Origin of the sequence: Paractinoplanes abujensis (genome assembly GCF_014204895.1) — a bacterium.
Taxonomy (GTDB): domain Bacteria; phylum Actinomycetota; class Actinomycetes; order Mycobacteriales; family Micromonosporaceae; genus Actinoplanes; species Actinoplanes abujensis.
This window is the reverse complement of sequence record NZ_JACHMF010000001.1, coordinates 4431155-4544330: the sequence shown is the minus strand read 5'-3', so window position 1 is coordinate 4544330 and position 113176 is coordinate 4431155. Positions and strand designations below refer to the sequence as shown.

The window sequence follows — 113176 nt, the reverse complement described above, 5'->3', positions numbered from 1 at the left end:
TACGACCACTGGACCGGCACCCTGCACGCCGCGCGCGACCAGTTCGGCATCAAGCCGCTCTACATCCTGGAGACCGTGGACGGGTTGTTCCTGGCCAGTGAGCGCAAGGCCCTGCTGCCGTTCAGCGGCGACGCGGCCGCGCAGCTCGACACCGACGCGCTGGCCCACTACTTCACGTTCCAGTTCGTGCCCGACCCGCAGACCCTGCACCGGCAGATCCGCCGGCTGCCCCCGGGCCACCGCCTGACCTGGTCCGCCGCCGGCGGTTTGCGGTTGGACCGCTACTTCCGGCCATCGTTGCGGCCGCTGTCCTTGAAGCCGGATGCCGCTTATGCCGGAATCCAGAATGCGTTGCGCGACAGCGTGCGCGCTCACCTGCACGCCGAGGTTCCGGTCGGGGCGTTCCTGTCCAGCGGCGTCGACTCGTCGGCCATCGTCGCGCTGGCCCGTGAGTACAAGCCGGACCTGCACGTCTTCACGGCCGGGTTCGCCCACGACGGCTACTCCGAGATCGAGATCGCCCAGGACACCGCGCAGCAGCTCGGCGTACGGATAACCCCGACCGTGGTCACCGAGGACGACGTCATCCGCGAGCTGCCCCGGATCGTGCACCTGCTCGACGACCCGGTCGCCGACCCGTCGCTGATCCCGCTGTACTTCCTGGCCCAGACCGCGTCGCGCTACGTCACCGTGGTCCTCTCCGGTGAGGGCTCCGACGAGCTGTTCGGCGGGTACACGATCTACCGCGAGCCCGCGTCGCTGGCCGGCCTCGAACGCCTCCCCGCCGGAATGAAGCGCGGACTGCGCGGCCTGGCCCACGCCATCCCCGAGGGCGTGCGCGGCCGCAGCTTCCTGGAACGCGGCACCACGCCCATCGAGGAGCGCTACTACGGCAACGCCCGCATCTTCGCCCCCGAGGAGAAGGCCGAACTGCTCCGCTTCACCGCCGAACCGCACACGGCGATCACGTCCCGCCTGTACGCCGAAACCGCCGACGTCGACGACGCCACGTCCATGCAGTACGTCGACCTGCACACCTGGCTGCCCGGCGACATCCTGGCCAAGGCCGACCGCATGTCGATGGCCCACTCCCTGGAACTGCGCGTCCCGTTCCTCGACCAGGCCGTGTACGCGGCCGCGGCGGGCCTGCCGACCGAGCTCAAGCTGCCCTCGAACAACAAACACACGACCAAGCACGCCCTGCGCGAGGCCATGCGCGGCATCGTCCCCGAATCCGTGCGCGAACGCCGCAAGCTGGGCTTCCCCACCCCGACCCGGCTGTGGCTCAAGGGCGGCATCGGCGACTGGGTGGGCGGCCTGATCGCCGGCTCCGGCCCCCGCCACCTGATCGACGTCGACTACGCCCTGCGCCTGCTCACCGAACACCGCGCCGGCACCGCCGACCACTCCCGCAAGGTCTGGGCGGTCGCCATGTTCTGCCTGTGGTGGGCCATCAACGTGGACGGCACGATCCGCCCCGAGCCCGCCCACGTCCCCGTGCCCGCCCCGGCCCCGAACGACCGATGGGCGACAGTTCTGACTGGCCAGTAATCTCCGTGGCTACCATCCAGCCATGCCTTCACCGCTCGTCGATGCGCAGCAGATCCAGGGCAACATCCTCCGCCCGTTCGGCGGCGCGCACCAGGCCTTCGTGGCGCTGTCGTTCCGCAACGACCGGGTCCGGGCCCGCCGCTGGCTGGCCGGGGTGGCCTCCCGGGTGACCGGTCACGACGCCGTGCCGCCCCGGGGCTCCGACCGCATAGCCCAGGGCCGGTCGCTGCTGAACGTCGGTCTCACCGCGAGCGGTGTCGTGCTCCTGCACCCCGAGGCCGCCGGTCACCTGGCCGTCCACACCGCCTATTGGCAGGGCCCGCTGGGCACCCGCGTCGACGACGCCGACCGGCTCACCACCGCGCCCGTCCTGCTGGGCGACGTCGGTGCCGGCGACCCGTCCGCCTGGGTGGTCGGCGGGCCGAGGAACGACGAGCGCCGGCGCCGCGGCACGCCGGTCGATGCGCTGCTCACGATCGCAGCCGCCGACGAGGCTTCCATCAAAGCCGCGGTGCTGCACGAGGAAACCGCGGCCGACGGTCTCGAGATCCTGCACGTGCAGTTCTGCGAGGTGCTGCGCGAGGAGGGCGAGACCGGCCGTCGCATCGAGCACTTCGGCTTCGCCGACGGCATCTCCCAGCCGGCGGTCAAAGGTTTCCCCGACGCCGTGACCCGCCCGGGGGCACCGGTCATCGCGGCCGGCGAGTTCATCCTCGGACAGGTGGGCGAGCGCCGGCCTCAGTCGTGGGCGCCCCGGCCGGTTCCCGCCCGCTGGATGCGCGGCGGCTCCTTCCAGGTCTACCGCCGCCTCGTGCAACATCCGGATCGCTTCTGGGCGCGGATGGCTGAACTGGGCCGCCTCTCCGGCACCGACGCCGACACGGCGGCATCCCACGCCTTCGGCCGCCATCGTGACGGTAAGCCGCTGGCCGAGCCGGGCGCGTCCGGAGAGAAGGAGAACGTGTTCACCTACGACGATGACCGCGACGGCGAACAGACACCGCTGTTCGCGCACATCCGCAAGGTGAACCCGCGCGACGACATGGTCTTCCGCGACCGGGGCCACAAAATGTTGCGCCGCGGCATCACGTTCGGCCCGCGCTACCACCGCGACCGCCCGGACGAGAACGCGGGCGTGGAACGGGGAGTCGTCTTCAACGCCTACGTGGCCAGCATCGAGGACCAGTTCGAGTTCGTGCAGCGCCGCTGGGCCAACGACCCCGGCTTCCCCTCGTCCGCGCTGGCCAAGTACGGCCGGGTCGAGGCCGAGCCGCCTCGGGTCGACGGCCTGGACCCGGTGATCGGCGACGACCGGCAGACCGCGGAGAAGCGCCTTCCGGCCGCCGTGGTGGACAAGATCAAGCCTTCCGCGTTCGGGGGCTTCGTCACCACGACGGGTGCGGTTTACGCCTTCGCCCCGACGCTGTCCGCGCTGCGCCAGCTGGCCGGCGACGAGGTCCTGGACGCGTAGCGACCGAGGGGTTCAGGCCGCTCGGTTGTGCCGCGGGGCGCGTTCGATGCGTTCCAGAAGGACGTCCAGGCCGGGGCCGTTCTCCGTCACGATCCACCGGGGGAGGGCCGGCAGGGGCGGGCCCGGGGGCAGGCGGACGCCGGTGAGCCGGCGGTAGGCATGGCGATATTCCAGGCGGGGAGCTCGCAGGTAGAGCTTCTCGTAGATGCCGGCGGCCGTCCGGCGGGCGTCGTCGTCGCTGGAGTTCGCTTGCCATGCGGCGTCCATCAGCGCGGCGACTTCATGCGGCTCGGACCAGCGTCCGGCCGCCTCGCGCAGTGACCGTGCCGCGTCCGCGGGGCCGACCTCGCCCCGGGCGACTTGCAGACGCACCGCCAACGTGTAGGCGTTCACCTGGGTGTCCCGCTCGTCGTGTTCTTCGGCGACCGCCAGAGCCTCGGAGTTCAACGTCTCCGCCAGGGCCGGGCGGCCGGCGCTCAGATGCAGACGCGCGAGCCGGTGCAAGGCCTCACAAAGGAAGTAGGGGGAGTCGAGCTCGCGAGCGGGAGGGATCGCCCGTTCCAGCAGCTGCTCGGCCTCGTCGAGGCGCCCCTCGGCCGCGGCGATTCCCCCGAGACCGGTCAACTGGTCGACGATGGTGGTCCAGTCCCTCAGCTCGACCGCAAGCCGCAAGGAGTGCATCGCGCAGGCCCGGGCGCGGCCGAAGTCGCCCTCCTCGCGATAGATCTCACCCATGTTGCCCACAGTGATGCCGGCGGTGTGCCGGGCGCCGATGTCCTGGGCGACGTCGAGGGCGCGCTGGTACGTCGCGATCGCCTGAACGTGGTCGGCGTTGCGTTGGAACGCCCAGCCGAGATTGTTCGCGCCGAACAACATCCAGTGCCGGTCGCGCGCCTGCTCGGCTGTCTCGAACGCACGGGTCAGGTGGTCGAGCGCCTCCTCCGACCGGCCGGTGTTCAGGTGGCAGAGCCCGATGTGGTTGAGCGCGCCGCTCATCGCCGAGAGGTCGCCGGCCTCGGTGGCCATCGCGAGATGCTGGTGTGCCATCGCCAGCGCTTCAGCGTATTCACCCTGCCGGAACAGGACGTACGTCATCCGCTCCATCGTGCGGGACAGACCGGCGGCGTCGCCGAGGCCCTGGAAACCCACGAGAGCACGTTTCAGCCAGCTCACCGCATCGGCGTGGGACCTGTACATGAGCAGGTCGCCGAGCTGCCGCTGGCCTGCGGCGACGATGTCGAGCCGGCCGGTCGCCTCGGCCGCGCGCATGGCCAGACGGTAATGCCGATCGGCCTCGGCCCACTGCCCCGTGTGGTGGTGCACAGTGCCGATCTCGATGTGCAGCGCGGCCTGATCGGCCTCGGGCAGCAGGGGCAACAGCCGTCCGTAATAGTGATTCGCGGCCTCATTGGCGAAAATCGACTTGGCGCGATCACCTGCGGCGCGGAACCAGACCCGTTGCTTGTCGTGACGTTCTGTGCGGGCGTAGTGGTGAGCGAGCACGTCGACGTACTGGGTGAGCCGGTCGGCGAACTCGTCCTCGATGAAAAGGGCGGCCCGCTCGTGCAGGGAGGAGCGCGTGTCGTAGGTGATGCTCTGGTACGCGGTCTCCTGGGTGATGGGGTGCTTGAACTCGTACTCCGGCTCCGGTTCGTCCGCGACCCGCGGCGTGAGGTCGAGGGCGTCGAGGTGAGCCAGGTGGACCGCGACCTGCTGAGCGGAGCCGGCCTTCGGATAGACGGACGCGATCCACGGTGGCTGGAAGCGGCGGCCGATGACGCTCGCGACCTTGATGGCCGCCTTCTCGTCGTCGGTGAGCTGGTCGATGCGCGCCATGACGAGCCGCTGGAGGCTGTCCGGAAGGTGCAGGGCGGCCAGACCGGCCGAGTCGGCCGGGTCGAATCTGTTGCCGTGCAGGTAGGCGATCAGTTCCTCGATGTAGAACGCGTTCCCGCCGGTCTGTCCGATGATCTGTTCGACCAGCTTCCCGGCGACTTCGGTGCCCTGGCCGTACCTTTCCCGCAGTCGCAGCGTGGCCAGCCGCCGGGCGTCCCGCTCGGTCATCTGCGTCAGCGGAACCTCGATCACGTGGTCCGCGCCGGACAGCGTGCCCGGCGTGAGCTCGCGTGAGGTCGCCAGCAGCAGCACGGGAAGGTCGTCGAGATGCCCGGCCAGGAGGTCGAGCAGACCGAGCGACGCCGGGTCGATCCAATGGCAGTCCTCGAGCAGCAGCACGAGCGGACCGGTGGCCGCCCGCTCCCGCAGACAGGCCAGCAGGGTGGATCGCAGCAGCTCGTCGCGGCCGCTCTGGTCGAGCTGGGCGGTGAGGTCGGTGTCCGGCATCGGCAGGTCGATCAGCGCCGCCAGCAGAGGTGCGCGTTGCCCCGATCCGTCGTATCGGGTGACGCGCTCGGTCAACATGGATCGCTGCTCGTCCAGGGGGAGCGACGAGTCGATCTCCAGGAGTTCGCGCCAGATCGAGCGCCACACCAGATAGCTCGCGCTTGTCCCGTGCGAGCGGCAGCTGCCGCCGTATCCCGTGAACCCCAGGGTCCCGGTGATCCGGCAGGTCTCGGCGGCCAGGCGTGACTTCCCGATGCCCGCCTCCCCGTGCAGCCAGACGACGCGTCCCCGTCCCGAGCGCACCTCACGGACGACCTGCTCGAGCCGGGCCATCTCGGTGGCCCGCCCGACCAGCGCGCCCGGTGCGGGTGAAGGCAGTTCACTCGGCAGGTCGGCCTCCTGCACGGAGCGGACGACCCACGAAGGAACCGGCCGGGACTTGCCTTTGGCGGTGACCAGGACCGGGCCGTCGGCGACGACGACCTCCCGGACGTGCTCGAAGGTGGACTGGTCGATGAGGAGATGACCGGGTGGAGCGGCCTGCATGAGCCGTGCGGCCAGGTTGACGGCGTCGCCCACGACGGCGTACTCCCGGCGGATGTCCGAGCCCACTTCGCCGCAGAACACGGGGCCTGTCGTCAGGCCTCCCCGATCGGCCCCGCCGGGCAGCGCGAGAAGCTCGAGGCAGCAGCGCAAGGCGCGCTCCTCGTCGTCCTCATGGCTTACCGGCGTGCCGAACACGGCAACCAGCACCGTTCCCTTGTCGTCGGCCATGAGGTGGCGCAGGTGACCGCCGAATCGATCGATGATCCGGACGCCTGCGTCCAGGTAGCGCTGCAGGGCCTGGACCGTTTCCGGCTTGTCCATCGAGACATCCGGCAGGCGGACGAAAGCCGTCGTGACCTTGCGATGCTCGTTGACCAGCTCGTGCCGGCCGGAACTGAGCCTGGTGCGAATCGCGGGATGGAGGAACGGTTTCACCAACCGCTCCAACTCCCCGGCCGGTGGTGCCGGCGGCGCGTAGGGCGGGTCGATCGACTCCCCCGGCTCGGCGGCCTTCTGCAGGGCGGAATCGATGACGATCTCGCCTCGCTCGGCGCGGTGCAACGCGTCGATCGCGGCGTCGAGCGCCGGTCCGGCGATGACGTGCTGCAGCCGGGTAGCCGGATCGCCCAGAAGCATGGCCAGCACCGAGCCGGCAGCCATGCCTACCCTGATCGTCAGCGACCGTGAGCCGTCCCGCGTGGAGATCGGGACGACGGAGGCGGTGGCCTCCCGAATGAGCTCGGCGCAGTGGATGGCGCGCCGGGCGACTGCGGCGGCGGTCGCGGGCGTGTACTCGAACATGCCGACGAGGGCGTCACCGGCGAAGTCGACCACGCTGCCCCCGGACGCGGCAATGGCGTCGGCGGTCACCTCGAACCAGCGGTTGATGATGCGTGTCAGTTGCTCCGTGCCATAACTGCCCGAGCCGCTGAAGCTTTCGGCCATCGCGGTGAAACCGACGACATCCGCGTACAGGATTACTGCTTCGGCACGCTGCGTAACTGGCGGAATGCTGACATTGTCGGTTGTCAGCAGGATGCGCAATACGTGTTCGGGCAGATAGGAACGCCAGGTCGCGGCCAGTTCAGGCACGATCTGTGAGGGAGAGGTAACCGGGCGCTGATTTGTCACGCCTTGTGTGGCCACCCTTCAAATCCTAGTGTCGGGGATCAATCATCACTCTCGGCACGTCTGTCGCCAATGGGGATTCGCTATGGGTCAGTCCGTCAGTGACGCCGCCTTTGAACTCAAGGGTGCATGTGTCCACTCGCTCCGGTTCGCGTTGGGTGCTCCGCTCGAGTATCCGTACGCTCCGTCACTGGCGGACGGTGCGGGTGAGCCACCTGCTCTGTTCCGGCGGATTCAGGCCGCGTCCCCGCCGCCGCTGCGGGACGGTGAGCCGTGGTATGCCGGGATGACCCTGGCGAACGAGCAGTTTCAGCCGGACGTGGTCTTCGGGGCCGACCGGTTGGCCGCCGTGCAGCACCAGGCCGGCAATCCGTCGCTCGATGTCGCCGCGCCCGAGACGATCGTGCTGGACGAGTGGCTGACGGTGGCGCGTTGCGACGAGCCGGTGCCGATGGCGTTCCCCGGCCCGGACCGTGGTCTCTACCTGCTGTCGATCGGCTACTGGAATCCGATTCCCGAGGGTGAGAAGAGCACCGAGAGGGCCGTCCGCTACTACGGTGAATACCGGTTGAACTGGACCCGGGTGCCGGAAGGACGCTGGGTCGCGGTCAGCTTCGACGCGTTTTGGCCGCCCGAGCGGGACAGCGGCGACCTGATCATCCCGATCGGCGGCTGCGACGAGGAATGCCCTGTCTGAGGCGCGGACCCGCCACCGGCACCAGCGGCCGCACCGGCAAACCCGCCTCGGCCACCTCACCGGCCGTCTCCTGCGATTGCCTCTTCTCTTTCTTCGCCTGCTTATCTACAGTCGTCAATATATGGGAGCGCTCCCAAGGCGGTAGGAGGCAGCCGTGCGGCGTGGGATCTATCCGGTGGCGGGGGCTGCGGCGCTGGTCGCGGCCGGTTTGGCGGTGGCCGTGGCGCCGCCCGCATCGGCTGCGGCCGCGTGCACCGTGGCCTGGACGGCCAACCAGTGGTCGAACGGCTTCACCGCCGAGGTGCAGGTGACCAACGGGGGAGCGGCCGTCACGTCGTGGACTCTGGGGTGGACGTTCGCGGGGGATCAGCGGGTCACCAACGCCTGGAACGCCACCGTGACGCAGACCGGGAACGCCGTGACGGCGGCCAGCGTGGGATGGAACGGATCGCTGGCCACCGGGGCCTCGGCGCGGTTCGGGTTCCAGGGGACGTATTCGGGGACCAACGCGAAGCCGGGCGAGTTCACCTTCAACGGGGTCTCGTGCAGCGGATCGACGCCTACTCCCACGCCGACGACATCTGCACCGACGACACCCACACCTACGCCGACGACACCGACTCCGACGCCCACGACGCCCAACCCGGGGCAGGGATGTGTGCCGACGGCGATCTGCGACGGCTTCGAGAACCAGGCCGGGACCACCCCGGGCGGCAACTGGGCGGTCTCCACGCCGGACTGTTCGGGGGCGGGTAAGGCGGTCATCGACCGTACGGTCGCGCACACCGGGTCCACCTCGCTGCGCATCGACGGGGCCGCCGGATACTGCAACCACGTCTTCGCGGGCAACACGCAGATCCTCGGCACGGCCGGGCCGGTCTGGTACGTCCGATACTGGGTGCGGCACACGACGGCGCTGCCCGCGTCGCACATCACCACGGTGGCCCTGCGCGACTCGGCCGACGGTAACCGTGACCTGCGGTTCGGTGGGCAGAACGGAGCGCTGCAGTTCAACCGGGCCTCCGACGACGCCACGCTGCCCGAGCAGAGCCCGGCCGGGGTGGCCCAGTCCCGGCCGCTGCCCACGGGCACGTGGAACTGTGTCGAGTTCAAGGTCGACGGCAGCAACGGCACGATCGAGACCTGGCTCGACAACACGTCGGTGCCGGGGCTGCTCAACGACGGCGTCCCCACCCACGACATCGACGGGCAGTGGCTCAACCGCACGTGGCGGCCCGCCCTGACCGATCTGCGGCTGGGCTGGGAGAGTTACGGTGAGGGCGCCGACACCCTCTGGTACGACGACGTGGCCGTGAGCTCGCAGCGCAACGGCTGCTAGAACAGGGCCAACGCCTCGGCCAGCCGGGCCCGCACCCAGGACAGGTGGCGCGGGCCCGTCACGCCGCGGTACGCGGTCTCGATGAGCATGACCAGCGTCAGGTGCAGGTTGTAGAGGCGGCGGCGGTCGTGCTCGCCGGGGGTCAGCGCGGGTTTGCCGTAGCCGCGCAGGAACGCGGCCGGGTTGCCGAACGACGGGAGCCGGGTGGCGACGAAACCGGCCTCGATCAGCGGGTCGCCCCAGAAGGCGCGTTCGTGGTCGATGATGCACACGATCTCGCCGTCGCGGGTCAGCACGTTGCTGTCCCACAGGTCCCACTCGACGAAGCGGGGCTCGGTCACCTCGTCCAGGCAGTCCGCGTGCGCGGCGAACAGGGCCCGCAGACGGGCGTAGTCGAGGTCGACACCACGGCGTGAACCGTCGGCCAGGACAGCCTCGACCATGGACAGGAAGCAGGCCCGCCAGCCGGCGACGCCCGGGCCGGCCAGCGGGCCGAACGCCTCCCCGGTGATCGTGTTGAGCTCGCGGGTGGCCCGGCCCAGCGCGCCGTCCAGCCGGTCCTGCTCGCAGGCGGACAGGGCGGAACGGATGACGCCGTAGTTCTCGGCGTCCACGTAAGGCATGAAGAACCAGCCGGCCCCGCCCAGCTCACCCGAGGCGTCCACGAAGTCGACGTCCGGCACGGGCACGGTTGTGCGCGCGCGGATCAGCTCGATCGCGGCCAGCTCGGTCGCCATCGCCCCGCGCTCGTACGTCATCACGTCGACGTCGCGCGCAGGGGCGATCTTGAGCACGACGTGGCGGCCGTCGCGCAGGCGGATCCGGTACGCCACGTTGAACCAGCCGTGACGCAGTTCGTGCACCCATCTACCCGTACGGGAAGGAACGTGATCGTCGCCGTAGGCGCGCGCCACCATGGCCCGGAGCGTGTCGAGCGACTGCCGGTTCTTGGTGATGCTCTCCATGGTGGCTCAGGATCCTACGTAATCCGCCAAGTGCTCGCCGGTCAGGGTGGAGCGCGCGGCCACCAGCTCGGCCGGCGTGCCCTCGAACACGATCGTGCCGCCGTCGTGGCCGGCCCCCGGGCCCAGGTCGATGATCCAGTCGGCGTGCGCCATCACGGCCTGGTGGTGCTCGATGACGATCACCGACTTGCCCGCCTCGACGAGCCGGTCGAGCAGGCCCAGCAGGTTTTCCACGTCGGCCAGGTGCAGACCCGTGGTCGGCTCGTCCAGGATGTAGACGCCGCCCTTCTCGCCCATCCGCGTGGCCAGCTTGAGCCGCTGCCGCTCGCCGCCCGACAGCGTGGTCAGCGGCTGGCCCAGCTTGAGATAGCCCAGCCCGACGTCGGCCAGCCGGACGAGGATCGTGTGCGCGGCCGGCACCTTGCCCTCGCCCTCGCGGAAGAACTCCTCGGCCTCGACGACAGGCATCGCGAGCACCTCGCTGATGTCCTTGCCGCCCAGCTTGTACTCCAGCACCGACGCGTCGAACCGCCGGCCCTCGCACACCTCGCACGTGGTGGCCATGCTCGCCATCACCCCGAGGTCGGTGTAGATCACGCCGGCGCCGTTGCAGTTGGGGCAGGCGCCCTCGGAGTTCGCGCTGAACAGGGCCGGCTTGACCCCGTTGACCTTGGCGAACGCCTTACGGATGGGTTCGAGCAGGCTCGTGTATGTGGCGGGGCTGCTGCGCCGCGAGCCGCGGATCGCCGCCTGGTCGACCGCCACCACCCCGTCGCGTGGCGCCACCGATCCGTGGATCAGCGAGCTCTTGCCCGAACCGGCCACGCCCGTGACCACCACGAGCACCCCGAGCGGGATGTCGACGTCCACATTGCGCAGGTTGTGCGACGTGGCGCCGCGCACCTCGAGCGTGCCCGACGGCTGGCGCACCTTGTCCTTCAGGACGGCCCGATACTCCAGGTGACGCCCGGTCAGCGTGTCGCTGGCCCGCAACCCCGCCAGGCTGCCCTCGAACACCACCTGACCGCCCCCGCTGCCCGCGGCCGGCCCGAGGTCGATGATGTGGTCGGCGATCGCGATGGCCTCGGGCTTGTGCTCGACCACGAGCACCGTGTTGCCCTTGTCGCGCAGCTGCAGCAGCAGGTCGTTCATGCGCTGGATGTCGTGCGGGTGCAGGCCGATCGTGGGCTCGTCGAAGACGTACGTGACGTCGGTCAGCGCCGAACCCAGGTGCCGGATCATCTTCGTGCGCTGCGCCTCGCCGCCGGACAGTGTGCCCGAGGGCCGGTCGAGCGACAGATAGCCCAGGCCGATCCGGACGAACGAGTCGAGCGTCTCGCCCAGCGCGGTCAGCAGCGGCGCCACCGACGGCTCCTTGAGCTTGCGCACCCACTCGGCCAGGTCGCTGATCTGCATCGCGCAGGCGTCGGCGATGCTGATTCCCTTGATCTTGGACGACCGTGCGGCCTCGCTGAGCCGGCTGCCGCCGCAGTCGGGGCAGGTCTTGAAGATGGCCACCCGTTCGATGAAGGCCCGGACGTGCGGCTGCACCGCGTCGATGTCCTTGGACAGGAACGACTTCTGGATCGAGGGGACCAGACCCGCGTACGTGAGGTTGATGCCCTCGATCTTGACCTTGGTGGCCTCGCGGTAGAGCAGGTCGTCCAGTTCCTTCTTGGTGAACTTCTTGATCGGCTTGTCGGGGTCGAAGAACCCGACGCCGCGCAGGATCCGCCCGGACCAGCCGTCCATGCTGTAGCCGGGGATCGTGACCGCGCCCTCGTTGAGCGACTTCTCCTCGTCGTAGAGCTGGGACAGGTCGATGTCGTTGACCGAGCCGCGCCCCTCGCAGCGCGGGCACATGCCACCCAGCAGGCTGAAGGTGCGCTTCTCCTTGACCTCGCGTCCGCCTTTCTGCAGCGTGACGGCGCCGGCCCCGCTGACCGAGGCGATGTTGAAGGAGAAAGCTTGCGGAGACCCGACATACGGCTGGCCGAGCCGGCTGAACAGGATGCGCAGCATGGCGTTGGCGTCGGTCGCCGTGCCCACCGTGGACCGGACGTCGCCGCCCATCCGCTCCTGGTCGACGAGGATCGCCGTGGTCAGGCCGTCCAGCACGTCGACGTCGGGCCGGGCCATCGACGGCATGAAGTTCTGCAGGAACGCCGAATACGTCTCGTTGATCAGCCGCTGCGACTCGGCGGCGATCGTGCCGAACACCAGCGAGCTCTTGCCCGAACCGGACACCCCGGTGAACACCGTGAGCCGACGCTTCGGGATCTCGACGCTGACGTCCTTGAGATTGTTCACCCGTGCGCCGGTCACGCGGATCATGTCGTGGCTGTCGGCGTCGTGCATTCCCGGCTCCCCTGGTAGTCGGCGTGGTTCCCGGGAACCCTAGACGGGACGGCCCGCCTCCGGCTTCTCGATTCCTGATCCGGGAAGCTGCAATTCTGCCAGGTCAGAACGATCTCCGGGGGCCCGCCAGGCCTGCAGCGCCGCGAGTTGCCGGGCCACCGCGGCGGGTGGGGTCAGGCGCAGCACCAGGTCGCGCAGGGGGCCGCGGCTCTGCAGCAGACGACCCATGGCGCGGGCCCGGCGGGCGACGGCCTGGGTGCGGCGGCGGCGGACCACATCGTACGCGCGAAGGGCCTCGTCGACGGGCGAAGAGCCGAGCAGGTGGGTCAGGGTTGCGGCGTCCTCGATGGCCATGGCGGCGCCCTGACCGAGGTCGGGGGTCATGGCGTGGGCGGCGTCCCCGAGCAGCACGGTGGTGCCCCGGGCGAACGTGGCGAGCGGGCGGGCCAGGTCGAAGATGTCGGTGCGCACGAGAGCGGCCGGATCGATGGCGTCGAGCACCTCGGCGACGGGGGAGTGCCACCCGTCGAAGCGGCGGCGAACCTCGGCGTACTCGTCGTCGAAGCGGGTGCCGGCGGGCATCGACGCCACCCCGAACCAGTAGACCCGGCCGTCGGGCAGTGGGGCCAGGCCGACCCGTTCGCCTCGGCCGAGCGACTCGCCGGCCTCGTCGCGCAGATCCACCGGGCGTGTCGTGACGGCGCGCCAGCTCGTGTAGCCGCTGTAGCGCAGGCCGGGATCGCCGGGCCAGCTCGCCCGCGTCCGCGATCGGAGCCCGTCCGCCGCCACCACCAGGTCGAAGCCCTCCGGGGTGCGGTCGATCCCTTTCCCGTACGTGACGGTGCCCGGCCGCAGCTCCGCCGTGAACGCGCGGTGCAGGTCGGCTCGGTGCACTACTCGCAGTTCGCGCAGCGCGTGGGGCGGCGTGACGGCGAGCCACCGGCCGTCCCGGCGTCGCTGACCGGCCCGCGTGTGCTGCTCGCGGCCGGCGATTTCCCGTACGGCATCGCCCACCCCCAGGGAGTCGAGCGCTCGCCAGGCGTTGCCGAACAGTGACAACCCCGCGCCGGCCTGCGTGTTCGCGCCTGAGCGTTCGAAGACCGTGACGTCCCAGCCGGCGTGCTGAAGGCCGATGGCAGTGGTGAGGCCGCCGATGCCGGCCCCGACTATCGCAACTCTACGCATGTAGAGGACTCTACTGATGTAGAGTGATCCTGTGAAGGTGGTTCCGAACACAGATCGACGGGCGGCCATCGGCGACGCCGCCGTCGCGCTGGTGGCCGAGCAGGGGCTGCGAGCTCTGACCCACCGGGCGATCGACCGCGCTCTGGAGCTGCCCGCCGGCTCGACGTCGTACTACGCGCGCACCCGGCGGCAGCTGATCGAGCTCATGGTGCAGCGGCTGGCCGGCCGCACCCTGACCGACATGGGGCCGGTGAGCGGGCCGGGCGAGCTGCTCGACCGGCTGGCCGAGCGGGCGGCCGACCACCGGGTCCGCTTCGCGCTGATGGTCGACCTGGCCGGCGACCCCGCGCTGCATCCGCTGCTCACGACCGCGTCCCCGGCGCGCGCGGCGTTCCTGGCCGCCGCCGAGTCGACCCTGGCCGCCGCGGGCGCGGCCGACCCCGCCCGGCACGCCCCCGGCCTGATCGCGCTGGTCGACGGCCTGCTGTTCGACCGGGTGGCCGGGTCGGCGGTCGACCACCCGGGCGAGGTCATCTCGGCGTATCTGCGGGGAGTCGCCGCCGCCCCGTAGGCCTGTCGGCGGGGAGTCGCGGCCGTCCCGCAGGCATGTCGGCGGGGAGTCGCCGCCGCCCCGCAGGCATGTTCGCGCCGGGACGCGGGTACGGCTTCGGCATGGCTATCAAGACTGAGACCCGAAACGCCATGCCGGACAGCACGTTCGCGTTCCCCCGCGTACGGAAGGAACCGCTGAACGACGCCAAGCACGTGCGTAACGCCATCGCCCGGTTCGACCAGGTGCGCGACGTGAGCGACAAAGAACGCGACGAGGCGTTCCGGCGGATCAAAAAGGCGGCGAGCCGGTACGGCGTCGAGCTGACCGAGAAAAGCTGGCACGAGCTGGGCAAACCCGACGCCGCCCGCCGATCCTCGGACAAGCCGCGCCCCCAGGCCTCGCGCCAGGAGCTCTATGCCGAGGCCCGTAAGCAGAACATCCGGGGCCGTTCGACCATGACGAAGGACGAGCTGATCAGGGCTCTGCGGTCATAGCCCGGGCGTAGTTGTGGCGAGTTCCTCGTCGGCCATCGGTTCGACACCCTCCAGCCGTACGGCATCGGAAGGTTTGGCCACCACGCGGACGCCGTGCTCGCGGGCCAGCCCGAGCACCGTCGCCACCGAGTCGCTGACGTCGTTGCGCGGATGCACGACGAGGCCGAGCACATGGTTCTTCATACCCATGCACTCGACCTTGCCACGTTTGTGATCCAACGCCGCAGCGGATGGCACCTCTCGAAGCCGCAGCCGGACTCGAACCGGCGTACGCCGCTTTGCAGGCGGCTCCCTGGCCACTCGGGCATGCGACCGTGCTCGTATCGTGGTTACTTACTGACGTGCGCGTCCCTGGTGCCGACCCAGGTCTGCCTAAGGCGACGGTTTTACGGACCGCTGGACGTGCCGCCGTCCACGACGCGCTTGCTTTTCGCGGGTGACTGACCGAATTTTCCCGGGTGACTGACCGGATTCGAACCGGCGACCTCCGGGGCCACGACCCGGCGCTCGGCCAACTGAGCTTCAGCCACAGTGCCCGTACCAGGAATTGAACCTGGGACCTTCCCCGTGTGAAGGGGACGCTCTTCCGCTGAGCCATACGGACCACGTATCCCGGGCTGGGGTCGAACCAACGGCCTCCGCCCTGTCACGGCGGCGCTCTGCCACTGAGCTACCGGGATGGGAGCAGGGGCGGGATTCGAACCCGCGGCTTCCGGCTTATGAGACCGGCGAGGACGACCTGGCTCCTCCACCCTGCGAGTGCGCCGCCGGGGACTCGAACCCCGAACGTACGGATTAAGAGTCCGTTGCTCTGCCAGTTGAGCTAGCGGCGCTTGACTTTGTTGACGCGGAGACGGGGCGAGTCGAACGCCCACGGGGTTTCACCCCCCAACCGCTTTCGAGGCGGCGGCCGGCGCCCATCGGCTGGCGTCTCCCTTCGGTGCCGTGTCGCCGGGTGGGGTCGAACCACCGGCCTCCGCCTTTTCAGGGCGGCGCTCGTACCGGCTGAGCTACGACGACATGTGGTGCGTGGACCCGGCCGGGGTCGAACCGGCCACCTCCGCTGTGCGAGAGCGGCGCTCTACCTGATGAGCTACGAGCCCTTGCCGTACTGCTGTGTCATGTGCTGCTTCTGCTGCGTGCTGCTCGTCGTGCGTGCGGCTTCTGCTGCGTGCTGCTTTGCTGCGTACTCGGAGCGCGATTCGAACGCGCACTGGCGCCGTTCTGAGCGGCGTGCCTCTGCCATTGGGCTACCCGAGCGTGAGCCGGCGGCGGGACTCGAACCCGCTACCTGCCGATTACGAAACGGCTGCACGACCAGTCGTGCTGCACCGGCCCTGATGGTGCTGGTGGTGCGTGCCCTCGGCGCGAGTCGAACGCGCACTGGCGACGTCCTCAACGTCGTGCCTCTGCCTTTGGGCTACGAGGGCGATGAGCGGCAGACCGGATTCGAACCGGTGGCCTCCACCGTGGCGGGGTGGCGCTCTGGCCTGACTGAGCTACAACCGCATGTGGACCTGGGCGGACTCGAACCGCCGACCCCCGGTCTGCCGAACCGGTGCGCTACCCGCTGCGCCACAAGCCCATCTGTGAAATCCGTCCGGAGCCCCCGAGTCGAACGGGGTGTCTCACACTCCCAAGGTGCGCGGGTTGCCGTCTCCCTCGCTCCGGAAAAAATGTGCCATCCGCTGTGGAGTTGTCAATTAACAAAATTGAATAGGGGCAGCGCGAATTGCCTCACGGCGCCGAATGAGAAAACAAAAAAACCGCCGGTCCCGGGTGGGGTCGGCGGCGTCGAGCCAGCGTGCGCTAGCTATGCCACCGGGCCCCATAGGGCTTGCCAAGAGACGTAAAAGAACAGGTCAGGGCGACGGCGGAGCCGTACGGTGCTAGCTGGTGAGCGTGCTGCGACATCGCCATCTCCTCTCCTGCGGGTCTTGCTTCCCGGTGGTGAAAACAAAGGTAGCCGCATCCGCAGTGCCTTGGCAACGCTATTTACGGGCCACCTCGAAAATAGTTCTCTGTCAACCGGCCCTGTGGATAACACGGCATTGTGGATAACTCGTCGGCAGTGTCACGCGCCGCGTAGGGTCGGCCTCGCGTCTTCCTTTGCCCCTGGGTGGTCGGGGGTGGCGGTGGGGAACATGCGATCAACAAGCGACACGATCAAGGGGAGCGGCACATGGGCGGCAGACCGGCGGTGCACTTGGCGATCCCGGTGGACGACCTGGAGGCGGCCCGCTCGTTCTACGGCGGCGTGCTCGGGCTCGCCGAGGGCCGGTCCAGCGACCACTGGATCGACTGGAATCTGCACGGGCACCAGCTCGTGACGCACGTCGTGGCCCGGCCGGTGACACCCGTGGGTGACAACGAAGTGGACGGCCACGACGTCCCGATCCCGCATTACGGGCTGCTGCTCACCACCGACGAGTTCCACGCGCTGGCCGAGCGGTTGCGCGCGGCCGGCACGACGTTCCTGATCGAGCCCTACCTGCGGTTCCCCGGCCGGCCGGGCGAGCAGTGGACGATGTTCTTCCGCGATCCGGCCGGCAACGCGCTGGAGTTCAAGGCGTTCCGCGATGAGAGTCAGGTGTTTGCGAAGTGAGAAATGTGCTGGTGACGGGGGCTTCGCGCGGGATCGGGCGGGCCATCGCGGTCGCGTTCGCCAAGAACGGTGACCGGGTGGCGGTGCACTACGGGCGCGACCGTGCGGAGGCGGAGAGCACCCTGCGTACGCTGGAAGGGGACGGGCACACCCTGGTCGGCGGTGACCTGGCCGATCCCGAGGTGGCGCGCACGGTCGTCGACACCGCCGCGGCTGAGCTGGGCGCCGTCGATGTGCTCGTCAACAATGCGGCCATCGCGCCGAGCGCCGCCAACCGCCATGAGATCAGTTCCATCCCGTACGAGGATTGGCAGCGCACCTGGCGCACGATGCTCGACGTCGACCTGCTCGGCGCGGCCAACGTGACGTACCTGGTGGCCCGGCGGCTGATCGAGCGGCAGGCCGGGGGCAGCATCGTGAACGTGGGCTCGCGCGGGGCGTTTCGCGGTGAACCCGAGTTCCCGGCGTACGGGGCCGCGAAGGCCGCCCTGCACGCGTTCGGGCAGTCGATGGCGGTCGCGCTGGCGCCGTACGGGATCGCCGTGACCTCGGTGGCGCCCGGCTTCGTCGGCACCGAGCGGCAACAAGACAACATCGACGACCACGTACGGGGGCAGAGCCCGTTCGGCCGGGTCGGCGCGCCCGAGGAGGTGGCGGCGGCCGTGCTGCACCTGAGCTCGCCCGAGGCGCTCTGGTCGTCGGGGGCCGTGCTCGATCTGAACGGGGCGTCCTACCTGCGGTAACGATATTTCTCGATGCCTGAGGTATCTTCGGCGGCGAGGAAAGAAACTTTCACATTCATGGGGGCCTCGGGTGTCTGCTGCGGATCGTTTCGCCCTGTTGTCGACGTCCGAGCCACCGGCCGGGCCGCGCGTGCTGTTCGAGCGGGCCGTCGTGCTCGGCGGCAGCATCGCGGGCCTGATGGCGGCCCGGGTCCTCAGCGACCACGCCGACCAGGTGCTGATCATCGAGCGTGACGACCTGGCCGAGCTCGACACCCCCGACGATCGGATCGCCGCCGACCCGGCCGGCGCCGTGGCCCCGCGCCCGGGCGTGCCCCAGGGCAGCCAGGTGCACGCGCTGCTGCCGTCGGGGCTCACGCAGCTCGAACGCTTCTTCCCCGGGTTCGTCGACGAGGCCCTGACCGCCGGTGCCGTGAACCCGCCGCCCGGGACGAGCCACTTCTACATGGACGGCAAGCTGCGCGAGGAGCCGCCGACCGGCCCGGCCGCGCAGGCCCTCATCTCGAGCCGGCCGTTCCTCGAGGCGCTGATCCGGCACCGGGTGCTGAGCCTGCCCAACGTCCGTACGGTGCAGGGCCGGGCCGACGGTCTGATCCTGCACGGCGAATCGGTGGCCGGCGTGCGCTACAGCGACGGCCGGGAGGAGAAGGCCGACTTCGTCGTCGACGCGACCGGGCGTTCCAGCCGGCTCGGCGACTGGCTCGAGGGGCACGGCTTCGCCAAGCCGCCGATGCAGCGCATGGGCATCAAGCTCAACTACGCGACCGCCCTGTTCCGCCGCCCCGCCGACGCGCAGGTGTGGACGTGCATCTCGATCGCCAACCCGGGCCCGGGCAAGGTGGCCCGGATCGGCGGCTACACCCCGATCGAGGGCGACCGGTGGACGGTGCTCGTGTCCGGCTACGCCGACGACCGCCCGGGCCGCGACGCCGGCGAGTTCCGGCAGCGCTGCGTCGACGACTTCCCGCCCGAGTTCGGCCAGGTCGCGACCACGGCCGTGCAGGTCGGCGACGTCGTCACCTACCACCAGGCCGACAGCAGGCGCCGCGACTTCCACAAGCTGACCCGTTTCCCGGCCCGGCTGGTCGCGGCGGGCGACGCGGTGGCCTCCTTCAACCCCGTCTACGGGCAGGGGATGACCTCGGCCGCGCTGCACGCCTCGGCCCTGTCGGAATACCTGCGCGGCCGCCCCGACCTGGCCAAGCCGGCCCTGTCCTACTTCCAGGACGTCAAGGTGATCGTCGACGCGGCCTGGCAGGTCTCGACCATGGCCGACCTCGCCCTCCCGCACGTCGACGGGCCCTACCCCAAGGGCTACAAGGCCATCCAATGGGTCACCGGCCTGATCTTCAAGGCGTCGATGCGCGACCAGTCGATCAACCAGCGCCTGGGCCAGGTCACCACGATGCTCGAACACCCGAGCGCCCTCACCCAGCCCCGCTTCCTGCTCCGCGCCCTGGCGATCGGCGCTCGCGCCTGACTGTGGCCGCGGTCACACGCTGTCACGTTCGTTCCGGACCCCTCGTCCCTGCCCTGAACCCGTAGGGACGAGCGAAGGACGGACGCGATGAGGATGGCAGTGGCCGGCGGGACCGGCTGGGTCGGCAAGCTGGTGGTCGAACGGGCGCGGGAGGCCGGCCACGACGTCGTGGTGATCTCCCGGTCGAACGGCGTCGACCTGACCACCGGAGCCGGCCTCGACGAGGCGCTGCACGGCGTCGACGCGGTGATCGACGTGACCAACGTCGAGACGCTGAGCGGCAAGGTGGCCACCGAGTTCTTCGAGACGGCCACTCGCACCCTGCTGGCGGCGGAGAAGCGTTCCTCCGTACGGCATCACGTAGTGCTGTCGATCGTCGGTGTGGACCGGGTCGACTCGGGCTACTACCGGGCCAAACGCCGTCAGGAGGAGCTCGCACTGGCCGGACCCGTCCCGGCCACTGTGCTGCGGGCGACCCAGTTCCACGAGTTCGCCGCCCAGCTGCTCGGGCGGGTGCCCGGCCCGGTCAAACTGGTGCCGTCGATGCTGACCCGGCCGGTCGCCGCGGCCGACGTCGCCACCGAGCTCGTACGGCTGGCCGAAGGCCCCGCCCGGGGCCTGGCGACCGACCTGGCCGGGCCCGAAGTGCTGAAGATGTCGGCCATGGTGCGCCGCCTGGCCCGGGGCAAGCTGGTGCTGACCGTGCCGGCCGGGCGCGCGATGGCGGGCGGCGCGCTGCTCCCCGCGGGCGAGTTCCACAGCGGTCAGGTCACGTTCGACCAGTGGCTGGCGGCTTCCCGGTGAAACGTGGGGCGGTGCTGATCCTGGCCGTGTCGGCCGCGGTCGCCGGGGTGTGGGCGGCGGCGTTCCCGATGTCGTTCTACCACGACTTCCCCGCCCCCGGCCGGCACTGGGTGTCGACGCTGGGCCCGTACAGCGAACATCTCGTCCGCGACGTGGGCGCCCTCTACCTGGCCCTGCTCGTGCTGAGCGTGTGGGCCTGGCGCCGGCCCACCCCCGAGGCCCTGCGCGTCACCGGGGGAGCGTGGCTGATCTTCAACGCGATCCACTTCCTGTGGCACATGCTGCACCTGGAGATGTTCCCGCCGATCGACAAGGTGGGGCACGCGGCGGCCCTGGGCGGCGTCCTCGCGTTGTCGATTGTGCTGCTGCTTCCCGATAGAGTCACACCTCGTGGCGGCAGAGATCATCAGTGAGGTCCGCGACGGCGTCGGCTGGGTCACCATGAGCAACCCGGCCCGCCGTAACGCGCTGTCCACCGCGATGCTGACGTCACTGACGACGGTCGTGCGCGAGTACGACACCGCGGTTCCCGTACGCAGCATCGTCCTGCGCGGCGCGGGGGACACGTTCACCGCCGGGGCCGACATCTCCGAATTCGCCGCGCACCACGACTCGACCGGCGCCCGCGAGACGTGGGAACAGGCGCTGACCGGCCTGTTCGAATCGCTGAGCGGGCTCACCACACCGCTGATCGCGATGATCCAGGGACCGTGCTTCGGCGCGGGCATGGCCCTGGCCCTCAGCGCCGACATCCGCATCGCCGCCGAAGGCAGCACGTTCGGCATCCCGGCGGCCCGGCTCGGCATCGGCTACCCGTACGAACTGGCGCAGACCCTCGTCCACGTGATCGGGCCGGCCCACGCGAGCGACATGCTGTTCACCGCCCGCTCCTACGCCGGCTCGGAAGCCCTGGCCGCCGGCCTGATCAACCGCCTCGTCCCCGCAGCCGCCCTCGAAGCCGACGTCCTGCGCACCGCGTCGGCCATCGCCGCCAACGCACCGCTGGCCGTACGCGCCGCCAAGGCCTCGATCAAGGCCGCCGCTCATCCGCCGCTGGCCGCCCGGGCCCAGCAGCTGATCGCCGCCACAACCGGCTCCCACGACGAGTTCGAAGGGCAGCGCGCCTTCATGGAACGCCGGCCCCCGTCCTTCGAGGGCCGCTGAACCGTCCAGCTCGCCCGCGTTCTCCGCTCTTCGCTCGCCCGTGTTCTCCGCTCTTCGCTCGCCCGTGTTCTCCGCTCTTCGCTCGCCCGCGTTCTCCGCTCCTCGCTCGCCCGTGTTCTCCGCTCGTCGCGCGCATCCGGCGCCGCCTCTTCGACAATCCGGCGGACTTTTATCACGTCCTATATTGACGACTGTTAGTAAATCTTCCTAATCTTTGTGGGCCCGAAGTCATCCCCACGGCGCAACCCCCGCGCCGGACACGAAGGGTCACCTTCCCCATGGCTATCCGAAAGAGCCGCTGGACCGCGGCCGCCGCGGCGTGCGCAGTCGCCGCCGTCGGCACGATCACCGCCCTCGCCATGCAGGGCACCTCGCAGGCAGCGGTGCTGCCCAACGGCTTCAAGAGCGTCGGCTACATGCCGTCCTGGGCCGGCAGCGTCACGAGCATCCAATACTCGAAGCTGACCCACATCAACTACTCGTTCGCGCTGCCCAACGCGAACGGCACCCTCCAGGCGATCGAGAACACGTCGAAGCTCCAGCAGCTCGTCACCCTCGGTCACCAGAACAACGTCAAGGTCTCGCTGGCCATCGGCGGCTGGAACGACGGCAACGACTCCGCCTTCGAGTCGCTCGCCGCCAACTCCGGCACCCGTACGACGTTCGTCACCAACGTCATGAACACCGTGCGCCAGTACGGGCTCGACGGCATCGACATCGACTGGGAGTACCCCGACCCGGGGCAGAGCGGCAACAACTACACCGCCCTCATGCAGCAGCTCAGCACGGCCCTGCACAACGAGGGCAAGCTGCTCACGGCCGCGGTCGTCAGCGAGGGCGGCACCGCCAACGGCGTCCAGCCGGCAGTGTTCGGCTACGTCGACTGGCTCAACATCATGGCCTACGACGGCGGGTCACCCCACGCCAACTACGACTGGTCGATCGCCTCGGCCAACTTCTGGAAGAACCGCGGGCTGCCCAAGGCCAAGACCGTGCTCGGGGTGCCCTTCTACAGCCGGCCCGGCTATTTGACGTATGCGCAACTGGTCGCCCAGGACCCGGCCAACGCCAACCGGGACTGCACGCCCAGCGGCGAGTGCTACAACGGCCTGCCCACGATCCGCCGCAAGACCCAGTGGGCGCTGGCCAACGCGGGCGGCATCATGAACTGGGAGCTCTCGCAGGACGCCACCGGCGCGAACTCGCTGGTCAGCGCCATCTACGAGACCGTCATGAACGGCGGCGGGGGCCCCACGACCCCGCCGCCGTCGGGCCGCACCGGCCGCATCACCGGCGTCGCCGGCAAGTGCGTCGACATCGCCGCCGCCAGCAGCGCCAACGGCACCGCCGTGCAGCTCTACGACTGCAACGGCACCACCGCGCAGAACTGGACGGTCGGCACCGACGGCACGATCCGCGGCCTGGGCAAATGCCTGGACGTGGCGGCCGCCGGCACCGCCAACGGCTCCCTGGTGCAGATCTATGACTGCAACGGCACCGGCGCCCAGCAGTGGCAGGCCCAGTCGAACGGCACGCTGCGCAACCCGTCCAGCGGTCGCTGCCTGGATGCCTCCAACAACAGCTCGGCCAACGGCACCCGCCTGCAGATCTGGGACTGCGCCACCACCGCCAACCAGCGCTGGACCCTTCCCTGACCGCTGTCATCACCCGATCGCGCGGCCCGTCCCCTCGCCGGGGGCGGGCCGCCCTTCGTTCGGGTTAGGTCGCTCAGGCGTCCACCGACGGGCGACTGACCTGCGGCCTTACGGTCGGCATCATCGCTCGCATGCCCTATCGCGTATCCGACCGCGACGTATCCGGCGACACCGACGAACGCCCTTGCCCGACGTGGCTTGGGTGATGACGTCCGCGGCGTGCGCCGCCGCGGCTTGGGGAATTTCCGACTTCCTGGCCGGCTGGTTGGCCCGCCGCCTACCTGTCGTGACCATCCTCGTCTGGTCCAAGGTCGCGGCGATGCTGCTGGCCCTGGCCGCCGCCGCGGTCTGGGCCGTCCCACCGGTCGCCGACGCCCGCCTGTGGCTGGCCGTGCCGGCGGGCCTGGCCGGCTTGCCCGCCATGGGCCTGCTGTACCGCGCCATGCGCGACGGCTCCCTGGCCGTGGTCGCACCCGTCGCCGCGGTCGCCGCCCTGGTCCCCGTGGCCTGGGGCCTCCTGCACGGCGACCGGTTGAGCCTCTTCGCCGTGCTGGGCACAGTGGCGGGCCTGGCCGGCGCCACCCTCGCCGGCTGGCCCGTACCCGGCCATCGTCACCGTCGCCCCCACCACTCGGCCAATGTGTGCGCGCTGGGCGCCGCGCTCGGCTTCGGCATCTACTTCGTACTCCTGCACGAAGCCGCCACCGCGAGCCAGTTCTGGTCCGTCGCCTACGCGCGCATCGCCGAGGGCACAGCCGCCCTGCTGGTCCTGGCCGTCATGCACGTCCGCCGTCGAACCCGCAAAGCCCTCACCACCCCAACGCCCACTGTCACCACTCCTGCCGCCGGGCCCGCTGCTTCCGCCGTGTCGGCTGCCGGGCCCGCTGCTTCGGCCGTGTCGGCTGCCGGGCCCGCTGCTTCCGCCGCGCCCGCCATCGCTGACCTTTCCCCGCCCACAAAGACGTCTCGCGGACTGAGCGCTCGCAACGTCGTTCCGGTCTTCCTCGTAGGCGCCACCGACGCGTTCGCCGACGCAGCCTTCATCGCAGCCGCCGCCGCGGCTTTGGCCCCCGCGGCTGTGGTCGCGTCGCTCTACCCGGCGGTAACACTGCTGCTCAACCGCTCCCTTCTACGCGAGCGCCTGCACACAGTGCACCTCTACGGCGTGCTGGCCGCGCTGCTCGCCGTGGCATGCCTGGCCCGATGACCGTCCATCTAACCTGCGCGCTGAGCCGTCGTCGGTGTCGTCCGGCGCGCCGGACGGACCGTCGAAGGACCCGACCGCCTCACACGCCCCCAGGGTCTGTAGACCGACAGAACCGTGGCCAGGCTCAGCAAGGTCAGCGACACGATCGGCGGCATGATCAGGCTGCTGATGTCGTGCGAGACCTTCTCGCCGGCGGACAGGCGGGCCCCGAACTCGGCTATCCCCGGCATGCCCGGCCGCAAAAGCACCAGGATCAGCGTGCACAGCACGACGTTCAGCACCAGTTTGACGCCGACCCACCAGTAACGGATCAGACCCCACTTCGTACCCAGCCCCAGCACGAACCCGGTGATCAGGCAGATCAGCCCGGACGTCAGCATCGGCCACACGACGAACGTGCCCAGCGCCTGGTAGGCCAGTCCCCGCCGCGCGAGGTCGTCGCTCAGCCCGCCGATGCCCACGAGCACGGCCACGATCACGTCGATGCCGATCCACGCTCCGGCCGACACGACGTGCAGCACGAGCCAAAGCTTCCGAAAGGTGGGTCGCAGAACCATGCGTCCAGCTTGTGCGACCACCGGCCGCGGCTCGTCGGTTCCGGGGCGGCTTCCTCCGTACGCCCTGCGACGTACACAGCCGCCCCCCGCACGTGGCACGGTGAGCACATGCGCGTACGTGACCTGGCCGTCCCCGCCGCCCTGGCCGCGGTCGGTGTGGCCACCATGCCCGTGCTCGATCGGTTCTCACCGACGGATCACCCCCTCAACCTGACCGCCGTGGCGCTGATTCTCGCCACCGCCGCCACCACCGCTCTACGTCACCGCTGGCCCGGTCCTGCTCTGCTCACCACATCCGCGCTCACCTCCACCTACCTGATCATCGGTTTCCCGTACGGCCCGATCCTGTTGTCCTTCGCCGTCTGCGTCTACGCCGTGGCCCGCCACCGAGCCCCGCGCCGAGCGGCCCTCTGGGCAACCCCGGCGCTGCTCGTGCTGCTGATCCATCTCGTCTTCGATGAGCCGCTGATCGGCCTGGCACCCGGAACGGCCTGGGTGGTCGTCCCGTTCACGCTCGGGGCGGCCCGCCGGCTGGTCGCCGAGGCCCAGACCCGTGAGCGCGCCGAGGCGGAGCGGCGGGTCGCGGACGCCGAACGCCTGCGGGTGGCGCAGGAGGTGCACGACGTCGTCGGCCACGGCCTCGCCGCGATCCAGATGCAGGCCGACATCGCGCTGCACCTCCGTGACGCACGACCCGAATTGGCGCTCGAAGCCCTCGAAACGATCAGCAAAGCCAGCTCCGAGGCCCTCGACGAGTTGCGAGCCACCCTGGCCGGGCTTTCCTCGCCGGGGCTTTCCGGGCTCGAAGACCTCTGCGCCCGCGTCCGCACGGCCGGCGTGGCCGTCGACCTCACCGTCGACGGAACACCGAGCCCGCTGCCCACCGCAGCCGACGTCGCCGCATACCGAGTGCTGCAGGAGGCCCTGACCAACGTCGTGAAGCATGCCGACCAGCCGCGAGCCCGGGTCACGATCCAGCACCGCCCGGACCGCGTCGACCTGGGCGTTTTCAACTCCGTCGCCGCTGCCGGCCACTCGGACGGATTCGGCATCACGGGGATGCGCCGCCGCGTCGAGCAGCTTGGGGGCGACCTGACTGCCTCAACCCGAGCCGGGACCTTCACCCTCCAAGCCGTCATCCCCCGGGAGCGCCGCCCGTGATCACCGTGATGCTCGCCGACGACCAGGACCTGGTGCGCCTCGGGCTGCAGACCCTCTTCGACGCGACCGAGGGTTTCACCGTCGCCGCCGAGGCCGCCGACGGTCTGGCCGCCGTCGCCGAGGCCCGCCGCACCCGGCCGGACGTAGCGCTCATGGACATTCGTATGCCGGGCATCGACGGGCTGGAAGCCACCCGACGCATCGTCTCCGACCCCGAACTGACCTCGACGAGGGTCATCGTTCTCACTACCTTCGAGCATGACGAATATGTCTTCACGGCCTTGCGTGCCGGCGCGAGCGGCTTTCTTCTCAAGAACACCAAACCGCCCGCCTTGCTGGACGCAGTCCGCACCGTGGCCGACGGCGGCGCCCTGTTGGCCCCCTCGGTCACCCGCACCCTGATCCGCGAATTCACCGGCCTGGCTCCGCACACCCGGACCCCGCACCCCGGACTCGACCGGCTGACCGACCGGGAGCGCGAGATCGTCATCCTGGTCGCGCAGGGCCTGAGCAACCACGAGATCGCCGAACATCTCGTCGTCAGCCCGGCCACGGCCCGCACCCACGTGAGCCGCTCGATGACCAAGCTGGGCGCCCGGGACCGCGCCCAGCTCGTCGTCTTCGCCTATCAATCCGGCCTCGCCTGAGCACGGCCGCGCGCCAGCGCAAGCCCGCCGAGCGCTATCGACATCGGGCCCAGAATCAGGGCCGCCCAGCCACCGACCACGCCGTTCCCCGTGCCGGGGCCGCCGTCGGCCGTGGCCACCACCAGGACGCCCACGACGGTGCTGAGCGTGCCGGCGATCACGGCACGGACGGAACCTTTGCGTCTCGCGTTGGCCAAGGACCAGAGCCCCACGGCGACGCCGGCCAGGGCGAGCAGGGCCGCCGCCGTTGCTGTCAAACGATCCAGGGTGAACATCGTCTGTCTCCTTTCGCCTCTGCATCGTGCTGCGCGAGAGGGTCAGGGGCATCGTGCCGATGTGGACAATCGGCTACTGCGTTCGCAGCAGTCGAGAACGCCTGCGTTCGTACGACGCGCCCCTCGCGCCCGGCGGTTAATGTGCCCGCATGGACAGAACGTGGGATTGGGTGATCGCGGTCGGGGTGGCCGTGATCATGCTGGTTACGGGGCTGTCCTCCACCGGGTTCGAGGCGGTCGGCTACCCACTTCTGGTGATCGGCGGACTGGCCCTGGGGGAGCGCCAGCGGGCGCCGGTCGTCGTCCTGTTAGTCGCGGGCGTGTGTGCGATCGGCTATCAGGCGGCCGGGTTCGACGCCTTCGCCGTGGCCTATCTGATCGCGGTCTACTCGGCGATGCGGGCGGGGCACCGGGTCGTCACGGTGGTGACCAGCGTCGTCGTGCTGGTCGCGCTGCCCGTGGCGGCACTGTTCGCGGGCGCGCACGGTCTCGGCGAGGCGTTCACGCGGTCGCGCGGCGTCCTCGAGCTGGCGTGGCTGGTCGCGGCCGGCGCGGCTGGGGAGGCGTTACGACAGGCTGAGCAGCGGGCAGACGAGGCCGTGCGCACGCGCGAGGCGGTGGCGCGCCGCCGGGCCGACGAGGAGCGGCTGCACATCGCTCGCGAGCTGCACGATTCGCTCACCCACCAGATCTCGGTGATCAAGGTGCAGTCCGAGGCCGCGGTGCACGTGGCCGAGCGGCGCGGTGAGGCGGTCCCCGAGGCGTTACTGGCCATTCGCGATGCCGGCCGCGCGGCCACTCGTGATCTGCGCGCGACCCTCGAGGCGCTGCGGGAGGACGCCGACGTGCCCCGGCAGGGCATCGAGCAGCTCTCCGAGCTGGTCGAGCATTCGCGGCGGGCCGGGGTCGAGACCACGTTGACCTTCGAGGGCGAGGGGGCCGAGGTACCGTTCGCGGTCGACCGGACGGCGTATCGAATAGTCCAGGAAGCCCTCACGAATGTCGCCCGCCATGCCGCGGCGGCCAGGGCCACGGTCCGCATCGGCTACCGACCCGACACGTTGACCATCCGCGTGGAGGACGACGGCGCAAACCGGCTCGACCCCTGCCAACAAACCGGCGTCGCGGAAACCGGTGTAGGGAAAGCCGGCATCACTGAGGCCGGCATCACTGAGGCCGGCGTCGCGGAGGCTGGCGTCGGAGAAGCCGGCGTTGCGGAGCCCGGCATCGCGGAGGCTGGCGTTGGAGAAGGTGGCGTTGCGGAGGCTGGCGTCGCGGGAGTGGGCGTGGGGCAAGGTGGCGTGGCGGAGGCTGGCGTTGGAGAAGCCGGCGACGTGGGAGGGTCTGGTTCGGGGCGGCCGCGTCCCGGGGTTGGGCTGGTGGGGATGCGGGAGCGTGTTGCCGCTCTCGGGGGCAGCATCCGGGCCGGGCCGCGGGAGGGTGGGGGATTCGCCGTCGAAGTCGAGTTGCCATGGGGCCGTGCTGGATGATCAGGGTGTTGCTTGTCGACGATCAGCCGTTGATTCGCAGTGGGTTCCGGGCGCTGCTCGACCTCGAGGACGATATCGAGGTCGTGGCGGAGGGCAACGACGGCCACGAGGCGCTGGAGCTTGCCCGGCAGCATGTGCCTGACGTGGCTCTGATCGACGTTCGGATGCCGGGCGGCGATGGGATCGAGGCCACCGAGCGCATCGCGGAGGATCCGGCGCTCGCCGGAGTGCACGTGGTGATTCTGACCAATTACGGGCTGGACGAATATGTGTTTCACGCCCTGAGGGCGGGGGCGGCCGGGTTCCTGGTGAAGGACATCCAGCCCGAGGACTTCGTGCATGCGGTGCGGGTCGCCGCGCGGGGGGAGGCGCTGCTCGCCCCGGCCATCACCCGCAAGCTGATCGACCGGTATGTCACCCGGCCGCCCCGGCCCGCGGCGGGCCTGGACGGGTTGACGAACCGCGAGCGGGAGGCGGTCGCGCTCGTCGCCCACGGGCTCTCCAACAGCGAGCTGGCCGCGCACATGGCGATCACCCCGATCACAGCGAAGACGCATGTCAACCGGGCGATGACCAAGTTGCGGGCCCGCGACCGGGCCCAGCTGGTGGTGATCGCGTACGAATCCGGACTGGTGAAGCCTGCACAGAGCTGAGGCCGTACCGAACCGAAGCCCGAACCGAACCATGACCTCAAGACGATCGTGAGGGTGCCATGCCGATAGGACGACTGCACCACCTCATCGTTGACTGTCCGGAACCCGCGGTTGAGGGACGGTTCTGGAGTGCTGTTCTCGGACAGCCGATCACCTTCGACGACGGTGACTTCGTGGTTGTTTCGGCCGATACGACCAGCTCCGGGTTGGCCTTTCAGCGGTCTGCCCAGCATCGGGCGCCGACCTGGCCGGATCCCGCCGTGCCGCAGCAGATGCACCTGGACGTCATGGTCGATGATCTCGCGGTGGCGACCGACGCCGTGCTCGCGCTCGGGGCGCTGCCGTTGCGCGGCGACCACGTGTTCGCCGACCCGGCCGGTCACCCGTTCTGCCTGATCCCGCGTCCGGGATGGGCCGCGCCGGTGCACCCCGGTGTTGAGCCCGCCGGTGCCCCGCCGCCGGAGTGAGCCGGAGCAGGAGGGGGCCGGAGCAGGCGGAGGGGGCCGGAGCAGGAGGGGGCCGGAGCAGGCGGAGGGGGCCGGAGCAGGCGGGGGGAGCCGGAGCAGGCGGGGGGAGCCGGAGCAGGTGGAGGGAGGCGGAGTAAAGGGATCTCGGTGGGGAAATGAGAACGGCAGAACGCCGGACCAGGAGGTTGTCATGCCGGGGAGCAAAGAACTGCCGGGCACGCTGAAGCGGTCGCCCAAGAAGGCTCAGCGCACGTTCATCAAGGCGCACGACGCGGCGGTGAAGGAGTACGGCGAGGGGGAGCGGGCCCACCGCACCGCGCTGGCCGCCGTCAAGCACTCCTTCGAGAAGGTCGGGGATCACTGGGAGCCCAAGGAGAAGAAAGGCCCCAGCGACAAGAAGGCCGCCGGTGGCCGCAAGACCAAGGCGAAGACGGCGGGCGGGGTCGACGCCAACGCGAGCAAGAAGCACCTGCTCGAGGTGGCGAAGAAGCTCGACATCAGCGGCCGCACCACCATGAAGAAGGGTGAGCTGGTCAAAGCCATCCAGAAGAAGAGCCGCTGACGGCCGGCCTACGCGTCGAGGCGCAGGATCGTCTCTTCGATCTCGATGCCGCGCGCGCCGGCGAACCCGACCTCCGTGCCCACCTCGACGAAGCCGGCCCGCCGCAGCACTTTCAGGGACGCGAGGTTGTCGCTGGCGGCGCGGCCGTACAGGGGCCGTACGGGGACCTCGTGCAGGAGGAGTTCGAGCGCGCGGCCGGCGATGCCCCGGCCCCAGAACGCCCGGTCGACCCAGTAAGTGACCTCGGTATCGCCCTCGATGACGAAGGCGGCCACGCTGCCCACCAAGCGGCCGTCGAGGGTGATCGCCCGGTTCGTCACGTCGGGGCGGGCGCGGATCTTGGTCATGTGCGCGTCGAAGGCGGCCCGGTCGTCGGGGTCGCGGCCCACGAACGCGGCCATCCGCACCGATTCCGGGTCGCGCATCTGCTCGAACAGCGCGTCGAGATCCGCATCTTCCAGTGGGCGCAACGCCACCTCAGCCATCACTGCCTCCCGTCGTCAGCCCGATTCTCCCCCCTTGTTGAGCATCGTGTTGACCCGCTGCACGACGGCGAAGCCGGCCGGCGGCGCCCTGAGGCCGACGGGGCGGCACGGTCAAGCGGCGACAACCCCCCGCTGATCGACGGACAGGACCGGCCGTGCGGGTGAATCGGGGAAGCGTGTTGCGGCCTAGCCTCGTGATCGTCTTGAACGCGAGAGGATCTCATGACTGTTCGCGATCGCCGGGTGGCGGTCGGTCTGGTGGGGGCCGTTCTGCTGGCGGCGGGTGCGGCGGTCTGCACCGGTGTCCGGATCGGTGCGGACGGGCGACCCCCGGCCGAGTACGCCGTGCCCCCGGAACGCCAGGCGGAGCCGGTAGAGCCGCAGCGCCCGGTGGAGTCGCACGGGTCGCAGCACCCGGTGAAGCCGGTGGAGCCGGGGACCGCGGCCCCGGTGCCGGAAACCGTCCCGCCGAGCTCCAGCCGGCCCACCCGGACGCCGCCGCCGGTGTGGGGGCAGAAGGTCATCGCGAGCACGGGCGTCCTGACGACCGGGCAGAGCTGGGCCACGAACCGGCTCCGGCTCACGGTGACCGAGCAGGGCGACCTTGTGCTCCGCGATCAGGGCCGGGTCGTCTGGCGGACCGGCACGACCACGGGGGTCAAGCTCGTCATGCAGAACGACGGCCACCTCGTGCTGTACGACGCGGGCAACGGCACGGCGTGGAGCAGCGGCACGGCGGGCAACCCGGGCGCGGTGCTGATCCTGCGGGCCGACGGTGAGATGGTCGTCGCGCTCGGAGGGCGTGTGCTCTTCCGCGCCTGAAAGGGAATTACGCTTCGGTCATGACAACCCTTGCTGCCCGTACGATCGCGGCCCTGCGCGCCGAGCACGACGCCCTCGCCGCGCTGGCCGACACCCTCACGCCCGACCAGCTCAAGGGCCCGTCCGGCGCCTCCGAGTGGACTGTCGCCCAGGTCTTCTCGCACCTGGGCAGCGGAGCCGAGATCGGGCTGGCCGCTTTCCGGGCCGAGCTGGGCCAGGCCGAGAAGCCCGGCCCCGACTTCAACCAGGGCGTGTGGGACCGGTGGAACGCGCTGAGCCCCGAGGAGCAGGCGGCCGGCTGGCGCGAGTCGGACGAGACGTACGTGGCCGCTTTCGAGTCGCTGACGCCCGAGCAGCAGGAGTCGGTGACGGTCAACCCGGGTTTCCTGCCGGAGGCGATCCCGCTGGCGTCGTTCGCGGGGATGCGGCTCAACGAGGTGGCCAACCACACGTGGGACATCCGCGCCGGCCTGGACCCGGCGGCGGCCCTGCGGCCGGAGTCGGCGGAGCTCGTGGCCGAGCACCTCAGCGGCGGGCTGGCCTTCCTGATCGGCTTCATCGCCAAGCTCGACCTGGTCGGTGAGCCCGCCGTGGTCGAGATCAGCGGCACGCCGTACCGCATCGTCCTGGGCGACGAGGCCCGTCTCACCACCGACCCGGCCACCGCGACGGCCACCTTCACGGGCCCGTTGGAGGCGTCGCAGAGGCTGCTGACCGGGCGGCTCGGCCCGCGCTACACCCCGGCCGGCGTCGGCGTCAGCGGCAACGTCACGCTCGACCAGCTGCGGACCACGTTCCCCGGCTTCTGACCCCCCGTATCCGACCGGCCGCGCGTTCAGCTCTGTGGGAGTCGTGCGGCCGTCGGCTCCTTTTTGTCCGTATTCGACGCTGTGCGGACCGCCCTCAAAACACCCAGCAACGGGGGGTCCAAGATTGTTGACGCCGTCTCCATAAAGGAGTTCTCGTCGAGATGTGCGCTCAATTCGACGAGACGATCGATGTTGTTGCCCGTCTCAGGCAATTCCAACCCGAAGCGGATGACCAGTGCTCGGCAGTGGAATGTGACGGCCTCCAGCAGGTCGCCCGTGTCGGCACGCAGATTACCCAGTTGGCTCAGCGTGGTGGCGGCGCCGACTCGATTGCCGATTTCTTCCTTGATGGTCAGGGCTTGTTGGTAACGGCGTTCGGCTTCGGCGTGGTCACCCCGGTAGTGGGCCAGCGTGCCGAGCTGGTGATAGCCGGTGGCAGCGCTGGCCCGATCACCAAGCTCCTCGGCGACGGTGAGCGTTTGTTGATAGCGGCGTGCAGCTTCGATGTCGTCGCCGCGCAGCTGCGCGAGGTTTCCGAGCTGGCCGTAGGTGTAGGCGGCATTGGCTCGGTCGCCGAACTCCTCCGCGATGGCCAGGGACTGTTGGTAGCGGCGTTCGGCTTCGTCGTAGTCGCCGCGACGTTGGGCGAGCATGCCGAGCTGGTGGTAAGTCGTAGCAACGCTTTCTTGATCGCCGAGCTCCTCGGCGATGGTCAGCGTTTGCTGCAGGCGACGTTCGGCCTCGATGTAGTCACCCCGGTCCTGCGCGAGGACCCCGAGTTGACCGTAAGTCCTGAAGACATTGGCCCGGTCACCGCTCTTCTCTTTAAGGGTCAGCGCTTGGTGGTAGCGGCGTTCGGCTTCGTCGTAGTCGCCTTGCATCTGCGCTGACAAGCCGAGGTGGTGATAACAGGAGGCGGCGCCGTCCTGATTGCCGAATTCTTCCGCGATGGCCAGAGATTGTTCGTAGTGACGTTCGGCCTCCTCGTAGTCGCCACGCGTCTGCGCTAACACGCCGAGTTGGTGGTGCCACACGCCGCGGTGGGGTGAGCCGGGTTCCAGCCGGCGAAGGATGTCATGAATGAGGCTGGTTTCGTGGTCCCATGCTCCCCAGGTGTGGAGCTGACCGCAAATGAGTTCAGTGACATCGCTCGCGGGTTCTGTGTCCCCGCCAGCGAGGAGATGATGGCGCGCCTCTTGCAAGTCGTGAAGTACTGACGCCTGGTCCTGTGGCCAGACGTCGACCCGCCATTGCCAGTACGCGGCGGCCGCCCGGTGCGCGTCGGTCACGAGCTCGAGGGCCTTATGAGGCGCCCGGCCGGTATTCCAGTTCTTCTGGAGTTCGGTCGCCGTCCATCGGTGCATGACGACTCGTCCGTCGTTCACCTCGGTGACAAGGCTGGTCGCGACCAGCTGCTCGACCAGACCAGCCAGGTCGTCCGGTGGGCTGAACGGAGGCCGAGGCAGCTGATTGAGGTCTTCCAGCAGCCGGACCAGCCGCTCCCGGTCCGGTGCGGACAGGGGGCTGTTCCCGCCGGCAGCGTCAGCGATCTGCTCTCGTTTCAGCTGGTGTTGGGCCAGAAAAGTCATGATTTGACCGGCCGTCTGTCGTCGGTCGACCACGTCAGGATTCGGGGTGCCGACCTGAAAGAGCAGCCCGTTCACGTCGACCGGTTCGCGGTAGACGCTGATCCCGGCTAGCAGCCGCACAGCGTCAGGTATGTCGGCCAAGTGAGCCAGATGCGCGGTCAGAAGCACGTCTTCGGCGGCCAGGGTCACCGTGTCGGCCAGGGCGGCATCCAGTGTGCGCTCCTGAGCCAGCCAGGCGCTGGTTTCGGCCGGGCCGAGCCGTTGTTTGATCGCGCTGCGCAACCGGCGCGTGATGTCGTCGAACCGGCCCCGCCCCACCGCCTTGCCCTGATCGTCAGGCAGCAGTGCGTCGAGGTACTCCAGCGCCCGTGGATGTCCGCCGACCGTGCGCCAGATCTGTTCCTGCGCCTCGAGCTCTGTCGTATACCGGTCGAGTCGAGGCAGCGACCACAGCAGCTTGCGCGTCTCGGCCAGGCTCAGCGGAGGGACCTGGTACGTGTGCAGCTGGTCGGTTGCCACGACGAATCGGTAGCGGCAGGTGATGAGCAGCCGGCTGCGGCCAGGATTGGCCAGCCACGTGGCGAGCAGGTCGGCCAACGCGGTGTCCTTGGTCGACCAGCCCTGATCGCGGACGAGGTTGTCCTCGAAGTTGTCCACGACCAGCAGGACGGCGGTGTCGACCAGCACGACCTCGCGGAGCAGCGCGAACCTTTCCCGCCAGGGCAGGTCCACACGTTCGGCCGCCTGCACCGCCACAGCACGGTCCCCGGTGAGTTGCTGGCGCCGCATCAGGTCTCGCCGGGCCGCTCCGGCCACTGCTCTCAGCACGTCGTCCACGGTGATCTCGCCGTATACCGTGGCCAGCCGCCAGTCCGGCGACAGGTCGAGCATGCGGCGCACGATCTCGGCCGACAGCGTGGTCTTGCCGATGCCGCCGATCCCGTGCAGCAGCACCCCCGACGTCTCGGCACCGGACAACAGGGTGGGCAGGGTCCGCTGGGCGTGACGGCGGCCCACGAACTGCCCGACCGGCCGGGCCAGGAGACCGCCGAGGTCCGACACCACCTCAGCGCGTGGTTCGGCCGGCGCGTCGCCGTCCACCACCGTCACCGACGGGGAGCCGGTCAGCACGCTGACCACGCTCCACTCGTCCATGCCGGCCACCAGCTGCGCGATCGGCTGGACATCGGCGGCCAGCTCACGCTGCACCGCGCGCCGGGCCTGCGCCACCGCGGCCACGACGTCCGGTGAGCGGGCACCCGCGAGTTCGGCGTACACCCGCGCGAACAACCGGGTGGCGTACACGTCGGTGACCGAAGTCTGTGTCGCGAGGACCGCACCCACGCCTCGCTCGGCCAGCTGGGCGGCGAACGATCCGCCTTCGTCCTCGCCCTCGGCGTCGGTGTAGCACGCGGCCAGTGAGATCACCCGCGGCATCCGGCCTTCCGGAATCGCCTCCCGCACCAGCTCGTCCGCGGTGATGTCGCGGGCGTTGCCCTGTTCGTCCTCCAGGTGCAGGATCCCGGGGCTGCCGTGGGCGGACAGATGCAACACGTGCGTCGTGTCCTCGTCCAGGATGGCACGGATCGCTGCTGTGGTGGCGAAGGGAACAATCCGCACGACCGCCCGGGAGCGGTACGCCCGGTGCACCGCGTCCAGCACGCTACCCAGCTCGCGTTCGTAGTCCAGCAACGGGCCGCCGCCGGTTTCCGGTGACGCGATCGCCACCACGATCCGCAGAGGACCCGCGACCGGGCCCGAGCGGGAGCCTGCCGCCGGCACCTTCCGGTACACCGACACCAGGTCGTGCATCACCAGCGGACGACCGGTCACCGGTTCGGCCAGGGCTTCCCACGGCAACGACCAGCGGCCCGGCGCCTCGATCCCGATCCGGGCCGGAACGTGCAGGCGCTGGGCCCGGTGCAGCACCCGGGACAGGGCTTGGGCCACCGGCAAGGGCAGGAACGACTCCGCCATCAGCTGCCCGGCCCGGCGCAGCGACACCACACCCGCCGCCTCGCCCGACCCGACGAGATCACGTACCACTGCGCGTGGCCGGCCTCGCTCCCTCCGTACGTCGTACAGGGCGTTGACCAGGCCCGGCTGCACCCCTGAGTGCGGAGCGGTCACGTGCTCACCGGCGCCGGCCACGCGGACCTCCGTGTCCGACACCGTCAGCACCACGTCCAGCAGCCCGCCCGGTGGCACCCCGTCGTCGACCGCCGGTGAGGCCAGCCCCTCGAGTAGCGGCAGCAGGTCTTCCACGCGGGCCACCCACACCGCGCCGGCCAGCCGGCCGCCCGCCGACATGTAGCGACCCGACACCACCCCGGCCACGGCCCGGTCGGACTCCCGCAGCACCGGCGCACCGCTCATTCCGGGCATCACCGTATCGGCCTGAACCCGTGCCCACAGAACACGGTCGCGTAGCGCCGGCCCTTGCCACTGGCCGCCCGAGGTCAACAGCTCGTACGTGTGCTCCCCGTCCTCGACCGTCGGGAAGCCCGCGATCGACACCGCCACATCCGCCCGCAGCGTGTCGGACGGGACGAACTCCGAACGCGACCGCTCCAGGGGATGGGCTGTGCGCAGAACCGCCAGGTCGTGCACCTCGTCGAGCCGCTCCACGGTGGCGTCTTGCACGGGCCCGCCGGCCACCGGACCGACCCGTACGGCGTCACCGGCCTCGGACACCACGTGTGCCGCCGTGACCAGCACGCCCGGGTTCACCTGGAAACAGGTGCCCACCGGTGTTCCGTCCCCGGTGACGACCCGCCCAAGAAATTCGTACCCGGCCACCCGCACGGTCTGAGCCACGACGAAACCCTTCTCCTGCGGCCGAAGGGGCATCATCGCAGCGCCGGAAATTCGAAACAAGACGCCGAAAGAGCGACACAGCGGTCTCAGCCGGCGAGGGAACCCCAGCTCGGGGACTCGCCGGCGGGGGAGCGGTGTTGCGGTACGTGCCACGGGTTGTCGTCGCGCAGCGGCTCGGGCAGCAGGGCGGCCGGGGCGTCCTGGTAGACCACCGGGCGCAGGAAACGGGTGATCGCCGCGGTGCCGACCGACGTGGTGGTGGGGTTGGTGGCGGCCGGGAACGGGCCGCCGTGTTGCATCGCGGGGGTCACCGCGACGCCGGTGGGCCAGCCGTTGAACAGCACCCGCCCGGCCAGCGTCTGCAGGGAGGTGACCAGCGAGTGCAGCCACGGCGAGTCCTCGCCCGCGGCTACGTGCACGCCGGCCGTCAGGGAGCCCTCGACCACCTCGGCCAGCACGGCGCCCAGCGGTTCGCCCGGCGTGTAGCGCACCACGATCGACAGCGGGCCGAAGGCTTCCTGCAGCAGGGTGTCCCGGTGTTCGAGCAGTGTGGCCAGGTCGGTCTCGACCAGGGTCGGGGTCGCGCCGTCGTCGGTCACCGCGCCCTCGACGAGCACCGTGACGCCCGGCGTGCCCAGCACCTCGGAGCGGCGGCGCGTGTAGCCGTCGACGATGCCGGGGTGCAGCAGCTTGTGCGGGCCGACCGCATCGAAGGACGCCGGAAATGCGGGCCCCGAGGGGACGAACAGCAGGCCGGGCTTGGTGCACAGCTGGCCGGCCGATCCGGAGACGCTGGCCGCGAAGCCCGAGGCGATTGCCGCGGCGCGTTCGGTCAGGGCCTCGGGGGTGACGACGACCGGGTTGAGGCTGCCCAGTTCGCCGTAGAACGGGATGGGCCGGGGCCGGGCGGCGGCGATCGCGGCCAGGGCCTGCCCGCCGGCCAGTGAACCCGTGAAGGCGGCGGCGGTGATCCGTTCGTCCTGGAGCGCGGCCACCCCTTCGTCCTGGCCGTGGATGACGCCGAGTGCGCCCGCGGGCAGCGCGGTGTTCAGGACCTCGGCCGTACGGTCGGACAGGCGCGGATGGCCGGGGTGCGCCTTCACGACGACGGGGCAGCCGGCGGCCAGCGCTGACGCCGTGTCGCCTCCGGCCACCGAGAACGCGAACGGGAAGTTGCTGGCCGCGAAGTTGAGCACGGGGCCCAGCGGCACGAGGTAGCGCCGCAGGTCGGGCCTCGGGCCGAGCACGAAGTCGGGGTCGGCGGCGTCGAGGCGTACGTCCAGGAACTCACCGGCCGCCGCGACCTCGGCGAACAGCTTGAGCTGCACCGCCGTCCGCTTGATCTCGCCGCGCAGGCGTGGCTCGGTCAGGCCGGTCTCCTCGACGGCCAGGGGCACGAGGTCGTCGGCCGCGACCAGCAGGGCGCCGGCCGCGGCCACCAGCCAGGAGGCACGCTCCCGCGGGGGCTGTGCGGCCAGAACCGGGGCGGCCGCGGCGGCGGCATCCAGAGCACTCATGAACTCATCCTCGCAAAACGCGTAGCCGGTATCGACCGCTGCCGGGCCGCGCGCCCGTGGTCGTCACGCGAGGCCTTCGGTCTGGGCCACCGAGCGTGGCTCGGGTGGGGTGCGGGTGAACACCTCCAGGAGGAAGTCGGCCTCCTCGTGCCGGGCCTGACGGGCCAGGCCGGGCTGGGCGCCGAGCCGTTCGTGCACTTCGTCGCCGGGGCGGGCGTGTTCGTCGACCGGGTGCCGCCAGTGCACGGCGATCAGGTCGCCGCCGGGTTCGAGGGCGGCCACCGTGCGGTCGAGCAGCGTGCGCAGGTCGTGGTCGTCGAAGTAGTAGCCGAGCTCGGACAGCACGATCAGGTCGAACGTCTCGTCCGGCCAGTCGGTGGGCATCCGCGCGGTGCGCACGGTGACGTGCGGGTGGGCGGCCAGGTGGCCGGCCGCCGTGGCCACCGCGGACGGGATCGCGTCGACCGACAGGAGGCGGTCGCAGCGGGCGGCCAGGCGTGCGGTGAGCCGGCCGGTCGAGCAGCCGGGCTCGAACCCCGACCGGTAGTGCCGGCGCGGCAGCGAGTCGACTGTGAGGGCGTGCTTGCGGGCGTCGTACCAGCGGGTGGCGAAGCTCCACGGGTCGGCGTCGCGGGCGTACAGGTGCTCGAAGTAGCTTGTCGGCGTGGTCACCGGAAGACCGCCTCGTACGGGCGGGCGAAACGGGCCAGCACGTGCGGGGGCAGGATCGCCGCGTCGGCCGGATCGGGACCGAGGGGCGCGATCTGGCTGGGGAAGGCCGCGATGGCAGCGGCTTTCGCCGCGGACGCCATCTCGTCCAAGTCGATCCGGAGACAGCGGTCCCACGGCACCCGCGCGTCGCCGGGTGCGGCCCAGTGCCACGTCCAGATCGGGTATTCGAGCAGCACCGCCCCGGTGGCCTCGCAGGCCCGGGCGGCGGCCCGCCCCACCGCCTCGTGATCGGGGTGCCCGTCCTCGCGCCAGGTCGCCAGGCACCACCGGCCGGGGGCGAGCAGCCCGGTCAGGATCTCGGTCAGCGGCCCCTCCTCGATCTTGCCGTCGGGCTGCCCCAGCCGGTGCACGCGGGCGTCGCCCAGCCCCAGCCGGCGCAGGGCCTCGTCGGTCTCGGCGCGCCGGATCGCGGCCAGCTCGGCCTGCGTGTGCACGGTCGAGCCGGGGTGCGAGGCCTCGCCGTCGGTCACCGCGACCAGTTCGGCCCGGCCCAGCGTGGCCATCAGCCCGGCCACGCCGAGGATCTCGTCGTCGGGGTGCGGCGCCACGACCAGCGGCGTGCCCGCGCCGGCCAGGGGCAGCTCGGGCCAGGCGGCGGTCGCGGGCCAGGCCCGCCAGTCCTCCTCCGGTGTGCCCTGTTCGATCACGATCGGCTTCACCACGGCGCTTCCTCCTGCACGAGACGGCCCAGCTGCTCGAGGTCGGCCTCGGCGTGGCTCTGCCGCAGATAGACGGTGAGGTCGGCGACCCGCCGGGCGTGGCGCTCGTCGCGGCACAGCGGGCCCGCCCCGAGCGCGCGGCCCACCCGGTCGATCACCTCGGTGGCGGCGGCCTCGACCGTTGCCCGTACGCGTAACGCCAGCCGGTGCTGCACGGCGGTGGGGTCGGCGTCGATCGCGGCGGCGGCCTCGGCCAGCACCGCCCGCGCGGCGCCCAGGGCCACGTCGACCGCGCCCAGGTGGGCCAGCGCGTGCGGTCCGTCCGCCTTCTCGCGCAGCAGGTCGGCGAGACCCAGCGCGCCGCCGTACCAGCAGGCCGCGACGCCGATCCCGCCGTGCCAGAAGCCGGGCCGGTGCACGTAGTCGCCGGGCCCGCCGACCGGACGGCCGGGCGCGTCGGTGAACCGGATCGTGCGGCTGTCGCTGGCCGCCATCCCCACCGCGGGCCAGGTGCCGCCGAGCGGGACGGCCCACGGGGGCTCGTTGACGATCGCGAAGAGCCGGATGCCGTCCGGGGCCTCGGCCGTGACCAGCGCGTGGGTGCACCACCCGGCGCCGGAGCACCAGGGCCGCTCACCGCTGATCCGCCAGCCCTCGGCCGTCTCCACAGCCCGCAGCGACTGCGGAACAGCGGCCCACACGCCCCAGCGCCGGCCGGTGGCGGGTGGGCCGTCGTCTCCCAGTTCGGCCCGGATCGCGACCGCGTCGGCGTGGCCTTCCCCGAGCCGCGCGGCCACCGGATCCTGCCGCCCGAGCTCAGCCAGCTGCCACAACCGTTCGGCCGTGGCGCCCTTACCGGGCAGTGGTTCTATGTTGAGCACGAGTCGGCGATATACCCGCCGCTCCGGTGATCAACCAAGTTGTTTTCCGTACGGCAAACGTCTGATCCGGGCGGCCGCGACGGCCACCGCGGCCGCGGGCACAACGACCGCCGCACCCACGACGGCACGGCCCCATCGGCCGGGGCCGCCCTCCTGCCGGGGCCGGGAACCGAACACGTTGCCGTCGTGCGCCTCGATCGGCTGCCGGCTCAGGCCGCCGCGCCGCATCAGCGGTCCGACCAGGGCGTCGTACAGGGACGGAAGAGCAGTGAAGCCGAACTCGATGAGCCGGTTGGTAGCACCCACCGACACCTCGCCGCGGGGTTTGCCGGCCAGCTTGACGACGGCGGCCGCCATGCGCTCGGCCGAGTCCACCGGCGGCGGCGGGCGCCCGACGAACCCGGCGTAGTTGGCCGCGCTGGCGTAGATGGGGGTGTCGACGCTGCCCGGGGCCAGCGAGCACACGTGGATGTCCTTGGCGTCCCGGGTCTCCTGCCGGAGGATGCGCGCCAGGCCCCGGGCGCCCCACTTCGCGGTCACGTAGGCCGACACGTACGGGACGGCGACGTGCCCCAGCAGCGACCCGACCAGGATCAGCGTGCCGTGGCCCTGCGCGCGGAACTGCCGCAACGCCGTACGGGAGACATTGGCCGGGCCCAGGAGGTCGGTTGTGATCACCCGGTCGAACACCTCGGGCGGCAGATCCTCGAATTTCCCGTACGCCATGACGGCCGCGGTGTCCACCCACACGTCGATTCGCCCGTGCCGCTCGACCGCCGCCTTCGCCAGCGCCTCCAACTCCTCGCGGTTGGTCACGTCGGTCGGGACGACCAGGGCGTCCCCACCGCACTCGGCCGCTGCCGAGGCCAGATCGTCTCGTCCGCGGGCCGCCAGCACGACCCGATCCCCTCGCCGGGCGAACGCCACGGCCGACGCCCGGCCGATTCCGCTGGACGCCCCGGTCACCACCACCACGCGTGAGCTCATGGACGTTCTGCATACCCGCCCGGAGCCCGGGTATCCGGGGCGTATGAAGGCACTCACCTGGCAAGGCACCGGCAAAGTGGCCGTGGAGAACGTTCCCGACCCCAAGATCCAGGAGCCCACGGACGCGATCGTCCGCATGACGTCGACCGCGATCTGCGGCTCCGACCTGCACCTGTACGACGTGCTGGGCATGTACCTCGACAAGGGCGACATCCTCGGCCACGAGCCGATGGGCATCGTCGAGGAGGTCGGGGCCGAGGTCACGCACATCAAGCCCGGTGACCGCGTGGTGATCCCGTTCAACATCTCCTGCGGGCACTGCTGGTTCTGCCGCAAGGGCTACTTCGCGCAGTGCGAGACCACCCAGGTCAAGGAGCAGGGCAAGGGCGCCTCTCTGTTCGGTTACACCAAGCTCTACGGGCAGGTGCCCGGCGGCCAGGCCGAGTACCTGCGCGTGCCGCAGGCCCAGTTCGGGCCGATCAAGGTGCCGGACGGGCACCCCGACGAGCGCTACCTGTTCCTCTCCGACGTGCTGACCACCTCGTGGCAGGCCGCGAAGTGGGCCGACATCGAGCCCGGCGGCACGGTGCTGGTCACCGGGCTCGGCCCGATCGGTCAGATGTCGGCCCGGATCGCCCGCCACCTGGGCGCCGAGCGGGTCCTCGCGGTCGACAACGTGCCCGAGCGGCTGGCCATGGCCGAGCGGCACGGCATCGAGGTGCTGAACTTCGACAAGATCGACGACATCGGCGAGGCCGTCCGGGACGTGACCGACGGCCGCGGCGCCGACTCGGTGATCGAGGCCGTGGGCATGGAGGCGCACGGCACCCCGTTCCAGTCGGCCGCGATGAAGGCGGCCGGTCTGCTGCCCGACCCCCTCGCGCGCAAGGCCACCGAGACGTTCGGCGTCGACCGGATGGCCGCGCTGCGGACCGCTTTCCAGTCCGTACGGCGGGCCGGCACCATCTCGATCATCGGGGTCTACGGCGGCGAGGCCGACCCGTTCCCGATGATGGACCTGTTCGACAAGGGCGTCACGATGCGGATGGGCCAGGCTCACGTGAAGCAGTGGGTGGACGACATCCTGCCCCTGCTGACCGGCGACGACGACCCGCTCGGGGTGGACGACCTGACCACCCACCGCCTCCCGCTGGAGGAGGCCCCGCACGGCTACGAGATCTTCAAGAAGAAGGAGGACGGCTGCATCAAGGTCGTCCTCAAGCCGTAAACGACGTGGCCGGGCCCGCGGGCCCGGCCATGTTCCGGCCCGTCCGGCTCACTCGTCGCCGGAACCCGGTTCGGCCATCTTGCGGTGCATCTCGCCCTTGAGCTTGTCCGGCATCACCTTGGACATCGCGCCCTGCACCTTGGTCTTGACCGAGCCGGCCACGACCTTCTCCTTGTCCTTCTGCAGGGCCTCGAAGCCCTGCTTGGCCACCACGGCCGGGTCGTCCTTGGCGCTCGAGCCGACCTTGGTGTCGTCCATCTGGGCCCGGTGGAAGAAGTTGGTGTCGGTGGGCCCGGGCATCAGCGACGTCACGGTGACGTTGGTGTCCTTCAGTTCGGCCCGCAGCGCCTCGGCGAACGACTGCACGAACGACTTCGACGCGTTGTAGACGGCCTGATAGGTGCCCGGCATCATCGAGGCGATCGACGACGTGAACAGGATCTGGCCGGCGTCACGGGCCACCATGTCCGGCACCACGCGCTTGGCCAGGTGCACGGTCGAGGTCACGTTGACGTCGATGACGTTCAGCTCCTCGCGCAGGTCGGTCTCCGTGGCGAAGTCGCCGCCGATGCCGCGCCCCGCGTTGAGGGCGATCGCGTCGACCGGGCGTCCCGCTTCCAGGATCGCCGCGTACAGGTGCTCGACGCCCTCGTAGTGCGCCAGGTCCGCCCGTACGGCAGTCACCTGGTTCTGCCCGTCGCGGCGCAGATCGGCCGCGGCCTGCTCGATACCGTCGTCCTCGGCGCAGAGCAGCAGGTCGTACCCGTGCTCAGCGAACTGCTTGGCCAGCTCGTACCCGATCCCGCTGGAAGCCCCGGTCACCACTGCGAACGCATTCGTCGACGTTGTCATGCGGATCGCATGCCCGCCCGGCCCCGTTTCAACCGACGGTTCAGCCTACGATTCATGGCCATGGCATGCGATCCCGCACGGCGCCCGTCATGATCCTGCCCCAGGTCCGCGACCCGCGGTTCATCACGATCCGCCGGGGCGGCACGCTCACCGACGACGACCACCACCTGCTCGCGCTGTGGGCCGCGACCTGCGCCGAGCACGTGCTCGGGCTGTTCGAGGCCGAACGGCCCGGCGACCCGCGGCCCCGCGAGGCCGTCGAGCACGCGCGGGCCTGGGTGCGCGGCGAGGTGAAGATGATGGTGGCCCGGGCCGCGGGCGGCCACGCGATGGGCGCGGCCCGCGACCTGCGGGGAGCCGCCCGGCACGCCGCCTACGCCGCCGGGCAGGCCGCGGTCGTCGCGCACGTCGCGGCGCACGAGCTGGGCGCCGCCGCCTACGCCATCAAGGCCGTCCGGGCCGCCGGGGGCGAGGAGGCCGGTCGCCGCGAATGCGCGTGGCAGCGCGACCGGCTGCCCGGGCCGATCCGCGCCCTGGTGCTCGACGACCAGCGGCTGCGCAACGACATCTGCTGGTCGGTGTTCACCTGAGTCAAGGTCCGCAGTGGCAGGTGACCCTGATCACCTCGCCGGTCTCCCGAGATCGAGGACCCGCGCCAGGACTCGTCCGGGGGCCTCGGCCGCAAGCCCTAACGACTCCACAGAAAATCGACGAGGCGGCGGGCCTCAAGGCCGGTGTCCTCGGCCAGCGCCGCCCGCTTGTCGGGCGGGGTGGTCAGGGCGTGCATCATCGCGCCACCGATGACCGTGTTGAGCAGCAGCGTGACCGACGTGGTGGCGGGCAGATCGCCCCGGCCGATGCCGCGCCGGACGATGGCCCGGGCGGCCTGGATCTGGGCCTCCCGGAGGGCCGCGTAGTGCTCGGCGATGCCCGGAATGGTCGCCGCCTCGAGCTGCAGGCGCAGGGCGGCCCGGCTCGCCGGCCCGGCGTAGACGTCGAGGATCTGGGTCGCCAGCTCGACCAGGTCGCCGTGCAGGGTGCCGGTGTCGACGTCGCTGACGTGCGGCAGGCTGCTCGTCAGGGCGTCCGTGAGCAGCGCCTGCTTGCTGTTCCAGCGCAGATAGAGCGAGGCCTTGCCGACCCCGGCCCGCCGCGCCACCGTCTCCATCGCGAAGCCGGCCCACCCCGCGTCGCCGAACAGGTCGAGGGCGGCCCGGGCGATGCGCCGGTCGACCTCGGGGTCGCGGGGCCGTCCTGTGCTCATGGTGCTCGACGCCTCCTCGCACATTGCTGAACGGTTACCGTCACGATACACTTCGGATAAATGAACACCAAGCGTTCAGTAAAGGCGTGAGGTCATGAAGGACGGGCCGGGCACGATCCTGGTGGGCATCGACGGGTCGACGTCGTCGCTGCGCGCCGCCGCATACGCCACCGGCCTGGCCCGGCGCCAGGGCAGCAAACTGGTCGCCCTCTACGTGCGGACCCGCCCGTCGGCCCTGCTGCCCCTGGCCGACACGGGCGGGGCCGTCGCCACGGTGCTCGACACGCAGGACGCGGTCGAGCGCGAGCTGCGCACCATGTTCGTCGAACGCCTGGCCGACCTCGACCTCGACGCCCACCTGGTCGTGCGCACCGGCGAGCCGTACGCGGAGATCGTCGACGCGGCCCACGAACTGCGCGCCGACGCCATCGTCGTGGGCCGCTCCACGCAGGCCCTGCACCGCATCGCAGGCTCACTGGGCTCGAAGCTGATGCGCTGCGGCCGCTGGCCGGTCACCGTCGTCCCCTGACCGTCGCCGGGACTCGTGCTGCGGTGGCGGCATCCAGGGCGGGCCGCCCGGGGAGCCGGGCCGGGGTGTCGTCCGGCATCGGCGGCGGCGCATCGTCCGCCCGAAGCCACCTTCTCCGCCGTCACGGCCGCTTCTGCAAACTAGCACTTTCACAAACGGACGTTTGTGTTACTGTTCCGGCCATGACCGATCTGGATCTGGCGTTCGCCGCGCTGGGTGACCCCGTGCGGCGGGCGCTGGTGAGCCGGCTCGCGCGCGGTGACGCCACCGTGGGGGAGCTGGCCGAGCCGTTCGACCTGACGCAGCAGGCCATCTCGCACCACGTCGGCGTGCTGCGCCGCTGCGGCCTGGTCGAGCAGCGGCGGGAGGGCACGCGGCGGCCCTGCCGGTTGCGGGCCGACCAGCTGGCCCGGCTCGGCTCGTGGATCGACGAGCAGCGCCACACCTGGAACGACCGCCTCGACGCGCTCGAGGAGCACCTTTCGTGAGCGCGACGCTTTCCGGTGACGAGCTGATCGCCGTACGCCGCCTGGCCGCCCCGCCGCCGCGGGTGTGGACGGCCTTCACCACGCCCGCCGGCATCGCCGCCTTCTGGGGCGGCTCACACGCGGTGGTGCCACCGGAGTCGGTGACCGTCGACCTGCGCGTGGGCGGCGAGTTCGCCCTCGACACGCGCGGCCCCGACGGCACGGGCCGGCGGCTGCGGTTCGTGTACACCGTCGTCGCGCCCCCGCGCGAACTCGTCTTCGACGAACCGGTCACGGGCCTGCGCACCACCGTGACCCTCGACCTCGACGGCGACGGCACCGAACTCACCGTCCACCAGCGCAAGCTCCCGCCTTCACTGCGCACGCCCCAGGCGGCCGACGGCCTCGCCGCCATCCTCGACGCCCTCGCCGCCCATGTGGAGACACCATGACAGCCCAGCAGGACCTGGTCGCCGAATACTTCAACGGGTTCCGTGCCGGCGACCACCCGCGCATCCTGGCCACCCTGACCGACGACGTCGCATGGGTCATTCACGGCCACCGCACCATCACCGGCAAGGCCGGCTTCGACGGCGAGATCGAGAACCCGGCCTTCACCGGCCATCCCGACCTCGACGTGCAGCGCGTCTACGAGGACGGCCCAGTGGTCATCGCGGTGGGCGAGGGCCGCGGCGCAACCGTCGAACACGGCCCGTTCCGCTTCGCCTTCAACGACACGTTCACCTTCCGCGACGGTCTGATCGCCCGCGTCGACTCCTACGTGGTGCCACTGCCCAGGGCATGCTGAACGACTCGACCTCCGTGGTGACCCGATCGGTCCTGACGTTCGAACGGGGGCGGACTTGCGGAATCCCGTTACTTGCCGCGGAAGACCGGCTTGCGCTTCTCCAGGAACGACTGCAGGCCCTCGGCCGCGTCCTCGCTCGCGATGACCTGCTGCACGGCGGCCCATTCCACGGCCATCGCGCCGTCCATGTCGAGCGGCGCGCCTTCCAGCATCGACGTCTTGAGCAGGCCGATCGTGGCGGTGGGCTTGGCGGCCCACTCCCGGGCCCGGGCCGCGACCACTGCCGCGAACTCGTCGTCCGGCACCACCTCGTCGACCAGGCCCAGCGTGCGGGCGTCGGCGGCGGACAGGCGGCGGCCCTCGATCATCAGCAGTTTCGCCTTGTGCAGGCCGAGCAGGCGGGGGAGCCGCTGGCTGCCGCCGGCGCCGGGGAACAGGCCGAGCTGCATCTCGGGGAAGCCGACGGTGGCCGACGCGGCGGCGATGCGCAGGTCGCAGGCCAGCGACAGCTCGGCCCCGCCGCCCAGGGCGTGGCCGTTGAGGGCGGCGATCACCGGTTTTGCGGCCAGTTCGAGCAGGCGCTGCACCTCGATCCAGCGGCGCATCGCGACGTGGTTGTCGAGTGACAGGTCCCGCATGACGGCGATGTCGGCGCCCGCGATGAAGAAACGGCCGACGCCGGTGAGCACGATGACCCGTACGGAAGGGTCGTCGCTCAGGCCGGGAACGACGGTCAGGAACTCCTCGATCAGCTCCGGGTTGACGGCGTTGGCGGGCGGGCGGTCGATCACGACGGTGGCCACACCGGCCGCCACGTCGACGGTGAGAAAGGTCATCGGGTCACTCCAGGACTGTCGGGTCGGCGGCGATGTCGAATGCGGTCAGGACCGCGGCGGTGTGTTCGCCCAGGAGCGGCGCCGGGCGGTCGACGCGTGCGGGCGTACGGGAAAGCTTGAGCACGCTGCCCTCGTGCTTGACCTCGCCGGCCAGCGGGTGCCGCAGCACCGGGTAGAAACCGCGCGCGGCCAGCTGCGGATCGAGATCGGTCAGGTCCTCGCCGGTGCTCACCACGGCGGCGGCAATCCCGTGCGCCTGCAGCAGTTCGGCCGTCTCGGAGGCGCCCCGCGTACGGGTCCAGGCGGCCAGTTCGGTGTCGATGCGGTCCTCGTCGGCTTTACGTTCGGCCAGGTCGAAACCGGCTTCCCGGACGCCTGACAGCCGCGCCAAGGTCCGCCACTGCTCGTCGTTCCCGACCGCGACGGCCACCCACCGGTCCTCGCCCAGCGCCGGGTAGACCCCGTGCGGGGAACGGGTGGCCAGCCGGTGCGGCCAGGCCGGGGTGGCCCCGGTCGCGGGCGTGCCCAGCTGCTGTTCGAGCACGGCCGGGCCCATCGCGGCGGCCATGGCCTCCAGCTGCGACAGGTCCACGAACCCGCCCCGCTTGTCCTGCAGCAGCGCGACGATCGCCAGCACGGCGGCGTTGGCGGCCACCATGTCGCCCAGCCCGAACGTGAGCCCTTGCGGGTCGCCGCCCGGGTCGGCGGTCTCGTGGGTGAGCCCGGACATCGCGGCCAGCGTGTCGGCGAACGTGACCGCGTTGCGCCACGGCCCGTCCTGCCCCACCCCGGACATCGACACCGCGATGATCCCCGGGTTCACCTCGGCCAGCGACGCGTGGTCGAGGCCCCATTTGACCATCGTGCCGGGGCTGTAGTTGTCGATGATCACGTCGCACTCGGCGGCCAGCCGGCGCACGACCTCCTGACCTTCGGGGGTGCGCATGTTGACGGCGATCGAGCGTTTGCCGCGGTTGAAGTTGAGGAAGTAGCCGCCGTCGTCGTGGGTGGCGCCGGGCCGCAGCCGCATCGAGGGCGCGAACCGGGTGGGGTCCTGCCGGTGCTTCGACTCGACCTTGACGACGTCGGCGCCGTGGTCGGCGAGCTGCCGTGTCGCGTACGGGCCGGCCAGCACCCACGTCAGATCGAGCACCCGCAGCCCGGTCAGGGCCGGTTGGCCGTCGGTGCCGCGCCGCCAGGTCTTCGTGCCCGGTTCCGACGCGGGCAGCGTGATGGCGTAGCCGACGTCGGTCAGCCCGTCCACCTCGATGAAGAAGTTGCGCGCCCGCAGCTGCGGGTTGCCGGCCAGCTGATCGGCCCGGCTGACCTCGGCCCACGGCAAGGCCCGCCGCCGGCCCTGTTCGCCGAGGGTTTCCGCCGTACGCCGGGCCGCGAACCGGGCCACGACCTCGTCCACGTGCGGGCGGGAGTTCCAGCGGTACACGGCGTCCGCGTACTTCTCGTCGGTCAGGTCCTCCGCCTCACCCGCCTCGACCATCCAGGCCAGCAGGTCCGTCCACATGCGGTTGCTGCCCGAGTAGCCACCGGCGGCGTACCCGTCGGCCGCCTTGAACACCCGGTGCGCGACGTGGCCGTAGATTCCTCCCGTACGGCGGGGGAACGCACCGGCGTGGATCCAGGCGATCGCGCCGGTCTCCAGCGTGGCCGCCACCGCCTCCTGCACCGACACGTCGATGAGCTGGCCCGCGCCGTCCCGGTCCTCGGCCAGCAGCCCCAGGTAGGCCCCGATCGCGGCGTGGGCGCCCGCGACCTGCAGCGCCGACTCGCGCGGCGGCGGCTTGGGCGGTCCGTCGGCGCGGCCGCCGAGCCAGGTCATGCCGCCCGCGGACGCCGCGATCAGGTCGTCGGCCAGCCAGTCGCGGCGCGGCCCGGTGAGCCCGAACGGTGTCACCACCACGTGCACCCGGTTCGGCCAGCGCGACTCGCCCGCCTCGGTCAGGCCCCGCAGCTTGGCGACGGGCCCGCTCTCCACGACCACGTCGGCGTCGGCGGCCAGCGCGTCCAGGTCGTCGGTGACCACCCGCCGGGTCCGGGCGTACCAGTGCAGGTCCGCGGCCCGGTCGGCCGGCTCTTCGAGGGGCACCCGTACGACGTCGGCGCCGAGCCCCACCAGCGCGCGGATCGCCGCCGCGCCGAGTTCGTCGGTCAGATCCAGGACTCGCACTATCGATCCTTTCCGGCAGAGGGAAACGGGGGCGGGGGAGGGGAGCCGGCCGCGGCGGGGATCGCGGGCGGCGCGGCCGGGCTCCGCCGCAGGTGTTCGAGGTCGGCCGCCGCGGCCACGAGGGCCGGGTCGCGCAGGGCGGGTTTGCTGACTTTGCCGGACCCGTTGCGGGGCAACGAGTCCAGGACGGCGACGTAGCGCGGCCAGGCGTGCCGGGGCAGCCGCTCCCGGCACCACGCGTGCACGTCCCCGGGTGTCACGTCCGCCCCGGCGCCGACCGCCACGAGCAGGTCCTCCTCGGTGAATTCGGAGCTGACCCCGGCCGCGGCCGCCTCGCGGACACCGGGCATGGCGGCCACCGCCGATTCCACGTCCCAGGCGGAGATGTTCTCGCCGCGGCGCCGGATCACGTCGGAGTGCCGTCCGCAGAAGACCAGCCGGCCGCCGTCGTCGAACCGGCCCAGGTCGCCCGTCGCGATCCACTCCGGGGGACCGCCGGGCCCACCGACGTAGCCCAGCGTGCTGATGTGCGGGTGCCGGGCCCGCACCGTGATGCCGCCGATCTCACCCTGCGGCACGGGCTTCCCGGCGCCGTCGCGCAGCGTCACCTCGTACTCGGGAAGCGGTTTTCCGGCAGTGCCCATGACGACGTCGCCCACGCGGTTCGACGTGACGTCGCCGAGCTCCGTGCAGGCGTACGCCTCGACCAGCTCGACGCCGAAGCGCGACCGGAACTGCTCGGCCAGCCACCGCGGCGCGGGCCCGCCGTAGGCCCGCGTGACCCCGTGTTCCCCGGCTTCCTTCCCCGTACGGAGGAGGATCGCCGCCACGGCCCCCATGAAGTTGAACGCGGTCACGCCCTCGGCCCGGCAGACGGCCCAGAACGCCGACGCCGAGAACCGCGGCACCGCCAGCAGCCGGGCCCCGCTGACGAGCGCCGCCAGCAGGCCGGTGTGCCTGACGTTGACGTGGTTCCACGGGAAAGCGTTGTACAGAACGTCATCCGGGCCGTAGCGCATTGAGTCACTGACCCGCCGCGCGTGCCGCACACCGGCGAAATGCGGCAGCAGCACGCCCTTGGGCCGGCCCGTGGTGCCCGAAGTGCTCAGCACGAGCGCCGGATCCCCGGGCCCGGGCGGGTGGGGGAGCGGCCCCGGGCGTACGTCGTCGAGGGTGCCCGGACCGCCGCCGTCGTCCACGGTGAACACCGCCGGCGCGAGCGTGGCCAGCGCCGGGTTGGCGGCCAGGGCGGCCGTGCCGAGCAGAGCCACCGCCGCGCGCGGCCCGCCGCCGGGCGTGTCCAGGGCGACGGGCACCTCGACCAGCCCGGCCCGGGCCACTCCGGCGACGACGACCGCGAGGGCGGGCCCCGGACGCAGGCAGGTCACCACCGGCATCTGCGGGCCGAGGCCCAGGGCGGGCGAGGCCAGCTGCCGGGCGACCCGTTCGGCCCCCCGCAGCAGCTCGCCGGCCGTGACGCCGCCCGCGCCCAGGAAGGTGGCCACCACGGCGGCCGGGTCGCTCTCGGCCCGCCGGGTCAGGACGTCGACCAGCGTCTCCGGCTGCCCGGTGACGGGTTTCGGTTGCGCCGCCACCACGTCCGAGCGCCCGGTCACGGCCGTCATCGGGCCAGGTTGACCCATACGCCCTTGGTCTCGGTGAACTCGTCCAGGGCGTACGTGCCCATCTCGCGCCCCCACCCGGACAGGCCGAAACCGCCCCACGGCGCGCCCGGATCGATCAGCGGCAGCTGATTGACGAAAACGGTGCCGGCGTGGATGCGGGCGGCCAGCCGGTGCGCCGACGTGAGGTCCTGCGTCCACAGCACGGCGGCCAGGCCGAAGTCGGTGTCGTTGGCCCGCGCCACGACCTCGTCCTCGTCGTCGTAACTGAAGACCGACAGCACCGGGCCGAAGATCTCCTCGCGGGCGATGGTCATGTCGTCCCGCACGCCGGAGAAGACGGTCGGCGTGAAGAAGTAGCCGTCGTCCAGGCCCGCCCCCGACGCGCGCCGGCCGCCGGTGACGAGCTGGGCGCCCTGCTCGACCCCGCCGGCCACGTAGCCGGCCACCCGGTCCAACTGCTCCTGCGAGACCAGCGGGCCGAGCACGGTGTCGAAATCCAGACCGGGCCCGATCTTGAGGGTCTGCGCGGCCGCCGCGATCTTCTCGGTGAACTCGTCGTGCCGCTTGGCGTCGACGTAGAACCGGGTGTACGCACCGCAGGCCTGCCCGGTGTTGAACAACGCGCCCTGCAGGTTGCCGGCCACGGCGGCGTCGATGTCGGCGCCGCGGGTGATGATGCTCGGCGCCTTGCCGCCCAGCTCCAGGCTGACCCGCTTGAGGTCGGCCGCGGCCACCCCGGCGATCTGCTGGCCCACCTCGGTCGAGCCGGTGAACGAGATCTTGTTGACGCCGCGGTGCGCGACCAGGGCCCGGCCCACCTCGGGGCCGCCGGTCAGCACGTTGACCACCCCGGCCGGGATGCCCGCCTCCAGGCACAGCGCGCCCAGCTTGAGCGTGCTCAGCGGGGTCTGCTCGGCCGGCTTCAGCACCACGGTGTTGCCGGTGGCCAGGGCCGGGGCCAGCTTCCAGGCGGCGATCGCGAACGGGAAGTTCCACGGCGTGATCAGCCCGACCACGCCCAGCGGCTCGCGCCGGGTGTAGTGCAGCGTGTCCGGCACCGACACCTGCGACAGCTTGCCCTCGATCTTGGTGGCCCAGCCCGCGTAGTAGCGGAACACCTGCGCGGCCAGCGTGACGTTGACGTTCGTGGTGAGCGCGATGGGCATGCCCTGATCGCGCGTCTCCAGCTCGGCCAGCGCGGCGGCGTCCCGCTCGATCAGGTCGGCCACCTTCCACAGCAGCCGCCCGCGGGCGTCCGGGCTCAGATCCCGCCAGGCCGGATCCTCGTACGCGGTGCGGGCCGCGGCCACCGCGGCGTCGACGTCGGCGCTGCCCGCCTCGGCGAACTCGGCCAGCCTGGTCCCACTGGCCGGGTCGAAGGTCTCGCTGACCTGGCCCGAAGCCGCCGGAACCCACTCACCGGCGATCAACAGCTGTTCCGCCACGATGCCCTCCCTCGCCGGCGGCACGCCCACCGCGCCACCGAGGCCCCGATCGTCGGGCGACCCCCGAACAGGGTCAACGCGATCGGACCGCCCACCGGACCGCCGCGGTAGGCCCCCGCGACCCGCCTGGGACACGATCGGCCCATGGGAGCTGTGGTGATCACCGGCGGTACGAGCGGCATCGGCCTGGCCGTGGCTTCGGCGCTGGTCGCCAGGGGCCGTCCGGTAGCGATCATGGGCCGCGACGCCACCCGCTGCGCGTCGGCGCTCGCCGCGCTGAGCGACGCCACCCCGGCCGTGGTGCTCAACAGCGCCCCCGCCGCCGCCGGCCCGCCCGTCCCCGCCATAGGGTCCAGTGGCCGCGGCACCGTACCGCCCGCCGACGGCGGAGTGCTCGCAGTGGCCGGTGACACCACCGATGCCGGCGCCCTGACTGCGCTGGTCGGCGCGGCGGAACGTCGCTGGGGCACGGTCGACGGCCTGGTCACCGCGGCCGGCCGGCTGGCCCGGGGTGACCTGCTCACGCTGACCGAGGCCGACTTCCGGGCCGCCTGGGAGACCAACGTGATGGGCACCTGGCTTGCGATCCGGGCCGCGGCCCCCGGCATGACCGCCCGCGGCCACGGCCGGATCGTCACGATCGGCTCGGTGCTCGGCTCGACCGGCGCCCCTGAACGTGCGGGCTACGCCGCCACCAAGGGCGCGGTCGCCGCCCTGACCCGTTCCGTGGCCCTGGAGCTGGCCGGCACCGGCGTCACTGTCAACTGTGTCGCCCCCGGCCCCGTACGGACCCCGATGAACGCCGGCGACACGGTCTCGGACGCCTTCACGGCCAAGGTGCCACTGGGCCGCTGGGGCACCCCCGACGAGGTCGCCCACGCCGTGGTCACCTTGCTGGACCCGGCAAGCAGCTTCACGACAGGCAGCACCTGGCACGTCGACGGCGGCTACACCGCTCAGTGACGGGTCCGCCTACTTCTTCCGTCCGGTCGCCACGATCATGCCGCCGTAGCCCTCTCGCAGGCTGTTGTCTCCCACCACGTCGAGGTTCAACTGTCGTGACACCGGTGCAAGGGCTTGTTCAACGTCGCGCTCCGTCACCGGGCAGGCGGGGTAGGACGTGCCGTTGACGAGGTAGCCGTTCGATTCCCGCATGAACGCAGCCGCGAACGGAGCGCCGCGCTTCAGCGAACCCACGAACTGTTGGGTCGCGCGACGGAACTCGTCGTTCCGGGTCGTGACCGACTCCGCCCCGAAGAACATCGTGCCGAGATCGAATTGATCCGGTTGAAGGCTGAAGAGGTTGCCCTTGGCCACCACGGCTCGATCGGCCAGAACCGCCATCGGCCGCGCGATGGTGGCGTACTCCGGCCTGCCGTCGGCAATCGCGTGCCAGAACAGGTCCCATGAGGATTGTGGCTGTCGCAGCGCCTGGTTCAGCCATTCCCGGCTCGGTCTGCCCCGGTCGAGGAGGATCACCCGGCCGGCGAAGGGCAGCATCAGCATCGCGGGGTAGAGGTTCGGGCCGGTGCCGACATCGACTGCGTCGCCAAGCTTTCGCCCTCTGACAGTGCGGGCGAAGAAGCTCGCGACGATCTCGATGATCCGGGCGTCGTCCCGGCGTAAAATGGCATAGTTGTGGACGAAGTACTGCTCCGGGTCGAATTCGTCCCAGTTCACGTCGGCGTTACCGACGTGTGTCATGACGGGCGCGAGACCGCTGACGGAGGCGGAAACCCTCTCGTCGTTCCTCACATCGGAGCGGGCCTCGCCGGCGGTCCGGGTCAGGCGGCGGAGCGGCGTGGCGGCGTCGATCCACAACCAGGCCCGTACGAGTGACGATTTGACCTCGACGTCCACCACCTCGAACTGATCGCGGTCGCGCTCGTGCGATCCCGCATCGAAGACGTCCCGGTAGAGGCGGTCGGTGACGAGCGCGACGACATCGGCTTCCGGGTTGCTGTTGGCCGCGTTGTGCAACGTCGAGCTGTCGAGCAGACGTGCCAGCTCGACGATGGTCGAGCCGGCCGGACCTGACGCCGCGACAGGGAACCGGCCGATACCCACCGACAGCCGAAGCCGGATCCGGTCCCGGGGATGGCCGGTGTTGTCGGCCTCAACTTCTCTGCTCATAATTCGGAGCAGGTCGGGCAGGACGCGGTGCTCCGCCAACCCCGGTGGAAGGACGACGAGCATGCCGTCGCCGCGATCCTCCCGGACGGCCTGGCCGACGTTCACGCCGAGGCCCGCGAAGACCCGCTCGACCAGGGCCATGAACCGCTCTCGTACCTCGCGTTGCCGCCGGTCCGGTCGGGCACCGAACTGAATGACGTCAACCGCGAAGCCGATCCGCGTCCCGGCCGGGGAATCCGGGACCGACCGGCGGTCGTCGACGACCGCCGAGATCGCAGCGGCTACCTCCAACGTGCGTTCGGCGTTGGCGGAAAGCTCACGCAGGCGATCGACGTCACCGCTCAGTTGTTCCCTGAGGTGGCCGAGGATCGCCTCGTCGGTGGGCAACAGCCGGGGCAACGCGGTTTCCATTCGGTCGCGGATCACCTCGACGTCGAACTCGACAGCCGTGAGTTCCTGAAGCGCATCAATGATCTCAGCCATATCGGTCGTGACGCGCGGGACCATTGCCGCCACTGCCTCGAGATCAACTGGTTCCCGCAACGCCTGCGCGAGCACATTCACACGGCCGGTGGCTTCGCCTTGGAGGCGGGTTACGGAACCGCCATCACCACGCTTGAGTACGTGCGCGCGCAGTTTTGCCGCGTCCATCAGATAACGGCCCAACGGCGCCATCTCCGGGCTGCCCTCGCCCCAGATGAATCGGTCCAAGGCCCCCGCGTCGTCCTGGCCGGTCAGGACGGCCAGCCGGCGCATCCCGGGGCCCGGGCTCGCGGTGACCTCCCAGCACGGGAATCCACCGAGGTCGAGGCCGCGATTCCACCACCCGTCGGCATCGTCCGGATGTGCCGGTATCGCGGCTCTGATGACGGACGGGGTGGCGCCGGCCGTGCCGGTGGCGAGATAGAGGATCGCTCCGCCCAGCAGGGCGTCGACGTTGCCGTGCGAAAGTGCCTCCCACCACCGGGTGTGTTCCGGCCAGGCCGATGTGTCGGAGGGCACCTCGAAGGCGTCCATCATCAGCGACAACGTCAGCACGTCGGCCTCGCGCCGGACGACCGTACGGAAGCCCAGTTGCGGGTTGGTTCGTGCGGCGAGGATGCCTTCGGGCGCGGATGCGGGATCAGATGGGAAAGCCGCCTCAGAGGGACTTGAATTATTGAACGACTGCCATAGCGCATTGAGCTGGCGCACCGCCCTGGCCGCATCCGGCCCCGTGAGCGCCGCGAAGTGATGGACGACGAGCTGCTGTTCGGTGATGGGGCTGGAGGCGCGCGTCGAGCCCGGCTGATCGGGAACGGCTTCGTCCAGGATGAGCCCGAGGCGCTGCGCCATGCGCGCGCCCATCGAGGCGAACGGCGTGAGGAAAGTGTTCACCGACGTGATCCCGTTCGGGTCGGCGATCGCGGCGCGGACCGTGTCGCCTGCTCGGGCGTGGCGTTCCAGGTAACCGGTGAGCAGTTCGTAGATGTCCCATTCCTCGCTCACCGTCGTGCCGCGGTAGAGGAGTTCGGGCACGTCGGGCAGAAAGCGCATCAGTGTGTCCCCGGAGCCGGTGCTCTCCGGTGTCCTTTCCAGCAGGCCGCTGACCAGGAGTTCGGCTATCTGGCTGGTTGCGGGCCGGTCCACCAGGTGCTCGTGCAGCACCTTGATCAGCGGCAAGGACAGGAGGGGGGCGCCGGCCAGGATGTGAGCCAGCTGTTGCGCCCCGGGGCTCGCCCGCATCTCGAAAGTGCGCAACCGGTCGGCGGCGGACGGCGCGACGGCCGGTTCCGGGAGGCCGGCCCGCGGGCGCGTCCAGATCGCCTCGTTCCACGGGCTTCCGCTGACTATCGCCCGGGTCCAGCGCAGTATCGACTCCGGCTCGAGTTCGAGCACGGGGACCGGAAGGTCGGCGGGGGAGATGTCGTCGTCGCTCCACCAGGCGGTGCGGCTGTCCAGGGACGCGTTCGGCTCGGCGGGGCGGCCGGAACGAACCACGCCCGCGGGCGGGCCCACCGTCGTATAGCCCCAGTGCGACTGGGGCAGCAGATGCACCAGCGCAGTCGGCATCGCCGCCGCCCAGCGCCGGAGCATCGTCCACATGCCGCTGTGGCGCCAGCCGTCACCCGTACCGTCGCTGAGGAACAGCACGAGACGCCGACCGGCCGGATCGACCAGCTGGGCCGCCTGGTGGGCGACCTCGGCCGTGTCGTGGACGAGCGGCTCGCCGGACACGGCCCGGACGGCGCGGTCGACGGTCCAACGGGTGACCGCCCGGAAGGCCCCCGATCGCCGTAGCGTCCGTTCCAGCTCATCGACCGTTTCCGACCAGGCCAGCGCGACCGTTGTCCGGTCCACGACCACGGCCACGTCGAGGCCACGCTCGCGCCCGGACCGGGTTACCACCACCAGCCTGCGGGCGTCGGCGGTCGCTTCCACGGTGGCGTCGACGTCGACGACGGGTAGGCCTGCCCGGTGCACCCGCCGGAACAGGGACAGCGCGGTCGTCGTGACGATGTCGGTGGGCGCTTTCGCCGGGAGCCCGAGCCCCACCTCGGTGACCGGTGCTCCGCCGGGACTGAGCGGTTCCGCGTCTCCGACGGGCAGGGCGAGCTCGGCGGCCGGCTTCGCCGCCGGAAGCTCGCCGGCCGGGGCGCCGTCTTCGGTCTTGTCCGGTGATGTCTCCTCCGGGGCCGGGCCGTCCGGTACGGGCTCGTGCGCGTACTCGGGCCGGGGCGTCCGCGCCGCCAGCCAGATCGCCTCGGCGAGCTGCTCGGGGTCGCTCGCCGGGAAGGCGGCCGCGAGGATGCGCGCGAGCCCGTCGTTCACCGGCCGCTCAGCTCCTCCAGCAGCGCCTTCTCCAACCGTTGGCGGGTGTCCGCCGTGATGCCGTGGTCCGCCGTGACGAGGTAGAGGTAGTTCAGAAGCTGGTCGATGGCCAGCCGCTCCCCGGCGACCAGCCGCTGCCGGAACTCGGCGATCTTCGCGCGGTCGTCGCCGTCCACCGAGTCGAGGTAGCCATCCACCACGTCCTGGAGAAACGTCAACTCCGGCGTGGCCATCTCGAAGCGGACGCATCGCCGGAGGAACGGTGCGGGGAAGGTGCGTTCCCCGTTGCTGGTCATGATGATGATCGGCCAGTGGGTACGGCGGACCACGCCGCCCTTCACGTCGTAGGTTTCGCGGTCATGGCCTCGGACGGTTTGCCGGACTTTCGACTTGCCGTTGGCGCCGGCGCGGGCCTCGCGGACCAGCGGCGGGATGTCGAACTCGCCCTCCTCGAGGACGTTGAGCAGGTCGCTGGGCAGGTCGAAATCGCTCTTGTCGATCTCGTCGATCAGCACCGCCCGGGGTTTGTCGCGGCTGGCGAGGGCGGTGCCGAGCGGGCCCAGGGTGACGTACTTCTCGACCTTGATGACGGTCTTCTTGATCTGTGTGGCGTGCAGCCGGCCGAGCGCGTCGTAGTGGAAAAGCCCGTCGTCCAGCACGCTGCGCGAGGTGATGTGCCACTTCAGTGGTTCACCGAGGGAGAGTTCCTGGGCGATCAAGTTGATCAGCGTCGACTTGCCGGAACCGGGCGCGCCGGTGAGCAGCAGTGGCCGGCGCAGGTGGAGGGCGGCGTTGACCGCGTCGAGAAGATCGTCGGTGAGCACGAAACGGCTGACTGCCACGTCCCGCACTCGCCACGGCGGCACCTTGGGAAGGTTTCGCCAAGCCTCGTCGCTGATGCCCCCGCGATCCTGTCCGGTGAAGATTCGCCACGCCATGCTGATCAGCTCCTACGAGGGGATAGGCTCGGCCGGCAGGGGATCCGGCAGGCGGAAGTCGTCCCCGCGCCCTTGGGGGTCGTCCCAAATGACCATGCGGTGATCGGGGCCACCGGGCAACTCGTCCGGAATCGCCGCCCGCCGCGCGGCGTGCGGGATCTTTTTGACGACCCGGACGATGGTGTGGTCGTCACCGGAGTAGCCCGGCTCGGGGAACCACACCAGGAATCCGTAACCCGCCTTGAGGAGAATGCGCAGCGGGTCGGTGCGGGCCCCGGCAGGTCGGCGACCGATCAGCCAAGCGTGCTCCTTGTTGTCGGCGATCCAGCGGCGAAGTGTGGGCTCGTCGGTCAGCACGGCGTCGGCGAACGGTTTCGGCATCGTGCTCCAGCTCGACATGGTCGTCCGGTCCTTGCACGCCGAGAAATACCGAAGGTCGAGCAAGCGTTGCGACCACCGCAACCGTGGCTGGTAACGGTCGGCTATCGACTCGGGCGTGTCGAAGGTGTCAAAAATCGGCCATCGCTCGATTCCCACGTTCAGCAGCCCGGTCGGCATCGCCAAGTCGACCGTCAGGTGGTGGATGCGGGGGATGGAGTGAAAGATAGTCATCAGGGCCTCGGCCAAACCCTCCGGGTTCGGCGCCGCGGATTGGGATTCGGTCACCGGTTCCGTGGTGGTGCCATCACCGAGGCGTTCCACGTAGGTCCAGCCGATGCGGGTCGGCCAGGGCGGGTCCGCGGTGGGGGCCGGCTGCCACGGCTCCCCGCCCAGATTGAGAAGCAGCCACTGTCGTGGATCCAGCCGCTCCTCGTAGCGCTGTTGGGCGTCGGCGATCTGGTAGCCGGCTGATCGGATCCAGCTCACGAGTCCGGCATGGCCTTGCGGAGCCACCCCGAGTTCCGCCGCCACGCCGATCACCAGCTTGGTGAGGGAACCCAGGCCGCTCAGCGCGTTGCGGCGTCGTTCGCTCTCCTCCACCTCGGCCGCCTGGACCACCATCGCGTCGGCCGAGCCGTTGCGCGGCCACGAACCGATCTCGCGTTTGTAGATGACTTGCAGCTTCGACAAGCGAAGATCGCCGATGCCGAGGTCGGTCAGCATCGGCTTCGCCTCGGCCGCCCGGGCGAGCGCCGACGCCAGCTCCCTGATCTGCGGGGACGTCGCATCGGCGGCGAGCCGAGCGAGAGCGGGAGCCGTCCAGCGCGACGGTCGTGGGATTCCCGCCTTCTCCAGCTTCGCCCGCAGCCTGTCGACGGCGTCGGGGGCGAGCTCGGCCTCCGGCGGAACCGGAGCGTCCGGTGTTCGAGCCGGGAGGAGGGGCAGGTCGTCCGGACCGGTGACACCGAGGCGCTTCCACCACGCCGGGGGATCGCTCACCCCGGGACCCCACGCGGGGTAACGAGGGTCCGGGTCGAGCAGACTGATCGGCGCCACCGTGATGGACGACTGCCCCTCGCGCAGCGGGTGCTCGATCACCACCGCCAGCAGCTTGTCGCCGGCTATCACCGGGCCGCCGGACATGCCTGACCACGCCGACTTGTCGAGCCCGCTCTCGTCGGGCAGACGATGTCCGGGCGAGTTGTTCAGCACCATCGTCGCAAGTCCCACGTTCACCTTCGCCAGTACGCCGATCTGGCCCATCGCCTCCGCCAGATTCCGGATTGTTCGCGGCGACGTGACCTTGGCGAACCAGGGATAGCCGAAGGCATGGCAGCTGACCGAGACCGCGGCCGAGCTGTCGCGATCGAGCCGGGCCAGCGGGATAGGCGGCAGGTCGAAGGGCAGGTCGGGAACCTCGATGAGGGCCAGATCCGGGGCCGGACCCTGCACCGCACCCAGGAACCTCTCGTTGACCGTCCCGACGTACTTGTCCTTCTGCATCGTGCGGACGATCACCACCGCGGCTTCCGCGACGACATGGGCCGCTGTGAGTACCGTCCGGCCGGCCACGATGCATCCGGATCCGTACTGGTATCGCGGCTTTGCTCCCGCACCGGCATCGCCGATGACCTGGACGAGGCGACTGTTGAGGGGTGCGCCCAACTTCTAACCCTCGAGCTCGTCACCCGCGTCGGCCACCTTCACCGGCTGACCCGTCCGGTCGACCGGGCCGCCGAAGACCACAGTGACCTTCTGCTCGTTGGCTCGCTCGCGGCTGCCGCCGCCACCCAGCTCGACCTCCACGACAGGCACCTTGAAGCCGGCCTTGCCGTCGATCGAGCGGGTGGCCGTGACGGTCAGCTCCACCGTCATCGACTCCACCGGGAGCTGGATGTCGCTCTTGGCGCCTTCCGCCCGCGCCCGCAGGAGATCGTCGCGCAGCGCCGCGATCGCCTCCGTCAGCCCGATGCCGTCCGAGGGCTTCGGCATAAAGATCAACCTCCTGGTCGCGGTCAGTGCGCCCGAGAGTAGCGGTCCACGCACGACCCTCCAATCAGTTGTCCAGGTGATGCAATCCGTCTGATACATGACGAAGGCCCCCTCCTCGCGTACGGGGAAGGGGCCTTCGACGGCCGGGCTAGAAGATCAGGTTGAACTGGTTCCAGCCGGTGCCGATGTGGATGTTGGTGGAGGGGTCGATCCAGGAGCCCTTGCCGTTGCCTCGGTAGAGCTTCAGTTCGCCGGCCGTGTTGCGGGCGATCACGTCGCTGAAGCCGTCGCCGGTGAAGTCGCCCGGGGAGAAGATCTGGGTGAAGCTGTTCCAGCCGGAACCGATGACGTCGGGGTTGGTGCCGTTGAGCCAGCCGCCCTTGCCGTTGCCCCGGTAGAGCTTGAGCTCGCCGGTCGAGGTGCGCCCGATGACGTCGGCGAAGCCGTCGCCGGTGAAGTCGCCGGGGGAGAAGATCGCCGTGAACTGGTTCCAGCCGCTGCCGACCTCGATGTTGGTGGACGGGTCGATCCAGCCGCCCTTGCCGTTGCCCCGGTACATCAGCAGCTTGCCTGCCGAGTTGCGGGTCAGCACGTCGACGTAGCCGTCGCCGTTGAAGTCGCCCGGGGAGAACACTGCCGTGAAGCTGTTCCAGCCGGAGCTGCCGATGACTGTGGGGGTCGACGAGATCCAGCCGCCCTTGCCGTTGCTGCGGTACAGCTTGAGTTCGCCCGCGGCGTTGCGGCCGGCGATGTCGAGCGCGCCGTCGCCAGTGAAGTCGCCTACCGGGAACACGTGGTTGAACTGCTGCCAGCCCGAACCGACCTCGATGTTGGTGGACGGGTCGATCCACGAGCCTTTGCCGTTGCCGCGGTAGAGCTTGAGTTCGCCGGCCGGGTTGCGACCGATCACGTCGGCCCAGCCGTCGCTGTTGAAGTCGTTGCGCCACGCGTCGAGCGGGTAGTCGACCGGCTCGAAGCCGGGGTCGGTGACCTCGACCGGCTCGTCGGTGATGGTCAGGTCGTCGATCAGGCCGCGGAAGCCGCCCGCGTTGCGCGGCTGGTCGTAGCCGACGACGACGGTGGTCACCTGCTTGTCGGCCAGGCTGCCGAGCGGCACCACGACCTGGTTCCAGCGGTCCGCCTTGATCTTGCTGCACTGCTGGGCCGGGTGCACGCGGGTGCCGCGCTGGTCGGTCAGCCCGGAGTCGCGCAGCGTGCTGCCGTCGCTGAAGACCAGGTCGATCGAGACGCAGGTGCTGTTGCGGGTCTTGACCTCGGGCCGGGTGGCCGTGCTCTGCGGGAAGATCCAGTACGACAGCTTCGTGGACGGCTTCACCGCGATCCGGCTCACGGTCATCGACTTGAGGTACGCGTACGAGGAAAGGGTGTTGACGTCGGTTCCGGAGTAGACGAGCGCGGACGTGCCCGTGTGCCCCGCTCCGGTGGCCACGGCGAGCGCCGGGCTGGTGACGCCGGTGCTGGTGCCGGTGACCGGGGTGGTCGGCTGCACGCCGGTCGGCTCGAAGCCGGTGGCCAGATCAAGATCGAACTGACCGGCCCGTACGAAGTCGTTGAGCTCGGTGGGTGTGCCGGCCAGCGCCTTGGTGGCGTGCCAGGCCAGGTTGAGGTCGCCGTTGGTGGTGGCGGTCGTCCTGACTTGCAGGGCCAGCGCGCGGTCGGCCTGGTAGGCCCGTTCGAGCGCGATCGCGATGTCGCGGTCCTTGGCGGCGTGGATGCCGGTGTCGATGAACGTCTTCCACGCGGCCGGGTCGTTGCTGCGCGCGGCGGCGACGGCGGCGGCCTGCACCTCGGTGCCGTCGGGGGCGAAGTTCCACACCTCGGTCACGAAGTCGCGGTCGGGCAGGTCGAGCAGCTGCTCGGTGACGGTCAGGCCGATCCGGTTGGCGGCCAGCTTCTTCGCGGCCCGCGCCCGCGCGGCGGCTTTCTCGGCTTCGGTCTTGGCCTCGTCGGCGGCGATCCGGTCGTCCACGTCCTGGTGGGCGGCCTCGGCCAGACCGGTCGCGATGAACACCTGCCGGTCGGAGTCGCTGCCGTCGCGGGCCGCGCGCGCGGCCGCCTTGACCTTGGGCCACTTGGCGTCCTCGGCGACCCGTTCCCAGATCAGCCGGACGAAGTCGGCGTCGCTGCCGTTGAGCAGGGCGGCGTCGGCCACGACGTCGATGCTGGCCGCGGCCGCGCTGCGGGCCAGGTCGCTCGCCCGTTTGGCCTCGGCCTCCTGCCGTTCACGGGCGACGTCGCGGTCGAACGCGGCGTACACGCCGGTGACGATGAACGTGTACGCGGCCGCGCTCTCCTCGCTCTCCGAGAAGGCCAGTTCGGCCGCCGCGCGCACCTCGAGGTGGTCGGCGTTGTTCTTGACGAGGTTCCAGATGGCGATGACGAAGTCGCGGTCGGCCAGTTCGGGCAGCGCGAAGTCGTCACCCCGGCCGAACTTGACGGCCACGGCGAGCTTCTGGTCGTACGAGGCCTGATCGGCGGCCAGGACAGCCGGCGCGGCCACGGGCCGGGGCGCGGCCTGCGCCACGGCGGGTGTCACGACCAGAAATGTCGCAACCATTCCGGCGGAAAGGAGTTTTCTGGGCAGCATGAAGTCGGTGTTCCCCCGTGATAGTTCGATCGAAATCGATTCCGGGTGAGGGTAACGGATCGATCAGCGTGACGATGCCCGGATCAGCCGGTCCAGCTTCTCGCGGGCGTCGGTGCCCGGCCGCGGCGTGTAGACGACCAGGCGCAAGTTCGAGCCCTGGGTGGCCAGCACGTCCGTGTCGAGCGCGATGTCGCCGACGACCGGGTGCTCGATCGTCTTGTGCGCGCTCCGGTGATCGGCCACCGAGCGCAGCGCCCACAACTCCCGGAACCGGGCGCTGGCGCGGAGGCGCTCGACCAGCCCGGAGACGGCGGGATCGTCCGGGTAGCGGCTCGTGGTGGCCCGCAGGTCGGCCACCATCGACTCCTCGAACGCGGCCCGTTCCGCCTCGGACTGCCGCAGCCACGGCCACCGTCCCTCGAAGTGGCAGAGCAGCGCGTTCAGGCCGGTCTCCGCCGGGTCGCCGCACGTCGCCGCGAACAGCTCGTTCCAGTGCAGCAGCTGCCACGTGGCGTCGTACACGGCCAGAGGGTTGGTGCCGAGCTGGTCCATGATCCGGTGCAGGCTGTCCGGGATCTCCCGCGGCACCCGCGCCGGGTCGGCCGCGTGCCCGGCCAGACGCAGCAGGTGGGCGTGCTCGTCGCCGGACAGGTTCAGCGCCCGCGCCAGCGACGAGCACACCTGAGCCGACGGCGTCGGGGCGCGGCCCTGCTCGAGCCGGACCACGTACTCGATCGAAATGCCGGCCAGCGTGGCCAGCTCCTCGCGGCGCAGCCCCGGCACCCGCCGCGCCGGATCGTGCCCCTCCGGGCCCCGCCTGTCGCGCCAGGCCCGCAGGACGGCGCCGAGTTCGTTCATCACCCCATGGTGGTACAACCTGTAACTCCCCGGGCCGCCGCCGCGGGCCGAAGATCGAGGTCATGAACACACCACTGCGACTCGCGGACGACTTCGAGGTGGGCCGCATGGGCTACGGCGCCATGCAACTGGCCGGGCCCAACGCCTTCGGGCCGCCGCGAGACCGGGCCGAGGCCGTGCGGGTCCTGCGCACCGCCGTCGACCTGGGTGTCACGCACATCGACACCAGCGACTACTACGGTCCCGCCATCACCAACGAGGTCATCCGGGAAGCCCTGCACCCGTACGACCCGTCGCTGCGCATCGTCACGAAGGTCGGGTTCCGCCGCGGCCCGTCGGGTTCGTGGGAACCGTCGGCACACGACCTGCGGGCCCAGGTCGAGGCCAACCTGACCCGGCTCGGACTGGACACGCTGGACGCGGCCAACCTGCGCGTCGGCGGACCCGGCTCGGTCGCTGCGGCGTACGGGGAAATGGTCTCCCTGCAGAAGGAGGGGCTGGTCCGGCATCTGGGCCTGTCGAACGTCACGGCCGCCCAGGTGGCCGAGGCGCGGCGGATCGGGCCGATCATCTTCGTGCAGAACCAGTACAACCTGGCCCACCGCGACGACGACGCCCTGATCGACACGCTGGCCGCCGACGGGATCGGGTACGTGCCGTTCTTCCCGCTGGGCGGCTGGAGCCCGCTGCAGTCGGCGGCGCTGGACGAGGTGGCGGCGGCGCTGGGGGCCACGGGGAAGCAGGTGGCGTTGGCCTGGCTGCTGCAGCGGTCACCGAACATCCTGCTGATTCCCGGCACGTCATCGGTGACGCACCTGCGCGAGAACATGGCGGCCGCCGAGCTGGTGCTGCCACCCGACGCCTTCGCCCGGCTGAGCGGGTGATCAGAGAAATCGGTCGTCGGCGCCCCACCAGGCTCGATCGGCGACGGGGCCGTGTTCTACTCCAGTGGGACTGCGATGCGGCCGGGGAAATTCGAGTGCACGGCTTCCTCGATCATCGCCGCGGCCACCGTGGCCCGGCTGATGCCGGCGGGGAAGACGCGGTGCGGCGCGTCCTTGACGGCGACCGAGCGGAAAGCGGCGAGGGGGCCGTCGGTGAGCCGTCCCGCGTGAAAGACCGTGCCCCCCGCGGCCAGCACGACCTCGTCCGCTTCGATCTTGTCGGTCAGTTCGCGGCGCAGCGCGGCACCGAGGACGGCCCGGGTCAGCCCGCTCGCGTGGGGTGCGGAGCGGCCCGTGCCGAATGCGCCCAGCCAGATCACCCGCGGCACCCCGGAGGCGACCGCGGCCCGCGCCCCGGCGGTCAGGGTGCCGGGTGGGCTGTCCTTGACGATGCCGAGCCCGGACAGCAGCACGTCGCAGCCCTCGACGGCCCGCTTGATCGATTCCGGGTCGTGCACGTCGGCGTGGACCGCGGGTGGCGGCAGGGACCGGGCGATCTCGACGACCGGCAGGCCGCGGGAGAGTGCGGCGCGCACCAGCCGGCGACCGGTCCCGCCGGAGGCGCCCAGCACGGCGACCCGCATCAGCGCACCACCGTGAGCGTCGCCGCGTGCACGCCGGGCGCGGCCGCCACGTACGCCGGCGACGTGATGTCCCACGGCTTGCCGTCGAGGTCGGTGACGATGCCGCCCGCCTCCTGCACGAGCAGCACCGGGCCGATGTGGGAGCGCACGTTGTCGTACTGCCAGTGCGCGTCCATCCGCCCGGCCGCCACCTGCGCCAACTGGTGGCCGACGGGCACGGACATCCGGACGTACAGGGCTTTCTGCAGCATCGCGGTGATCGAGGCGCCGGCCCGCTCCGCGGCCTGCGCGGAGAAGCCCGGCTTGGCCTGCCCCGTGCCGACCAGCGCGGCGGCCAGATCGGTCTTGGCGCTGACCCGCAGCGGCGCGCCGTTGAGGAAAGCGCCGCCGCCCGCGGTCGCCGTGAACATCTCGTTCGCCGGCGGCGAGTAGAGCACGGCCAGCACCGGCTGCCCGTCGCGGACGAGGCTGACGCCGATGTTCCAGTCGGTCATGCCGTGCACGGTGTTGACGTTGCCGCCGACCGGGTCCACCACCCAGCGGTCGCCGCCCGCGATGGGCCCGGTGGCGTGCTCGTCGGATTCCCAGGGGGCGTGCGACAGGGCCGGCCGCAGCACCTCGGTGACGGCGGTGTCGTTGGCCCGCAACGCCGCGAGCAGGTCGGGGAGGTCCGCCGGGCGGCTCGCGGTCGAGTAGCGGTCCAGCAGCCGGGCGCCCGCTTCACGAACGGCGGCGACGGTCGTGGTCAAAAGATCCATGCTTCGAGCATCGGCCGCTCTCCGGATTAAATCCAATGCAACCTCGGCAAGCTATTCTTTACACTCATGCAATTGGACCTGAACCTGCTGACGGCCCTGCACGCTCTGCTGGAGGAGAACAGCGTCACCGGCGCCGCCGACCGTCTGCGGCTCTCGGTGCCGGCCGTCAGCCGTACGCTGGGCCGCATCCGCCGGCTGACGGGCGACGACATCCTCGTGCGCACCGGTCACACCATGACCCCGACCCCGTACGCGGTGGGGATCCGCGACCGTGTCGGCGAGGTCCTGCAGCAGGCCCGGTCCGTGCTCACGCCGAGCCGGGACCTCGAACCGGCCACCCTCGAGCGCACGTTCACGCTGCAATGCCACGACGCGCTGGCCACCGCCCTGGCCCCGCCGCTGCTGACCGCCCTGGCCACCCGGGCGCCCGGCGTCACCGTGCGTCTGCTGGCCGAGGCCACCGGCGACTCCGACGACCTCCGCCACGGCCACGTCGACCTGCAACTCGGCGCCACCCTCCCCGACCGGCCCGAGTTCCGCTCGGCCACCCTCGGCCACGACCGTCTGGTCATCGCCCGCCGGCGCCACACCCCGAAGATCAAAACCCTTCCCACGTACGCGGCCCGCCCGCACATAGTCCTGTCCCGCCGCGGCCGCCTGACCGACCCCGTCGACGACCACCTGGCCACCCACGGCCTGCACCGCCACGTGCGGGCCGCCGTCGCCACCGCCGCCACGGCCCTGCACATCGTGGCCACCGGCGACGCCGTCGTGACCGTCCCCGAGGCGTCGTGCCGCCCCCTGACCGACGCGTTCGGCCTGTCCGTCGACGAGTTCCCGGCCCCCCTGCCCCACCCACCGATCATCAGCGTCTGGCACCAGCGCTACGACACGGACCCCGCCCACGCCTGGCTCCGCGCCCAGGTCCGTGCCGCCGTCACGGCCGCGCTGCCGGCCCGGGGCGAGACGCACAGCCTCCCGGCGGCTGTCCCGGCCAGGCGGGGGTCGGCCTCCCGGTCCGGTCCGTCGACCTAGCCGGCATCGGCGCCGCACGCAGGACGACCCCACCGCCGCGGACGTGGCGGGCCCTGGCGGGCGTCGCCGGTTCCTCACCCCGGTCGACCGTACTTGCGAATCCGACGCGCCAGGCGCGACCGGAATCAGACCGGGGTATGAGCGCGATCAGCTCGCGGCCTGACGAAACAGGAGCCTGGCGGCTGCATTGTGAAATCGCCGGGGTCGCGTGGGGCACCCCGGGCGAGCGAAGAGGAACGGGAATGGCTGATGGGGACGGCGGGCGCGGTTCCGCGCGCATTCTGGTGGCCGCGCCGCGAAACGATTGGGCCGCGATCAAAGGCGCCGGGCATCTCGTCCACCACGAGCCGGACGGGCGCGCCTGCCTGCGGACGATGTATGCCATGAAGCCGGATCTGGTCCTGATCGACGCCGGGCTGACGAACCCGGACGGCTGGCACGCCCTGGGCCGGGTCCGCGAGATCAGCGACGTCGCGGTCATCATGGTGACCCCGGCCGGTGGCGAGGACGACGTCGTGCGAAGCCTGCGGATGGGGGCCGACGACTGCGTGGGCCGGGGGATCCGGCCGGTCGAGCTGCTGGCCCGGGCCGAGCGCCTGTTGCGGCGTGTACCGGCCGCACGCTGGGCGGACGACGCCTTCGAGGACGGCCGGCTCCGGGTGGATCCGGCGCGCCGTTCGATCGTCGCGGACGGGCGTCCGGTGCGGCTCACACCTGTCGAGTTCCGGCTGCTGGCCACGCTGACCCGCAACGCCGGGATCGTGCTGTCCCACCGCAGGCTCCTGGAGCTGGTCTGGGACGACCCGACCGGCATCGGCGAGGAGCGGGTGAAGTTCGCCGTGCTGCGGCTGCGGCGGCGGCTGGGCTGGCCGGGCACGGCGGACTCGCCGGTCGAGTGCGTCCGCGGATTCGGTTACCGGTACGTGCGGCAGGGGCCCTGATGTGATCGCTTTTCCGTGAAGCGAGGTCATACCACGGTCGTACTACTGAAAACTGATTACCGGGCCGCGCCAACGGTATGTGATGGGTGCGTCGGCATTGTGCTTCGGTTGGAAAGGGAGAGTCGTAGTGGCTCAGCGAAATTGCTCGCCGGTTTTGGCGCGTCTGGCGACGGTGGCGGCTTTCACGGGCGGCGTTGTGCTGGGCGTGAGCGCGAGTGCGCATGCGGCCGAGCCGGTGCCGGAGATTACCGCGGGGGTGCAGCCGGGGGCCCGGTTGGCCGGACTCGATCTCGGGTTGAACTCCACCAAGTCGCTGTCCGGAGGATTCCCGGAGGTGGCGCATGAGCACGGGCCGATCCGTGGGCCGCGCGGCCCACGGCGCGAGCACTTCCTGGGCGAACTCGGCGTTTACGTCGGTCTGGACTTCGCCCGGTCCCTCGAGCCCGTCCGCGGCGTTCCCTTCACGGCGCTGGGGGCCTGCTGTGGCTGAGCCCACGACCACCACCGCGCTGCGCCGGGTCCGGCTGTCGCGGGCCGGTGACATCGCCCCCGCGATCGGCGCGATCGCCTTGGATCTCTGGGTGTGCTGGGACTGGAGCGCGCCCGACCGGCCACGCCCGCCGCTGTGGTCGGTCTGCCTCATGCTGGCGTGTACCGCGCTCGCCGGCCTGGTGCTGCTCGGGCGGCAGAAGCGGCCGCTGCTCGTGCTCGCGATCATCTCCGGGTACAGCGTCGTGTTCGGCGCGTTGTCGTTCACCTCGCTGCCCACGCCGGCCTATCTCCCGATCATCAGCGTGTGGCTCGCTCTCTACTCCGTGGCGGCCGGCGGCAAGGGGCGGTCGGTCTACGTCGCACCGGCGATCGCGGCCGTGCCCGTGGCCCTCACCGTCGCCTACATCGTGGCCGTGTCCATCGACCCGGTCTCGACGACCCTGCCCCTGGTCGCCTCGATGTATGGGTTCGTCACCTTCGGGGCGTGGGGCGCGGGCCGAGGGCGCAGGGCGAGCAGGGCGCACATGGAGCAACTGGAGTTCCGCCGCCGAGCCGAGACGAAGGAGGCCGCCAACCGTGTCCGGCTGACCGTGGCCAGGGAACTGCACGACGTCATCGCCCGCACGGTCACCCACATGGCCTTGCAGGCCGCCGGCGCCGCCAAGCTGCTGCGCACCGACGCCGCCGCGGCCGAGGAATCACTCGACCGGGTCCAGAGCCTCAGCACCCAGGCGATGGACGAGCTTCGGGAGATGCTGCTGATCCTGCGGGCCGGCGGCGACGCCCCGCCGGAGCAGGCGGCGGTCACGGAGCAGTCCGGACGACTGAACCGCCTTGCCGACCTGCTCGATCAGGTCGGCTTGGACAGCCTGAACGTGACCCTCACCGTCACCGGCACACCGCGCGTGCTCGACGCGGGCACCGATCTGGCCGGCTGGCGGCTGATCCAGGAAGCCCTGATCAACAGCATCAAACATGCCGGGGTGGGCGGCCGGGCCCGGGTGACACTCCGCTGGGCCGACGACCTCCGGATCGAGATCGACGACGACGGTGACGGGCAGCCCGCCCCGGCGCTCGCCGGGTTCAGCACCGGTAACGGCCTGCGGGGGCAGCACGAGCGCATCCGCCAGGCCGGCGGCACCCTCCGGTACGGGCCGCGGCCGGAGGGCGGGTTCTCGGTCGTCGCGCACCTGCCGATCACCGTTCCCGCACAGCCGATCGCGACCACGGGCTTCCACCCGGAGCCCCTGTCCGGCCTGGAGCCGCAACATGCCCTCTGACCCGGACGGAATCATCCGCACCATGGTCGTCGACGACGACCCGCTCGTGCGGTCGAGCCTGAGCCTGCTGCTCCTCGGCGAGCCCGGCATCGCCGTCGTCGGCGAGGCGGAGGATGGCGACGGCGCCATCGCCCGAGCGGCCGAGCTGCGACCGGACGTCGTCGTGATGGACATCAGCATGCCGGGCACCGACGGTATCGAGGCGACCCGGGTCATCGCGAGCGACGGGTTCAGCGATCCGGACGACCCGGTGAAGGTCCTCATCCTGACGACGATCCAAGTCGACGACATGGTGCGCCGGGCGCTGCAGGCCGGCGCCTCCGGGTTCCTGCTGAAAAGCGCGGCGGGCACGCAGCTCGTCCCCGCGGTCCGGCAGGTCGGCGCGGGCGACGCGTGGATCGACCAGGCGGTGGTCAAACAGCTCATCCGGGAGTTCGCGAGCCGCCCGCAGGACACCGCACCGACCTCCGCCGAGCTCGACGTGCTGACCGCCCGCGAACGGGAGGTCCTGACGCTGGTCGGTCACGGGCTCTCGAACACGGAGATCGCCGGGCAGCTGTTCATCGGTGAGGCGACGGTGAAGACGCACTTCGGCCGGGTGCTGATGAAGCTGGATCTGCGGGACCGCGCGCAGGCGACGGCGGCGGCCTTCCATACCCGGCTCATCGCGCCCGGTGATCGGCCACCACCGCGGCGCGTCTACCGGCCGAGGACGGCTCATTTCGTGCGATGACCGGTGTGACCAGATCACGGAGGCGGCCGGCGAACGACAGCTAGGCGTCGTAGTCGGCGATGAACGGGGTGTCCACGCCGAGTTCGCCCACCTTGCGGGCGCCGCCGGGGGCGCCGAGCGGGGTGTCGCGGCCGGGGAGGACGATGGTGAAGAAGTTCTTCTGGTCCTCGACGAACTGGGTTCGTTCCTCGTCGCCGCGGGCTTTGCGGTCCACGAAGATGGCTTCCACCGGGCATTCGACTTCGCAGGCGCCGCAGTCGATGCATTCGGCGGCGTTGATGTAGCTTTTGCGGTCGCCGACGTAGATGCAGTCGACGGGGCAGACGTCCATGCAGGCGCGGTCGTTGACGTCGACGCAGTCCTTGCCGATCACGTACGGCATGTCAGGCTCCTTCGGTGGAGTGGCCGGGGAAAATCGAGGCGGACGGGTCCAACTCGACCGCGGCGTTGTTGACCGCGGTGGCGACCTCGCCGAAGCCGACGGACATGAGCCGCACCTTGCCGGGGTATTCGGTGACGTCGCCGGCCGCGAAGACGGCTGTCAGGTTGGTGCGCATGCGCTGGTCGACCACGACCGTGCGGCCGGACAGTTCGAGACCCCAGTCGGCGAGGGGCCCCAGGTCGGAGATGAAGCCGAGCGCGGCGATCACGCTGTCGGCCTCGACGAGCTCGTCCCCGATGCGCACCTTCTCGAGCCGGTCACCACCGAGCAGTTCGGACACCTCGCAGTTGGTGCGGAACACGACCCCGGCCTGCTCGGCCTCGGTGATCGACGCGGCGTGCGCGCGGAACCGGGCCCGGCGGTGCACCACCGTGACCGAGCGGGCCAGCGGCACCAGCGCGTTGGCCCAGTCGATGGCGCTGTCGCCGCCGCCGACCACCACGACGTCGCGGTCGGTGTGCGCACTCAGGTCGGGCACGAAGTAGGAGAGCCCCCGGCCCAGGAACTCCTCGCCGGCCGGCAACGCCCGCGGCGTGAACGTGCCGATGCCCGCGGTCAGCACGACCGCCCCGGCGTCGACGATCGTGCCGTCGGAGAGGGTCAGCTGCGGCCGCCCGGCTTCGTGGCCGATCCCCACCGCCTGCCGTTCCAGCAGGTAGCGCGTGCCGAACGCGTCGGCCTGGGCGGCCAGCCCGTCCACGAGTTCACGGCCGGTCACGGCGGGCAGCCCGGCCACGTCGCGCACGACCTTCTCCGGGTAGAGCGCGGCGATCTGACCGCCCACCTGGGGCAGCGCGTCGACCAGGACGGTGCTCAGGCCGCGGAAGCCGGCGCAGAACGCGCCGTAGAGGCCGGTCGGTCCGGCCCCGACGATGACCAGATCCGTGTGGATCGTCGTGGTGGGTTCCATGGCCAGGACCGTAAGGAGCCGGAGCCGCGTTTCTTATCAAAGGAGACCGCTGAGCGGACCGTGGACCGCTGAGCGGAACGCGTTTCGGTGGGTGGACTCGAAGGCTGGGACCCGGCCGGGAGAGGTGATTCGCTCCACGCCATCGCAACAGCACGATGGGAGTCGCACCATGGTCGCAGAAAGCACGCCGGCCCCGCGGGCCGAACGCCCCCGGCGCCCCTCGCGTCCCTCGCGGCGTGGCCGGCTGCCCGGACGGCAGGACTGGTCGAGCTGGCCGCACTACCAGGAGGCGAAGGCCGGGTTCCGCGGCTACTGGTATCCGGTGGCGTTCTCGTCGCAGATCACCGGCAAGCCCACCGGCATCACGCTGCTCGGCGAGCGGATCATGGTCATGCGCGACAACGGCACCGTCTACGCCCTCAAGGACCGCTGCCCGCACCGCGGGGTGCCGCTGAGCTACGGCAACCAGCAGTTCCCGGGCACGGTCAGCTGCGTCTACCACGGCTGGACGTTCGACCTGAAGACCGGTGACCTGGCCGCGGCCATCACCGACGGCCCCAACTCGCCGATCTGCGGCAAGGTCACCCAGCCCACGTTCGAGACCGCCGAGCGGCTCGGCATGGTGTGGCTGTTCGTGGGCGACGGCGAGGACGCCCCGCCGATCGACGAGCAGCTGCCGGAGGAGCTCGTCGAGAACGCGGCCGTCATCGGCGCCCGCATCCAGCCCCGCGAGGGCAACTGGCGGTTCGCGGCCGAGAACGGCTACGACGAGGGCCATGCCAAGTACCTGCACCGTACGGCGTTGTGGCGGCTCTTCAAGGCGATGCCGGTGCACAACGACACGCGGATCGTCAAGCGCGGCCGCTGGATCTACCGTGTGCAGGACAACCAGTACTGGGACGCCGACTTCCCCGGCCTCGGCACGTGGAGCGGCAAGGCCTGGTACAAGATCGACCCGTCGAAGAAGAAGCCGGGAGCGACGGCGAACCGCAACATCGGCAACACCGGCGGCGCGGCCAAGGTCAACGAGGTCATCGCGGCTCAGGAGTTCCCGGGCTTCGCGTCGATCTCGATGCCGGGCGTGCTGCGCATCGCGTATCCGGGCTTCATCCACTACGAGTTCTACGTTCCGGTCGACGCGGACAACCACCTGTACGTCGGTGTGATGGTCAATTTCGCCAAGGGCGCGGCCACGCTGCCGTTCTACGCGAAATACCTGGGCGCGATCCGCTGGCTGTTCCACGGCGAGTTCTCCGGCCAGGACAAGTGGATGGTCGAGGTCACCGACGCCCCGCCGGAGCGCCTCTACCGGCCCGACGAGTCGCTGCTGCAGTGGCGCAAGCTGGCCGAGGACGTCACCGAGGAGCGCGTCGAGCGACTCCGGGAGCAGGGCATCACCGCCGAGCACGGCAAGCCGGAAGTGACCCGCTGATGGGCGGGATCGTGCTCGGCGTCGCGGCCTCGCACTCGACGCTGATGAACACCCACTGGGACAAGGTGGCCGGCATCGACCGGGCCGAGCGCTTCCGCGACGCGCTCGCGACGGCTCGCGACGCGATCGCCGAGGCCCGCCCGGACAACGTCGTGATCATCGGCTCCAACCACTTCCGCGGTTTCTGGCTCGACCTGATCCCGTCGTTCACGCTGGGTGTCGACGAGGTGATCGCGGCGGGCGACGGCGGCACCCCCAAGGGCCCGCAGAAGTCGGATCCCACGTTCGCTCAGGCCCTCGCGGAGGAGCTGGTCGAGCGGGGCACCGAGGTCGCGATCAGCGCCAAGATGACGATCGACCACGGCCAGAGCCACGCCGTGCAGTACCTGCTGCGCGACCTCGACGTGCCGGTCACCCCGCTGGTCGTCAACGTCTTCGCCACGCCGCTGCCGACCGTCAGGCGCTGCGTCGAGCTGGGCGCCAACCTCGCCCGGGCCGTCGAGAAGAGCGACCGCCGTACGGTGGTCATCGCGAGCGGCGGCCTGAGCCACCAGCTGCCCTGGCCCAGCCGCTGGCAGGACCCGGACGGTGACGACGAGGAGTTCCTGGTCGAGGCGTGGCGCAACGGCCGCGGCGAGTGGGAGAAGTACGACAAGCGCCGCCGCGAGATCATCGTCGGGGCCCGGCCCACCCTGTTCCCCGAGTTCGACGAGGCCTTCCTGGGCCGCCTCGACCGCGGCGAACTCGCGCACTACGCCGACTGGACGACCGCCCGGATCGGTGAGGAGGCCGGCAACGGCGGCCAGGAGATCCGTACGTGGCTGACCATGGCGTCCGCGCTCGGCTTCGCGCCGGGCCGGACCCTGGCCTACAGCCCGATGCCCGAGTGGCTGACCGGCATGGGTGTCGGAGTGATCCGCCCGTGAGCGACCTCCTCGAGGAGGTGCTGCGCCGCATCACGCCCGAGCGGCTGCGGGCGGCGGCGGTGGCGGTCACCTCGATCCCCAGCCCGACGGGCCGTGAGGCGCCGCTGGCGGAGTGGCTCGCTGCCCAGATGTCAGAGATGTCGGGGCAGGTCCAGCGCATCGACACCGATCAAGCCAACGCCGTGGGCCGCGTGCGGAGCGCAAGAACCGGCCGCGACCTCATGCTCTACGCCCCGATCGACACGCTGACGACGGGCGACAAAGACGAGGACGTGCCGTGGATCGGGCCCGGGCTGCGTCCGGACATGCGGCCGGATCCCACGGTCGACGGCGATTACGTGCAGGGTCTCGGTGCCGGCAATCCCAAGGGTCACGCGGCGTGCGTGCTGGTCGTCGGTCAGGCGTACGCGGAGGCGGTTGCAGCGACGAACGCGGAGACCAAGGGAGATCTGGTGCTCGCTTTCGGCGCGGGGGGAATGCCGACCAACGCGCTGGATTCCCGGAGAGCGAACACCGGCCACGGCGTCGGGGCGTCGTTCCTGCTCGAGCGCGGCTGGTACACCGACCACGCGATCATCGCCAAACCGGGCGACTTCGTGGCCCACGACGAGGTCGGGCTCTGCTGGTTCGAGCTGACGGTCAACGGCATTCACACGTACGCCGGGAGCCGCCACCGGCTCCCGTACTCCAACCCGATCGTCGCCGCCGCCGAGGTGATCACGCGCCTGGAACGCTGGCTCGCGGACTTCCCGGCCCGGCACCGCACCTCGACCGCCGCGCCCCAGGGCATCATCGGCTCGATCGCCGGCGGCTGGGAACGGATGCCGGCGGTGACCCCGGCCGCGTGCCGCGTTCGGCTGGACATTCGGCTCGCGCCAGGTCAAGAGCCTTTGGCCGTACGTCGTGAGCTCGCGGACTTTCTGCGCGGAGTGGCCGGTGAGCTCGCCGCCGAGATCGACTGCGAGCTGGTCAACCACATCCCGGCGTCCGCCACCGACCCCGGCGCGTGGGTGATCACCGAGACGATCCGCGCGTGGGAGGCGGCGTCGGGCCGCGAGCACACGCCCGTCCCCGACAACAGCGGGGCCACCGATGCCAACATCCTGCGCGCCCGTGGCATCCCGACCGCGCGTGTCGGCATGCCGAAGGCGCCGCTGCCCGGCATCGACTTCGCGCTCGGCATGAACACCGTCCAGGTGACCGAAATGCGCCGGCTGAGCGAGGTCTTGGCGCGGGTCGCGGTCGCGAACTCCGAGGAGGAACGATGAGCAAGGCGCCCGAGGGCAAGTATGCCGACGCGGGTGGTGCGAGCTACCACTATCTCGACATGGGTCAGGGGCTTGACACCGTCTTCCTGCACGGCGGCGGCCCCGGCTGCACCGGTTGGAGCGACTTCGGTCCCGTGGCCGAGCTGTTCGCCGCCGACCGCCGGGTGGTGATCCCCGACATCCTGCAGTACGGCAAGTCGGAGAAGGTGCGCATCACCGGGCCCATGTGGGACTTCCACGCGGCCAGCCAGGTCAAGCTGCTCGACACCCTCGGCATCGAGCGGGCCGACTTCGTCTGCAACTCCTGGGGCGGCACGATCGCGCTCAACCTGGCCGCGAAATACCCCGGCCGCGTACGGTCGCTGGTCGTCACGGGCAGCATGCCGGTCTTCTACGGCCCCCTCGCGCCGCTGCCCGAGAACGGCCACCGCGGCCGTACGGCTCGGGACGTCTACTACGGCGGCGAGGGCCCGACCCGCGAGAAGATGCGCCAGCTGATCACCCGCCTGGAGTGGTGGGACGGCGACCAGCTGCCCGACGAGACGCTCGACATGCGTTACGAGCAGAGCCTCGATCCCGAGGAGCGCGCGCTGGCCGCGATGTCGGACTCGCCGCGCGGGGAGTGGCAGGACCTCACCGCCGAGCTGGGTCAGGTGCAGGCGCCGACGCTGTTCATGTGGGGCCGCGAGGACGCGTTCCTGACCCCGGACTACCCGATGATGCTGGCCCGCATGGTGCCCAACGGCAACCTGCACGTGATGGACCACGTGTCCCATCACCTGCAGGAGGAGCAGCCCGAGCGCTACCACGCCGTGGTCGCCGCCTTCCTGGCCGACGTGGCCCGCCGAGACAAGGACTGACATGAAGATTCTGCTTTCGCTCGCCGGGGCCGCCCTGCTCGTGGTGGCCGGGCGCGAGCTCGCCAAGCGCAGCAACACCCAAGTCCACCGCATCAACCAGCCGTAGGAGTGCCTGCCATGTCCATCTGGACCGACCTGACGCCAGTGCCGTTCTCGCTCTCGTACGTGGACGCGGGCGGCGTGAGGACCCGGACGCTGCGGGCCGGCGAGGGCACCCCGGTGGTGTTCCTGCACGGCACGAGCGGGCACCTCGAGGCGTTCACGCGCAACATCGTGCCGCACGCCGAGCACTACGCCGTCCACGCGATCGACATGCTGGGCCACGGCTACACCGGCAAGCCCGGCCACCCGTACGAGATCCCGCTGTACGTGAAGCACCTGCTCGACTACTTCGACGCCGTCGGGATCGAGAAGGCGCACATCGTCGGCGAGTCGCTCGGCGGCTGGGTCGGCGCGCGCGCCGCCGTCGACTTCCCCGGCCGCGTGGCCAGCTTGCAGCTGCTCTGCGCGGGCGGCACCGTGGCCAACCCCGAGGTGATGCAGCGGATCGACTCCAGCACCCGGCAGGCCGTGGCGACCGACGACGTCGAGCTGACCCGCAAGCGGCTGCGGCTGCTGATGGCCGACCCGGTCAACGCGACCGAGGAGCTGGTCGACGTGCGGCACCGGATCTACCACGAGCCCGACTTCGTAGCCAACATCGACAACCTGCTCTCGCTGCAGAAGATGGAGATCCGGCAGCGCAACCTGCTGACCGAGGAGCAGATGGGCGCGATCACCCAGCCCACGCTGATCGTCTGGGGCCGCAAGAACCCGTTCGGTGACGTGCCCGAGGCTCAGGCCATGCACGAGGCCATCCCGGGTTCGCGGCTGGAGCTGTTCGAGGACACGGGTCACTGGCCGCAGCACGAGCAGGCCGCGATCTACAACCCGCTCAGCCTCGAGTTCCTGGCCAAGGCCGCCTGATGCGCGCGCTGCGCTTCCACGACTGGGGCCAGGACCCGGTCGTCGACGAGATCGAGGAGCCCGTACGGGGTGCGGGCGAGGTGCTCGTGCAGGTGCGCGCGGCCGCGCTGGCCCACCTCGACCTCACCGTCGCGTCCGGCACGTTCGGGCTCAAGCCGCCGCTGCCCTACACCGGCGGGGTCGAGGGCAGCGGCGTGGTCGTCGAGGCGGACGACCTCGAGCCCGGCACCCAGGTGATGCTGCGCGGCGCGGGCCTGGGCCTGCTGCGCGGTGGCACCTGGCAGGAGCGGGTGAGCGTGCCCCGCAAGGCGGTCACCGTGGTCGACGCCGGGGTGCCGGCCGAGGTGGCGGCGACGTTCTTCGTGCCCACCACGACCGCCGCGGTCGTGCTGCACGACGTGGCCAAGCTGCAGCCGGGGGAGAAGGTCGCCGTGGTCGGCGCGGCCGGGGCCGTGGGGGCCAGCGTGGCCCAGCAGGCGCGGCTGGCCGGGGCCGAGGTGACCGGCCTGGTCGCCCGCGAGGATCAGCTCGCGCTCGTCCCCGACGGTGTCACCGGTGTCGTGCTGGGCGCGTTCGACGACCGCCCCTTCGACCTGCTGATCGACACGCTCGGCGGCGACGGCCTGGTCGGGCGCAGCCGCTGGGTGCGCCAGGGCGGGCGGGCCGTGGTGATCGGTTACGTGGCCGGCACCGAGGTCACCATCGACCTGCCGAGCTGGCTGCTCGACGACGTGGCGCTGCTGCCGGTCAACATGATCCGGCACGAGCGCCGGGCCCGGGAGCTGGCGCCCGCGCTGATCGAGCGGCTGGCGGCGGGCGAGCTGAGCGTGGCGGTGGAAAGCGTCCCGCTGGCGGACGCGGTGGACGCGATCGCGCGGATGCGGTCGGGACACGTACGGGGTCGCGCGGTTCTTTCGTTCTGAGACGGGGTGGTCCGGCTGGCGGGACGTGTTCCGCTGGCCGGACCGTTTCGTTGATAAGTGTGACGCGGGCGACGAGATTCAGGTGATGGAGGCCCCCGCAGCGAACTGCCTGTTTCAGCCCGACCCTCGCGACCCTCATCCCGCCCCCGACAGCAACAGCGTGCTCGGCAAGGTGCGCCGCATCCTCGAGGTGTTCGGCCTCGACGACGAGACGCTCAGCCTCAGCGAACTGGCCCGGCGCACCGGCCTCGCGAAGGCGTCGGTGCACCGGCTCAGCCAGGAGCTCGTGCAGTGGGGGCTGCTGGAGCGCCGCAACGGCGAGTACCGGCTCGGCATGCGGCTCTTCGAGATCGGCCAGCGCGTGCCCCGCCAGCGGATCCTGCGCGACCTGGCCCGCCCGCTGATGATCGATCTGGTGCAGGCCACCCACGAGACCGCGCACCTGGCCGTGGCCGACGGCCTCGAAGTGCTCTACCTGGACAAGGTGTCGGGGGAGCACGCCCAGATCAGCCGGCCCTCGCGCGTGGCCGGGCGGATGCCGCTGCACTGCACGGCGACCGGCAAGGCGCTGCTCGCGTTCGGCTCGCGGCACCTGCTCGACGAGGTGATGACCGCCCCGCTGACCCGGGTCACGCCGCGCACCACGGTGGCCCCCGGCCTGCTCGCCCAGGAGCTGCAGAAGGCCCGCGAGCAGGGCTTCGTGGCCGAGTTCGAGCAGACCCGGATCGGTTACATGAGCGTGGCCATCCCGCTCACCGGCGCGACCGGCGCCGTCGTGGCGGCCCTCTCGGTGACCGCCCCGACGACGCGGGCCAAGGTCGATCGTTACGTCGGCCTGCTCAACCTGGTCGGCCGGCGGATGACGAAGCTGCTCAGCGCGCAGGAGATCTGAGCGCCGCCACGATGTGCCCCGCGGTCTTGGCCGCGTACGCCTCGATCGAGACCATCGGGTTGACGCCGGGCGCGGTGGGCAGCGCCGAAGCGTCGGCCACATAGACGCCCCGGACATCGAAGAGCTGACCCTCGCCGTCCACGACCGTGCCCGTGGCGCAGGTGCCCGACTGGTGCGCCGACAACGTCAGGACGTCCGGCCCCTCCAGCGCGGCCAGGGTGCCGAGGAACGCCTGGAAGTCCTCTCCCTCCCGCCATCGCGGATCACCCGGCAGGAACGTGAAGATCTCGCGTGCGCCCGCCGCGCGCAACAACTTCGCCAGTTCGACGTGGCAACGCCGCACGACCTCCAGATCGACGTCGTCGTTCAGGTCCCAGTGGATCAGCGGCATGCCGTCCGGGCCCAGCTCGACGCGGCCCGAGCCGTGGTCCCGCGCGAAACCCCACACACCCGACACGTGCCGCAGCCGCAGCTGTTCGCGCTTGTGCGACTCGCCGCCCTGCCACGGGGTGAGCGCCGTCCAGAAACCCAGACCCATCGGGGCCGCCTCCACGACGAAACCGTGCTCGCCGGCCACGTGCTCGTAGTTGTGGCTGACGCTGGTCAGGATCTGCCCCTCCCAGCCGCGCACGTCGGAGTCGAACACCCCGCTCATGAAGTACGAGGGATGCACGTGCAAGTTCTGGCCGGCTTCGGGGCCGCCGATCCCCGACGCCAGCAGCAGCGCCGGGCTGGCCAGGGCACCCGCGGCGACGACGACGATCGGCGCGTGCAGCTCGACCTCGCGATCGCCGATCGTTGCCCGTACGCCGGAGGCCCGCCCGTCCTCGTGCAGGATCTCGCGCACGTCGCAGTCCGGCAGCAGGCGGGCGCCGTGGTCGCTGGCGTCCTGCAGGAACGTCTTCATGGTCGACTGCTTGCACCCGACCAGGCAGCCCGCGTTGCACTCGCCGCAGTAGCGCGACTCGTCGTCCTTGGCGTTGCGGGCCAGCGTGGCCCAGGCCAGCCCGGCCGCCTCGAAACCGCGGATCAGGATCTCGTTGACGCGATTGTGCACGGTGTTCGACGGTTTCGCGTTGATCCGCTCCATGACCGCGCGCACGTGCTCGTCGAAGTCGTCGAGCCCCTTCATGCCGCGCTCGCGCCACTCGTCGACCACGTAGCCGGGCGTGGGCAGGCAGGCCATCGAGTTGACAGTGGTGCCGCCGCCGACCGTCGAGCCCGCCAGCAACCCGACGGACGCGCTGGTCGACCAGAGGAAACCGCCGCCCAGATAGAGGTTGGGGAACGACAGCGCCTCCAGCTGCGGCAGATCGGGCTCGTTGCGGTAGGAACCCTTCTCCAGGACGAGGACCCGCAGCCCGGCCTCGGCCAGGCGGGCCGCGGCCACACCGCCGCCCGCGCCGGAGCCGATCACGACGGCGTCGGCGGTCAGGTCGTCGTCCGCGGTGATGGTGCGCAGCGTCTTGGGGAACTCGGCCTCGCTCGGCGTGGGCAGCAGCGGGCCCGGGTAGCCGATCGCGGGCCAGGTCGGGTTCTTGGCGTCGGCGTCGGGGCCGGTGTAGAACATCGCGAGCACGGTGCTCTGCAGGATGATCGCGCCCGGGTAGGTGCCGGCGTTCTCGAGGGCGGACCGCCAGCGAAGAGCTCGCTCCTCGTCGCCGGCCGCGGCGAAGTCGTCGCCCAGCGCGGCCAGCGTCGTCGTGATCTTGTCTTGTACGTGCGGGGCGAGCATCGGGATCACGGCAGCGGCGATCGCGTCGATGCCCAGGTCCGATGCGCTCAGGCCGAGCAAGGTGGCCGCTTCGGGACTGTCGCCGGCGGCGGCCGGCACACGGGGGACCAGGGTGTCGCAGACGGCTTTCACAATTTCCGGGTTCATGCGTGCTCTCCGAGGAACTTCAGGGTCACGGCCGCCACGTCGGGGGCCTTCTGCTCCATGAGCGGGATGGTGCCGCCCTCGATCACGGTGGTCTCGACCCGTACGGCGTTGGTCAGGTGTTTCTGCAGGCGCTCGACGTCGGGCAGGGCGAACGGGTCCTCGGCCGCGCCGATCAGCAGCACGGGCGCGGTGACCAGGCCGATCCGGTCCTCCATGACGTAGCGGGCGCAGGCCATGTGCCCCTCGGCCGGATCGACCCCGGGCGCGAGCGCGTCGCGGACGAAGCGGTCGAGCAGGTCGGGCCGCCCGGCCGGGTAGTACGGCTGCCGCAGCGCCCACAGCTGGGTCAGGTGCGTGCCGTCCGCGGCCGTCTCGGCCTCGTCGACCCCCGGACCGCCGGCGTGGCCCTCCCGGTAGGCGGCATCGGTCCACGGCGCCGACGACAACACGAGCGCTCCGATCCGGTCCGGCGCGGCCGCGGCCATCTCGATGGCGACCGCGCCGCCGGTGTGATGCCCGAGCACCGCGGCCCGCTCGACGCCGAGCGCGTCCAGCAGCGCGAACGCGCCCTCGGCGATGGCCTCGATCGTCTGCGGGGCCGGCAGCGGCGCGCTCAGCCCGAACCCGCGCATGTCCATGGCGATCACCCGGTGGCCCGCGGCCAGCAGCGGCTGCACCTCGCGGAACTCGTCGTACGAGCGGGGTGTCTGGTGGAGGAGCAGCAGAACCGGACCCTCGCCCAGCTCGGCATAGTGCATCTGGCCGTACGGTGTGGCCGCGTACCCACGGGTCATCGGCTGTTCTCCCGTCGAAGTGTGGTCTGGGTCTCCACAACACGCCTCCGCGGTTACGCGCGCCTTCCTGACGGTCCGTTCACCGGACTCCTGCTCCAAATCTCCGGACGTCGCGTTCCGGCCACAGTCCGTTCAGCGGAACAGGTCGCTTAGGCCGGTAACGCGCCGGTGCCAAGGTGAGCGCCAATCCGGTTGCCGGTGGGTGAACTCACAAACCCCCAGGGAGGTACGCAGGTGAACGCAAGTGCGGCGCCTCTGGTCGAGGTACGCGGCGTCTCGAAGCGCTATCCGGGCGTGCTCGCCCTGGACAACGCCAGCCTGACCGTCAGTCCCGGCGAGATCGTGGCCCTGACCGGCGAGAACGGCTCCGGCAAGTCGACCCTGTCGAAGATCATCGGCGGGGCCGAGCAGCCGGACGGCGGGACCGTGCTGGTCGACGGCGTGGAGACGGTGATCGCCAACCCGGCCACCGCGCTCCAGCTGGGCATCGTGATGATCAGCCAGGAGCTGACCCTGGCCCCGCAGCTGACCGTGGCCGAGAACGTCTTCATGGGCCGGCTGCCCCGCCGCGGCCGGGTGATCGACTGGGCGACCGCGCGCCGCCGGGCCCGCGAGGAACTGGCCGCGCTGGACGTGCACGTCGACGTGGACGCCAAGGTGGGTGACCTGTCGGTGGAGCTGCAGCAGGAGGTCGAGATCGCCCGCGCGGTCTCCTCCAAGGCCCGGCTGCTGATCCTCGACGAGGCCACCAGCTCGCTGTCCGAGCACGCCACCGAGCGGCTGCTGGAACTCGTACGGGACCAGGCCGAGCGCGGCGTGGCGGTGCTGATGATCTCGCACCGGATGCCCGAGCTGTACGCGACGGCGAGCCGGGCCGCGGTGCTGCGCGACGGCAAACTGGTCGGCACGGTCCCGCTGCCCTCGACGCCCGAGTCCCAGCTGGTGCGGATGATGGTCGGCCGCGAGCTCAACGACTACTACGGCTCCCGCGACTGCGTGCCCGGCGACGTGGTGCTGCAGGTGCGCGATCTGGCCTCGGCCGACGGCGCGCTCGCCCCCACCTCGTTCGAGGTGCGCAGCGGCGAGATCGTCGGCATCGCCGGGCTCGTCGGCTCGGGCAAGGCCCAGCTCGGCATGGCCCTGGGCGGGGCCATCGCGGCCACCGGCGACGTCCGGGTCAACGGCACGGCCGTCGCGCTGGGCGACCCGCGCCGCGCTCTCGGCGCCGGCATCGGCCTGGTGCCCGACGACCGCAAACGCGCGGCCCTGCTGCCGACCCGCAGCGTCGCCCACAACATGACCCTGACGTGGCTGCCCAAGCTGTCGAAGCTGGGCGTGGTGCCCACCCGTACGGAAAAACGCCGGGTCCGGGAGGCGATCGCCGAGTACGGCGTGAAGACCTCGTCCCCGGCCAAGCTGATCACGCAGCTCTCCGGCGGCAACCAGCAGAAGGCGATCCTCGGACGCATCTTCGCGCTGGACTGCCCGGTCTACGTGCTCAGCGAGCCCACTCGCGGCGTCGACGTCGGCTCCAAGAGCCAGATCTACGCCCTGTTGCAGAAGCTGACCGAGAGCGGCGCCGCCGTCGTGATCATCAGTTCCGAGCTGCCCGAGCTGATCGGCCTGGCCGACCGGGTCCTGGTCTGTTTCCAGGGCGCGGTCCGCGGCGAGGTCAGCGGCGAGCAGCTGCAGGAAGAGGTGCTGAACGCGATCGCGGTCAGCGGGCACGTCCACTCCGAGGAGCCTTCATGAGTCAGGACACGCAAATACGTCCGCCGGCGAAGGTCGAGGCGCCCTCGTCGCCCGGCTTGCTCACCACCGTGTGGCGGGCGTCGGGCAAGACCACCGGTGTGCTGGCCGGCCTGATCCTGCTGGTCGTCTACCTGTCGATCACCCAGCCGATCTTCATGACCTGGGGCAACATCACCAACATCGTGGCCAGCAACAGCGTGGTGCTGGTGCTCGCGGTCGGCGCGACCTTCGTGATCATCTCGGGCGGGCTCGACCTGTCCACCGCCTCGGCGGCCGCGGTCACCGGCATGTCGTACGGGATGCTGCTGCAACACGGGATGAGCGCCTGGGTCGCGGTCGCCGGTGCGCTGGCCGTCGGTCTGCTCCTGGGCATCGTCAACGGTGTCCTGATCTCGTACGTGAAGATCTCCTTCCTGGTCGTCACGCTGGGCACGCTGTCGATCTTCGAGAGCGCGGCGCTGGTGATGTCGCAGGGCAAGACGATCAACGTGTTCTCGATCGAGGGCTTCCAGCCGATCTACAACCTGGTCAACGGCCGGGTGGCCGGGCTTCCCTACCTGCTGATCTTCGACGTGGTCCTGGTCGTGGTGGCCGCCCTGGTGCTGCGTTACACGACCTTCGGGCGCGGCGTCTACGCGCTCGGCTCCAACCGCGAGGCGGCCCGGCTCAACGGCATCAACGTGGCCCGGACGACGCTCAGCGTGTTCCTGATCGCCGGCCTGGCCGCCGCCGTGGCCAGCCTGATCCAGGTCGGCCGGCTCACCGGCGCCAGCCCCGGCATCGACTCCACGCTGCTGCTCACGGTCGTGGCCGCGGTGCTGATCGGGGGCACGGCCTACACCGGCGGCGACGGCGGCGTGGGCGGAACGGTCCTCGGCGTCCTGTTCCTCGGCGTGATCCAGAACGGTCTGACGTTGAGCGACGTGTCGACGTTCTGGCGCGGCACGGTCAACGGCGTCGTCCTGATCGTCGCGGTCGCGCTCGGAGTGGCCCGCGACCGGGGCTGGTTGCGGTTCAATCGGGGCAGGACCCCAGCCTCATCCTGAACCGCCGCCGACCTGCCCCTTCCGCCCTTTCTTCATCCGCCCGAATCGCTTCTTTCGGATTTGCGCGACACGCACCAATGCCCCACCGCCGGCCGGGCTTCGCGGCCCGGTTGGCTGACGCGACGGAGGACTCCATGCCGCAAGTGCAGGACCAGGCGATCATCCAGGCGGTTTGCGACACGTTCGCGCCGTCCCTGAGCGCCCCTGAAGGCGTCGACGAGGCCACTGCTGCGTTCTACCGCGACGGCGCCCGAGCCCGGGGCATCGACGTCGCCGTGGCCGGCGCGGTCGGGTCGCTCGACGTGCTTACTCGCGGGGCCATCGCCGAGCTGCTGGATCGGCTCGGGCCGGACTTCGTGACGGCCGACCTCGATTCCCGTACGGCGACGCTGCTGGCGGTGGCCGACGAGTCCATGCGGCTGCGTCTCGGCGTACGGCAGCTCAAGGCCATGACCCTCGCGACGCTGGTCGGAGCCGTGGACGAGACCGGGACCAACCCGGCGTGGCCGGCGCTGGGCTATCCCGGCCCGGCCACCAAGCCCCCGGCCGCGCCCAAGAACTTCCCGCTCGTGTCGCTGCCCGCCGGCGAGGCCCAGCTGGAGGCCGACGTCGTGGTGATCGGTTCGGGTGCGGGCGGCGCGATCATCGCGGCCCGCGCGGCCCAGGCCGGGCTGTCGGTGCTCGTCCTGGAGGCCGCGCAGTATCGCAACGAGGCCGACTTCCGGCAGATCGACTCGATCGGCGCGGCCACGATGTTCCTGCGGGGCGGCTCGCTGTGGTCGTCCTCGGGGCAGATGGGCGTGCTGGCCGGCGCGACCCTGGGCGGCGGCACGGTGATCAACTCGATGGTGTGCCTGCGCACGCCGCAGCACATCCGCGAGCTCTGGACCTCGTACGGGCTCGAAGGTCTGGACGGACCCGACTTCGACAAGTTCACCGACATGGTGTGGGACCGGATCGGGGTCAACACCGACGCCACCCAGTACAACGCCAACACCCGGGCCATGATCACCGGCCTGGCCTCGCTGGGGTACCGGCACGAACGGCTGCCCCGCAACGCCGCGCCGGACGACGACGCGACGATGTGCGGCTACTGCAACGCCGGCTGTCAGCAGGGCAAGAAGCGCTCCACCCTGCACACGTACCTGCAGGACGCCGTGGACGCGGGCGCGCGGGTCGTGGTCGGTGCGCACGTCGACCGGATCGTCACCGCGGACGGGCGCGCCACGGGTGTGCTGGCCACCGTCGACGGTTCCACGTCGCTGTCCGTCTCGGCGGGCCACGTCGTCGTCGCGGCCGGTGGCATCGAATCGCCCGCGGTGCTGCTGCGCTCCGGCATCGGCGGCCCCGCGGTCGGCAAGAACCTCACGCTGCACCCGGCCTGGATCGTCACCGGCGTCTACGAGGAGCCGGTCGAGGCGTGGCACGGTCAGATCCAGTCCGCCGTCAGCTTCGACCTGACCCGGGTCGTCGACGGCGGCGGTTTCCTGGTCGAAAGCCTCGCTCTCAACCCCGGCACGTGGGCCGGGCAGTCCCCGTTCACCGACGGCCGCACGACCCGCGACCAGCTGCGCAGGCTGCCCTACTTCGCGACCTGGCACGGGGTTTCGCACGACCACGGCAGCGGCGAGGTCTACCTCGACGCCGACGGGCGGGCCGCCGTGCACTGGAACCTCGACGACGACGTCGATCACCGCATCGCCGTACGGGCGCACACCGAACTGGCCCGGATGCACCGCGAGGCCGGCGCCACCGAGATCTTCACGTTCCACTGGAGCGACCAGCGCTGGCGCAGCGGTGAGGACTTCGACGCCTATCTGCAGCAGCTGACCGACTCGCCGATCAACGACCACACCGCTTTCTCCGCCCATCAGATGGGCTCCTGCCGGCTCGGCGCCGACCCGGCCACCTCGGTGGCCGACGGCTGGGGACAGCTTCACGACGTCGCGGGCGTCTGGATCGGGGACGCGTCCGCGTTGCCGACCGCGCCCGGCGTCAACCCCATGATCACCGTCATGGCGCTGGCCGAGCGGACCGCCTCGGCCCTCGTCAAGTCTCTCTAAAGCTCGCGCTCGTGCCCTCACCCCTCGGAGGAACCGTCATGCCCATTTCCCGGTGGAAAATTACCTCTTGTTCGCTTATGGGCGTCGCCGCCCTGCTCGGCACCACCGCCTGCGGCGGGGGCGACGACGCCTCGGCCTCCGGCAGCACCGGCGGTCTCAAGGTCGCCTACTCCAGCCCGGTGGCCTCGCAGCCCGGCCAGCAGATCGTCACCAACGGCCTCAACGCCGGGGCCAAGGAACTGGGCTGGGAGGTCAACGTCATCGACGCCAACCTCTCGGCCGACCAGCAGGTCTCCAACGTGCAGACGATGATCCAGCAGCAGGCCGCCGCGATCGGGCTCTGGGCGCTCGACTCCGGCGCCATGGAGGGCACCTACGCCCAGGCCAAGGCGGCCAACATCCCGGTCATCGGCGTCAACTCGGAAGGCGCGAACGTCTCCTCGACCGTGTGGTGGGGCGTCAACCGCTGTGACGACGACCAGTCGCCGTACCGGCAGGCGGCCAAGCAGATCGCCGACGCCCGCCCCGGCGGCAAAGTGATCGTCATGGGCGGCCCGCCGGTGCCGTCGATCCAGGCCAACGTGAAGTGCTTCAGCGACGCGGCCAAGGCGGCCGGGCTGACCATCCTGGCCCAGATCGACAACACCAAGGACACCTCGGCCAACGCGGCGTCGCTGACCGCCGACACGTTCACCAAGTACCCGGACGTGGACGCGGTCTGGTCGTACAACGACTCGTCGGCCATCGGCGCGTCGACCTCGGCCACCCGGGCCGGGCGCAAGATCTCCGACGGCACCACCGAGGGCATCATCATCCAGGGCTCGAACGGTGACCCGGACGCGATCGAGGCGATCAAGCAGGGCCGGCTCAGCGGCACGTGGGACCCGGACTCGTACGCCACCGGCATGGCCGTCATCAAGGCCATGGACGACGCCAAGAAGGGCGTGACCGGCAAGAACTACGTGGTGACGGCGAAGTACTGGAGCCAGGCCAACATCGCCGAGTACAAGGACACCGCGACCCTCGGCTACACGCTGGCCACCATCCCGGTCACCGAGAAGTAAGACGTGATCGACGCTACGGCGATGGCCGCGCTCATCACCTCCGGCGAGGCCAGCCCGGCCGAGCTGGTGAGCGCGGCGATCCGCCGGATCGAGGAGCTCGACGGCCGGGTCAACGCGGTCGTGCACCGCCGCTTCGAGCAGGCCCTCGACGAGGCCGCGGGCCCGCTGCCGGACGGACCGTTCCGCGGCGTCCCCATCCTGCTCAAGGACCTGCGCAGCGGCAGCGCCGGCGACCCCGACCATCAGGGCAACGCCTTCCTGCGCGGCCTCGGCCACCGCGCAACCCACGACGCGCACGTGACGGCGCTGCTGCGCCGGGCCGGCTTCATCGTGCTCGGACGCACCAACACCCCCGAGTTCGGCCTGGTGTCCACGACCGAGCCGCGCGCCACCGGCCCCACCCGCAACCCGTGGGACCTCACCCGGTCGCCCGGCGGCTCCTCGGGCGGCTCGGCCGTCGCGGTCGCCACCGGCATGGTGCCCGTGGCCCAGGGCACCGACGGCGGCGGCTCGCTGCGCATGCCGTCGTCGCACTGCGGAGTGTTCGGTTTCAAGAGCAGCCGGGGCCGGGTCAGCGCCGGACCCGACGAGGGCGACGCGCTGGCCGCACACAACATCTACGGCGTCATCACCCGCAGCGTGCGCGACAGCGCGGCCGCCCTCGACGCCATCTCCGGCTATCAGTCCGGCGACCCGGTGGTGGCGCCGCGGCCGGCCACGACCTTCCTCGACGCCGTGACTGCCGATCCCGGCTCGCTGCGGATCGGCGTGATGCTCGTCGACGACGTGCACGGTTACCCGGTCGACCCGCAGGTGAACGCGGTCGTGCGGCGGATGGCCGACCGGCTGACCGCGCTCGGCCACCACGTCGAGGAGGCGTACCCGGCGGCGATGACCGACCCCGCCTACCTCGAGCACTGGCTGGGTCTGCTCAGCCCCAGCGTCACCGTGCTGATGGACGACCTGGCCGCCATGGCCGGACGGCCGCTGCGCCGCGACGAGTGCGAGGAGGTGACGTGGTGGTGGGCCGAGCAGGGAGCCAAGGTGTCGGCGGCCGAATACGTACGGCACGAGGTCTGGCGCGACGACTTCCGCCGCCGCATGGCCTCGTGGTGGACCGGCGGCCACGACCTGCTGCTCAGCCCGGTCGTGCCCAACCCGCCGCCTGAGCTGGGGCTGTTCGACGGGCCGGACGGCGTTCAGCGCTCCATCGACATCCTCTGCTTCACGCCGCAGTTCAACACCACCGGCCAGCCGGCCATGGCGGTGCCGGCCGCACTGTCTGCGGAGGGCCTTCCGATCGGGGTGCAGTTCGCGGCCGCCTACGGCCGGGAGGAAACGCTGTTCGCGCTGGCCGGGCAGCTCGAGGCGGCGCACCCGTGGAGCGGGGTCACCGCATGACTATCACCGGACCGTCCGACCGGCACGTCCGGGCCGCCGCCGACCACCTGGGGCTGCCGCTGACCGACGCCGGCGTCGCCGCCGTACGGGCCGACATCGCGCCCATCATCGAGCTGCTGGGCGGGCTCGACGCCCTGGCCGAGCCGCTGCCCCCGGTGCGGTATCCGCGCACCCCGGGCCACCGTCCGGCCCCGGCCGACGACCCGTACAACGGCTGGGCCGTCCGCACCGACATCGCCGGCGCCGCATCCGGGCCGCTGGCCGGGCATCGGATCGCCGTCAAGGACACGGTCGGCGTGGCCGGGGTGCCGATGACCGCCGGATCGGCCACGTTGCAGGGTTTCGCGCCCGACTTCGACGCCACGATCGTGACCCGCATCCTCGACGCGGGCGGAAACCTGGCCGGCAAGGCGAACTGCGAGTACTTCTGCTACGGCGCGGGCAGCCACACCAGCGCGAACGGGCCCGTACGCAACCCGTGGGACCCGGCCCGCACGGCCGGCGGCTCCTCGTCGGGCAGCGCGGTGCTGGTCGCCTCGGGCGCGGTGCCGATGGCCGTGGGCGGTGACCAGGGCGGCTCCATCCGGGTGCCCGCCGCCCACTGCGGAATCTACGGGCTCAAGCCGACCCACGGGCTCGTGCCGTACACGGGTGTCATGCCGGTCGACCCGTCGATCGACCACGTCGGACCGATGACCGCCACCGTGGCCGACAACGCGCTGCTGCTCGACGTGCTGGCCGGTCCCGACGGGCTCGACCCGCGCCAAGTCGGCGTCCGCAAAGGCGACTACCTCGGCGCGGTGACCGGCGGTGTCAAGGGCCTGCGCGTCGGCCTGCTCACCGAGGGTTTCGGGCAGCCGCTGGCCGAGCCGGGCGTCGAACGGCTCGTCCGGTCGGCCGCCGACCGGCTGGCCGCGGCCGGAGCCACGGTCGTCGAGGTGTCGGTGCCCGAGCACCGCACGATGATGAACGTCTGGGCGGCGATCATCCTGGAGGGCACCGTTCAGGTGGCCATGCACGGCAACGGCGCCTGGACGGGCATCACCGGCCTCAACCCGACCGCGCTGATGCGGGCCCACTCGGCCTGGCGCCACCGGGCCCACCTGCTGTCCGAGCCCATCAAGACCGGCCTGATCGCGGGCCATTACCTGCGCGAGGTCTACGGCGGCGTCTACTACGCCAAGGCCCAGAACCTCGTCCGCGCCGCGCGGCAGGCCTACGACACCGCCCTGAACGACGTCGACGTGCTCGCGCTGCCCACCGTGCCGTTCGTCGCGCCGCCGCTACCCGTGGGCACCAGCCGGGCCGAGATGTCCGCCCCCGGCTTCGACCCCGTGGTCAACACTGCGCCCTTCGACTGCACCGGCCACCCCGCCCTCTCCGTGCCGTGCGGCCTCAGCGAGGGGCTGCCCGCCGGCCTGATGCTGGTCGGCCGCCATTGGGACGAGGCGACCCTCTACCGGGCCGCCGGCGTCCTCGAACGCTCCGGCGACTGGCGAGAATGGCGGAGCGACGCGGTGGCACCCCACCGGCCCTGAACCAGCGGGCCCCGGTCAACGGCGACCGGGGCCCGCTCTCACGCTGACATCCCCGTTCACGTGCACGCGCCCCGCTGCCCACTCGGAATCAGGTCGCGTTCTCGATGACGACGTCGAGGAGCTGGTCGAGCAGCTCGGCGTCGCACAGCTGTCCAAGAGCCAGGACTCCGAGACGGCCCGGCACCTCGACGCGCAGGTCGAAGCGTTCCGCGCCGAGGCCGGCGGGAACTTGCCGACCCGTACGGGGTCCACCGACCGGCTGACCCGCCGACGACCTGTTCAGCACTCGAAGGTAGCCGTCAGCTCGACATCCGGTGTCGGTTAAATCCAGTTTGTCCTCCCGTACGGCGCCCTGAAACAGTGCGAGAGGATCATGATGAATAAGCTCACCCGCGCCCTGACCCTGGGAGGGTTCGGCGTTCTCACCGCTTTGACCGTTGGCATGGGGCCGGCTCAGGCCGCCCCGGCCGCCCCGGCCGGACCGGCGACTGCGGACAGCAAGATCACGGCCAGCCAGAACATGTGGCGGGGCGAGAGCCAGATCGTCGGCTTCTACCGCTCGTTGCGGGCCTGCCAGCTGGCCGGCATGTACGGCGAGCGGAGCGGTGCCTGGGACGACTTCGACTGCTACGTCGTTCGCGTCGGCCCCCGGCGGGGTGCCTGGGCCCTCGACGTCGCTGACTACGACAACTGGGGCTCGTTCGGCTTCGGCCGGCCGTTCCAGGTCGTCCGCGGCTTCCCGGCTCAGTTCCGTCCCGTCTGGGCGGGCCAGTTCCGCCAGGTTCGCCCGGGCCAGTTCCGGCACTTCCGCCCGGGTTCGCACCGGTCCGACTGGATGCGGGACCGGGACCGTCGCCACGGTGGCTGGGACCGGGACCGTCACCACGGTGGCTGGGACCGCAACGACGGCCGTGGCCGGGACAACGACGGCCGTGGCCGGGACAACGACGGCCGTGGCAACCAGGGCAACGGCCCGCGCGGCGACCAGGGTCACGGCCCGCGCGGCAACCACTGACCCCACGAGCACGACCTCGGGCGGCGTCACGCCCGGGTCGTTCGGAGTGGCGTCAGACGCCACTTGACAACGCACAAGGGATGCATTTATCGCGCGATCCCCATGCCGATAGGTGACTTACACATCCTTGGCCGCCAGGCGATCATGTCGCCTGGCGGCCGCGGCGTTCCGCGTGGGAGCGCCGGACGGCGTGGCCGCCTTGGCCCGCGTGATCAGCCTCCGGCCGATCAGTGCCGGCAGGGCGATCGCGCCCACGGCCACCGGGATCAGTAGCGGCAGGCCCCAGCCGAGCCGGAACACGCTGACCGCGACCAGGCCGGTGACCAGCGAGATGGCGTTGAACCCGAGGGCCTCGACGTAGGCGCCGCCGCCGCCGAGCCGCCGGGCGGTAACGGCGCGGAAGCTCATCACGGCGGCGAGGACCAGCAGCCCGAGGAAGACGATCAGCGTCATGCCCGAGGCGTCGCCGAGCCACACCGCCGGGATCAGAAACACGGTCATGGCGATCGTGGACACCGCGTGGATGCCGGCGAACCGAGGCCTGCGCACGGCGAGAAGCGCGCTGACCAGGGCGACGGCCGCGGCGAGCGCATGGGCGGTGACGAACGCGAGATGCGGGTCCATGAGAGCAGTACACGGCCGGTGGCCGGCGGTGGTCCAACAACCGCGGAGCCGGATTGACAACCGGTGGTTGTCGAAGTTGTACTCAGCCGGTGGACCTGGACACCGCGACGCTGCGGGCGTTCGTCACGGTGGCCGCGGAGCTGCACTTCGGGCGGGCCGCCGCCCGGCTCGGGGTCAGCCAGCAGGCGTTGTCGAAACGGATCCGGCGGCTCGAAACCGACCTCGGCGCCGCCCTGGTGGACCGGGACGACCGGCGGTCGATCCGGCTGACCGCGGACGGGCAGCGGGTGCTGCCGCAGGCCGTGGCGGTGATCCGAGCTGTGGATCGGCTCGGCGCGGGGCGGCCGCCGGAGCGGTTACGGGTCGACGCCATGGGCGACCACCTCGCCCCGATGGCCTGGCTGCGGCGGGCGTCGGTGACGGTCCCGGTCGAGGTGACCGAGCGGCCACCCGCCGCCACGGCCGAGCATCTGCTGATGGCGGGGCGGGCCGAGCTGGCGTTCGGGCGGGCCGGCGCCGTGCCCGGCCCGTGGCCCGCGGACCTGCGGCGGCGGCTGGTGATGCTCGAACCCCTGGCGGTGCTCGTGCCGGCGACGCACCGCTGGGCGGCACGCGAGCGGCTGCCGCTGGCCGAGCTGGCCGGGGCGCGGCTGTGGTTCCCGATGGCGGGGGCGCCGGTCGAGTGGCAGGACTACGTCGCCGAATTCGCCGCGTCGACGGGGGCCGGCATCGACACGCGCGGGTCGACGTTCGGGTTCGCGAACTGGGCCGAGGACGTCACGGCGGGGGTCGCGCCGCCGTCGCTGATCGGGGAGGCGATGCGGCTGCCGGACGAACGGATGCGCAGCGTGCCCCTGAGCGACCCGACCCCGGTGTTCCCGTGGTGGCTGTTGTGGCGCAGCGACATCGACGACGCGACCGTGGCGGAACTCGTGGCCGCGATGGGGTTCGCCGCGGGGCCGCCCTCGCGCCGCGACACCTGGATGCCGGAGGCCGACGCGGACCTCCGTGATCGATGAAGTCCGAGAGGACGGGGCCGCACCGCTGGTGGCCGGGGGCGGGCGAGCCGCGGGTGATCCGGCGCGACGTCTGTGTGCTGGGCGGCGGTTCGGCCGGCACGCACGCCGCGGTCCGCCGCCGGAAGGAGGTTTTCTCCACCGGCGGCGGACGGAGGGTTCGGGCTCCGGGCGGTGCTGTCGCTGAGTGCCGACGAGGCGGTCCGTTGACCGGACCCGAGCGCCTGCGCGGCCGTCGTCGCGCTGCGATCGTGCGGGGATGAACATCATCGGGTATCTCGACCGGCTCAGCTACGCGCCCGGTGCCACCGTGCACGCCAAGTTCAGCACGCCCGCGGCCGGCTTCACCGCGCGGCTGGTGCGGCTGATCAACGGCGATGCGCATCCGCTCGGGCCGGGCGCCGACATCCGAGCCGTGCCCTCCGCGCTCGACGGGCTGAGCTTCCCGGGCCGGGTGCAGCCGATCCGTGCCGGTTCCTTCGCCCGTACGGCGGAGGCACCGGTCCCGGCGGGCCGCCTCGACCTGCGGTTGGCGTTCCAGCCGACGCTCGCCACCGGAGCCGGCCACCCGCAGACGATCGTGACTCTGACCAGCGGTGACACGCTGGTGGCGTCGGTTGTCATCGATGACGGGCAAGCCTTTCTCCGTACGGGGAAGGGGTCGGCCCGGGCCGGCGAAGTGGTGACCGGCCGCTGGTATCGGCTCGCGCTGACCGTGACCGGGCCGACCGCGAGTGTGGTGCTGTCGGACGTGACGACGACGGTCGACGTGACGGTGGCGGGTTCGCGGGCGCTGGCGGTGACGTTCGCGGCCGACGGCGCCGGGGAGAACCACTTCAACGGCCGCATCGATCGGCCCACGCTGCACGCCGGCGACGCCCTGATCGCGGAGTGGGACTTCGGGCCCAGCCGGACGCTGCGGCAGGTCGCCAACCGCGTCGGCCCCGGCTTCCACGCCGAGACGGTCAACTTCCCGCTGCGCGCGTGTCTCGGCATCGACGGCGCGGCCGACGACGTGGATCCGCGGCTTGCGCCCGAGGCCTACCAGGCGATCCACTTCCACGACGACGATCTCGACGACGCCGGCTGGCACGACGACCTGACGCTGCAGGTGCCCGCGGATCTGCCCAGTGGTGTCTACGGTGTGCACGTCACGGCAGCCGACGGCACCGAGGACACGGTCCCGTTCGTGGTCACGCCGGGTGACAATCCGCGCAAGAGCGCCCTCGTCGTGTTGCCCACGTTCAGCTACCTCGCGTACAGCTGCGAGCACGTGATGGCCGACCCGGGCGCCCGCGACTACCTGCGCGGGGTGGGGGTCGGTGAGCCCCCGGAGTTCGGTGGCAACAAGCACGACACCTACCTGCTCACGAACGGCCTGCGCAGCCTCTACGACGTGCACACCGACGGCACCGGCGTGTGTTTCACGAGCACGCGGAAGCCCCTGCCCAACGTGCGGCCGGATCACCGCTGGGCGGCCGTGGCGGGCGGCGCGACCTCGGCCCACCAGTTCAGCGCCGACCTGCACCTGATCGCCTGGCTCGACGCGGAGGGCTACGACATCGACGTGATCACCGACGAGGAGGTGCACCGGGAGGGACTGGCCGCGCTGGCCCCTTACCGTGTGGTCCTGACCGGCAGTCACCCCGAGTATCCGACCACCGCGATGATGACCGCCTACGAGACGTACCTGGATCAGGGCGGCCGGCTCATGTATCTGGGCGGCAACGGCTTCTACTGGGTCACCTCGATCGACCCGGAGCGCGAGCACACCATCGAGATCCGGCGCACGGCGGGCATCCGCGCCTGGCAGCCCGAGCCCGGCGAGTGGCATCACGCGACCACCGGCGAGCTGGGCGGGCTGTGGCGGCTGCGCGGCAAGGCGCCGCAGAAGATGCTCGGCGTGGGCATGGCCTCGCAGGGCTTCGACACCAACCGCCCGTACGACGTGGTCACGAAGGTGCCGTTCGTCTTCGCCGGGATCGAGAACGCCGAGACCATCGGCGACTTCCCGTCGCTGGTGAACGGGCACGGCGCGGCCGGCGTCGAGATCGACCGGGCCGACCGCGCGCTGGGCACCCCCGACGGCACGATCGTGCTGGCCACGGCGACGGGCTTCTCCCGGGCGTACGGGCTGGACCCGATCGAGGTGCAGCTGCCCGACGGGTGTTACGACGGCACGACCAGCGACAAGGTCCGCTGCGACCTGGTGCTGGTGCCCAAGCCCAACGGCGGCGCGGTCTTCTCCACCGGCAGCATCGCCTGGTGCGGCTCCCTGCTCGCCGACGACCGCCGCAACGACGTCTCGATCCTCACCGGTAACGTGCTGCGCGCGTTCCTGACCGAGGACAAGCTGACCTTCTGACCACGGCCCCCGCCATCAGTCACCCGGCCGTCGTCAGGGCAGGTGAAGGGGGTGAGGGATGGACGACTTCCGGGACTTCGTGCGGGAGCGCTCACCGGTGTTGTCGCGCCACGCGTACCTGCTCACCGGGGACCACCAGCTCGCCGAGGACCTGCTGCAGAGCGCGCTGGCGAGCGTCTACCGGCATTGGCGGCGCGTGCGCGACGACAACCCCGAGGCGTACCTGCGCCGCGCCATCTATCACCAGCACGTCAGCTGGTGGCGGCGGCGCCGCGTGCCCGAGCACCTGACGGGCGCGCCGCCGGAACGGGCCCGGGACGACCCGGCCGGCGCCACGGCCCTGCGGCTGAGCCTGGCCCGGGCGCTGGCCACGCTCAGCCCCAAGCAGCGCGCGGTGGTCGTGCGCGGGGAGCCTGCGCGCGGCCCGGCGGGGGCGCCGGCGTACGGCGGCGGTGTGGGCGCTGGTCGTGGCGGCGCTGGCGCTGGCCGTCCCGTTCGCGCCACGGCCGGCGACGACCCCGGCGGCGGACCGCGGCGTCATCTCGTTGCCCGACCGTCTGGGCCTGCCCGCGTACGGGGCTCGCGGTGTGTCGGGGCTGGGCGCGGCGTCGGTGGTCTTCTCGGGCTACGGTCCGCGGTTCGGGCCCTGGTTCGACGACCACGACACGTACGGGCTGGTCGGCGCGACGAAAGAGGACTACCGCAAGGTGCACACCGGCCTGGTCGACGACGGGGTGCTGCTCGCCCCGGACGGCGCCGGCCTGGCCGTGCCGACCGGCTGATCGACTTGGACACCGGGGCCGAACGCCCGCTGCCCGGCTTCCCCTTGGCGTGGTCGCCGGACGGGCGCCGGCTGGTGACCGACGACGGGACGGTGCGGATCGTCGACGTGACCACCGGCGCCGCGACCGATCTGGCCACCGCGCCCGGCCAGACGTCCGCGGCCTGGTCGCCGGACGGCACCCGGCTGGCATACACGAACCAGGGCCGGTTGACGGTGGTCGGCGCCGGCCCCACGTCATTCGGTCTGGGCTTCGACGGGGTCCTGGTGGGCAAGGGCGCGTGGACGCCCGACGGCCGGGCCGTGGCCGTCCGCGAGCAGGACGACCGGCCGCCGCGCTGGTTCGACCCGGCCACCGGCCGCGAGGTGAGCGGCCCGGACCTGCCGGCGGTCGACGGCACGATCTATCGCAGCCAGTGGCTGGGCTGGCGACCGGACGGCAGCGCCCTGGTCTTCGTCCTCGGCGACGAGCCCCGGCTGCTGACCCTGACCCCCGGCGCGGACCGGCCGGGGCCCGCGATGGCCCTGCCCGGGCAGACCAACTACCTGGACCTGGCCGACGCCGCGATCGACTCGGGTGCCGTACGGGAAGGGAAGTCGCCGTTTCTCATCGGCCCCTGGTGGTGGCTCAGAGTGGGCGTCGGCGCGCTCGTCGTGCCGGCCGTCGCGCTGGTCGTGCGCCGGCTCAACGAGCGCGCCCGCACCCGCCGCGTCGTGACCATCCCGTGGGAGACCACGCACGGCCCGCTGGTCTGATCAGGCCGCCGTCCGCGCCTCGACCGCCCGGTGGATCAGCCCCGCCGTGGCCTGCACGATCGGCAGCAGGCGGGGCACGACCAGTTGCGACGTGGGCATGGTGATCGACACGGCGGCATAGATCTCCCCGTACGCGTCGACGACCGGCACGGCCAGCGAACTGTGCCCGACCAGCATCTCCTCCAGTTCGACGGAGTGCCCGCGTTTGCGCACCTCGGCCAGCTGCGCCCCGAGCGCCTCCAGCGTGGGCACGCTGCGCGTGGTCGGGCGCATCAGCTCGTGCCGGCTCAGCTCGGCCAGCGTGGCCCGCCCGTCGGGGCGCAGCGCCAGGAACAGCTTGCCCGAGGCCGAGCAGCTGGCCGGGAGCCGCCCGCCGACCTCGGAGTGGGTGAGCACGTTGGCCGCGCCCGCGATCTTCTCGAGGAACAGCACGTGGGTGCCGTCGGGGACGATCAGATGCACCGTGGCCCGGGTGGCCGCGTACAGGTCGACCAGGGCGGGCCGGGAGACGCGGCGCAGGATGGCCGCCACCGGCACCCGCTGGCCCAGCTCGAAGACCCGCAGGCCCAGCTGGTAGCTCTGGCCGACCCGTTCCAGCAGCCCCCACTGGACGAGTTCCTGGGCGAGCCGGTAGGCCGAGGCCTTCGGGACCCCCGAGCGGCGGCTGAGCTCGGTCAGCCGGAGCTGGACGGCGCCGGCGCCGAACGCGGCCAGCAGCAGCTGCGCCTTGCCCAGCACGGACTTCGGGGTGCCGGTCTCGTCATCGAGCTCGACGTCGGGCGGGATGCGGAAAGCTAGGTCGGTCACGGGCGGCTCCCTCCACGTCTGTGGATCTTGCCTTCCCGACGATAGCCCTGTGTCGCGTAGGGTTGCCGCTGCCGGGCAGACAGTAATTTCCGCCCGTTCGGGCCGGGTCCGGTGACCGGAACGCGCTGGTTGCTGTGGGATGCCGGGCCCGGCGACGCTCTTTTTTCAGCGGCGAACCCTGAGGAGTTGGCATGGAGCGTTTCCGTCCCGGCGCGGACTACCGGATGTTCGTGGGCGGCGACTGGGTGGCCGGTTCGAGCTCCTTCGAGGCCGTCGACCCCAGCCTGGGCAGCCCGTGGGCGGCCGTCGCGGACGGCACCGCGGCCGACGCCGAGGCCGCGGTCGAAGCGGCCCGCAAGGCGTTCCCGTCGTGGCGCAAGTCGTCGGTGGCGACCCGGCAGGCGCTGCTCAGCAAGATCGCCGAGCGGATCGAGGCCAACGCCGACCTGTTCGCACGGCTGCTGCCGACCGAGAACGGCCGTCCCGTACGGGAGGTGGCCATCGCCGACGTGCCGGCCAGCGCGGCGATCTACCGCTACTACGCCGGGATCGTGCGCTCGCACCGCGGCGACCAGATCCCCGTCGAGGACCCGCACAGCCTCGTCTACACCGTGCGCGAACCGCTCGGCGTGATCGCCGCCATCCTGCCCTGGAACTCCCCGCTGATCACCACCGCCAACAAGCTCGCGCCCGCGCTGGCCTGCGGCAACACCGTCGTGCTGAAGCCCAGCGAGTTCGCCTCGGCCAGCGTGCTCGAATTCGTGAAGCTGATCGCCGACCTGCTGCCCCCGGGTGTGCTCAACGTCGTCACCGGCGGGCCGGTCGTCGGGGCCACCCTGGCCGGGCACCCCGACGTGGCCAAAGTGACGCTGACCGGCGGCGGCCCGACCGCCCGCGCCGTGATGACGGCGACGGCCGCCGTGCTGACCCCGACGATCATGGAGCTGGGCGGCAAGAGCGCGATGATCGTGGCCGAGGACGCCGACCTGGACCGGGCCGTGGCCGACGCCGCCATGGGCATCTACCTGGCCAACGGCGAGGCCTGCATCGCGTCGTCGCGGCTGCTGCTGCACGCCTCGATCGCCGACGACTTCCTCTCCCGGTTCGCCGCGCTGGCCGCCTCGATCAAGGTGGGCGATGCGCTCGACCCCGCCACCCAGGTGGGGCCGTTGGTGTCGCGGCCGCACTTCGACCGGGTCTCCGGTGTTCTCTCCACCGCGCGCGACCAGGGTGTGCGCGTTCTCGCCGGCGACGAGGACCTTCTTCTGGAGCCCGCCAACAAGAACGGCTTCTTCCTGCGGCCGACCGTGCTGCACGACCCCACCGGCCAGGCCGACATCGTGACCAGCGAGGTGTTCGGGCCGGTGACCGTGGCCGAGACGTTCACCGACTACGACGAGGTGGTCGCCCGGGCCAACAGCACCCGCTACGGCCTGGCCGCCGGCGTGTGGACGACCGACCTGGCCCGCGCCCACACCGTCGCGGGCGCGCTGGAGGCCGGCATCGTGTGGGTCAACAAGTGGTTCGACCTGCCCGCGGGCGCGCCCATGGGCGGCGTCAAGGACAGCGGGTTCGGCCGTGAACTGTCCTGGGAGACGATGCTCGAATACAGCGCCCCCAAGACCGTCAACATCGACTTGGGCGCTCCCCGGTTCTCTCTCTGGGGCTAGCCTGATCATGTGCTGACCGGCCTGTTTCTTGCGGCCACGCTGGTCGCGGGCGGGGCGGCGCTGCTCCACGCGACAATGGTGTGCGGCGTGGCCGGCCTGGTCGCGCTGGGCGCGCTCGGCGTCCGGGCGAGGTCCTGGTGGTTGCGGGCAGGGTTGGTGCTGCTCGCCGGCGGCCTCGGGGCGCGGCTCGCCGATCAGCAGGCCCGCGACGCTTTCCAGCACGCCGGTACGGAGGAGTTGCTGGCCGCCATCCGTGACCCGCAGCCTCCGCTCTGGGCCATGGCGCAGGTCGCGCTGGTGGTGTGGGCCGGTCTCTGTCTCACCGTGTCCGTCACCCGCCTGCCCACCCCCTGGACACCCGCGCGGGCCGGGCTCGTCGCCGTGGCCGCGCTGCTGCTGCTCGCGGCGATCGTGCAGGCCGCCGACCCGGTCCGGGCGTTCTGGACCATGCCCACGTTCCCGGCCGGCCAGGCCGATGTCGCGATCGCGGTCCGGGTGGAGCCCATCCCTCGCTTCGACGCCGGCTTCGCCCTCGCCGTCCTGACCCCGCTGGCCGGGGCCGCCCTGCTGACCGCGGGGTGGCTAAGGAACTGATCATGGCGGCCGATGGAGCCGATATGGGGGTCGGGGACAGCGTCGGGGTGCTGTCGCCGTTCGTCGGAGGCACCTACTACGGCAGTCTCGTCGCGGGCACGGCCGCCGCGGCGGCCGCCCACGGCCGGCCCCTGATCGCCATCCAGACGCTGGACGCGGCGGCCGAACTCAGCGTCAGCGGCGGCAACCCGGCCTTCGACGCGCCCGTGGCCTGGGACCACATCGCCGGGTTCGTGGTGCTCGCCGACGCCGTCAATGTGGGCTACCTGCGCCGCCTGCACGAGGCCGGCAAACCGGTCGTGCTCGTCGGTCACACGGTCGCCGGGCTGCAGCGGCCCACCGTGCTGGCCGACAACGGCAACGGCGTCCGGGCCGCCGTCACCCACCTGATCCAGGAGCACGGCTGTGCCCGGATCGCGTTCACCGGCTTCCTGGCCTCGACCGACATCCGCGAACGGCACGAGGCGTACCTGGACGTGCTGCGCGAGCACGGCCTGACCCCGGGCCCGCTGCTGCCCGCGACCACCAACGTCGAGAACGGCATCGCCTGGACCGCCCGGGACTTCGTCCGCGACGGCAAACCGGACGCCCTGGTGGCCGCGACCGACCGCAACGCCATCGGCGCCCAGCGGGTGCTGGCCGCGGCCGGACTGGACTGCCCCGCCGACTACCTGATGACCGGTTTCGACAACCTCGACCTGGCCGCCTACGTACGCCCCGAACTGGCCAGCGCCGGCCAGCCGCTGGACGCGATGAGCCGCCTCGGGGTCGACCTGCTCGTGCGCGAACTGGGCGGGGAGAAAGTGCCGGCGGTCGCGCACCGGCTGCCGACCCGTTTCGTTCCCCGGACGTCCTGCGGTTGCACCGCCTTCGCGGAACGGCTGCCGCCCCTGACCGCCGGCAACCCGCGCCGCCGCCTGGCTCACCGGCTGGCCGCCATGGTCGTCTTCGGCACCGACGTCGACCCCGACGCGACCGCCACCGTCGTCGCCGACGCCCTCGAAGCCGGCTCGGCCGGGGCCGCCGCCGAGGCCCTGAACACGCTGCTCGCCACCAGCCCGACCCAGGAGACGCTGCGGGTGATCTGCCGCGCGGTCCAGGAGTACGCCGGGTCCGCCGCGGTCGACCCGCGCGACGTCCAGGACATCGTGATGTTCCTGGGCCGCTCCTACAACTGGCTGCAGCTGGGCGACCAGCTGCACCTGCGCTCACTGATCAGCGTCAACTACGACCTGAGCATGGTGCTGCTGCACCGCCGCGACGCCGACCCGCGCGACCCGGCCTGGCTGTCGCTGACCCCCGCCACCGCCGGTTCGATCGCGCTGCGGGACCGGGCCGGCGCCCTCGTCCGCACCCCCGGCTGGCGGCGGCACCACGGCCCGCCCATCCCGGCCGGCCCCACCACGGTCGAGGCCTTCCCGCCGGCCGAGCTCGTCGGCCCCGGCGATCCCGTCTTCGTCGTACGGGCCAAGGTCGGTGAGAGCGACCGCGGCTGGCTGGCCCTGGCCGACAAGGTCGAGAACCGGGTCGAGGACGGCCGGGAACTCGTCAACCAGTGCGCGGCCCTGCTCACCGTCGCCCTCGACCTGCGCGAACAGGAGGCCCAGCTGCTCTGGGCGGCCCAGTCGGACCGGCTCACCGGCCTGCCCAACCGCTCCTCGTTCACCGCCGCCCTGCCCCTGATGGTCGGCCACCCCGGCGCCGTGCTCTTCCTCGACCTCGACGGCTTCAAGAAAGTCAACGACACCCTGGGCCACCACGCCGGCGACGAACTGCTCATTCGCGTGGCCGACCGCCTCCGCCAATGCCTGCGTGAAGGCGACCTGGCCGCCCGCTTCGGCGGCGACGAATTCGTGGTCCTGCTGGCCGGCAGCGTGCCCGGCCCCGACCAGGACCGCCTGCTCGAACGCCTCCGGACCACGATCAGCGCCCCGTACCGCCTGGGCGACCGCACGGCCCGGATCGGCGTCAGCATCGGCGTGGCCGACTGTGCCACCGGCACCAGCGCCGACCAACTGCTCCGCGACGCCGACACATCGATGTACGCCGTCAAGGCCGCTCGCGGACGCACCCCGGTTCACCGATAATCAGGTGTGGCTCTCGTTCCCCAATCCGACCTGTCCCCGGCGACCTGGCTCACGACCGACGCGCGCCCCTGGCACGAGCAGGTGACCTTCGGCCCGGGCGGGCTGCCCGCGTACGCCCGGCTCCGGTTCATCCCCGACCCCGCGTACGCCGGGCAGAGCGAAACCGACGCCGACACCGACACCGACACCGACGAAGACGGGCCGTCGGAGACCGACCAGCTGCGCACGGTCCTCGAAACGCTGGCCCGCTACACGACCACCCCCGGCGACTGCTACTACTGCCTGTGGGAAGGGTGGGGCACCGACATCTGGGGCGACCACCGCATCGCCCCCGCCTTCCCGCCGGCCGTGCTGAACGGCCCCCGCGTGGAGCTCCCGCACCGCTCGTACTTCCTGTTCCGCGGCCCGCTGACCGACTTCGCCCAGTGGGGCGCGGCCGACATGTGGCCCGGCCAGCCCCGTTTCGGCATGCCGGACCCGGCGTTCATGTGGCCCGCCGACCACGCGTGGTGCATCGCCCGCGACGTCGACCCGCACTGGGCCGGCATCGGCGCCCCCACCACGGCGATCGCCGAGCTGATCGCCGACCCTCGCATCGACGTGGTCCCCGCCGACCCGGCCCAGCCCCAGCCCGCATACGGCTGAGGCCAGTACCGTCCCGGCGCCCCGCCGCTCACCACCCAGCTCAGCCGGCGGCAGCCTCCCGGCCGTGGGGTGTCGCCGACGCGGTACGGCACCGCCGGGCCCGGCCAGCGGGTCGTGACCGCCAAGGGGGCGTCGTCGAAGGCGGGCCCGGTGGGGCAGCCGGGCAAAGCCGGCGGCAGAGCAGCGTGGCGAACGTCCGCGCCTGCTCGTCGGTCAGCTGAATACATCGCGCCGAAGTCGACGTGCGCCGCGAGAGGGAGGACGGCCGGCCGGGCCTTGCCCAGCTCGGTTCGCAACTCGACGAGGCTGGTGTCAAAACCGGTTACCGGGAGCGGCGCAGCGGGATCGGGTTGTCGTCGGGGACCACCCGCCAGGCCCGGTCGGCCAGGGGTTCGAGAAGCTGGATGGCCGCCTTGTCCAGGTTGTCCCACGGGCCCGCGGCCAGCTGGTCGGTCAGTTGCTCGACCCAGTCGTAGGCGTCCCGGCCCTTGCCGGTGGCGGTGCCGTCCGGGGCGATCCAGCCGCGTTCCTCGAGGCGTCCGACGGCGGCCTGCCACTGCTCGTCGGTCCAGCCGCGGGCGGGCTGGGTGACCTCGCGCAGGCGGCCGCCGTCGAGGGCGGCTCGCCAGGCCAGCGACTCGCAGCCGTCGATCCCGGCCGTGAGCAGGGCGGCCACGTGGCCGTCGCCGCGGTGTTCGCGCAGGATGGTGGCGGCGTGCCAGAGCCGGCCGACCGGGTCCGCCGGCCAGGGCAGGTCGGCGTGGGCGGCGGCCAGCACCCGCCCGGGCATGTCGGCGGCGCGGGCGGCCTCGGTCAGCACGTCGGCGGCCTCGGCGATCGTCGCGGCGGGCAGGCCGGTGAAGAGATCGGTCAATGCGGCGGTGGCCCCGGACGTGCGGGCGGCCAGGGCCGCCTCCGGGGTGATCCGGGTCCAGACGTCGGGCAGCGCCCGCGCCACCATGACCGGCGCGAACCCGAAGAAGGCCGCCGTCACCGGGCCCGGCCCCACGGCGCCCAGGGCCGCGGCCCGTCCGGCGAAGTAGCGTCGCCAGAAGCCGGTCACCCCCGCCTGCTCGAAAGCCACCGCCCCCTGCGGAGCGAAGTAGACAACGGCGTGCAACGGCTCGAAGAGCGCCCACATCCGGCGCGCGACAGACATGCCCCTATCCCATCACGTGGCGGCCCGCCGGGCCGGGGGCCGTTGCGGCGGCGGTCAGCCCGCGGTGACCACGTGGTGCCGGCCCAGCGGCAGCATCAGCGGCTTGCCCGACGTCGGGTCCGTGATCACCTGGCTGTCCAAGCCGAACACCGCCCGCACGCAGTCTTCGGTCAGCACCGTCGCGGGTTCTCCGGCGGCGTGCAGCTTGCCACCGGCCAGGGCGATCAGGTGGTCCGCGTAGCGGGCGGCCATGTTCAGGTCGTGCAGCACCATCACGACCGTGGTGCCGCGGTCGCGGTTGAGGTCGGTCAGCAGGTCCAGCACTTCGACCTGGTGGCTGACGTCGAGGAACGTCGTCGGTTCGTCGAGCAGCAGCACGTCGGTCTGCTGGGCCAGGGCCATCGCGATCCACACGCGTTGTCGCTGGCCGCCGGAGAGTTCGTCGACGGAGCGGTCGGCCAGGTCGGCGGTGCGGGTGGCGTCGAGGGCGGCCGCCACGGCCACGTCGTCGTCGTGGCTCCAGCGGGACAGCAGGCGCTGGTGCGGGTTGCGGCCGCGGCCGACGAGGTCGCTGACGGTGATGCCTTCGGGCGCGATGGGGGATTGCGGGAGGAGCCCGAGCGTACGGGCGAGTTCCTTGGCCGGCATGCGGTGCACTTCGCGGCCGTCGAGCAGCACGTGTCCGTGGCGGGGGGCGAGCAGGCGCGACATCGAGCGCAGCAGGGTCGACTTGCCGCAGGCGTTGGCGCCCACGATCGCCGTGATCCGGCCGGGCGGCACGACGAGGTCGAGCGATGCGATGACCGTACGGTCGCCGTAGCCGAGCGACAGGGACGACACGGCCAGGGAATGGTCAGCGGTCACAGGGAGCCTCCCGCGCGGTTGGTGCGGATGAGCAGGTAGACGAGGTAGGGCGCGCCCAGCACGCCGGTGATGACGCCGACCGGGTAGCGGATGTCGAACGCGTACTGCCCGATCAGGTCGGCCACCAGCACCAGCAGCGCGCCGACCAGACCGGCCGGCACGAGCAGGGAGCCGGCCGGGCCGATGATGCGGGCCGCGATGGGGCCGGACAGGAAGGCCACGAACGCGATCGGGCCGGTGGCCGCGGTGGCGAACGCGAGCAGGCCGACGGCGGCCACGATCACCAGGATCCGGGTTCTTTCCAGCCGTACGCCGAGGGCCGCGGCGGTGTCGTCGCCGAGCTGGAGCATGATCAGATTGCGGGCCTGCGCGAGCAGCACCGGCCCCAGCACGAGCAGCGCGATCAGCACCGGCACCGTCTCGTCCCAGGTGGCGCCGTTGAGGCTGCCGGTCAGCCACCGTACGGCCTGCTGCAGGTCCCACTGGGCGGCCTGGCTGAGCACGTACGCGGTGGCGCTGTCCAGCATGGCGGCGATGCCGATGCCGATCAGGATGAGCCGGGTGCCCACCACCCCGTCGCGGAACGACAGCACGTAGACGATGATCGCCACGCCGAGCCCGGCCGCGATGGCGAACGCGGACACGCCGGTCTCGCTCAGGCCGAGGATGACGATGGCGAACGCGGCCGCGGCGCTCGCGCCGGAGGTGATGCCGATGACGTCGGGGCTGGCCAGTGGGTTGCGCAGCATGGTCTGGAACGTCACGCCGCCCAGGCCGAAGCAGAACCCGGCCAGCGCGGCCAGCGTGGCCCGGGGCAGCCGCAGCTCGCCGACCGTGAACGAGGCGCCGGGCACGGTCTCGCCGGCGATCACGCGGAACACGTCGGACAGCGGGTAGAAGGTCTCGCCGACCATGAGGCTGAGCGTGTAGAGAGCGACGATGAGCGCGACCAGGACGCCGATGATGAGAGCACGGCGGCGCGAGCGGCGAACCCGGCTGTGGATGACGGCGGGCAATGTCACAGCTCGCGCACCTTCTGCCGGCGGACGATGGAGATGAAGAACGGGGCGCCGATCAGCGCCGTGATGATGCCGACGTCGATCTCCTGCGGCCGCGCCACCACCCGGCCCACCACGTCGGCCGCGATCAGCAGGGCCGCGCCGGTGACCGCCGAGAACGGCAGCAGCCAGCGGTGGTCGAGCCCGATCAGCAGGCGGCACAGGTGCGGCACGACCAGCCCGACGAAGGCGATGGGCCCGGCCACCGCGGTCGACGCGCCGCACAGCAGCACCGCGCCCAGCGCCGCCACGGCCCGGGCCAGGGCCACGCGTTCGCCCAGCCCGGCCGCGAGGTCGTCGCCGAGCGCGAGCGAGTTGAGCGACCTGGCCGAGAGCAGCGCGATCGCGAAGCCGGCGAGCAGGAACGGCCCGGCCTGGCGCAGGCTGTCGTAGGAGGCGCCGCCGACCCCGCCGATCTGCCACGACTGGAACCCGGTGGCGATGTCGCTCCGGGGCAGCACGAACGCGCTGATCAGGGAGGCCAGGGCGGCCGAGATGGCCGCGCCGGCCAGGGCCAGCTTGAGCGGGGTGGCGCCGCCGCGGCCGAGCGAGCCCACGGCGTACACGAAGATCGCCGTGACCGCTGCCCCCGCGATGGCCACCCAGATGTAGGAGGTGGCCGAGCTGAGGCCGAACGTCACGATGCCGGTGACGACGGCCAGCGAGGCGCCCATGTTCACGCCGAGGATGCCCGGGTCGGCCAGGGGGTTGCGGGTGACGCCCTGCATGACCGCGCCGGCCAGGCCGAGCGCGGCCCCGACGACGAGCGCCAGCAGCGTACGGGGAAGGCGTTTGACCACGGCGGCCTGGCCCAGGTTGTCGTCGCCGCCCTGCACGCCGGCGACGATGTCGGACCACGGCACGATGCGCGAGCCGAACGCGACCGACGCCACCAGGAGCAGGGCCAGCACGACCAGCGCGGCCAGGAGCCAGAGCGTGCGCACCCGTGCCGGGCGCCGCCGGACGGCGGGACCCGGCACGGGACGGTTGCCGAGCTGCGTCATGACACCTTGTCGGCGGCGGTCGCGAGCAGGTTGACGTAGTCGTCGAGCACGAACGGGATGGCCAGCACCGTCGGGTTGGCCGCGGTGGCGAGCGGGGTGCTGCCGACGAGCTGCACCACCGAGCCGCGCTTGACCGCCGGGATCTTCGACAGCAGCGGGTCGGCCTGCAGCTTGGCCAGCTGGTCCTCGGTGTCGGAGTACATCACGATCACGTCCACGTCGTCGAACGCCTGGATCTGCTCGGAGCTCTTGTCGAGCGTGAACGCCTCGGTGCCGGCCGAGTCCTTCTCCACCACGTCGGCGATCGTGAGACCGAGGTCGCTGAAGAACTGGGTACGGGTGTCGTGGCTCGTGTAGTAGCCGATCTTGCTGAGGTCGGTCGGGTCGATGTGCGTCACGAACATCGTCTGCTTGCCCGCGAGCTGCGGCTTGGTGGCGGCCGCGTCCTTCATGGCCTTCTCGGTGCTTGCGATCAGCGCGTCGCCCTCGGCCGCGAGGCCCAGGGCCTGGCTGCTCAGCTTCACGATGTCGCGCCACGGGGTGGCCCAGGGCGCGTCCGGGTACGCCACCACCGGCGCGATCTTGCTGAGGGTGTCGTAGTCCTGCTGGGTCAGGCCCGAGTAGGTGGCCAGGATGACGTCCGGCTTCGTGTCGGCGACCGCCTCGAACGCGATGCCGTCGGTCTCGTCGAACATGACCGGGGTCTGGCCGCCGAGCTCCTTGATCTTGTCGCCGACCCAGGGCAGCATGCCGTCGCCGTCGTCGTCGCCGAAGTTGGCCTTGGCCATGCCGACCGGCACGATGCCCAGCGCCAGCGGCACCTCGTGGTTCTCCCACTGCACGGTGGCGACCCGCTCGGGCTTCTTCTCGATCGTGGTCGTGCCGAGCTTGTGCTTGATGGTGATCGGGAACTGCGCGGCGGCGGAGCTGCCACCGGCCGCGGGGGTCTCGTCGGACTCGTCGGCGCCACCGCAGGCGGTGAGAGCCAGGGCGGCGGCAGCGGCGACGGCCGCGGCCAGCAAACGGGGGGCGCGCATGCGCGGACTCCTTCAATAAGGGATGCCTAACCTAACAGCGCCCCGGAACCGGAGTCAGTCGCCGAAATACGAAAAGGGCGCAGGTCACGGCGGAGAGAGGGGCCCGCGCGCGGCTCGCAGCGGTCTGCTAGTCGAAGAAGGTCCAGTTGCCCTCCGAGACGACCTCGACGGTGTCGCCGACAATCTTGATGGCGGTGTCGTCGTCCATCGCGTACGACGGGCCGGGGAGCGAGGCGGCCCACTTCTCGGCGGCGCCCATGTGGTTCTCGGGCAGGCCGGGGTGGCCGAGGTGCGGAAAGATCGAGAAGTCGACGATCCCGAGTGTGCTGTCGTCGCCGGTGGGCGGGCGCCAGCCGACGAAGTCCTCGCCGATCCGCGGCGCCATGATCATGCTGCCGGCGCTCAGGCCCACCCAGACCGTGTCGTCCAGCGCGGGCAGCAGGGCGGCCAGCCCCGACTCGCGCACCCAATGGTGCAGGAACAGCGGGTCGCCGCCGTTGACCAGCAGCACGTCGGCCGCGCGGACGGCCGGCGTCCAGAGTTCCGGATCGAGGCTGGGCAGGACGCTCAGCTCGAGCACGCCCACGGACTTCCAGCCCAGTTCGGTCATGGGGCACTCGTTCTGCGGCCCGCCGGCGATGAAGGTCCAGGCCCGGTTGATGCCGCCCGGGTTGGCGTAGCCCGCGGTCGGGATGCACAGGGCGGTCGCCTCGCCGATCGGCTTGCCCAGCAGGTCGAGCAGGGCGTCGTGGATGCTCTTGTTCCGGACGCCGCCGGAGGTGAGCAGAAGCTTCATGCGCGTCTCCAACTGATTGCAGAATGAAACCAGGTGGGACGACGGTAGCAGCACCGGTTGCGAAGTACTATCGGTCGCGATGGACGAGGAGACGCACCGGTCGGGCTGCCCGATCAACCTGGCCGTCGAGGTGCTGGGCGACCGGTGGTCGCTGGTCGTGCTGCGGGACATGATGTTCGGCAACCGGCACTACTTCCGCGAGCTGCTCACCGGCTCGCAGGAGGGGATCGCCTCCAACATCCTGGCCGACCGGCTGCGCCGGCTGGTCGCGCACGGCTTGCTGTGGCGCACGGACGACGAGACCCACAAGCAGAAGATTCGGTACAGCCTGACCGAGGCCGGCGTGCAGCTCGTGCCGGTGATGGCCGCCCTCGGCTCGTGGGGCCGCCGGCACATGCCGGCCGGCCATGAGCTTTCCGTCCGGGCCGAGCTGCTCGAACGCGGCGGCCCCGAGCTGTGGGACCGCTTCATGGACGAGCTGCGCGAACAACACCTGGGCGTGGCGCGGCCACCGGGCACCCCGTCGGTCTTCGCCGAACTGCAAGCGGCGTACGAGGCGGCGGTGGCCGCACACAGTCAGACCAGGCGGTAGACCGAGACCGTGGCCTGCAGCTCGGCCGCCGTCCGGGCCAGGCTGGCCGCGGTCTGCTGCGTGTCCGAGGCGCCCGAGGTGACGTGCGCGGCGGCCTCGGAGACGCCCGCGATCGTGTCGGCGATGCTGGTCGAGCCCATGGCGGCCTCGTTGACGCTGCGCGAGATCTCGGCCGTGGTGGCGGTCTGCTCCTCGACGGCGGCCGCGATCGTCGTGGTGTAGTCGTTGATGGTCCCGATGACCTCGCCGATCTGCTGGATCGCGATGACCGCGGCGTTGCTCTCGGCCTGGATCGCGCCGACCTGGGTGGTGATCTCCTGGGTGGCCCGGGCGGTCTCCTGGGCCAGATCCTTGACCTCGCTGGCCACCACGGCGAAGCCCTTGCCGGCCTCACCGGCCCGCGCGGCCTCGATGGTGGCGTTGAGCGCGAGCAGGTTGGTCTGCTCGGCGATCGAGGTGATCAGCGCGACGACCGAGCCGATCTGCCCGGACGCTGCGACGAGGCGGGCCACGCTGGCGTTGGTGCTCTCGGCGGCACGGGCCGCGTCGGCCGCGACCCCGGCCGCCTCGTTGGCGTTGTTGGAGATCTCGCGGATCGACACGCCCATCTCCTCGGCGCCCGCGGACACCGTGGTGACGCTGGCCGAGACCATGGAGGCCGACTCCGACACCGTGGACACCTGGGCCGACGTCTCCTCGGCGGACGCCGACAGCTCCGACGACACGGCCGACAGCTCCTCGGAGGCCGAGGCCAGCAGCGTCGAGCTGTTCTGGATGCGCTCGACCATCTCGCCCATGGCGACGGCGGTGCGGTTCAGCGTCTCCGACATGTGGCCGACCTCGTCGTCGCTCTCCACCTCGACGCGGGCGGTGAGGTCGCCCTGGGCGATGCGCTCGAGCGCGTCGACGTTACGGCCCAGCGGCTTGACGATCATGCGGGCGATCGCGTACGCCAGGGCCAGGCCGATCAGCAGGCTGCCCGCGAGCAGGCCGATCACCAGCGTCCGGGTGGACTCGTAGGTCGACTGGGCGCGCGCTGCCTGCTCGGCGCCGGCCGCGACGGTCATGTCGGACAGTGCAGTCAGGTCGGTGCGGACGTCGGCCATCTCCTTGGCCAGCGTGCCGTCGCGCAACGTGTTGAGCTGGGCCTGAGCGTTGCGCTCGGACAGCGGCAGCACCTGACCGGAGACGATCTCGGTGAACTCGGCCCAGTTCTTGTCGAAGCCGGCCGCCGTGGCCAGCGCGGCCGCACCCACCGGATAGGCCTGGAACTCTTTGGAGTACTTCACGACCTCGACCTCGGCCTTGGCGATGGCCGCCTCGGCGGTGGCGCGCTCGGTGTCGTTGCCGGAGAGCATGTGAGCGTCCACGGCGAGCCAGGTGCGGTTGACGGCGGCGCGCAGGTTGCCGATGCTGTTCAGCTCCTGGTTCTGCGTGAAGCCGTGCCGGACCTGATCATTGGTCTCGCTGAGGCTGCTCAGCGCGTACAGGCCGTTGCCCACGCCGAGAACGGAGACCACGCCGACGGCGGCCATGATCTTGGTGCCGACGCGCCGGTCGGTGAGCAGGCGCTTGATACGTGGGCTCACTGGCATCTCCGTGGTGCGGTCGCGGTTCGAGCGGTCGGCCGCAAGATCGGCGGCTGCCGGCCCGGCCATCAGGAACCCTGCGGTTGCGAGAACGTTGCGATACTGGCTTTCGCCGAAGCTCTGGGAGGGGGCGCCGTGACTCGTGAGCCGCAGCGCGCGACGCTGGCCGTCGTCGCGCGGGAGGCCGGGGTGTCCGTGCCGACCGTCTCCAAGGTGGTCAACGGCCGCACCGACGTGGCCGCGGAGACCCGCCGCCGCATCGAGGCGCTGCTGGTGCGGCACGGCTACGTCGCGCGCGGCCTGGGCGGCGCGCAGCCGGAGACCCGTACGGTGGAAGTGGTCTTCGATGCCATGCGCACGCCCAACAACCTCGACATCCTGTTCGGCGCGCTGGAGGTCGCGGACGCCGGCGGGGTCGAGGTCGTGGTGGGCACCGTCCCGGAGGACCCGCTGGGCGCGGCCTGGGCCCGGCGGATGGCCACGGCCCGCCGGGAGGGCCTGATCCTGGTCACCTCCGAGATCAACAGCCGGCAGTGGCGGCAGTTCGCCGAGCAGCGGATCCCGGTGGTGACGATCGATCCGATCAACCTGCCCGGTCCCGACGTGCCCAGTGTGGGCGCCACCAACTTCAACGGCGGCATGGCGGCCACCGAGCACCTGCTCGACCTGGGGCACCGGCGGATCGGCTTCATCGAGGGCCCGGCGGGCGCGATGGTGGCGATCGCCCGCCTGCACGGCTATCACGCCGCCCTGGCCCAGCGCGGCCTGACCAGCGACCCTGCGCTGATGGCGGAAGGGCCGTTCACCTTCGAGGCCGGCTTCGCGGCGGCGCTCGAGCTGCTCGGGCGTACGCCCCGGCCCACCGCGCTGTTCGCCTCCAACGACGGGCAGGCGCTGGGCGCGATAGAGGCGGCCCGCACGCTCGGCCTGCGGGTGCCCGAGGACGTCAGCGTGGTGGGCTTCGACGACATCACCGCGGCCCAGTGGTCGGCGCCGCCGCTGACCACCGTGCGCCAGCCGTTCGCCGAGATGGGCCGGGTCGCCCTGCGCCGCCTGCTCCGGCTGGTCGCGGGGGAGGAACTGGCCTCGCCCCGGGTCGAGCTGGCCACGCAGCTGATCGTCCGGAAGTCGACCGCGGCCGCTGATCCTGGGCTATAAGAATGCGACGGGCCCCGGAGTCCTCGAAAACTTTCGACATCTTGACATGATGTTTTCGCAATCTAACGTTGAGGCCGGCCCGCTTCCGCCCCTCGTCGAAAGGCTTGCGCTGATGACCTCCGAGTTCCATGTGGCGACCACCGGCTCCGACACCGCCGCAGGGTCGAAGGACCAGCCCTTCCGTACGATCAACCGCGCGGCCGCCGTCGCGCAGGCGGGCGACACCGTGATCGTGCACGCGGGGGAGTACCGCGAGTGGGTCAAGCCCCGGCGCG

The 113176-nt window shown here is 71.2% G+C and carries 102 protein-coding genes, 14 tRNA genes and 2 pseudogenes (2 of these 118 cut by a window edge); 61 read left to right on the top strand and 57 right to left on the bottom strand.

Going from position 1 to position 113176, the window contains the following annotated elements; genetic code table 11:
• Together asnB and BKA14_RS20455 are read left to right on the top strand one after the other, a co-directional pair.
• On the top strand, positions 1 to 1551 hold the 3' portion of the coding sequence (gene asnB, locus BKA14_RS20460) for an asparagine synthase (glutamine-hydrolyzing) (RefSeq protein WP_184952521.1). Its footprint begins 393 nt before the window's first position; 1551 of the gene's 1944 nt are visible here — the last part of the coding sequence; the start codon falls outside the window, past its left edge; it ends in the stop codon at positions 1549 to 1551.
• A gap of 22 nt (positions 1552 to 1573) precedes the next feature.
• Positions 1574 to 3022: a Dyp-type peroxidase gene (locus tag BKA14_RS20455; protein ID WP_184952520.1), complete on the top strand. Its 1449-nt coding sequence runs from the start codon at positions 1574 to 1576 to the stop codon at positions 3020 to 3022.
• Between the two features lie 12 nt (positions 3023 to 3034).
• Here BKA14_RS20455 and BKA14_RS20450 read toward each other — a convergent pair whose 3' ends face one another.
• A complete protein-coding gene (locus BKA14_RS20450; RefSeq protein WP_184952519.1) occupies positions 3035 to 7003 on the bottom strand; it encodes a tetratricopeptide repeat protein in 3969 nt (1322 codons plus the stop codon).
• A 322-nt stretch (positions 7004 to 7325) separates the two neighbouring features.
• Between BKA14_RS20450 and BKA14_RS20445 the strand changes: the two genes are divergently transcribed.
• On the top strand, positions 7326 to 7736 hold the full coding sequence (locus BKA14_RS20445; protein ID WP_184952518.1) for a hypothetical protein: 411 nt from the start codon (positions 7326 to 7328) through the stop codon (positions 7734 to 7736).
• A 154-nt stretch (positions 7737 to 7890) separates the two neighbouring features.
• Positions 7891 to 9075, top strand: coding sequence for a cellulose-binding domain-containing protein (locus tag BKA14_RS20440; protein ID WP_239092976.1), 1185 nt, complete (start codon positions 7891 to 7893; stop codon positions 9073 to 9075).
• Here BKA14_RS20440 and BKA14_RS20435 read toward each other — a convergent pair.
• Genes BKA14_RS20435 through BKA14_RS20425 form a run of 3 tightly spaced genes read right to left on the bottom strand, consistent with a single transcriptional unit; the run spans position 9072 to position 13583 of the window.
• Positions 9072 to 10040 carry a phosphotransferase family protein gene (locus BKA14_RS20435; protein WP_184952517.1) on the bottom strand — a complete coding sequence of 323 codons (969 nt, stop codon included), beginning with the start codon at positions 10038 to 10040 and terminating at the stop codon, positions 9072 to 9074. The two genes, BKA14_RS20440 and BKA14_RS20435, sit on opposite strands and share 4 nt — an antisense overlap.
• A 6-nt stretch (positions 10041 to 10046) precedes the next feature.
• Complete coding sequence (locus BKA14_RS20430) at positions 10047 to 12398, bottom strand: ATP-binding cassette domain-containing protein (protein WP_184952516.1); 2352 nt, start codon at positions 12396 to 12398, stop codon at positions 10047 to 10049.
• Between the two features lie 39 nt (positions 12399 to 12437).
• Complete coding sequence (locus BKA14_RS20425; protein ID WP_184952515.1) at positions 12438 to 13583, bottom strand: FAD-dependent oxidoreductase; 1146 nt, start codon at positions 13581 to 13583, stop codon at positions 12438 to 12440.
• 31 nt (positions 13584 to 13614) lie between these two features.
• Between BKA14_RS20425 and BKA14_RS45175 the strand changes: the two genes are divergently transcribed.
• On the top strand, positions 13615 to 14154 hold the full coding sequence (locus BKA14_RS45175; protein ID WP_184952514.1) for a TetR/AcrR family transcriptional regulator: 540 nt from the start codon (positions 13615 to 13617) through the stop codon (positions 14152 to 14154).
• Positions 14155 to 14255: 101 nt separating this feature from the next.
• Positions 14256 to 14630: a DUF6582 domain-containing protein gene (locus BKA14_RS20415; RefSeq protein WP_184952513.1), complete on the top strand. Its 375-nt coding sequence runs from the start codon at positions 14256 to 14258 to the stop codon at positions 14628 to 14630.
• Here the strand turns inward: BKA14_RS20415 and BKA14_RS20410 are convergent.
• The 15 genes from BKA14_RS20410 to BKA14_RS20340 all read right to left on the bottom strand — a co-directional run bounded on the left by BKA14_RS20410 (position 14625) and on the right by BKA14_RS20340 (position 16215).
• Positions 14625 to 14819 carry a hypothetical protein gene (locus tag BKA14_RS20410; protein WP_184952512.1) on the bottom strand — a complete coding sequence of 65 codons (195 nt, stop codon included), beginning with the start codon at positions 14817 to 14819 and terminating at the stop codon, positions 14625 to 14627. The genes BKA14_RS20415 and BKA14_RS20410 overlap by 6 nt on opposite strands.
• 54 nt (positions 14820 to 14873) lie before the next feature.
• Positions 14874 to 14944, bottom strand: a tRNA-Cys gene (locus BKA14_RS20405).
• A 143-nt stretch (positions 14945 to 15087) separates the two neighbouring features.
• Positions 15088 to 15160 (bottom strand) — tRNA-His (locus tag BKA14_RS20400).
• Positions 15161 to 15162: 2 nt separating this feature from the next.
• Positions 15163 to 15234 (bottom strand) — tRNA-Val (locus tag BKA14_RS20395).
• Between the two features lie 4 nt (positions 15235 to 15238).
• A tRNA-Val gene (locus BKA14_RS20390) sits at positions 15239 to 15310 on the bottom strand.
• A tRNA-Met gene (locus tag BKA14_RS20385) sits at positions 15310 to 15388 on the bottom strand. The genes BKA14_RS20390 and BKA14_RS20385 overlap by 1 nt, the downstream gene beginning before the upstream one ends.
• A gap of 2 nt (positions 15389 to 15390) precedes the next feature.
• A tRNA-Lys gene (locus BKA14_RS20380) sits at positions 15391 to 15463 on the bottom strand.
• Positions 15464 to 15478: 15 nt separating this feature from the next.
• A tRNA-Ser gene (locus BKA14_RS20375) sits at positions 15479 to 15565 on the bottom strand.
• Between the two features lie 11 nt (positions 15566 to 15576).
• Positions 15577 to 15650 (bottom strand) — tRNA-Phe (locus tag BKA14_RS20370).
• 10 nt (positions 15651 to 15660) lie between these two features.
• A tRNA-Ala gene (locus tag BKA14_RS20365) sits at positions 15661 to 15733 on the bottom strand.
• Between the two features lie 84 nt (positions 15734 to 15817).
• Positions 15818 to 15890: transfer RNA gene (locus tag BKA14_RS20360), tRNA-Leu, on the bottom strand.
• 3 nt (positions 15891 to 15893) lie between these two features.
• Positions 15894 to 15966, bottom strand: a tRNA-Thr gene (locus tag BKA14_RS20355).
• Between the two features lie 21 nt (positions 15967 to 15987).
• Positions 15988 to 16060, bottom strand: a tRNA-Leu gene (locus BKA14_RS20350).
• A gap of 4 nt (positions 16061 to 16064) precedes the next feature.
• Positions 16065 to 16139 (bottom strand) — tRNA-Gly (locus tag BKA14_RS20345).
• Between the two features lie 3 nt (positions 16140 to 16142).
• Positions 16143 to 16215, bottom strand: a tRNA-Ala gene (locus BKA14_RS20340).
• A gap of 597 nt (positions 16216 to 16812) precedes the next feature.
• Here BKA14_RS20340 and BKA14_RS20335 point away from each other — a divergent pair.
• The 8 genes from BKA14_RS20335 (at position 16813) to BKA14_RS20300 (ending at position 24288) form a co-directional block, all read left to right on the top strand.
• Positions 16813 to 17235, top strand: coding sequence for a VOC family protein (locus BKA14_RS20335; RefSeq protein ID WP_184952511.1), 423 nt, complete (start codon positions 16813 to 16815; stop codon positions 17233 to 17235).
• An 11-nt stretch (positions 17236 to 17246) separates the two neighbouring features.
• Positions 17247 to 17978 carry an SDR family NAD(P)-dependent oxidoreductase gene (locus BKA14_RS20330; protein ID WP_184952510.1) on the top strand — a complete coding sequence of 244 codons (732 nt, stop codon included), beginning with the start codon at positions 17247 to 17249 and terminating at the stop codon, positions 17976 to 17978.
• A 70-nt stretch (positions 17979 to 18048) separates the two neighbouring features.
• The gene (locus tag BKA14_RS20325; protein WP_184952509.1) at positions 18049 to 19458 is read left to right on the top strand and encodes an FAD-dependent oxidoreductase; all 1410 of its coding nucleotides are present in this window, start codon (positions 18049 to 18051) and stop codon (positions 19456 to 19458) included.
• Positions 19459 to 19545: 87 nt separating this feature from the next.
• Positions 19546 to 20262 carry an SDR family oxidoreductase gene (locus BKA14_RS20320; RefSeq protein WP_184952508.1) on the top strand — a complete coding sequence of 239 codons (717 nt, stop codon included), beginning with the start codon at positions 19546 to 19548 and terminating at the stop codon, positions 20260 to 20262.
• Between the two features lie 11 nt (positions 20263 to 20273).
• The gene (locus BKA14_RS20315; RefSeq protein ID WP_239092980.1) at positions 20274 to 20675 is read left to right on the top strand and encodes a hypothetical protein; all 402 of its coding nucleotides are present in this window, start codon (positions 20274 to 20276) and stop codon (positions 20673 to 20675) included.
• Positions 20653 to 21426 (top strand): enoyl-CoA hydratase-related protein, encoded by a 774-nt coding sequence (locus BKA14_RS20310; RefSeq protein WP_184952506.1) that lies wholly within the window; start codon positions 20653 to 20655, stop codon positions 21424 to 21426. The genes BKA14_RS20315 and BKA14_RS20310 overlap by 23 nt, the downstream gene beginning before the upstream one ends.
• Before the next feature lie 278 nt (positions 21427 to 21704).
• Positions 21705 to 23081 (top strand): glycosyl hydrolase family 18 protein, encoded by a 1377-nt coding sequence (locus tag BKA14_RS20305; RefSeq protein WP_184952505.1) that lies wholly within the window; start codon positions 21705 to 21707, stop codon positions 23079 to 23081.
• A gap of 205 nt (positions 23082 to 23286) precedes the next feature.
• A complete protein-coding gene (locus BKA14_RS20300; protein ID WP_184956844.1) occupies positions 23287 to 24288 on the top strand; it encodes an EamA family transporter in 1002 nt (333 codons plus the stop codon).
• 8 nt (positions 24289 to 24296) lie between these two features.
• Here BKA14_RS20300 and BKA14_RS20295 read toward each other — a convergent pair whose 3' ends face one another.
• On the bottom strand, positions 24297 to 24845 hold the full coding sequence (locus BKA14_RS20295) for a hypothetical protein (RefSeq protein ID WP_184952504.1): 549 nt from the start codon (positions 24843 to 24845) through the stop codon (positions 24297 to 24299).
• A 108-nt stretch (positions 24846 to 24953) separates the two neighbouring features.
• Here BKA14_RS20295 and BKA14_RS20290 point away from each other — a divergent pair, with 108 nt between their 5' ends.
• Complete coding sequence (locus BKA14_RS20290) at positions 24954 to 26006, top strand: sensor histidine kinase (protein WP_184952503.1); 1053 nt, start codon at positions 24954 to 24956, stop codon at positions 26004 to 26006.
• Positions 26003 to 26653 carry a response regulator gene (locus BKA14_RS20285; RefSeq protein WP_184952502.1) on the top strand — a complete coding sequence of 217 codons (651 nt, stop codon included), beginning with the start codon at positions 26003 to 26005 and terminating at the stop codon, positions 26651 to 26653. The genes BKA14_RS20290 and BKA14_RS20285 overlap by 4 nt, the downstream gene beginning before the upstream one ends.
• Here BKA14_RS20285 and BKA14_RS20280 read toward each other — a convergent pair.
• On the bottom strand, positions 26635 to 26928 hold the full coding sequence (locus BKA14_RS20280; RefSeq protein ID WP_184952501.1) for a DUF6223 family protein: 294 nt from the start codon (positions 26926 to 26928) through the stop codon (positions 26635 to 26637). The two genes, BKA14_RS20285 and BKA14_RS20280, sit on opposite strands and share 19 nt — an antisense overlap.
• A gap of 149 nt (positions 26929 to 27077) precedes the next feature.
• Between BKA14_RS20280 and BKA14_RS45600 the strand changes: the two are divergent.
• Positions 27078 to 27758, top strand: a pseudogene (locus BKA14_RS45600) (histidine kinase); the annotation flags it as partial.
• On the opposite strand, the gene BKA14_RS45595 reads toward BKA14_RS45600, so the two are convergent.
• Complete coding sequence (locus BKA14_RS45595; RefSeq protein WP_369076716.1) at positions 27693 to 28223, bottom strand: pentapeptide repeat-containing protein; 531 nt, start codon at positions 28221 to 28223, stop codon at positions 27693 to 27695. The pseudogene BKA14_RS45600 and the gene BKA14_RS45595 overlap by 66 nt on opposite strands.
• 191 nt (positions 28224 to 28414) lie before the next feature.
• On the opposite strand from BKA14_RS45595, the gene BKA14_RS20260 reads away from it, so the two are divergent.
• From BKA14_RS20260 to BKA14_RS20250, 3 genes are all read left to right on the top strand, one after another.
• Entirely contained in the window at positions 28415 to 29071 is a 657-nt protein-coding gene (locus BKA14_RS20260; protein WP_184952500.1) for a response regulator, read from the top strand.
• A 59-nt stretch (positions 29072 to 29130) separates the two neighbouring features.
• Complete coding sequence (locus BKA14_RS20255) at positions 29131 to 29538, top strand: VOC family protein (protein WP_184952499.1); 408 nt, start codon at positions 29131 to 29133, stop codon at positions 29536 to 29538.
• Between the two features lie 190 nt (positions 29539 to 29728).
• Entirely contained in the window at positions 29729 to 30100 is a 372-nt protein-coding gene (locus tag BKA14_RS20250) for a ChaB family protein (RefSeq protein ID WP_184952498.1), read from the top strand.
• Between the two features lie 8 nt (positions 30101 to 30108).
• Here the strand turns inward: BKA14_RS20250 and BKA14_RS20245 are convergent, their stop codons facing one another.
• Positions 30109 to 30585 carry a GNAT family N-acetyltransferase gene (locus BKA14_RS20245; protein ID WP_184952497.1) on the bottom strand — a complete coding sequence of 159 codons (477 nt, stop codon included), beginning with the start codon at positions 30583 to 30585 and terminating at the stop codon, positions 30109 to 30111.
• 222 nt (positions 30586 to 30807) lie between these two features.
• On the opposite strand from BKA14_RS20245, the gene BKA14_RS20240 reads away from it, so the two are divergent.
• Positions 30808 to 31407, top strand: a complete 600-nt coding sequence (locus BKA14_RS20240) for a hypothetical protein (protein WP_184952496.1) — start codon at positions 30808 to 30810, stop codon at positions 31405 to 31407.
• 20 nt (positions 31408 to 31427) lie between these two features.
• Positions 31428 to 32216 (top strand): maleylpyruvate isomerase family mycothiol-dependent enzyme, encoded by a 789-nt coding sequence (locus BKA14_RS20235; protein WP_184952495.1) that lies wholly within the window; start codon positions 31428 to 31430, stop codon positions 32214 to 32216.
• 26 nt (positions 32217 to 32242) lie between these two features.
• On the opposite strand, the gene BKA14_RS20230 is transcribed toward BKA14_RS20235, so the two are convergent.
• The 6 genes from BKA14_RS20230 to BKA14_RS20205 form a co-directional block, all read right to left on the bottom strand.
• On the bottom strand, positions 32243 to 36622 hold the full coding sequence (locus BKA14_RS20230) for a tetratricopeptide repeat protein (RefSeq protein WP_184952494.1): 4380 nt from the start codon (positions 36620 to 36622) through the stop codon (positions 32243 to 32245).
• Between the two features lie 86 nt (positions 36623 to 36708).
• Entirely contained in the window at positions 36709 to 38139 is a 1431-nt protein-coding gene (locus tag BKA14_RS20225) for an aldehyde dehydrogenase family protein (RefSeq protein ID WP_184952493.1), read from the bottom strand.
• Between the two features lie 63 nt (positions 38140 to 38202).
• Positions 38203 to 38811 carry a class I SAM-dependent DNA methyltransferase gene (locus tag BKA14_RS20220; protein ID WP_184952492.1) on the bottom strand — a complete coding sequence of 203 codons (609 nt, stop codon included), beginning with the start codon at positions 38809 to 38811 and terminating at the stop codon, positions 38203 to 38205.
• Positions 38808 to 39533 (bottom strand): PIG-L deacetylase family protein, encoded by a 726-nt coding sequence (locus BKA14_RS20215; RefSeq protein WP_239092982.1) that lies wholly within the window; start codon positions 39531 to 39533, stop codon positions 38808 to 38810. The genes BKA14_RS20220 and BKA14_RS20215 overlap by 4 nt, the downstream gene beginning before the upstream one ends.
• Positions 39527 to 40411, bottom strand: coding sequence for an acyl-CoA dehydrogenase family protein (locus BKA14_RS20210; protein WP_184952491.1), 885 nt, complete (start codon positions 40409 to 40411; stop codon positions 39527 to 39529). The genes BKA14_RS20215 and BKA14_RS20210 overlap by 7 nt, the downstream gene beginning before the upstream one ends.
• Before the next feature lie 30 nt (positions 40412 to 40441).
• The gene (locus BKA14_RS20205; protein ID WP_184952490.1) at positions 40442 to 41398 is read right to left on the bottom strand and encodes an SDR family NAD(P)-dependent oxidoreductase; all 957 of its coding nucleotides are present in this window, start codon (positions 41396 to 41398) and stop codon (positions 40442 to 40444) included.
• A 43-nt stretch (positions 41399 to 41441) separates the two neighbouring features.
• On the opposite strand from BKA14_RS20205, the gene BKA14_RS20200 reads away from it, so the two are divergent.
• The gene (locus tag BKA14_RS20200) at positions 41442 to 42626 is read left to right on the top strand and encodes a zinc-dependent alcohol dehydrogenase (protein WP_184952489.1); all 1185 of its coding nucleotides are present in this window, start codon (positions 41442 to 41444) and stop codon (positions 42624 to 42626) included.
• A 48-nt stretch (positions 42627 to 42674) separates the two neighbouring features.
• Here BKA14_RS20200 and BKA14_RS20195 read toward each other — a convergent pair whose 3' ends face one another.
• Positions 42675 to 43478, bottom strand: coding sequence for an SDR family NAD(P)-dependent oxidoreductase (locus BKA14_RS20195; protein WP_184952488.1), 804 nt, complete (start codon positions 43476 to 43478; stop codon positions 42675 to 42677).
• Positions 43479 to 43567: 89 nt separating this feature from the next.
• Between BKA14_RS20195 and BKA14_RS20190 the strand changes: the two genes are divergently transcribed.
• Positions 43568 to 44068, top strand: coding sequence for a putative immunity protein (locus BKA14_RS20190; protein WP_184956842.1), 501 nt, complete (start codon positions 43568 to 43570; stop codon positions 44066 to 44068).
• Positions 44069 to 44166: 98 nt separating this feature from the next.
• Here BKA14_RS20190 and BKA14_RS20185 read toward each other — a convergent pair whose 3' ends face one another.
• Entirely contained in the window at positions 44167 to 44742 is a 576-nt protein-coding gene (locus BKA14_RS20185) for a TetR/AcrR family transcriptional regulator (protein ID WP_184952487.1), read from the bottom strand.
• Between the two features lie 94 nt (positions 44743 to 44836).
• Between BKA14_RS20185 and BKA14_RS20180 the strand changes: the two genes are divergently transcribed.
• The 4 genes from BKA14_RS20180 to BKA14_RS20165 all read left to right on the top strand — a co-directional run bounded on the left by BKA14_RS20180 (position 44837) and on the right by BKA14_RS20165 (position 46546).
• On the top strand, positions 44837 to 45271 hold the full coding sequence (locus BKA14_RS20180) for a universal stress protein (RefSeq protein WP_184952486.1): 435 nt from the start codon (positions 44837 to 44839) through the stop codon (positions 45269 to 45271).
• 182 nt (positions 45272 to 45453) lie between these two features.
• Positions 45454 to 45759 carry an ArsR/SmtB family transcription factor gene (locus BKA14_RS20175; protein ID WP_184952485.1) on the top strand — a complete coding sequence of 102 codons (306 nt, stop codon included), beginning with the start codon at positions 45454 to 45456 and terminating at the stop codon, positions 45757 to 45759.
• Positions 45756 to 46190: an SRPBCC family protein gene (locus BKA14_RS20170; RefSeq protein WP_184952484.1), complete on the top strand. Its 435-nt coding sequence runs from the start codon at positions 45756 to 45758 to the stop codon at positions 46188 to 46190. The genes BKA14_RS20175 and BKA14_RS20170 overlap by 4 nt, the downstream gene beginning before the upstream one ends.
• Positions 46187 to 46546: a nuclear transport factor 2 family protein gene (locus tag BKA14_RS20165; RefSeq protein WP_184952483.1), complete on the top strand. Its 360-nt coding sequence runs from the start codon at positions 46187 to 46189 to the stop codon at positions 46544 to 46546. Before BKA14_RS20170 ends, BKA14_RS20165 begins: the two co-directional genes overlap by 4 nt.
• Before the next feature lie 68 nt (positions 46547 to 46614).
• Here the strand turns inward: BKA14_RS20165 and BKA14_RS20160 are convergent, their stop codons facing one another.
• Genes BKA14_RS20160 through BKA14_RS20145 form a run of 4 tightly spaced genes read right to left on the bottom strand, consistent with a single transcriptional unit; the run spans position 46615 to position 52637 of the window.
• On the bottom strand, positions 46615 to 47382 hold the full coding sequence (locus BKA14_RS20160) for an enoyl-CoA hydratase/isomerase family protein (RefSeq protein ID WP_184952482.1): 768 nt from the start codon (positions 47380 to 47382) through the stop codon (positions 46615 to 46617).
• A 4-nt stretch (positions 47383 to 47386) separates the two neighbouring features.
• On the bottom strand, positions 47387 to 49567 hold the full coding sequence (locus BKA14_RS20155) for a CaiB/BaiF CoA-transferase family protein (protein WP_184952481.1): 2181 nt from the start codon (positions 49565 to 49567) through the stop codon (positions 47387 to 47389).
• Complete coding sequence (locus BKA14_RS20150; protein ID WP_184952480.1) at positions 49567 to 51192, bottom strand: AMP-binding protein; 1626 nt, start codon at positions 51190 to 51192, stop codon at positions 49567 to 49569. Before BKA14_RS20150 ends, BKA14_RS20155 begins: the two co-directional genes overlap by 1 nt.
• Positions 51189 to 52637, bottom strand: a complete 1449-nt coding sequence (locus BKA14_RS20145; protein WP_203722391.1) for an aldehyde dehydrogenase family protein — start codon at positions 52635 to 52637, stop codon at positions 51189 to 51191. The genes BKA14_RS20150 and BKA14_RS20145 overlap by 4 nt, the downstream gene beginning before the upstream one ends.
• A gap of 144 nt (positions 52638 to 52781) precedes the next feature.
• On the opposite strand from BKA14_RS20145, the gene BKA14_RS20140 reads away from it, so the two are divergent.
• Complete coding sequence (locus BKA14_RS20140) at positions 52782 to 53600, top strand: SDR family NAD(P)-dependent oxidoreductase (protein ID WP_184952479.1); 819 nt, start codon at positions 52782 to 52784, stop codon at positions 53598 to 53600.
• A 9-nt stretch (positions 53601 to 53609) separates the two neighbouring features.
• Here BKA14_RS20140 and BKA14_RS45170 read toward each other — a convergent pair whose 3' ends face one another.
• From BKA14_RS45170 to BKA14_RS20110, 6 genes are all read right to left on the bottom strand, one after another.
• Positions 53610 to 57581 carry an SCO2525 family SAM-dependent methyltransferase gene (locus BKA14_RS45170; protein ID WP_184952478.1) on the bottom strand — a complete coding sequence of 1324 codons (3972 nt, stop codon included), beginning with the start codon at positions 57579 to 57581 and terminating at the stop codon, positions 53610 to 53612.
• The gene (locus BKA14_RS20130) at positions 57578 to 58519 is read right to left on the bottom strand and encodes an AAA family ATPase (RefSeq protein ID WP_184952477.1); all 942 of its coding nucleotides are present in this window, start codon (positions 58517 to 58519) and stop codon (positions 57578 to 57580) included. The genes BKA14_RS45170 and BKA14_RS20130 overlap by 4 nt, the downstream gene beginning before the upstream one ends.
• Before the next feature lie 12 nt (positions 58520 to 58531).
• Positions 58532 to 60565 (bottom strand): trypsin-like peptidase domain-containing protein, encoded by a 2034-nt coding sequence (locus BKA14_RS20125; RefSeq protein WP_184952476.1) that lies wholly within the window; start codon positions 60563 to 60565, stop codon positions 58532 to 58534.
• Positions 60566 to 60568: 3 nt separating this feature from the next.
• Positions 60569 to 60892, bottom strand: coding sequence for a trypco2 family protein (locus tag BKA14_RS20120; RefSeq protein ID WP_184952475.1), 324 nt, complete (start codon positions 60890 to 60892; stop codon positions 60569 to 60571).
• A 148-nt stretch (positions 60893 to 61040) separates the two neighbouring features.
• Complete coding sequence (locus BKA14_RS45165; RefSeq protein WP_184952474.1) at positions 61041 to 63449, bottom strand: FG-GAP-like repeat-containing protein; 2409 nt, start codon at positions 63447 to 63449, stop codon at positions 61041 to 61043.
• A 114-nt stretch (positions 63450 to 63563) separates the two neighbouring features.
• Positions 63564 to 64358 carry a helix-turn-helix domain-containing protein gene (locus tag BKA14_RS20110; protein ID WP_184952473.1) on the bottom strand — a complete coding sequence of 265 codons (795 nt, stop codon included), beginning with the start codon at positions 64356 to 64358 and terminating at the stop codon, positions 63564 to 63566.
• A 62-nt stretch (positions 64359 to 64420) separates the two neighbouring features.
• Here BKA14_RS20110 and BKA14_RS20105 point away from each other — a divergent pair, with 62 nt between their 5' ends.
• On the top strand, positions 64421 to 65242 hold the full coding sequence (locus BKA14_RS20105; RefSeq protein WP_184952472.1) for an oxidoreductase: 822 nt from the start codon (positions 64421 to 64423) through the stop codon (positions 65240 to 65242).
• Positions 65243 to 65298: 56 nt separating this feature from the next.
• Here BKA14_RS20105 and BKA14_RS20100 read toward each other — a convergent pair whose 3' ends face one another.
• Together BKA14_RS20100 and BKA14_RS20095 are read right to left on the bottom strand one after the other, a co-directional pair.
• The gene (locus BKA14_RS20100; RefSeq protein WP_184952471.1) at positions 65299 to 65886 is read right to left on the bottom strand and encodes an NAD(P)-dependent oxidoreductase; all 588 of its coding nucleotides are present in this window, start codon (positions 65884 to 65886) and stop codon (positions 65299 to 65301) included.
• Positions 65886 to 66644, bottom strand: a complete 759-nt coding sequence (locus BKA14_RS20095; protein ID WP_184952470.1) for an inositol monophosphatase family protein — start codon at positions 66642 to 66644, stop codon at positions 65886 to 65888. The genes BKA14_RS20100 and BKA14_RS20095 overlap by 1 nt, the downstream gene beginning before the upstream one ends.
• Positions 66645 to 66710: 66 nt before the next feature.
• Between BKA14_RS20095 and BKA14_RS20090 the strand changes: the two genes are divergently transcribed.
• The 5 genes from BKA14_RS20090 (at position 66711) to BKA14_RS20070 (ending at position 71125) form a co-directional block, all read left to right on the top strand.
• On the top strand, positions 66711 to 67679 hold the full coding sequence (locus BKA14_RS20090; protein WP_184952469.1) for a LysR family transcriptional regulator: 969 nt from the start codon (positions 66711 to 66713) through the stop codon (positions 67677 to 67679).
• A gap of 242 nt (positions 67680 to 67921) precedes the next feature.
• Complete coding sequence (locus BKA14_RS45160; RefSeq protein ID WP_184952468.1) at positions 67922 to 68620, top strand: response regulator transcription factor; 699 nt, start codon at positions 67922 to 67924, stop codon at positions 68618 to 68620.
• Positions 68621 to 68747: 127 nt separating this feature from the next.
• Positions 68748 to 69110, top strand: a complete 363-nt coding sequence (locus tag BKA14_RS20080) for a hypothetical protein (protein ID WP_184952467.1) — start codon at positions 68748 to 68750, stop codon at positions 69108 to 69110.
• The gene (locus tag BKA14_RS45155) at positions 69103 to 70392 is read left to right on the top strand and encodes a sensor histidine kinase (RefSeq protein WP_184952466.1); all 1290 of its coding nucleotides are present in this window, start codon (positions 69103 to 69105) and stop codon (positions 70390 to 70392) included. Before BKA14_RS20080 ends, BKA14_RS45155 begins: the two co-directional genes overlap by 8 nt.
• A complete protein-coding gene (locus BKA14_RS20070) occupies positions 70382 to 71125 on the top strand; it encodes a response regulator (RefSeq protein WP_184952465.1) in 744 nt (247 codons plus the stop codon). The genes BKA14_RS45155 and BKA14_RS20070 overlap by 11 nt, the downstream gene beginning before the upstream one ends.
• A gap of 40 nt (positions 71126 to 71165) precedes the next feature.
• Here BKA14_RS20070 and BKA14_RS20065 read toward each other — a convergent pair whose 3' ends face one another.
• On the bottom strand, positions 71166 to 71507 hold the full coding sequence (locus tag BKA14_RS20065; RefSeq protein ID WP_184952464.1) for a ferredoxin family protein: 342 nt from the start codon (positions 71505 to 71507) through the stop codon (positions 71166 to 71168).
• Position 71508: 1 nt separating this feature from the next.
• Positions 71509 to 72477, bottom strand: a complete 969-nt coding sequence (locus BKA14_RS20060) for an NAD(P)/FAD-dependent oxidoreductase (RefSeq protein ID WP_184952463.1) — start codon at positions 72475 to 72477, stop codon at positions 71509 to 71511.
• Positions 72478 to 72646: 169 nt separating this feature from the next.
• Here BKA14_RS20060 and BKA14_RS20055 point away from each other — a divergent pair, with 169 nt between their 5' ends.
• From BKA14_RS20055 to BKA14_RS20025, 7 genes are all read left to right on the top strand, one after another.
• Positions 72647 to 73909 carry a Rieske 2Fe-2S domain-containing protein gene (locus BKA14_RS20055; protein ID WP_184952462.1) on the top strand — a complete coding sequence of 421 codons (1263 nt, stop codon included), beginning with the start codon at positions 72647 to 72649 and terminating at the stop codon, positions 73907 to 73909.
• The gene (locus tag BKA14_RS20050) at positions 73909 to 74835 is read left to right on the top strand and encodes a DODA-type extradiol aromatic ring-opening family dioxygenase (protein WP_184952461.1); all 927 of its coding nucleotides are present in this window, start codon (positions 73909 to 73911) and stop codon (positions 74833 to 74835) included. The genes BKA14_RS20055 and BKA14_RS20050 overlap by 1 nt, the downstream gene beginning before the upstream one ends.
• Positions 74832 to 76103 carry a M20 family metallopeptidase gene (locus BKA14_RS45150; protein WP_184952460.1) on the top strand — a complete coding sequence of 424 codons (1272 nt, stop codon included), beginning with the start codon at positions 74832 to 74834 and terminating at the stop codon, positions 76101 to 76103. Before BKA14_RS20050 ends, BKA14_RS45150 begins: the two co-directional genes overlap by 4 nt.
• A complete protein-coding gene (locus tag BKA14_RS20040; RefSeq protein ID WP_184952459.1) occupies positions 76100 to 76963 on the top strand; it encodes an alpha/beta fold hydrolase in 864 nt (287 codons plus the stop codon). Before BKA14_RS45150 ends, BKA14_RS20040 begins: the two co-directional genes overlap by 4 nt.
• A 117-nt stretch (positions 76964 to 77080) precedes the next feature.
• The gene (locus BKA14_RS20035; protein ID WP_184952458.1) at positions 77081 to 77929 is read left to right on the top strand and encodes an alpha/beta fold hydrolase; all 849 of its coding nucleotides are present in this window, start codon (positions 77081 to 77083) and stop codon (positions 77927 to 77929) included.
• The gene (locus tag BKA14_RS20030; RefSeq protein WP_184952457.1) at positions 77929 to 78852 is read left to right on the top strand and encodes a zinc-binding dehydrogenase; all 924 of its coding nucleotides are present in this window, start codon (positions 77929 to 77931) and stop codon (positions 78850 to 78852) included. The genes BKA14_RS20035 and BKA14_RS20030 overlap by 1 nt, the downstream gene beginning before the upstream one ends.
• 85 nt (positions 78853 to 78937) lie before the next feature.
• Positions 78938 to 79744, top strand: coding sequence for an IclR family transcriptional regulator (locus BKA14_RS20025; RefSeq protein WP_184952456.1), 807 nt, complete (start codon positions 78938 to 78940; stop codon positions 79742 to 79744).
• Here the strand turns inward: BKA14_RS20025 and BKA14_RS20020 are convergent.
• Together BKA14_RS20020 and BKA14_RS20015 are read right to left on the bottom strand one after the other, a co-directional pair.
• On the bottom strand, positions 79725 to 81626 hold the full coding sequence (locus tag BKA14_RS20020) for a GMC family oxidoreductase N-terminal domain-containing protein (protein WP_184952455.1): 1902 nt from the start codon (positions 81624 to 81626) through the stop codon (positions 79725 to 79727). The two genes, BKA14_RS20025 and BKA14_RS20020, sit on opposite strands and share 20 nt — an antisense overlap.
• A complete protein-coding gene (locus BKA14_RS20015) occupies positions 81623 to 82420 on the bottom strand; it encodes an alpha/beta fold hydrolase (protein ID WP_184952454.1) in 798 nt (265 codons plus the stop codon). Before BKA14_RS20015 ends, BKA14_RS20020 begins: the two co-directional genes overlap by 4 nt.
• 234 nt (positions 82421 to 82654) lie before the next feature.
• On the opposite strand from BKA14_RS20015, the gene BKA14_RS20010 reads away from it, so the two are divergent.
• The 6 genes from BKA14_RS20010 (at position 82655) to BKA14_RS19985 (ending at position 91284) form a co-directional block, all read left to right on the top strand.
• Complete coding sequence (locus tag BKA14_RS20010) at positions 82655 to 84172, top strand: sugar ABC transporter ATP-binding protein (RefSeq protein WP_203722395.1); 1518 nt, start codon at positions 82655 to 82657, stop codon at positions 84170 to 84172.
• Positions 84169 to 85218, top strand: a complete 1050-nt coding sequence (locus BKA14_RS20005) for an ABC transporter permease (protein WP_184952452.1) — start codon at positions 84169 to 84171, stop codon at positions 85216 to 85218. The genes BKA14_RS20010 and BKA14_RS20005 overlap by 4 nt, the downstream gene beginning before the upstream one ends.
• A 134-nt stretch (positions 85219 to 85352) precedes the next feature.
• Positions 85353 to 87281, top strand: coding sequence for an FAD-dependent oxidoreductase (locus BKA14_RS20000; RefSeq protein ID WP_184952451.1), 1929 nt, complete (start codon positions 85353 to 85355; stop codon positions 87279 to 87281).
• Positions 87282 to 87358: 77 nt separating this feature from the next.
• Positions 87359 to 88345 (top strand): sugar ABC transporter substrate-binding protein, encoded by a 987-nt coding sequence (locus BKA14_RS19995; RefSeq protein ID WP_184952450.1) that lies wholly within the window; start codon positions 87359 to 87361, stop codon positions 88343 to 88345.
• Positions 88346 to 88348: 3 nt separating this feature from the next.
• A complete protein-coding gene (locus tag BKA14_RS19990; protein ID WP_184952449.1) occupies positions 88349 to 89746 on the top strand; it encodes an amidase in 1398 nt (465 codons plus the stop codon).
• Positions 89743 to 91284 (top strand): amidase, encoded by a 1542-nt coding sequence (locus tag BKA14_RS19985; protein ID WP_184952448.1) that lies wholly within the window; start codon positions 89743 to 89745, stop codon positions 91282 to 91284. Before BKA14_RS19990 ends, BKA14_RS19985 begins: the two co-directional genes overlap by 4 nt.
• A gap of 88 nt (positions 91285 to 91372) precedes the next feature.
• On the opposite strand, the gene BKA14_RS19980 is transcribed toward BKA14_RS19985, so the two are convergent.
• Complete coding sequence (locus BKA14_RS19980) at positions 91373 to 91570, bottom strand: hypothetical protein (protein WP_184952447.1); 198 nt, start codon at positions 91568 to 91570, stop codon at positions 91373 to 91375.
• A gap of 87 nt (positions 91571 to 91657) precedes the next feature.
• On the opposite strand from BKA14_RS19980, the gene BKA14_RS19975 reads away from it, so the two are divergent.
• Complete coding sequence (locus BKA14_RS19975; RefSeq protein ID WP_184952446.1) at positions 91658 to 92299, top strand: hypothetical protein; 642 nt, start codon at positions 91658 to 91660, stop codon at positions 92297 to 92299.
• Between the two features lie 117 nt (positions 92300 to 92416).
• On the opposite strand, the gene BKA14_RS19970 is transcribed toward BKA14_RS19975, so the two are convergent.
• Positions 92417 to 92923 (bottom strand): hypothetical protein, encoded by a 507-nt coding sequence (locus BKA14_RS19970; protein ID WP_184952445.1) that lies wholly within the window; start codon positions 92921 to 92923, stop codon positions 92417 to 92419.
• Positions 92924 to 93012: 89 nt separating this feature from the next.
• Here BKA14_RS19970 and BKA14_RS19965 point away from each other — a divergent pair, with 89 nt between their 5' ends.
• The 5 genes and pseudogenes from BKA14_RS19965 (at position 93013) to BKA14_RS43265 (ending at position 97841) form a co-directional block, all read left to right on the top strand.
• Positions 93013 to 93942, top strand: a complete 930-nt coding sequence (locus BKA14_RS19965) for a LysR family transcriptional regulator (RefSeq protein ID WP_184952444.1) — start codon at positions 93013 to 93015, stop codon at positions 93940 to 93942.
• A 256-nt stretch (positions 93943 to 94198) separates the two neighbouring features.
• Positions 94199 to 96304, top strand: a complete 2106-nt coding sequence (locus tag BKA14_RS19960) for a N,N-dimethylformamidase beta subunit family domain-containing protein (RefSeq protein ID WP_184952443.1) — start codon at positions 94199 to 94201, stop codon at positions 96302 to 96304.
• Positions 96305 to 96362: 58 nt separating this feature from the next.
• Positions 96363 to 96566, top strand: a pseudogene (locus BKA14_RS44195) (sigma factor); the annotation flags it as partial.
• 190 nt (positions 96567 to 96756) lie between these two features.
• Positions 96757 to 97086: a hypothetical protein gene (locus BKA14_RS43270; RefSeq protein WP_221478687.1), complete on the top strand. Its 330-nt coding sequence runs from the start codon at positions 96757 to 96759 to the stop codon at positions 97084 to 97086.
• Between the two features lie 5 nt (positions 97087 to 97091).
• Positions 97092 to 97841 carry a WD40 repeat domain-containing protein gene (locus BKA14_RS43265; protein ID WP_221478686.1) on the top strand — a complete coding sequence of 250 codons (750 nt, stop codon included), beginning with the start codon at positions 97092 to 97094 and terminating at the stop codon, positions 97839 to 97841.
• Here BKA14_RS43265 and BKA14_RS19950 read toward each other — a convergent pair whose 3' ends face one another.
• Positions 97842 to 98648, bottom strand: a complete 807-nt coding sequence (locus tag BKA14_RS19950; RefSeq protein ID WP_184952441.1) for an IclR family transcriptional regulator — start codon at positions 98646 to 98648, stop codon at positions 97842 to 97844.
• 191 nt (positions 98649 to 98839) lie between these two features.
• On the opposite strand from BKA14_RS19950, the gene BKA14_RS19945 reads away from it, so the two are divergent.
• The 4 genes from BKA14_RS19945 to BKA14_RS19930 are packed head-to-tail and all read left to right on the top strand — an operon-like array spanning position 98840 to position 103644.
• Positions 98840 to 100318, top strand: coding sequence for an aldehyde dehydrogenase family protein (locus tag BKA14_RS19945; protein ID WP_184952440.1), 1479 nt, complete (start codon positions 98840 to 98842; stop codon positions 100316 to 100318).
• A gap of 9 nt (positions 100319 to 100327) precedes the next feature.
• The gene (locus BKA14_RS19940) at positions 100328 to 100912 is read left to right on the top strand and encodes a hypothetical protein (protein WP_184952439.1); all 585 of its coding nucleotides are present in this window, start codon (positions 100328 to 100330) and stop codon (positions 100910 to 100912) included.
• A 2-nt stretch (positions 100913 to 100914) separates the two neighbouring features.
• Positions 100915 to 102999: a substrate-binding and GGDEF domain-containing protein gene (locus BKA14_RS45145; protein ID WP_184952438.1), complete on the top strand. Its 2085-nt coding sequence runs from the start codon at positions 100915 to 100917 to the stop codon at positions 102997 to 102999.
• A 6-nt stretch (positions 103000 to 103005) separates the two neighbouring features.
• Entirely contained in the window at positions 103006 to 103644 is a 639-nt protein-coding gene (locus BKA14_RS19930; RefSeq protein WP_184952437.1) for a hypothetical protein, read from the top strand.
• 322 nt (positions 103645 to 103966) lie between these two features.
• On the opposite strand, the gene BKA14_RS19925 is transcribed toward BKA14_RS19930, so the two are convergent.
• The 6 genes from BKA14_RS19925 to BKA14_RS19900 all read right to left on the bottom strand — a co-directional run bounded on the left by BKA14_RS19925 (position 103967) and on the right by BKA14_RS19900 (position 109562).
• The gene (locus tag BKA14_RS19925; protein ID WP_184952436.1) at positions 103967 to 104803 is read right to left on the bottom strand and encodes an SCO6745 family protein; all 837 of its coding nucleotides are present in this window, start codon (positions 104801 to 104803) and stop codon (positions 103967 to 103969) included.
• A gap of 54 nt (positions 104804 to 104857) precedes the next feature.
• Complete coding sequence (locus BKA14_RS19920; protein ID WP_184952435.1) at positions 104858 to 105667, bottom strand: ABC transporter ATP-binding protein; 810 nt, start codon at positions 105665 to 105667, stop codon at positions 104858 to 104860.
• Positions 105664 to 106689: a FecCD family ABC transporter permease gene (locus tag BKA14_RS19915; protein ID WP_184952434.1), complete on the bottom strand. Its 1026-nt coding sequence runs from the start codon at positions 106687 to 106689 to the stop codon at positions 105664 to 105666. Before BKA14_RS19915 ends, BKA14_RS19920 begins: the two co-directional genes overlap by 4 nt.
• Positions 106686 to 107729 carry a FecCD family ABC transporter permease gene (locus BKA14_RS19910; protein WP_184952433.1) on the bottom strand — a complete coding sequence of 348 codons (1044 nt, stop codon included), beginning with the start codon at positions 107727 to 107729 and terminating at the stop codon, positions 106686 to 106688. Before BKA14_RS19910 ends, BKA14_RS19915 begins: the two co-directional genes overlap by 4 nt.
• Entirely contained in the window at positions 107726 to 108766 is a 1041-nt protein-coding gene (locus BKA14_RS19905) for an iron-siderophore ABC transporter substrate-binding protein (protein WP_184952432.1), read from the bottom strand. Before BKA14_RS19905 ends, BKA14_RS19910 begins: the two co-directional genes overlap by 4 nt.
• 127 nt (positions 108767 to 108893) lie before the next feature.
• On the bottom strand, positions 108894 to 109562 hold the full coding sequence (locus tag BKA14_RS19900) for a Type 1 glutamine amidotransferase-like domain-containing protein (protein ID WP_184952431.1): 669 nt from the start codon (positions 109560 to 109562) through the stop codon (positions 108894 to 108896).
• 79 nt (positions 109563 to 109641) lie between these two features.
• Here BKA14_RS19900 and BKA14_RS19895 point away from each other — a divergent pair, with 79 nt between their 5' ends.
• Positions 109642 to 110154 carry a winged helix-turn-helix transcriptional regulator gene (locus tag BKA14_RS19895; RefSeq protein ID WP_184952430.1) on the top strand — a complete coding sequence of 171 codons (513 nt, stop codon included), beginning with the start codon at positions 109642 to 109644 and terminating at the stop codon, positions 110152 to 110154.
• Here the strand turns inward: BKA14_RS19895 and BKA14_RS19890 are convergent.
• Positions 110139 to 111743, bottom strand: a complete 1605-nt coding sequence (locus tag BKA14_RS19890; protein WP_239092986.1) for a methyl-accepting chemotaxis protein — start codon at positions 111741 to 111743, stop codon at positions 110139 to 110141. The two genes, BKA14_RS19895 and BKA14_RS19890, sit on opposite strands and share 16 nt — an antisense overlap.
• A gap of 135 nt (positions 111744 to 111878) precedes the next feature.
• On the opposite strand from BKA14_RS19890, the gene BKA14_RS19885 reads away from it, so the two are divergent.
• Both BKA14_RS19885 and BKA14_RS19880 read left to right on the top strand, forming a co-directional pair.
• Positions 111879 to 112901: a LacI family DNA-binding transcriptional regulator gene (locus tag BKA14_RS19885; RefSeq protein WP_184952429.1), complete on the top strand. Its 1023-nt coding sequence runs from the start codon at positions 111879 to 111881 to the stop codon at positions 112899 to 112901.
• 112 nt (positions 112902 to 113013) lie between these two features.
• Positions 113014 to 113176 carry the 5' portion of a right-handed parallel beta-helix repeat-containing protein gene (locus tag BKA14_RS19880; protein WP_184952428.1) on the top strand. Its footprint extends 1805 nt past the window's final position, so 163 of the gene's 1968 nt are visible here — the first part of the coding sequence; it begins with the start codon at positions 113014 to 113016; the stop codon falls past the right edge of the window.

Excerpts from the sequence above, each read along its gene's own strand:
- BKA14_RS20185 (WP_184952487.1), bottom strand. The coding sequence starts at position 44,742 with ATGAGCACAGGACGGCCCCGCGACCCCGAGGTCGACCGGCGCATCGCC.
- BKA14_RS20240 (WP_184952496.1), top strand. The coding sequence starts at position 30,808 with ATGACTGTTCGCGATCGCCGGGTGGCGGTCGGTCTGGTGGGGGCCGTT.
- BKA14_RS20255 (WP_184952499.1), top strand. The coding sequence starts at position 29,131 with ATGCCGATAGGACGACTGCACCACCTCATCGTTGACTGTCCGGAACCC.
- BKA14_RS20250 (WP_184952498.1), top strand. The coding sequence starts at position 29,729 with ATGCCGGGGAGCAAAGAACTGCCGGGCACGCTGAAGCGGTCGCCCAAG.
- BKA14_RS20180 (WP_184952486.1), top strand. The coding sequence starts at position 44,837 with ATGAAGGACGGGCCGGGCACGATCCTGGTGGGCATCGACGGGTCGACG.
- BKA14_RS20060 (WP_184952463.1), bottom strand. The coding sequence starts at position 72,477 with ATGGAACCCACCACGACGATCCACACGGATCTGGTCATCGTCGGGGCC.
- BKA14_RS19945 (WP_184952440.1), top strand. The coding sequence starts at position 98,840 with ATGGAGCGTTTCCGTCCCGGCGCGGACTACCGGATGTTCGTGGGCGGC.
- BKA14_RS20260 (WP_184952500.1), top strand. The coding sequence starts at position 28,415 with ATGATCAGGGTGTTGCTTGTCGACGATCAGCCGTTGATTCGCAGTGGG.
- BKA14_RS20410 (WP_184952512.1), bottom strand. The coding sequence starts at position 14,819 with ATGGGTATGAAGAACCATGTGCTCGGCCTCGTCGTGCATCCGCGCAAC.
- BKA14_RS19995 (WP_184952450.1), top strand. The coding sequence starts at position 87,359 with ATGGGCGTCGCCGCCCTGCTCGGCACCACCGCCTGCGGCGGGGGCGAC.
- BKA14_RS20415 (WP_184952513.1), top strand. The coding sequence starts at position 14,256 with ATGGCTATCAAGACTGAGACCCGAAACGCCATGCCGGACAGCACGTTC.
- BKA14_RS45160 (WP_184952468.1), top strand. The coding sequence starts at position 67,922 with ATGGCTGATGGGGACGGCGGGCGCGGTTCCGCGCGCATTCTGGTGGCC.
- BKA14_RS20050 (WP_184952461.1), top strand. The coding sequence starts at position 73,909 with ATGGGCGGGATCGTGCTCGGCGTCGCGGCCTCGCACTCGACGCTGATG.
- BKA14_RS19905 (WP_184952432.1), bottom strand. The coding sequence starts at position 108,766 with ATGCGCGCCCCCCGTTTGCTGGCCGCGGCCGTCGCCGCTGCCGCCGCC.
- BKA14_RS20335 (WP_184952511.1), top strand. The coding sequence starts at position 16,813 with ATGGGCGGCAGACCGGCGGTGCACTTGGCGATCCCGGTGGACGACCTG.
- BKA14_RS20140 (WP_184952479.1), top strand. The coding sequence starts at position 52,782 with ATGGGAGCTGTGGTGATCACCGGCGGTACGAGCGGCATCGGCCTGGCC.
- BKA14_RS19970 (WP_184952445.1), bottom strand. The coding sequence starts at position 92,923 with ATGGACCCGCATCTCGCGTTCGTCACCGCCCATGCGCTCGCCGCGGCC.
- BKA14_RS20195 (WP_184952488.1), bottom strand. The coding sequence starts at position 43,478 with ATGACAACGTCGACGAATGCGTTCGCAGTGGTGACCGGGGCTTCCAGC.
- BKA14_RS20300 (WP_184956844.1), top strand. The coding sequence starts at position 23,287 with ATGACGTCCGCGGCGTGCGCCGCCGCGGCTTGGGGAATTTCCGACTTC.
- BKA14_RS20175 (WP_184952485.1), top strand. The coding sequence starts at position 45,454 with ATGACCGATCTGGATCTGGCGTTCGCCGCGCTGGGTGACCCCGTGCGG.
- BKA14_RS20455 (WP_184952520.1), top strand. The coding sequence starts at position 1,574 with ATGCCTTCACCGCTCGTCGATGCGCAGCAGATCCAGGGCAACATCCTC.
- BKA14_RS20110 (WP_184952473.1), bottom strand. The coding sequence starts at position 64,358 with ATGAACGAACTCGGCGCCGTCCTGCGGGCCTGGCGCGACAGGCGGGGC.
- BKA14_RS20445 (WP_184952518.1), top strand. The coding sequence starts at position 7,326 with ATGACCCTGGCGAACGAGCAGTTTCAGCCGGACGTGGTCTTCGGGGCC.
- BKA14_RS20245 (WP_184952497.1), bottom strand. The coding sequence starts at position 30,585 with ATGGCTGAGGTGGCGTTGCGCCCACTGGAAGATGCGGATCTCGACGCG.
- BKA14_RS20320 (WP_184952508.1), top strand. The coding sequence starts at position 19,546 with ATGAGGATGGCAGTGGCCGGCGGGACCGGCTGGGTCGGCAAGCTGGTG.
- BKA14_RS20290 (WP_184952503.1), top strand. The coding sequence starts at position 24,954 with ATGCGCGTACGTGACCTGGCCGTCCCCGCCGCCCTGGCCGCGGTCGGT.
- BKA14_RS20160 (WP_184952482.1), bottom strand. The coding sequence starts at position 47,382 with ATGACCTTTCTCACCGTCGACGTGGCGGCCGGTGTGGCCACCGTCGTG.
- BKA14_RS19960 (WP_184952443.1), top strand. The coding sequence starts at position 94,199 with ATGAACATCATCGGGTATCTCGACCGGCTCAGCTACGCGCCCGGTGCC.
- BKA14_RS20120 (WP_184952475.1), bottom strand. The coding sequence starts at position 60,892 with ATGCCGAAGCCCTCGGACGGCATCGGGCTGACGGAGGCGATCGCGGCG.
- BKA14_RS20150 (WP_184952480.1), bottom strand. The coding sequence starts at position 51,192 with ATGACGGCCGTGACCGGGCGCTCGGACGTGGTGGCGGCGCAACCGAAA.
- BKA14_RS19910 (WP_184952433.1), bottom strand. The coding sequence starts at position 107,729 with ATGACGCAGCTCGGCAACCGTCCCGTGCCGGGTCCCGCCGTCCGGCGG.
- BKA14_RS20035 (WP_184952458.1), top strand. The coding sequence starts at position 77,081 with ATGTCCATCTGGACCGACCTGACGCCAGTGCCGTTCTCGCTCTCGTAC.
- BKA14_RS20065 (WP_184952464.1), bottom strand. The coding sequence starts at position 71,507 with ATGCCGTACGTGATCGGCAAGGACTGCGTCGACGTCAACGACCGCGCC.
- BKA14_RS20130 (WP_184952477.1), bottom strand. The coding sequence starts at position 58,519 with ATGGCGTGGCGAATCTTCACCGGACAGGATCGCGGGGGCATCAGCGAC.
- BKA14_RS20435 (WP_184952517.1), bottom strand. The coding sequence starts at position 10,040 with ATGGAGAGCATCACCAAGAACCGGCAGTCGCTCGACACGCTCCGGGCC.
- BKA14_RS19900 (WP_184952431.1), bottom strand. The coding sequence starts at position 109,562 with ATGAAGCTTCTGCTCACCTCCGGCGGCGTCCGGAACAAGAGCATCCAC.
- BKA14_RS20235 (WP_184952495.1), top strand. The coding sequence starts at position 31,428 with ATGACAACCCTTGCTGCCCGTACGATCGCGGCCCTGCGCGCCGAGCAC.
- BKA14_RS20105 (WP_184952472.1), top strand. The coding sequence starts at position 64,421 with ATGAACACACCACTGCGACTCGCGGACGACTTCGAGGTGGGCCGCATG.
- BKA14_RS19925 (WP_184952436.1), bottom strand. The coding sequence starts at position 104,803 with ATGTCTGTCGCGCGCCGGATGTGGGCGCTCTTCGAGCCGTTGCACGCC.
- BKA14_RS20200 (WP_184952489.1), top strand. The coding sequence starts at position 41,442 with ATGAAGGCACTCACCTGGCAAGGCACCGGCAAAGTGGCCGTGGAGAAC.
- BKA14_RS20190 (WP_184956842.1), top strand. The coding sequence starts at position 43,568 with ATGATCCTGCCCCAGGTCCGCGACCCGCGGTTCATCACGATCCGCCGG.
- BKA14_RS20020 (WP_184952455.1), bottom strand. The coding sequence starts at position 81,626 with ATGAACCCGGAAATTGTGAAAGCCGTCTGCGACACCCTGGTCCCCCGT.
- BKA14_RS20165 (WP_184952483.1), top strand. The coding sequence starts at position 46,187 with ATGACAGCCCAGCAGGACCTGGTCGCCGAATACTTCAACGGGTTCCGT.
- BKA14_RS20070 (WP_184952465.1), top strand. The coding sequence starts at position 70,382 with ATGCCCTCTGACCCGGACGGAATCATCCGCACCATGGTCGTCGACGAC.
- BKA14_RS19985 (WP_184952448.1), top strand. The coding sequence starts at position 89,743 with ATGACTATCACCGGACCGTCCGACCGGCACGTCCGGGCCGCCGCCGAC.
- BKA14_RS19895 (WP_184952430.1), top strand. The coding sequence starts at position 109,642 with ATGGACGAGGAGACGCACCGGTCGGGCTGCCCGATCAACCTGGCCGTC.
- BKA14_RS20425 (WP_184952515.1), bottom strand. The coding sequence starts at position 13,583 with ATGCGTAGAGTTGCGATAGTCGGGGCCGGCATCGGCGGCCTCACCACT.
- BKA14_RS20055 (WP_184952462.1), top strand. The coding sequence starts at position 72,647 with ATGGTCGCAGAAAGCACGCCGGCCCCGCGGGCCGAACGCCCCCGGCGC.
- BKA14_RS20095 (WP_184952470.1), bottom strand. The coding sequence starts at position 66,644 with ATGGATCTTTTGACCACGACCGTCGCCGCCGTTCGTGAAGCGGGCGCC.
- BKA14_RS20040 (WP_184952459.1), top strand. The coding sequence starts at position 76,100 with ATGAGCAAGGCGCCCGAGGGCAAGTATGCCGACGCGGGTGGTGCGAGC.
- BKA14_RS20090 (WP_184952469.1), top strand. The coding sequence starts at position 66,711 with ATGCAATTGGACCTGAACCTGCTGACGGCCCTGCACGCTCTGCTGGAG.
- BKA14_RS20305 (WP_184952505.1), top strand. The coding sequence starts at position 21,705 with ATGGCTATCCGAAAGAGCCGCTGGACCGCGGCCGCCGCGGCGTGCGCA.
- BKA14_RS20030 (WP_184952457.1), top strand. The coding sequence starts at position 77,929 with ATGCGCGCGCTGCGCTTCCACGACTGGGGCCAGGACCCGGTCGTCGAC.
- BKA14_RS20280 (WP_184952501.1), bottom strand. The coding sequence starts at position 26,928 with ATGTTCACCCTGGATCGTTTGACAGCAACGGCGGCGGCCCTGCTCGCC.
- BKA14_RS20100 (WP_184952471.1), bottom strand. The coding sequence starts at position 65,886 with ATGCGGGTCGCCGTGCTGGGCGCCTCCGGCGGGACCGGTCGCCGGCTG.
- BKA14_RS20005 (WP_184952452.1), top strand. The coding sequence starts at position 84,169 with ATGAGTCAGGACACGCAAATACGTCCGCCGGCGAAGGTCGAGGCGCCC.
- BKA14_RS20205 (WP_184952490.1), bottom strand. The coding sequence starts at position 41,398 with ATGAGCTCACGCGTGGTGGTGGTGACCGGGGCGTCCAGCGGAATCGGC.
- BKA14_RS20025 (WP_184952456.1), top strand. The coding sequence starts at position 78,938 with ATGGAGGCCCCCGCAGCGAACTGCCTGTTTCAGCCCGACCCTCGCGAC.
- BKA14_RS20000 (WP_184952451.1), top strand. The coding sequence starts at position 85,353 with ATGCCGCAAGTGCAGGACCAGGCGATCATCCAGGCGGTTTGCGACACG.
- BKA14_RS20295 (WP_184952504.1), bottom strand. The coding sequence starts at position 24,845 with ATGGTTCTGCGACCCACCTTTCGGAAGCTTTGGCTCGTGCTGCACGTC.
- BKA14_RS20430 (WP_184952516.1), bottom strand. The coding sequence starts at position 12,398 with ATGCACGACGCCGACAGCCACGACATGATCCGCGTGACCGGCGCACGG.
- BKA14_RS20225 (WP_184952493.1), bottom strand. The coding sequence starts at position 38,139 with ATGAGTGCTCTGGATGCCGCCGCCGCGGCCGCCCCGGTTCTGGCCGCA.
- BKA14_RS20015 (WP_184952454.1), bottom strand. The coding sequence starts at position 82,420 with ATGACCCGTGGGTACGCGGCCACACCGTACGGCCAGATGCACTATGCC.
- BKA14_RS19975 (WP_184952446.1), top strand. The coding sequence starts at position 91,658 with ATGATGAATAAGCTCACCCGCGCCCTGACCCTGGGAGGGTTCGGCGTT.
- BKA14_RS45145 (WP_184952438.1), top strand. The coding sequence starts at position 100,915 with ATGGCGGCCGATGGAGCCGATATGGGGGTCGGGGACAGCGTCGGGGTG.